The 106540-nt window shown below is 46.4% G+C and carries 88 protein-coding genes and 1 pseudogene; 47 read left to right on the plus strand and 42 right to left on the minus strand.

Translation table 11 applies throughout. The features are described 5' to 3' along the window. Positions 1-403: 403 nt before the first annotated feature. From WBG78_RS29030 to WBG78_RS29040, 3 genes and pseudogenes are all read right to left on the minus strand, one after another. Positions 404-2659, minus strand: coding sequence for a TonB-dependent receptor (locus WBG78_RS29030; RefSeq protein WP_337330045.1), 2256 nt, complete (start codon positions 2657-2659; stop codon positions 404-406). A gap of 212 nt (positions 2660-2871) precedes the next feature. Next, complete coding sequence (locus WBG78_RS29035; RefSeq protein WP_337330046.1) at positions 2872-4167, minus strand: tetratricopeptide repeat protein; 1296 nt, start codon at positions 4165-4167, stop codon at positions 2872-2874. A gap of 59 nt (positions 4168-4226) precedes the next feature. Next, positions 4227-5444: pseudogene (locus WBG78_RS29040) on the minus strand (DUF4331 family protein). Positions 5445-5681: 237 nt separating this feature from the next. Here WBG78_RS29040 and WBG78_RS29045 point away from each other — a divergent pair. From WBG78_RS29045 to WBG78_RS29065, 5 genes are all read left to right on the plus strand, one after another. Beyond that, positions 5682-6170: a hypothetical protein gene (locus WBG78_RS29045; protein WP_337330047.1), complete on the plus strand. Its 489-nt coding sequence runs from the start codon at positions 5682-5684 to the stop codon at positions 6168-6170. 166 nt (positions 6171-6336) lie between these two features. Beyond that, a complete protein-coding gene (locus tag WBG78_RS29050; RefSeq protein WP_337330048.1) occupies positions 6337-6828 on the plus strand; it encodes a hypothetical protein in 492 nt (163 codons plus the stop codon). Positions 6829-7143: 315 nt separating this feature from the next. Further along, on the plus strand, positions 7144-8490 hold the full coding sequence (locus WBG78_RS29055; protein WP_337330049.1) for a flavin monoamine oxidase family protein: 1347 nt from the start codon (positions 7144-7146) through the stop codon (positions 8488-8490). Between the two features lie 132 nt (positions 8491-8622). Continuing rightward, the gene (locus tag WBG78_RS29060; RefSeq protein ID WP_337330050.1) at positions 8623-8964 is read left to right on the plus strand and encodes a PadR family transcriptional regulator; all 342 of its coding nucleotides are present in this window, start codon (positions 8623-8625) and stop codon (positions 8962-8964) included. Then, positions 8961-11606 (plus strand): ABC transporter permease, encoded by a 2646-nt coding sequence (locus tag WBG78_RS29065; RefSeq protein ID WP_337330051.1) that lies wholly within the window; start codon positions 8961-8963, stop codon positions 11604-11606. The genes WBG78_RS29060 and WBG78_RS29065 overlap by 4 nt, the downstream gene beginning before the upstream one ends. Before the next feature lie 25 nt (positions 11607-11631). On the opposite strand, the gene WBG78_RS29070 is transcribed toward WBG78_RS29065, so the two are convergent. Next, a complete protein-coding gene (locus tag WBG78_RS29070; protein ID WP_337330052.1) occupies positions 11632-12897 on the minus strand; it encodes a beta-galactosidase trimerization domain-containing protein in 1266 nt (421 codons plus the stop codon). Beyond that, positions 12894-13838: a hypothetical protein gene (locus tag WBG78_RS29075; RefSeq protein ID WP_337330053.1), complete on the minus strand. Its 945-nt coding sequence runs from the start codon at positions 13836-13838 to the stop codon at positions 12894-12896. Before WBG78_RS29075 ends, WBG78_RS29070 begins: the two co-directional genes overlap by 4 nt. 240 nt (positions 13839-14078) lie before the next feature. Here WBG78_RS29075 and WBG78_RS29080 point away from each other — a divergent pair, with 240 nt between their 5' ends. Then, positions 14079-15197, plus strand: coding sequence for a WG repeat-containing protein (locus WBG78_RS29080; protein WP_337330054.1), 1119 nt, complete (start codon positions 14079-14081; stop codon positions 15195-15197). A 63-nt stretch (positions 15198-15260) separates the two neighbouring features. On the opposite strand, the gene WBG78_RS29085 is transcribed toward WBG78_RS29080, so the two are convergent. Continuing rightward, the gene (locus tag WBG78_RS29085) at positions 15261-15485 is read right to left on the minus strand and encodes a CDGSH iron-sulfur domain-containing protein (RefSeq protein ID WP_337330055.1); all 225 of its coding nucleotides are present in this window, start codon (positions 15483-15485) and stop codon (positions 15261-15263) included. A 247-nt stretch (positions 15486-15732) separates the two neighbouring features. Continuing rightward, complete coding sequence (locus tag WBG78_RS29090) at positions 15733-16698, minus strand: helix-turn-helix domain-containing protein (RefSeq protein WP_337330056.1); 966 nt, start codon at positions 16696-16698, stop codon at positions 15733-15735. Positions 16699-16798: 100 nt separating this feature from the next. Between WBG78_RS29090 and WBG78_RS29095 the strand changes: the two genes are divergently transcribed. From WBG78_RS29095 to WBG78_RS29110, 4 genes are read left to right on the plus strand one after another with little or no spacing between them, the layout of a single operon-like run. After that, positions 16799-17662 (plus strand): NAD(P)H-binding protein, encoded by an 864-nt coding sequence (locus tag WBG78_RS29095; protein WP_337330057.1) that lies wholly within the window; start codon positions 16799-16801, stop codon positions 17660-17662. Positions 17663-17666: 4 nt separating this feature from the next. Then, complete coding sequence (locus WBG78_RS29100) at positions 17667-18101, plus strand: DUF6640 family protein (RefSeq protein ID WP_337330058.1); 435 nt, start codon at positions 17667-17669, stop codon at positions 18099-18101. 48 nt (positions 18102-18149) lie between these two features. Further along, positions 18150-18656 carry a cupin domain-containing protein gene (locus WBG78_RS29105; RefSeq protein ID WP_337330059.1) on the plus strand — a complete coding sequence of 169 codons (507 nt, stop codon included), beginning with the start codon at positions 18150-18152 and terminating at the stop codon, positions 18654-18656. Positions 18657-18667: 11 nt separating this feature from the next. Then, positions 18668-19474, plus strand: coding sequence for an alpha/beta fold hydrolase (locus WBG78_RS29110; RefSeq protein WP_337330060.1), 807 nt, complete (start codon positions 18668-18670; stop codon positions 19472-19474). A 43-nt stretch (positions 19475-19517) separates the two neighbouring features. On the opposite strand, the gene WBG78_RS29115 is transcribed toward WBG78_RS29110, so the two are convergent. From WBG78_RS29115 to WBG78_RS29130, 4 genes are all read right to left on the minus strand, one after another. Beyond that, positions 19518-20705: a hypothetical protein gene (locus WBG78_RS29115; RefSeq protein ID WP_337330061.1), complete on the minus strand. Its 1188-nt coding sequence runs from the start codon at positions 20703-20705 to the stop codon at positions 19518-19520. Between the two features lie 292 nt (positions 20706-20997). Further along, positions 20998-21771, minus strand: a complete 774-nt coding sequence (locus WBG78_RS29120; RefSeq protein ID WP_337330062.1) for a hypothetical protein — start codon at positions 21769-21771, stop codon at positions 20998-21000. Between the two features lie 79 nt (positions 21772-21850). After that, complete coding sequence (locus WBG78_RS29125) at positions 21851-22501, minus strand: NADPH-dependent F420 reductase (protein ID WP_337330063.1); 651 nt, start codon at positions 22499-22501, stop codon at positions 21851-21853. Positions 22502-22710: 209 nt separating this feature from the next. Continuing rightward, a complete protein-coding gene (locus WBG78_RS29130; protein ID WP_337330064.1) occupies positions 22711-23262 on the minus strand; it encodes a Crp/Fnr family transcriptional regulator in 552 nt (183 codons plus the stop codon). Positions 23263-23466: 204 nt separating this feature from the next. On the opposite strand from WBG78_RS29130, the gene WBG78_RS29135 reads away from it, so the two are divergent. The 10 genes from WBG78_RS29135 (at position 23467) to WBG78_RS29180 (ending at position 38939) form a co-directional block, all read left to right on the plus strand. Beyond that, the gene (locus WBG78_RS29135; RefSeq protein WP_337330065.1) at positions 23467-24324 is read left to right on the plus strand and encodes an SDR family NAD(P)-dependent oxidoreductase; all 858 of its coding nucleotides are present in this window, start codon (positions 23467-23469) and stop codon (positions 24322-24324) included. Positions 24325-24339: 15 nt separating this feature from the next. Continuing rightward, the gene (locus tag WBG78_RS29140; protein WP_337330066.1) at positions 24340-25161 is read left to right on the plus strand and encodes a helix-turn-helix domain-containing protein; all 822 of its coding nucleotides are present in this window, start codon (positions 24340-24342) and stop codon (positions 25159-25161) included. 194 nt (positions 25162-25355) lie between these two features. Continuing rightward, positions 25356-26711 carry an aldehyde dehydrogenase family protein gene (locus tag WBG78_RS29145; protein ID WP_337330067.1) on the plus strand — a complete coding sequence of 452 codons (1356 nt, stop codon included), beginning with the start codon at positions 25356-25358 and terminating at the stop codon, positions 26709-26711. Between the two features lie 212 nt (positions 26712-26923). Next, positions 26924-27508 (plus strand): RNA polymerase sigma factor, encoded by a 585-nt coding sequence (locus WBG78_RS29150; RefSeq protein ID WP_337330068.1) that lies wholly within the window; start codon positions 26924-26926, stop codon positions 27506-27508. 86 nt (positions 27509-27594) lie between these two features. After that, positions 27595-28710, plus strand: coding sequence for a FecR family protein (locus WBG78_RS29155; protein ID WP_337330069.1), 1116 nt, complete (start codon positions 27595-27597; stop codon positions 28708-28710). Positions 28711-28886: 176 nt separating this feature from the next. Further along, positions 28887-32204 (plus strand): SusC/RagA family TonB-linked outer membrane protein, encoded by a 3318-nt coding sequence (locus WBG78_RS29160; protein ID WP_337330070.1) that lies wholly within the window; start codon positions 28887-28889, stop codon positions 32202-32204. Between the two features lie 24 nt (positions 32205-32228). Continuing rightward, positions 32229-33671 carry a RagB/SusD family nutrient uptake outer membrane protein gene (locus WBG78_RS29165; protein WP_337330071.1) on the plus strand — a complete coding sequence of 481 codons (1443 nt, stop codon included), beginning with the start codon at positions 32229-32231 and terminating at the stop codon, positions 33669-33671. Between the two features lie 76 nt (positions 33672-33747). Beyond that, positions 33748-35733 (plus strand): FAD-dependent oxidoreductase, encoded by a 1986-nt coding sequence (locus tag WBG78_RS29170; RefSeq protein WP_337330072.1) that lies wholly within the window; start codon positions 33748-33750, stop codon positions 35731-35733. A gap of 24 nt (positions 35734-35757) precedes the next feature. Further along, the gene (locus WBG78_RS29175; protein WP_337330073.1) at positions 35758-37647 is read left to right on the plus strand and encodes an FAD-dependent oxidoreductase; all 1890 of its coding nucleotides are present in this window, start codon (positions 35758-35760) and stop codon (positions 37645-37647) included. A 68-nt stretch (positions 37648-37715) separates the two neighbouring features. Then, a complete protein-coding gene (locus WBG78_RS29180) occupies positions 37716-38939 on the plus strand; it encodes an MFS transporter (protein ID WP_337330074.1) in 1224 nt (407 codons plus the stop codon). Positions 38940-39016: 77 nt separating this feature from the next. On the opposite strand, the gene WBG78_RS29185 is transcribed toward WBG78_RS29180, so the two are convergent. Beyond that, on the minus strand, positions 39017-39268 hold the full coding sequence (locus WBG78_RS29185; protein WP_337330075.1) for a helix-turn-helix transcriptional regulator: 252 nt from the start codon (positions 39266-39268) through the stop codon (positions 39017-39019). Between the two features lie 172 nt (positions 39269-39440). Here WBG78_RS29185 and WBG78_RS29190 point away from each other — a divergent pair, with 172 nt between their 5' ends. Both WBG78_RS29190 and WBG78_RS29195 read left to right on the plus strand, forming a co-directional pair. Continuing rightward, positions 39441-39638 (plus strand): type II toxin-antitoxin system HicA family toxin, encoded by a 198-nt coding sequence (locus WBG78_RS29190; RefSeq protein ID WP_337330076.1) that lies wholly within the window; start codon positions 39441-39443, stop codon positions 39636-39638. Next, the gene (locus WBG78_RS29195) at positions 39635-40009 is read left to right on the plus strand and encodes a hypothetical protein (RefSeq protein WP_337330077.1); all 375 of its coding nucleotides are present in this window, start codon (positions 39635-39637) and stop codon (positions 40007-40009) included. The genes WBG78_RS29190 and WBG78_RS29195 overlap by 4 nt, the downstream gene beginning before the upstream one ends. A 109-nt stretch (positions 40010-40118) precedes the next feature. On the opposite strand, the gene WBG78_RS29200 is transcribed toward WBG78_RS29195, so the two are convergent. Next, a complete protein-coding gene (locus WBG78_RS29200) occupies positions 40119-40853 on the minus strand; it encodes an outer membrane beta-barrel protein (protein WP_337330078.1) in 735 nt (244 codons plus the stop codon). Positions 40854-41374: 521 nt separating this feature from the next. On the opposite strand from WBG78_RS29200, the gene WBG78_RS29205 reads away from it, so the two are divergent. Both WBG78_RS29205 and WBG78_RS29210 read left to right on the plus strand, forming a co-directional pair. Beyond that, the gene (locus tag WBG78_RS29205) at positions 41375-42469 is read left to right on the plus strand and encodes an ABC transporter permease (protein WP_337330079.1); all 1095 of its coding nucleotides are present in this window, start codon (positions 41375-41377) and stop codon (positions 42467-42469) included. A 53-nt stretch (positions 42470-42522) separates the two neighbouring features. Beyond that, entirely contained in the window at positions 42523-43839 is a 1317-nt protein-coding gene (locus WBG78_RS29210; RefSeq protein ID WP_337330080.1) for an ABC transporter permease, read from the plus strand. Positions 43840-44013: 174 nt separating this feature from the next. Here WBG78_RS29210 and greB read toward each other — a convergent pair whose 3' ends face one another. Both greB and WBG78_RS29220 read right to left on the minus strand, forming a co-directional pair. Then, the gene (gene greB / locus WBG78_RS29215) at positions 44014-44487 is read right to left on the minus strand and encodes a transcription elongation factor GreB (RefSeq protein ID WP_337330081.1); all 474 of its coding nucleotides are present in this window, start codon (positions 44485-44487) and stop codon (positions 44014-44016) included. Between the two features lie 143 nt (positions 44488-44630). After that, positions 44631-46394, minus strand: coding sequence for a c-type cytochrome (locus WBG78_RS29220; RefSeq protein WP_337330082.1), 1764 nt, complete (start codon positions 46392-46394; stop codon positions 44631-44633). A 207-nt stretch (positions 46395-46601) separates the two neighbouring features. Here WBG78_RS29220 and WBG78_RS29225 point away from each other — a divergent pair, with 207 nt between their 5' ends. Then, complete coding sequence (locus tag WBG78_RS29225) at positions 46602-47267, plus strand: TlpA family protein disulfide reductase (protein ID WP_337330083.1); 666 nt, start codon at positions 46602-46604, stop codon at positions 47265-47267. 156 nt (positions 47268-47423) lie between these two features. Here the strand turns inward: WBG78_RS29225 and WBG78_RS29230 are convergent, their stop codons facing one another. The 5 genes from WBG78_RS29230 to WBG78_RS29250 form a co-directional block, all read right to left on the minus strand. After that, positions 47424-50177: a TonB-dependent receptor gene (locus WBG78_RS29230; protein ID WP_337330084.1), complete on the minus strand. Its 2754-nt coding sequence runs from the start codon at positions 50175-50177 to the stop codon at positions 47424-47426. Between the two features lie 42 nt (positions 50178-50219). After that, positions 50220-51713, minus strand: a complete 1494-nt coding sequence (locus tag WBG78_RS29235; protein WP_337330085.1) for a parallel beta-helix domain-containing protein — start codon at positions 51711-51713, stop codon at positions 50220-50222. A gap of 32 nt (positions 51714-51745) precedes the next feature. Next, positions 51746-52951 (minus strand): cytochrome-c peroxidase, encoded by a 1206-nt coding sequence (locus WBG78_RS29240; RefSeq protein WP_337330086.1) that lies wholly within the window; start codon positions 52949-52951, stop codon positions 51746-51748. Further along, on the minus strand, positions 52948-53631 hold the full coding sequence (locus WBG78_RS29245) for a c-type cytochrome (RefSeq protein ID WP_337330087.1): 684 nt from the start codon (positions 53629-53631) through the stop codon (positions 52948-52950). Before WBG78_RS29245 ends, WBG78_RS29240 begins: the two co-directional genes overlap by 4 nt. Positions 53632-53744: 113 nt before the next feature. Continuing rightward, complete coding sequence (locus WBG78_RS29250; RefSeq protein WP_337330088.1) at positions 53745-54602, minus strand: LytR/AlgR family response regulator transcription factor; 858 nt, start codon at positions 54600-54602, stop codon at positions 53745-53747. A 208-nt stretch (positions 54603-54810) separates the two neighbouring features. Between WBG78_RS29250 and WBG78_RS29255 the strand changes: the two genes are divergently transcribed. Beyond that, positions 54811-56256 carry an aldehyde dehydrogenase gene (locus WBG78_RS29255; RefSeq protein WP_337330089.1) on the plus strand — a complete coding sequence of 482 codons (1446 nt, stop codon included), beginning with the start codon at positions 54811-54813 and terminating at the stop codon, positions 56254-56256. A gap of 131 nt (positions 56257-56387) precedes the next feature. Here WBG78_RS29255 and WBG78_RS29260 read toward each other — a convergent pair whose 3' ends face one another. From WBG78_RS29260 to WBG78_RS29270, 3 genes are all read right to left on the minus strand, one after another. Beyond that, positions 56388-56816: a cupin domain-containing protein gene (locus WBG78_RS29260; protein WP_337330090.1), complete on the minus strand. Its 429-nt coding sequence runs from the start codon at positions 56814-56816 to the stop codon at positions 56388-56390. A 103-nt stretch (positions 56817-56919) separates the two neighbouring features. Further along, positions 56920-57411, minus strand: a complete 492-nt coding sequence (locus WBG78_RS29265; RefSeq protein WP_337330091.1) for a carboxymuconolactone decarboxylase family protein — start codon at positions 57409-57411, stop codon at positions 56920-56922. Further along, positions 57408-57854, minus strand: coding sequence for a DoxX family membrane protein (locus WBG78_RS29270; RefSeq protein WP_337330092.1), 447 nt, complete (start codon positions 57852-57854; stop codon positions 57408-57410). The genes WBG78_RS29265 and WBG78_RS29270 overlap by 4 nt, the downstream gene beginning before the upstream one ends. 103 nt (positions 57855-57957) lie before the next feature. Here WBG78_RS29270 and pdxR point away from each other — a divergent pair, with 103 nt between their 5' ends. Continuing rightward, positions 57958-59427 (plus strand): MocR-like pyridoxine biosynthesis transcription factor PdxR, encoded by a 1470-nt coding sequence (pdxR, locus tag WBG78_RS29275; RefSeq protein ID WP_337330093.1) that lies wholly within the window; start codon positions 57958-57960, stop codon positions 59425-59427. A gap of 66 nt (positions 59428-59493) precedes the next feature. On the opposite strand, the gene WBG78_RS29280 is transcribed toward pdxR, so the two are convergent. The 3 genes from WBG78_RS29280 to WBG78_RS29290 form a co-directional block, all read right to left on the minus strand. Then, positions 59494-61020: a DUF1593 domain-containing protein gene (locus WBG78_RS29280; RefSeq protein WP_337330094.1), complete on the minus strand. Its 1527-nt coding sequence runs from the start codon at positions 61018-61020 to the stop codon at positions 59494-59496. Then, complete coding sequence (locus tag WBG78_RS29285; protein WP_337330095.1) at positions 61017-62204, minus strand: alpha/beta hydrolase-fold protein; 1188 nt, start codon at positions 62202-62204, stop codon at positions 61017-61019. The genes WBG78_RS29280 and WBG78_RS29285 overlap by 4 nt, the downstream gene beginning before the upstream one ends. A 247-nt stretch (positions 62205-62451) precedes the next feature. Continuing rightward, positions 62452-63201 (minus strand): endonuclease III domain-containing protein, encoded by a 750-nt coding sequence (locus WBG78_RS29290; protein ID WP_337330096.1) that lies wholly within the window; start codon positions 63199-63201, stop codon positions 62452-62454. 212 nt (positions 63202-63413) lie between these two features. Here WBG78_RS29290 and WBG78_RS29295 point away from each other — a divergent pair, with 212 nt between their 5' ends. Next, positions 63414-63998: a M13-type metalloendopeptidase gene (locus WBG78_RS29295; RefSeq protein ID WP_337330132.1), complete on the plus strand. Its 585-nt coding sequence runs from the start codon at positions 63414-63416 to the stop codon at positions 63996-63998. A 105-nt stretch (positions 63999-64103) separates the two neighbouring features. Here the strand turns inward: WBG78_RS29295 and WBG78_RS29300 are convergent, their stop codons facing one another. Beyond that, entirely contained in the window at positions 64104-64592 is a 489-nt protein-coding gene (locus WBG78_RS29300) for an META domain-containing protein (protein WP_337330097.1), read from the minus strand. A 228-nt stretch (positions 64593-64820) separates the two neighbouring features. Between WBG78_RS29300 and WBG78_RS29305 the strand changes: the two genes are divergently transcribed. Then, the gene (locus tag WBG78_RS29305; RefSeq protein WP_337330098.1) at positions 64821-65729 is read left to right on the plus strand and encodes an NAD(P)/FAD-dependent oxidoreductase; all 909 of its coding nucleotides are present in this window, start codon (positions 64821-64823) and stop codon (positions 65727-65729) included. 24 nt (positions 65730-65753) lie between these two features. Here the strand turns inward: WBG78_RS29305 and WBG78_RS29310 are convergent, their stop codons facing one another. Beyond that, positions 65754-66980, minus strand: a complete 1227-nt coding sequence (locus WBG78_RS29310; protein ID WP_337330099.1) for a hypothetical protein — start codon at positions 66978-66980, stop codon at positions 65754-65756. A 90-nt stretch (positions 66981-67070) separates the two neighbouring features. Then, on the minus strand, positions 67071-67748 hold the full coding sequence (locus WBG78_RS29315) for a helix-turn-helix domain-containing protein (RefSeq protein WP_337330100.1): 678 nt from the start codon (positions 67746-67748) through the stop codon (positions 67071-67073). A gap of 100 nt (positions 67749-67848) precedes the next feature. Between WBG78_RS29315 and WBG78_RS29320 the strand changes: the two genes are divergently transcribed. The 5 genes from WBG78_RS29320 to WBG78_RS29340 all read left to right on the plus strand — a co-directional run bounded on the left by WBG78_RS29320 (position 67849) and on the right by WBG78_RS29340 (position 76732). Beyond that, positions 67849-68241, plus strand: coding sequence for a YbjN domain-containing protein (locus WBG78_RS29320; protein WP_337330101.1), 393 nt, complete (start codon positions 67849-67851; stop codon positions 68239-68241). Between the two features lie 36 nt (positions 68242-68277). Then, positions 68278-68979, plus strand: coding sequence for a PspA/IM30 family protein (locus WBG78_RS29325; RefSeq protein WP_337330102.1), 702 nt, complete (start codon positions 68278-68280; stop codon positions 68977-68979). 22 nt (positions 68980-69001) lie between these two features. Next, complete coding sequence (locus WBG78_RS29330; RefSeq protein WP_337330103.1) at positions 69002-69679, plus strand: hypothetical protein; 678 nt, start codon at positions 69002-69004, stop codon at positions 69677-69679. 57 nt (positions 69680-69736) lie between these two features. After that, positions 69737-71764 (plus strand): flotillin family protein, encoded by a 2028-nt coding sequence (locus WBG78_RS29335; protein ID WP_337330104.1) that lies wholly within the window; start codon positions 69737-69739, stop codon positions 71762-71764. Between the two features lie 129 nt (positions 71765-71893). Then, positions 71894-76732, plus strand: coding sequence for a DNA repair ATPase (locus WBG78_RS29340; RefSeq protein ID WP_337330105.1), 4839 nt, complete (start codon positions 71894-71896; stop codon positions 76730-76732). Positions 76733-76857: 125 nt separating this feature from the next. Here the strand turns inward: WBG78_RS29340 and WBG78_RS29345 are convergent, their stop codons facing one another. The 3 genes from WBG78_RS29345 to WBG78_RS29355 form a co-directional block, all read right to left on the minus strand. Beyond that, the gene (locus WBG78_RS29345) at positions 76858-77109 is read right to left on the minus strand and encodes a hypothetical protein (protein WP_337330106.1); all 252 of its coding nucleotides are present in this window, start codon (positions 77107-77109) and stop codon (positions 76858-76860) included. Positions 77110-77594: 485 nt separating this feature from the next. Beyond that, the gene (locus WBG78_RS29350) at positions 77595-78143 is read right to left on the minus strand and encodes a DUF2911 domain-containing protein (RefSeq protein ID WP_337330107.1); all 549 of its coding nucleotides are present in this window, start codon (positions 78141-78143) and stop codon (positions 77595-77597) included. 199 nt (positions 78144-78342) lie between these two features. Then, positions 78343-80952 carry an MGH1-like glycoside hydrolase domain-containing protein gene (locus tag WBG78_RS29355; protein ID WP_337330108.1) on the minus strand — a complete coding sequence of 870 codons (2610 nt, stop codon included), beginning with the start codon at positions 80950-80952 and terminating at the stop codon, positions 78343-78345. Positions 80953-81321: 369 nt separating this feature from the next. Between WBG78_RS29355 and WBG78_RS29360 the strand changes: the two genes are divergently transcribed. Continuing rightward, positions 81322-81669 carry an ABC transporter permease gene (locus tag WBG78_RS29360; protein ID WP_337330109.1) on the plus strand — a complete coding sequence of 116 codons (348 nt, stop codon included), beginning with the start codon at positions 81322-81324 and terminating at the stop codon, positions 81667-81669. A gap of 14 nt (positions 81670-81683) precedes the next feature. Continuing rightward, positions 81684-83714: an FtsX-like permease family protein gene (locus WBG78_RS29365; protein ID WP_337330110.1), complete on the plus strand. Its 2031-nt coding sequence runs from the start codon at positions 81684-81686 to the stop codon at positions 83712-83714. Between the two features lie 56 nt (positions 83715-83770). On the opposite strand, the gene WBG78_RS29370 is transcribed toward WBG78_RS29365, so the two are convergent. After that, positions 83771-84313, minus strand: a complete 543-nt coding sequence (locus WBG78_RS29370; RefSeq protein WP_337330111.1) for a carboxymuconolactone decarboxylase family protein — start codon at positions 84311-84313, stop codon at positions 83771-83773. A gap of 75 nt (positions 84314-84388) precedes the next feature. Here WBG78_RS29370 and WBG78_RS29375 point away from each other — a divergent pair, with 75 nt between their 5' ends. Continuing rightward, complete coding sequence (locus tag WBG78_RS29375) at positions 84389-87526, plus strand: PVC-type heme-binding CxxCH protein (protein WP_337330112.1); 3138 nt, start codon at positions 84389-84391, stop codon at positions 87524-87526. A 1-nt stretch (position 87527) separates the two neighbouring features. Then, entirely contained in the window at positions 87528-88430 is a 903-nt protein-coding gene (locus WBG78_RS29380; protein WP_337330113.1) for a TIM barrel protein, read from the plus strand. 144 nt (positions 88431-88574) lie between these two features. Here WBG78_RS29380 and WBG78_RS29385 read toward each other — a convergent pair whose 3' ends face one another. Both WBG78_RS29385 and WBG78_RS29390 read right to left on the minus strand, forming a co-directional pair. Further along, positions 88575-89435, minus strand: coding sequence for a hypothetical protein (locus WBG78_RS29385; RefSeq protein ID WP_337330114.1), 861 nt, complete (start codon positions 89433-89435; stop codon positions 88575-88577). A 226-nt stretch (positions 89436-89661) separates the two neighbouring features. Continuing rightward, positions 89662-89943 carry a hypothetical protein gene (locus tag WBG78_RS29390; RefSeq protein WP_337330115.1) on the minus strand — a complete coding sequence of 94 codons (282 nt, stop codon included), beginning with the start codon at positions 89941-89943 and terminating at the stop codon, positions 89662-89664. Positions 89944-90069: 126 nt separating this feature from the next. Between WBG78_RS29390 and WBG78_RS29395 the strand changes: the two genes are divergently transcribed. Together WBG78_RS29395 and WBG78_RS29400 are read left to right on the plus strand one after the other, a co-directional pair. Then, entirely contained in the window at positions 90070-90471 is a 402-nt protein-coding gene (locus WBG78_RS29395; RefSeq protein ID WP_337330116.1) for a nucleoside deaminase, read from the plus strand. Positions 90472-90576: 105 nt separating this feature from the next. Then, complete coding sequence (locus WBG78_RS29400; RefSeq protein ID WP_337330117.1) at positions 90577-90936, plus strand: hypothetical protein; 360 nt, start codon at positions 90577-90579, stop codon at positions 90934-90936. Position 90937: 1 nt separating this feature from the next. Here the strand turns inward: WBG78_RS29400 and WBG78_RS29405 are convergent, their stop codons facing one another. Further along, entirely contained in the window at positions 90938-91918 is a 981-nt protein-coding gene (locus WBG78_RS29405) for a helix-turn-helix domain-containing protein (RefSeq protein WP_337330118.1), read from the minus strand. Between the two features lie 90 nt (positions 91919-92008). Between WBG78_RS29405 and WBG78_RS29410 the strand changes: the two genes are divergently transcribed. Together WBG78_RS29410 and WBG78_RS29415 are read left to right on the plus strand one after the other, a co-directional pair. Next, positions 92009-93163, plus strand: coding sequence for an FAD-dependent oxidoreductase (locus WBG78_RS29410; RefSeq protein WP_337330119.1), 1155 nt, complete (start codon positions 92009-92011; stop codon positions 93161-93163). A 90-nt stretch (positions 93164-93253) separates the two neighbouring features. Next, complete coding sequence (locus tag WBG78_RS29415) at positions 93254-94918, plus strand: TlpA family protein disulfide reductase (protein ID WP_337330120.1); 1665 nt, start codon at positions 93254-93256, stop codon at positions 94916-94918. A gap of 51 nt (positions 94919-94969) precedes the next feature. On the opposite strand, the gene WBG78_RS29420 is transcribed toward WBG78_RS29415, so the two are convergent. Together WBG78_RS29420 and WBG78_RS29425 are read right to left on the minus strand one after the other, a co-directional pair. Then, positions 94970-95890, minus strand: a complete 921-nt coding sequence (locus WBG78_RS29420) for a helix-turn-helix domain-containing protein (RefSeq protein WP_337330121.1) — start codon at positions 95888-95890, stop codon at positions 94970-94972. 21 nt (positions 95891-95911) lie between these two features. Then, positions 95912-96787 (minus strand): SDR family oxidoreductase, encoded by an 876-nt coding sequence (locus WBG78_RS29425; protein ID WP_337330122.1) that lies wholly within the window; start codon positions 96785-96787, stop codon positions 95912-95914. 345 nt (positions 96788-97132) lie between these two features. On the opposite strand from WBG78_RS29425, the gene WBG78_RS29430 reads away from it, so the two are divergent. Continuing rightward, entirely contained in the window at positions 97133-97807 is a 675-nt protein-coding gene (locus tag WBG78_RS29430; protein ID WP_337330123.1) for a porin family protein, read from the plus strand. 78 nt (positions 97808-97885) lie between these two features. Here WBG78_RS29430 and WBG78_RS29435 read toward each other — a convergent pair whose 3' ends face one another. Further along, positions 97886-98878: a fatty acid desaturase family protein gene (locus WBG78_RS29435; protein WP_337330124.1), complete on the minus strand. Its 993-nt coding sequence runs from the start codon at positions 98876-98878 to the stop codon at positions 97886-97888. Positions 98879-99698: 820 nt separating this feature from the next. Here WBG78_RS29435 and WBG78_RS29440 point away from each other — a divergent pair. Then, positions 99699-101654, plus strand: coding sequence for a PAS domain-containing sensor histidine kinase (locus WBG78_RS29440; RefSeq protein WP_337330125.1), 1956 nt, complete (start codon positions 99699-99701; stop codon positions 101652-101654). 166 nt (positions 101655-101820) lie between these two features. On the opposite strand, the gene WBG78_RS29445 is transcribed toward WBG78_RS29440, so the two are convergent. The 3 genes from WBG78_RS29445 to WBG78_RS29455 all read right to left on the minus strand — a co-directional run bounded on the left by WBG78_RS29445 (position 101821) and on the right by WBG78_RS29455 (position 104412). After that, positions 101821-102819 carry an aldo/keto reductase gene (locus WBG78_RS29445; RefSeq protein WP_337330126.1) on the minus strand — a complete coding sequence of 333 codons (999 nt, stop codon included), beginning with the start codon at positions 102817-102819 and terminating at the stop codon, positions 101821-101823. 85 nt (positions 102820-102904) lie between these two features. Beyond that, a complete protein-coding gene (locus WBG78_RS29450; RefSeq protein WP_337330127.1) occupies positions 102905-103822 on the minus strand; it encodes an AraC family transcriptional regulator in 918 nt (305 codons plus the stop codon). Positions 103823-103989: 167 nt separating this feature from the next. Beyond that, a complete protein-coding gene (locus tag WBG78_RS29455; protein WP_337330128.1) occupies positions 103990-104412 on the minus strand; it encodes a hypothetical protein in 423 nt (140 codons plus the stop codon). Positions 104413-104646: 234 nt separating this feature from the next. On the opposite strand from WBG78_RS29455, the gene WBG78_RS29460 reads away from it, so the two are divergent. The 3 genes from WBG78_RS29460 to WBG78_RS29470 all read left to right on the plus strand — a co-directional run bounded on the left by WBG78_RS29460 (position 104647) and on the right by WBG78_RS29470 (position 106388). Next, on the plus strand, positions 104647-105783 hold the full coding sequence (locus WBG78_RS29460) for a tyrosine-type recombinase/integrase (protein WP_337330129.1): 1137 nt from the start codon (positions 104647-104649) through the stop codon (positions 105781-105783). Positions 105784-105876: 93 nt separating this feature from the next. Next, the gene (locus WBG78_RS29465; RefSeq protein WP_337330130.1) at positions 105877-106107 is read left to right on the plus strand and encodes a hypothetical protein; all 231 of its coding nucleotides are present in this window, start codon (positions 105877-105879) and stop codon (positions 106105-106107) included. Beyond that, positions 106104-106388, plus strand: coding sequence for a type II toxin-antitoxin system RelE/ParE family toxin (locus WBG78_RS29470; RefSeq protein ID WP_337330131.1), 285 nt, complete (start codon positions 106104-106106; stop codon positions 106386-106388). The genes WBG78_RS29465 and WBG78_RS29470 overlap by 4 nt, the downstream gene beginning before the upstream one ends. The last annotated feature ends 152 nt before the right edge of the window (positions 106389-106540 follow it).

Genomic DNA, 106540 nt, shown 5'->3' on the forward strand with positions numbered 1-106540 from the left:
GCCTGCTTCCGTTTTGGTTCAACGAAACAAAATTCATCGAGCCAAACTATATTTACAAACTGTCAAAATTCCCGGCCACATTCAGGAGGATCAGCCAGGTTCTGGTCCGCTAGTGAAGACGAATTCCTGATACTCGATGCCCGTAACGTGCGACAGATTTCATCACTCTCTCTCAACAAGACCGGGCTGTATCAATCACCTTCAGTAAAACAACAGATCCCTGAACAAGATCAATGGAAAGGAACCTTTGTTAGCGAGTGTAACACCATCCCCGGATGGATGGCTTAAATATGAAAAATGGTTTTGGGATGACAAGTCATCTTATAAAAAGTGGAAAAAAACAAAAGCTGTCAGGTGATGATTTGGTCTGGATTGGCAAGTGTTAAGTCAATCGATCTGATCGCTAAAAAAAGAAAGTCCAGCTTGCTTTAGCAAAGAATGGTGTGCCTGGAGTGAAATGAATTTCTTCAACAGGTTGAATCTCATTCTTTAGACGGCTTTCAGTATCAAACTGAGTTTCTTTCCATTTTCTATTCAGTACATTTTGAATAGAAATACCGAATGTTGACTTCTTCAAAGCATAGTTAAGTTGAGCATCCAGAATAAAATATCCTTTTGCTACAACGGTATTGTCTTCATTAGCCGGGCGATCAGCCATGTACCGATAACGTAAACTTCCACTAAAACCTTTTGCTCCCGAGTAAGTCAGTCCACCAGTTGTTGTCAATACAGGTGCCAATGGCAAATAGTTGGCACCCGATGGCTCACCAATCGCTCGTGGTCTGGTCGTATTGAAGTCTACATCTGCATATAGTGATTTGGCTATTTGATAACGGATAGATACATCAATTCCCTGCCTTCTGGTTTTTCCACTTGGTTCAACGATACCTTCATCTCCCACGTACACGAACTCCTGAGCAAGCCAGAGATACCAGGCCGACGCGTTCACCAACATATTCTGAACAGGCTTAAATATTATTCCCAAATCGGAGCCATAAGCTGCAGGAAGTATCTGTTTGCCTCCTTCGGCAATAACAACTCTTGTGTCGTTGGAATGAAAACTCTTCCCGGTATTAAAATAAAATTGCGTTCCGGAATTTAAAGTGTAGTAGAAATTAAGTTTAGGGGATACAATGTGTGCACTGGCTTTGAGCGTTGTCGCTGGGATTTGTATCAGATCTTCGTATTGATTACTAAAGTAATCCAGTCGAAGGCCCGCATTAACGCTAAGATGATCACTTAGCTCTATTAGTTCATCAATATAAAATCCAAGGTTAGCTTCATTTATGTTTCCGAATTTGTTACGTTCAAGAGTAGTGTTCCGATTAACAGTATGGGACAACTCCGTGTGTCGGGTAAGATCCTGACGATAGTTTATGCCATAGGTGGATACGAGTTCTTTACCGAACAGCGTACCCTGATTAGTAAAGCTCCCATTATACCCAAACAGGTGTCTCCTTTCTTTTTGCCTGATCTGATCGCCATTAATCGAGTCATGAAGAAAGAATGTAAAATTGGAGTACAACTGGAAATCATAATTGGTATAGTAGAGCTGATTCTTTATCACATTGTTCTTCTTGTCCAATGTTACAAATTGAGTATTAATATTGGTGCGCCCCGTCTCGCCACCTTCTGTCGGATCGATCGATCCAAACCAGCCAATTGAACCGGATGCTACGGCTCGATCAGGTATCTGCCCTGAATGATTCCATTTGCTCCAGAACGTACTTGCAGTAAATGTAAGGCTAGTGTTGTGGGAGATTTTGCCGTTGTACTTTCCGATCAGGTTAAGCCGCTTGAAATGTTGTGGATTATCAAAATAGGAATTTGAATAGCTATATTCTGAAGCGATGTAAGCAGACTGATTCTTAACTCTCAGCGATTTGCTCAATAAATTTATTGCACCCGCGAGTCGATACGTATCAAATTGTCCAACCTCAAACTTGACAAGATTTTGATCAAGCGTATTTCGTATGCGAAAGTCTATCCACCCGGCGGTAGTTTGATTACCCTTATCCGAACGATATGGCCCTTTCTTAAAATCTACACCTTGTATTAATTCTGGAATTACAAAGTGAAGATCCGCGTACCCCTGACCATGTGCGTGCGACACCATGTTAACAGGCATACCATCAACTGAGATTTTAATATCAGTGCCGTGATCGAGATCGAACCCTCTCAGGAAAATTTGCTCCGCCTTGCCACCACCAGCATGTTGTCCAATAAACAAGCCGGGTACCATACGCAGTATCTCTTGCGAATTATTTATAGGACGGAGATTGACGTCGACTGCGGTTATCAGTTGCTGATCGTTGGCTGTAGGCGCAGTCACTACCACCTCATCTAATTGCACATCAGATTCCTGAAGCTCAAAATTCTGTGTCAATTGATCTCCGGGCCGTACTTGTATGATCCCTTTTACACTTTGAAATCCTACATAGGAGATTTCGATGGTATAGGTACCCGGTTTAATGTTAACAAATTGATAAAAACCCAATTCATTTGTCGATGTATTCTTTGAGGACTCTAACAAAATTAAAGTTGCGCCGTGAACCGGTGTTTTCGATGCATCAGTAATCGTTCCGGCAAGGCTTCCAGTCTGGCATATCCCAAGCCGTGTGGTTAGGACAAGAATCGAGAAAAGAAGGTTGAATTTCATGAAAGGACAGCAAGCGCGCAAAATTAGAAGGATAGCTTTTCTATGCTAGTTAAAATGAGTATTGTTTGTTAGCGGTTGAAACTAATCTCCCAGTTTCAGCGTGATCACAATTGAGTCTCAGGTTGTCAAAGAATCCGGGGCCTTTTATATTCGCGTGTGTGCTGATGAAAACTTTCCATCAATAAATGTTAAGGCAGGCAAGTGAGATCAAATTAGTTCAATTGTTTTTCAATCTGACTTGCGATTTTCGGCCCTAGTTCAAACGCACTTTGTGCGGCTTCTTCAAAATAGCGCCGCGCCTGGCCTTTGTTTCCATTTGCACTATAGATCACACCCAGGTGATAGAAGGCGTCCGGTTCGTATGTTTTTCCTTCAATGTGTTGCTGAGCAATGGCCAGCGCTTCTTCCATATTCCCATTCTGCATATGACCCCATGCCAGCAGGTCGTACGACTGAGGTGTGGGTCGATTTTCGATTTCCTTGTGAGCAATTTCAATGGCGCGTTTTGCGTTTGATAGTTCTTCAGCTTCGACGCGCGCTAAGTATTTGTTATACATGTCTCCGTATTTGGGATCAGCTGCTTCTTTTACAAAAAGGCTTAATTGCTTTTCTTTTTCTGGTTGATCGTTTTCACAATCTGCGATCTCCGCGAGGAGCAAGTGCATGTCGGGTGTTGCTCTTTTTAATCGGATGGCATGTACAATGTGTTTCGCCTCGGCGTAGTTGTGGTCGTGAGAAAAAGCGATCCAGGCTATTCCTTTCAATGCGTAGTAATAGTCGGGGTTTTGTTTTAAAACGGCGAGGTAGTTGGCATATGCTTCTTCTATTCTGCCGGCATGTCCGTACATGTCCGCTAAATTTGATCTCGTCCACAAAGTCAGCGTCGGGTTATCTTTCACCTTGTCAAGCGCTGTCTCCATCATGACGATGGCGCTATCCAGCCGGCCTTCATGATCTTCGAGCTTTGCCTGGCGAATGATGTAAGGATGGAAATTCTTATTCCTGAATTCCTTCATGGTCATTCGTGCTGCAGCATAGTCTCCCAACTCCATGTTGACGTCAACAAGCATAAAGAGGGAAGACGCCTTTCCTTCACCTATTTCCAGAGCGGTTTCGATTTCTTTTTTTGCTTTCCGGAATTGATGTTGAGTTATGGCATTTCCAGCTAATGCGCGATGAAGGGAGGCATACTTTTGCTGTGTGTTGGCGATGATCAGATTGTATAAACTATCCGATGAATGAATATCCTCAATTCTGCCATTTAGCATAAAACGGGATGAAAGCAGTCCTGCTACTTTTGCGCGGTAGGTCTCGCTTTCAGGTACTTCTGATAATTTGGTTCTCCAGAATCTGAGTTCTTCATTACACGTTGCCCATGACTTATCGTTATCCCGGTTGAGATAAACTGCATAGTCTTCAGGTCTTATTATTTTTTCATCCTTGTGCGAACACCCTGTAAGCGAGCTTATGCCAAAGGAGAAGATGAGAAGGGAGCGGAGGTACTTCATGTTATTTTAGTATTTGATAAGGATAGACCCGGAGACTGAGTCTCCCGGGTCTCTGCTTGTTAATTCGCGTCGGCCAAATAAGGGAAGGTGCCAAGAAAGGCATGATCGTTAGCATCTACGTGGTCGTCCGTTAACGTTGGATTCGACATTGCATCAGGGCCGCCAAAGAGCAGGATAAGTTCTACTGTGATCACGTCGTCGGCTAATGCACGACCGGTAAGCACGTTCGTTCCATCATAGAATGTCGTTGGTCCTGAAAGACTAACCGTTAATACATCGGTAGCCAGTACGTTGGTAAATGCCGTTGAGCTAAGGCCGAGCAGGTTGGTGGTGTACCCGGGATTGAGTGCAAGCAATCTGGCATTGAAGCTGGCTGCGAAGTCGGCGCCCTGCAGAGAAGGGATTGTGGTATTGAATCTGTCTTTGTTCGCAGCATCAACGAATACCGTGTTAATGGCAGGACGTGCCATTTGATCTTCCTGCGTGTAGGTAACAACTGCTGCCGGATCATCACTATCATCACAAGATGATAACGATAATATGATTCCAAGAGCGACAAGCGATAATTGTTTTAATGTTGTTTTCATCTTTTCTGAATTTGGAGTTGATTAGTCCTTGCGGTTTGATGTTGCCCATGCATTGATTGATCCATTGCCCAAACTTGATTTCGGAAGTTCAATGACGACAGCCATCACATTCGTTCCTTTGAACGTGTCTGTTCCCGGATTATTAAAGCCCGTGGCTGTGCCGCCAATAATTTTCTTGAATTGATCCAGATCGAAAAAGAAGGGATCATCGCGAGGACCGGCAAACACCTGTATGCTGTTCTCAGAGCCAATTGTTGGCGTCGCGCCATACGTACTAATTGCTGCCTCTACCTTTTTGGAGTCAGACACGAGCATGCTTTGCAAGCCGGATTGTACGGGAGCAGCGGGTCCATAAACCTGCACCTTTCCATTTTCAAATGTGACTTGAATAACCAGGTCTTCGACGGCGTCCTTTGTTGAGGAGTTGTCAATGTTGATTTCCAGCATCACGTCGGAATCGAAGGTTGCTGCGCCTGTAGCTGAAGGAGCAAGTAGTCCTTGCGTATTGACCACAAACACCATGTTGCTCGTGTTCGCAGGACTCTGGAAAGCATAGAAATCAGTGATATCCGATCCTTTTCCAGTTACGGCCGGGGCATCAATATGATCCGCGGCAATCAGGTATGCACCTGAACCGATTACGACTGCACCAATGAGTGCTACCGTCGTTTTTCTTGTGAATAGTTTCATAGGAGTATTTTGTGATATCTTTGAAATACGAGGAGAGCATGACAATTGGATTTTGAAAAAAAAGATCCAGTCCCTTTAAATGAGAAAATGGTAATGCTTTGAATGTTATTGAATTTTGTGCCGTCGGCCTGCGACTGATTTCTTAGCCCTGAATCCTGCGCAGCTTATTTAGCTGAAGGCGAGACGTCACGGGCGGCCGGGGAAAGCGTGATAGGAACCTGAACACAATCTATAATAATGGCACATTACGTAGTCAATTCAACAAATTCAAGGGACTTTAGCTTGTCTAAGAACAACGTCGTCGCAGGTAACCTGAAGTATTCTAAATGGTATTCATTCGATGCGGAAATAGCGCTCGCTAATCGATCCGTTTACGTACTTGAGCCAAAAGGATTTTGGAATTCTAAAATCGAGCTGAAAAAGGACGACGAGCCAATCTTGTATTTTGAAATGGGATGGAAAGGGATAGTTATCCATTTCAACGATGGTGAAAGGAAATACTTGTTACGACTAGCAGGACTTTTGAGCAGTAAATATGTTTTAGTGGACACCGATGAGAATGAATTACTTGCGGTAAAGACCGACTTCAAATGGAGTAAAATGACTTTGGATTTCAATATTGAAACATCCAGGGAGTTTGATCGCCTGGAAAATGGTGAAGTCTTTCTGCTGACATTGATACACTGTATAAACTACTATATGGCATCTGTAAATGGTGCGATTTAATGCCCTAAACCGTTAACATAACATCGAGTTTTAGCCCTTTTAAGAACATTGAAAAAAATACTGTGTACGATTCCTGGACTGCCGCCAAGATTGGCGCTGAAGTATTGAACGTTGCTCAATGGCGGATGATGTACTGGTTTCCTGTTATACCACGACCATATGATCCATGCAGATAACCATAATTTCAATATTTTTTTCTAGCATCATTGTGAGCACATTAGCACAGGGCACTGGTAAGAATAGCATAGAAGGCACAATTGTATTTCCTGTAACTGACTCCATTCCCCAAGGTGTCATTATAATACCCATCCATCCGGATGGATTATCAAATGATGTGCGAGGACAATGGTTGTATTTTGACGCCATGAAATGGACCCAGCAGGAGCTATTGTGGGAAATTACACGATGTAAAAAGGAACGAGTGGTTGTAGAAGGCATCGATAATCAAAGGTTCTCCCTATTGTATCGCGGAATGAACGATTGTTATATTACTTACGGCAGAGTGAATTTACGGCTAGATAACGGGCCAGACGAACATGTAGATTTAAAAGAATATTCATTAAACATGTACTTTGGTGGCAGTGTACATAATATAAAGTACACAACAGCACCACGTTCTCTGGGAGTTCCAATGAGCTTTGAATGCTTAGACTGGTAGTCATTTTTCCAGTCGCTAATTTGACACTGAGTCGCGCCCTGGAAAGCGCGACTCTTTTTTCGCACTTCGTGCCAATCGCGCATGTCTCCTGACTAAATTTACATGAAAATCATGCAGCATGAGACCATCCATGCGTAACTACCACCTGGTTGCCTTATCTTGTATGACCAAAGACCACCCCCGGATTTTTGCTCCCGGAAATTCTGTAGCCTATTCATACAGTGCCTTCAGATTGACGGACGAGCTAGCCGATGTGATTTTTCGACACCCATTTCTATAGCATACGCTTCCCAACTGGAGCGTAAGAACTATTTTATGAAGAGACGAGAATTCATTCAGCGAAGCGCGTTCGCTGCCGCAGCCCTTGCAGCTCAACCTGCCTTTGCCATCGCGAAAAAGCCGAAGGTAATCGTCATCGGCGCCGGCTTCTCGGGATTGGCCGCGGCTTATGAGTTACATCAGAAGAGTTACGACTACGTTGTTCTGGAGAGCCGGAACAGGATTGGTGGAAGGGTCTTTTCACACATGCTGGATGAGCGCGAAAATTTGGTTGTCGAACTGGGTGCCGAGTGGGTTGGAGAATCGCATACACGTATCAGGCAACTATGTGAGGAAATGCGTTTGCCGCTCGATAACAATCAAATGGATACGCACCTGATCTACGCCAACCGCTATCACCGAAATGGCGAGTGGGGCTATTCCGAACAATGGAAAACCAAATTTGACCAGCTGAAGAAAGGATACAGCAGCCTGTCCGTTGCGGAAAAGAATAAGCTGGACCAGATGGATTGGTGGCGTTTTCTGAATGAAAACGGATGCGACGGGTTCGACCTGAGGATACACGAGTTGAACGATACGACCGACTTCGGCGAAACGATCCGACAGATTTCAGCTCTCGCCGCGCTAAGCGAATACGCGCTCAGCAGTGTAAAAAATGAAATGGATTTTAAGATACGTGGCGGCAATAGCATGCTGGCGAAAAAGATCGCTGAACGAATTGCCATGGAAAAGATAATACTCAATTGTACCGTCACCAAAATCGTGCAGGATCATTCAGGTGTAGCGGTGTTTTGCAGCAATGGTCAGCAGTTTAAGGCAGATAAGCTCATATGTACCATGCCGACCTTTGCGATGTCAAGGGTTGAATGGTCGCCGCTGTTGCCGGAGGAAAAGAGAGACGCCATGCACGCCTTACAGTATGCCAGGATCAACAAGAATCCAATTCTCTTTTCGACACGATTCTGGAAGGACGAAAATTTTGATCTCCTCACTGATATGCCGGCGCATTACTTTTATCATGCCACCAAAAATCAGCGATCCCAGAAGGGCGCGCTAACTTCTTACACCGTTGGCGATAAAGCGGACGTCGTTGGCAATCAATCTGACCATGAACGGTGGAGCCTCGTACAGTTGTCTTTACAGGCAGGGTTTGATTCTCTTGCTCCCTTATTTGAAAAACAGGTAAACTACAACTGGGGAGAGGACATCTTCAGCAAAGGTGCCTACGCTGTTTACAGGCCCGGACAATGGACCAGCCTTCAGAAAGTGTTGAGAAAGCATTTTATGCATACGCATTTCGCAGGCGAGCATTTAGCCGATTGGCAGGGTTTTATGGAAGGTGCAATCAATACGGGCGAGGAAGCAGCCCATGCTTTAATGTAAGTTCCAACCCGGACACTAATGTTCAAAGTCGAACGATAGATTGATCCACGACCCTTCATTTTCTTCAAATTTCGCGTGCGCGGGTTCTGGCACGGTTCTTATATTTCTACATTTAGGAAATAATTATTCCAGGTGAAAAAATATCAACTCGGCGAGTTTGAAGAGATCGTCATTCTTACAGTGGGAATACTGTACAATGATGCCTGTGGCATCTCCATCAAGAAGGAAATTGAAACCAGGTTGAAACGCAAGGTCAGCATGGGCGCGCTTCACACTGCCCTCAAACGGATGGAAGACAAAGGCTACCTGCGCTCGCGCGATGGCGAGGGCACTGAGGAGCGGGCAGGACGACCAAAAAAGTACTTTGAGATCACCGCCCTGGGTAAAAAAGCTATGGAATACTCGAAGAATACGCGCAATGAGTTGTGGAGCGCTATTCCAAAGGTCGCCCTTCAAATGAAATTTCAGGGATGAAGCCGTCTGAGAAGAGAATGCCACCAGCCATACCGTTGAAGTTTTTTCGATGGTACTGTAATCCCCAGATGAGAGATCATATCGAAGGAGATCTGATCGAATTGTACAGGGAGCGCTTAGCAGAAGGAAAATTCCTGGCCGACGTCAGGTTCATGATCGATGTCGTTCTGCTGTGCCGTTCGGGAATTATTAAGAGAGGAAGAAAACGTCAGCATATTAACACTTACGGCATGTACAAAAGTTATTTTAAAATCGGATGGAGAAACCTGGCAAAGAACAAAGGCTATTCAGTGATCAACATTGGCGGGCTCGCACTTGGTATCGCTGTGGCAATGATGATCGGACTTTGGGTTGCCGATGAATTGACCTTCAATCATTACCATGCGAACTATCCCGGTGTTGCCCAGGTGAAGAAGGAGCTAAAGTGGGAAGGTAAGACTTACACCAACACCTACCTGCAGTATCCACTGATCAACGAATTGAAGACAACCTACGGAGCGGACCTGAAATACGTCGTTCCGCAAATGGGTGGTGGTGAAACGGTATTATCCACCGCTGATAAAAAGCTCACGAAGAGAGGAACATTTATGGGAGAGGACATGATCGATATGTTCTCACTGAAAATGCGCTATGGGAACCGGGACGCGCTGAAAGACATCAATGCGATCATTGTATCGAATTCGACAGCGATCGCTCTGTTCGGTGATATCGATCCGGTAGGAAAAATAATCAAACTCAACGGCACGCGTGATGTTACTATCAATGGCGTGTACGAAGACCTTCCAAACAACTCGACGTTTCACGATCTGGATTTCGTTGGGCCATGGGCTGCCCATGAGCGGGATAATGCCTGGATGCTCAACGCGAACTGGGAAAATCATTTTTTGGCCATTTACGTGCAGGTTGGCGACGGACTAACGCTGGAACAGGCGGCGGCAAAAATCGAGCCTGCGGAATACAACGCCACCCGGAACCTGGGGTACATGAAAGAGTCGATGAAATACAATGCGCGCAACTCTCTTATTCCTATGAATGACTGGCATCTTCGTTCAAACTTTGACGACCAGGGAAAAGTTGAAGCCGGTCCTGTTGAACTCATCTGGTTCATTGGAGCAATTGGCGTGTTCGTGCTGCTGCTGGCGTGCATTAATTTCATGAATCTGAGTACGGCACGTTCTGAAAAGCGGGCAAAAGAAGTAGGGATCAGAAAATCAATTGGGTCTGTCCGGTCAGAACTCATAAAACAATTCTTCAGCGAGTCCTATCTCGTTGTAATCCTTGCATTCATTATTGCGCTGGCGATTGACTACATGTTCCTTCCCGCATTCAATCAGTTGTCCGGCAAGGAAATGACGCTGCCAATAGGCAAACCGTTGTTCTGGATGGCGTCGCTGGCGTTCCTGTTTGTAACAGGATTGATGGCAGGAAGCTATCCCGCGCTTTACCTTTCATCGTTCAATGCGGTATCTATACTTCGAAAAACGTATCGTACAGGTAAGCTCAATTCTCTGCCGCGGAAAGTTCTTGTGGTTGTTCAATTTACGGTTTCGGTAATTCTGATTGCCAGTACCGGTATCATATACAATCAACTCATGTTTGTGAAAGATCGCCCTGTTGGGTATGATCGCGAAGGATTGCTGATGATCAACAAAAACCATCGCTTTTTCGATGAGAAAGCAGATGCCATTCGCAGTGAACTTTTGAGCACTGGCGTTGTTTCTGAAGTTGCCGAGTCGGGAGGAGATGTTACTTCGGTCTGGTCGGGCAATGGAGGATTTAGCTGGGAAGGAAAAGATCCTTTGTTTGAAGCAAGCTTTGCCACACTCAACGTCGGATCTGATTTTGGGCGCGCAGTAGGTTGGAAGTTTGTTGATGGCCGGGGTTTCTCCAGGGACATCAAGAGTGACACGGGAGCATTTGTGCTAAACGAAGCTGCAGTGAAGTATATGAATATCAAAGATCCCGTAGGCAAAGTGGTTCACTGGGAGAACAACGCATGGAATTCCCACTATGACTACAAAATCGTAGGTGTCATTAAAGACATGTTGATGGACTCGCCGTTTGAAGAAGTACAGCCTACTATTTATTTCACTAAAGGTTATAAGAACGTTCTGCTTGTGCGAATCACGCCGGGCAACACATTAGTCGAAGCGCTGCCCAAAATCGAGAAGGTCTTTAATGCTATAATTCCCGACATTCCATTCTCCGCACGTTTCGCTGACACGGAATTTGCCGCCAAGTTTAAGACGGAAGAGCGTATCGGAAAACTCGCGGGCACTTTTGCATGTTTGGCGATCCTGATTAGCTGTCTTGGTCTCTTCGGGCTTGCCGCCTATGTGGCTGAGCAGCGCACGAAGGAAATTGGTATCAGAAAAGTGCTGGGTGCGACGGTTGCTGGATTGTGGGGGATGTTGTCCGGCGAGTTTATTGTCCTGGTTACAATATCCTGTGCGCTGGCTATTCCTATTTCCTGGTATATTCTTGATGAAAGCATCGATAAGTATAAATATCATACCGCTATCGGCTGGCAGATCTTTGCGTTATCGGCGGGCGGCGCTATTTTGATTACGATTGCAACGGTGAGCCTGCAGGCCGTGAAGGCTGCGCTGGCCAACCCTGTGAACAGCCTGAGATCTGAGTAGGCTGAGGTTATCATCATGGCATGGCTCAAGCAAAATCGATAGCAATTATTTCATGATCATTGATGCGTGGAACGACTAGCGAGACCATTCCGTTTTGCGTACTGTACTGTGCATCGCGTTGCTGGAACAACAGTTTTACGCTTTTTACTTTTTTTGTTGAAGATACTTTGATCGAGACTGTCGCTTCAACGGGGATCAGTTCGCGGAAAGGTCCCTTCATCATCATCGGGTTGGTGAGGTTTACCAAGTGCACAGTCATAGACTTCTCTTGCTCCCATGCCGTGACATCGATTAGTCCGGTGCCGGATACGAGCGCGACGGGCTCATCATTGAGCGCCCAGCGGACAGCATTTCGAATGAGCTTACCGTGATCGTCACTCAGAATTTGCCAAAAGGCCCGATCGATATCGCCGGGAAAGTAGACCACACGGGACTTGCCAATCTCACGCGCGTAGACGCCCCGTGATGTATTGTCAGCGTCCTTTGTCCGGGGGTATACATCTTCCATAGGAAGATCGGGATAGGTCGGAATGATAGTGACGGGACTGGGAAAATCAGACGTCGTGGTAACACGAACCTGATGGGTAGTGTTGATGATACGGAACGAATCTTCCAATCCTTTTGTGAGTGGATGGAAATTGCCGGCGGCATCCTGCCTGATCCGAAGGTAGCTGTTCTGCAACGGCCCCTCTATCTTGTTCCCAAACGTAACACCAAAAAGATCATTCAGTGCAAAGTTACTGCGTGGTTTACCCGTTTCATCATACAATGATGTTTCATAGGTAGCGACGATGCTTCCTCCGCGCATGACAAAAGCTCGCAACTTATCACACTGCGCGTCCGATAAAGCAGCAATGTTAGGAAGTATTAGTAGCTTGAAAGGACCGAGGTTTTCGGCATCGAGCAGTCGGTCATTGACCATTTCAAAAGGCATTCTGTCTTCGATCAGAGCATGGTACATTCCATAGGCATGATCTTTAAAGTTCTTCTGCCAATTATGGGTACCATAGTTTTGCTCCGTTGCTTCCGAGTACACCAGCCCAACCGTTGCCAGGGATGCCGTATTCCTGAGATATTTTTCATTTTGGTAGCAACGCCCGTAAAGCGCGGCGACGCCATCCATCCACCTTTTATCAAAGATCGTTGCACCGAATTTCACAAAAGCAGGACGCAATCCATTTGCAATGCCTTCCGCTACCCAAACGGCGATCTCGGCGTCTGTCTGAACGGAATCTTTCCATCGATAGGATTCTTCGACGCCGACACTGAACAAACCCACTTGTGGTTTCATACCCATTGTGGCGCGAAGTTCTTTCGCATGTTTGGCATTTGCCCATGGTGGAATGTATCAGCTCCTCGCCTGTTGATCAGCAATGAAAAAATCGGATTGTTTGCCGGTGATGAGTTTATCGGGAAAGCCATTGGGAATAAATCGCGAGCTGGATTTTTTTTTCTGATCTCTCCATCCCAGAGGAACCAGAGTTCTTTCAAACGCCCAGTCCGCCACACGCGGTACTTTACATAGGCGGAGTCATTTAGATCGCCGGCCGGCATAGCTGTACTGAGCGCATTGTGCGTCGATTTTGGAAGATCAAGTCCTCCGGAAAATGTTCTGAAGCTGCTTTGGCAATGTTCACAGTAACAAATGCCGTGACCACTCCAGCGATTAGAAAAAATTCCATCGGGTTGAAAGCGATCCATGATTTCGGCGTTGACACGCGTCATAAAATCGAAATTGTAAGGACCTAACGCACAGGTTACCCATAGCTCTGGGTTGGCCCAATGGCGTCTTTTCATTCCATCGACGCTTACCGCGATCCACTCTGGATGGGCATCATAAACTTCCTGTCGGGCAGCGTGTGGATCTGTCCTCAACAGAATCGACATATTCATTTTACGACAGCCGTTTACGAGATACCCGACCAGATCAGTATTGCCCAGGTAGTCGCTGCGATGGTGCAGCGGAATATTGGTTGGGTAAAATGCAACGACACCTCCCGCCGACAACAATGCGCCATCGGCGTGAATGCGTTTAAAATAGTTTAGCCAAAAATCAGGGTCGCACTGACCAGGATCATTTTCAACAAAAGCGAGTTGTGCCCATCGCATGGTTTTATCGTACCACGCTGGCGCAGGCGTTGACTGATACATTTGACCAAATGCGTTGAACTGATTGGCTGCCATCATGCCTCCGATAGCGCCTGCTATTTTTATAAAATTTCTCCGCTGCATAGTCAGTCTCTTTTGTATTAAAATTGTTTGTCAACTCCGACGTTGACGAGCAAAACCATTTCACCGTTGAGCATATTGAACGATCCGAGAACGGCCACGCCCTTCATTTCCATTTCTGCTACGCTAACCTTTTTAATTCCATCGAATATAGCGAACGACGAAGCTAAAAACGAAATGGTGTAAGAGCGAACAGTAATCTATCCAAAAACCTAACTTTCAATCCATCAATCATTAATCGTCATGAAGATGTTCACAGTTGGCATCATTTCCGTAGTCGTCTTATTATTCATCGGGGCGGGATTTGCACTTTTCAGGAACAAGTCGGCGGAAGAAATTCAGGAAGATGAATTGTTCGTCGCGGAAGACTTTCCCAATGGGCTTTACCCGATCCGGGTAAAAGGAAAGTGGGGATATATGAACAGCAAAAAAGAAATTGTCATTGACTGCAAATTTGACATGGCAGACGATTTCAATGAGGGCATTGCAATTGTTGAAAGAGAGATTAGGGACAAGGAAAATCCGAATGGCAGATTATTTAAAGGGTTGATTGACGAGAAAGGGTTGATGATAACGGATTTTAAGTATGATCGTGCTTATCCATTTTCGGATGAGCTGGCCCATGTTATGAAAGACGGAAAGCATGGGTACGTAGATAAAACAGGAAAGGAAGTAATTCCTTTGCAATACGAAGATGCCGCGATGTTTTCTGAAGGATTAGCTTGTGTAAAAGTCAATGGCAAAAATGGCTTTATCAATAAACAGGGGAAAATGGTTATCGCTCCTCTTTATGAACGGACTTGCAACGTTTCCACTTTCTCCGATGGATTGGCTCCTGTTTATACGACGTATGAAGATGGCCCCGCCGGTTATATAGACGCTGCCGGCAATATGGTAATACCTCCCAGATACGAATTCGTAGATAAATTTTCTGAAGGGCTTGCTATGGTCAGGCCACTCGACAGTAATGCGTACGGATATATCGATAAAAAAGGAGAATGGATAATTGAACCTCAGTTCGATATGAGCCTCGGCTTTTATGAGGGTGTTGCAACTGTAAGAGAAAAAAACACCAATGGTCCTAAATCATTTGGAATTATCGACAAGACAGGGAAGAAGATAGCTCAACAGATGAAGTACGACTTTGTTGGAATTTTTAAAGAGGGATTAGCTGCATTTGAATCCCGGGATCATACCTGGGGATATATAGATCGCTCGGGGAAGGAAGTTATTTCCGCCGGGTATGCTTCTCCGAATTTCTTTAAAAATGGTTTGGCGAGAATGGAAACAGGAAGCCTTTTTACCAAACTGAAAATTATTTACATCGATAAGAATGGACGAGTTGTCTGGAAGGAAAAATAATACCACCAGGATATCCCCAACGATCTATTCCGATTTTAATGATAAGACGATTTTTTTGATTAGTTACACCTTCTTCGGGGGCAAGTCAAACGCTTTGGCGTCATGTTCAAAATGTTCCTTGTGAGAAGCATCACAAAATGGTTTGTTGGCCGACCGACCGCAGCGACAAAGAGAAACAATCGTTCTGCCCTGAAGTCCATATGCATTTCCGTCTTTGTCCAAAATTTCAAAGTCGCCCTCTACTTTAATAGATCCATTACTGTTGATGATAAGTTTTGTCGCTGCCATGAGATTTAAATTCGGAGTAAAGGTAACAATCCTGATCGTATATAATGATTACACCAATGATTTCGCGGAATCTCTACCTTAAACCCACTTTGATGCTCTTCGCACTCTATCCTCGCAGGTCATCATTTACCACATTGGTTGCGATTAAAGTTCGGCAGGTTGCGCACCCTCTCGGAATAGTATACCCGATGACTTAACTAGTCGCAAGGATTATTTTTTTACTCGATAACTCCGGTTACTTTACGAATTAGATCTTCGAGTACTTTTTCGGCTTGATTCCTGTGTGGGCTTCAAAAACCCGCGTAAAGTGACTGAGGTTGCTGAACCCAAGGGCGTAGCCCACTTCTGACACCGACATCCCCTTATGTTTAAGGAAGTATGCGGCTTCTTTCATTCTGACAGCTTGAAAATACTGAAACACATTTTGTCCATACACCTGTTTAAATAAACGCTTCAATTTCGATAGGCTCATATTGGCAAATGCGGCAAGCTCATCCTGCGTTGGTGGGTTGGCGAGATCTTTAAGCAGCCGCTCACGGGCAGCGTAGATGTTTTTTGCATCTTCGGAGTTAATCGACTGGATGGTAGTTCTCTCCTGCCGTTGAGTCAATTCCATAAGTAAGTAACATACTATCTCTTCCGACTTCACCTGATAAAAAAACTGATGCAGTGATTTTTCCACCCTGGTCGCGATCAGTTCAGCGAAAATCTGCTCTAGTTTCAGGGAAACAAATTGTTCGAAGAGGAGAGGCTGCTTGTTTTCAATGATGTTCTTAAGTAATGCATTATCTATATCAGGCCCGAGCAACTGCCTGACATAAGATGCGTCTACATTGAGCTTGAGTGTATTGAAACTGATATTGCCGGGTATATATACATCAGAATCGAGTCCTTGTGTTGCAATGACCACCGACGGCAATTGCCGTGGCCCGATATTTTGATGATTGGAATTCTCTGATTCCTTTATGATATTCTGAAATGTGATGGCAATCATGTTGGTCGCCGAACTGTAATCACTTCTCTTTATCTCAACATCTTCTTTGAATTCGTAATTACGTATGATCAGTCGTATACGATGATCCAATAAATAACCGAATACATAGCCCTTTCCATACTTACCTGGAATATTAACTCTACCACCTTCCACTTTCGATCCTATCGCGGAAGCGAATGCTGTTAGAAAGTGTTCATTTTTCGTTTCCCTGACCTTCATGAATTGTGAACGTTTACGACTATTAGTTTGACTAACATAGCTATTTAAGGCTTTAAAGTCCACATACCTTTGAGATATCAAGTTCAAAGAAAAATCCAACATGATATTTATCACAGGTGCAACAGGAAGTATTGGCAGCGAACTTTGTCAGCTATTAGCAGCAGAAAAAACAGAGGCACGTGCTATGTGCCGCAAACAGGAACAATTGCTCCGACTTAAGGATATGGGGCATGAGGCGATACTGGCAAATTTCGATCAGCCGGATTCTCTTCAGCGGGCGATGCAAGGATGCGACAAACTATTCTTACTAACTGCTCCAGACGAAAGGCATTTTGAACGTGAAAGAACAATTATCGATATCGCTATTGAATCGGGTATCAAACAGATTGTGCGCGTATCTACAGGTGACGCTAATCTGAGTTCCAGGTTAGCTTACGCAAGGTCACACGCAGAAATCGATCATTATTTGAGAACGCGTCCTGTTAACTGGACCATTCTTCGTCCTACAGGGTTTATGCAAAACTTTATTGGGAGTAGCTTTGCGATCTCGAAGGGAAGTTTACCTCACATGATGCATGAAGGGCAGATCAGCTATATCGACCTGCGGGATATTGCACTCGTAGCGAAATGTGTCTTAACAGATGAAAAGCATCACCGGGCTATTTATTATCTCACAGGAGCTGAATCGTTAACAGTTCGTGCGGTTGCCGAATTGCTTACTGCTGGATTAGATAAGGAAGTAGAAGCGAGTACTATCACAGAAGCAGAGATGCGAAAAATCCTTTCGTACAGTGGTATGTCTGCATGGCATAAAGATGCGCTGATTGAACAGTTCATTATCGGATCGAATGGTTGTGAGATAGATGTGACTGAAGAAGTACAACGTATTACCGGAAAGCTTCCGCGCAGCTTCACCCAATTTGTTAATGATTATAAAGAACAGTTTTTAACACCTCATCACTAAGGATATGAAAACGATCTCCATCGGTAAAATGTTAATAACGCTGGTAGGCCTGATGACCGCATTTGGTTCTTATGCTTTTGACTGGAACAACACGCACATTTTTAACGACAACTGGCCGCCGCACGCTAAATTCCACAATGCACAGACGATGGTACTGGGCACATTGCTTGGACTGTTTACAATCTGGCTGCTTTGGTTTAGGAAGGGGGAGCAAAGGACAAACTTAAAGCTGGCAGTTACAACAGCTTTATTCTACTGGATAGGACAAATCGGAGCAAGTATGTTTCCGGGAACAGCCCTGCTTGATCCGGAGTTTACACATCCCGGGCAACTACCAGCACAACTTATCGTATGCGTGGTGATCTTTGGCTTATTGGGGATAGCCTTTGTTTTGGAGACGAAGAAATTAAATAGTAACACAGCTCATAGAAACAGATAATAAGACCTGCCGGGGCATAGTTTTTGCGAGCGGTCGATTAAAAAGAAGATGGATAATCTGCCGGTTACTATTGAATCATTGGAGTCTAACGGGGGCGCACGAACGGTGACAAAAGCAATCTTCCCTCCTGGAGCAAAATCAGTTCCTCATGTTCATACCGCATATGAGGAAAGATTTAAGGTGTTGCAGGGCGAGTTGACAGTAATAAAAAATGGAATAGAGTATGTAGTCAACACGGGTGAATATTCTCCAACAATTCAAAAGGGCGAAAGACATAGTTACATCAATAAATCCCGGCAAGCTGTTACTGTGGACATAATTCTCCAACCCGGCCACGAAGGCTGTGAAGTGTCTAATCGGTTATTTGTCGCCCTTGCCAAACAAAACAGGCTCTACCTTTTTTCTAAAACATATTCGTTGTTTATGGTCATGTTTTACGAAGTCACAAATACCATTCCCGTAGGAATTACAGGTGTGATGTATTCGGTTTTAAAATGGCTTTATGGCAAGAAGAAGATGGAAGTATATAAGGCCCGGTTAATGAATTTGGTTTAAGCACAAGAGGTATGGAAAAGGTAGAATCGGCAGACGGTACTGCTATTGCATATACGAAAACAGGAAGTGGTCCTGCTCTCGTCGTAGTGGATGGAGCATTTTGTTACTCCTCGTATGGCCCGGCATCGGAACTTGCAAAACTTCTGAAGGATAGATTTACCGTGTACTGTTATGATCGAAGAGGAAGAGGGGAAAGCGGGAATGTGTTGCCTTATAGTATTGACAAGGAAGTAGATGATTTGAAAGCGCTCATTCAAATAACCGGCGAGAATCCATTTGTTTTAGGAAATTCCTCGGGAGGAGCGCTCGTCATTGAAGCACTTGCCAAGGGTGTTGTAGTTAATAAGGCAGCCGTTTTTGAGCCACCCTATGTTATTCGGCATCAATCGCAGGCATCTTTCCGGGAAGCCCATCAAAGGCTAGCGAAACTCATAGCTATGCAAAAGAGATCAGAGGCGTTAAAATACTTTTTTACGGAGATCATGGAGATGCCGGGGATTATGGTGATGTTTCTTAAGTTGTTTCAAAACAAAAGCTGGAAAAAAAATGAAGCTGTTGCGCATACGCTTGTGTACGACACTGCGCTGATGGAAGACCAGGAAGTGTTAAATGTCATCAATACAGTTTCTCAAACGCCAGTGCTGGTACTCGGAGGAACGAAATCGCCTCCCCGGATGCAGAGCGCCGTCCGACAGCTCGCTGACAGGATCACACATGGAACACTGCAAATGCTGGACGACCAAAGTCATAACGTATCCATGAATGTCTTAGCACCTCAGGTATCTTCATTTTTTCTTCCGGATCGAAACAGCGATTGAACCAGGGTGTACTGAGTATAGCAGGTGAAACAGGTCACCACTTTTAATCCAGGGGAAACCAATCAAAATCACCTGAATCCCACCTTACATAGAATTTCACTAAAGTCCGGTTGTGATCTTCAAGGTCTGCCTGTTCGGTTATAAGATACCTGCAGTCGAGGTGCACTATTCTGCCATCGGGTCTTGCAGCAAGGTTGCCCACCTGAGGTGATGCAGTGCCCAATGTTTCGAGAAAAAAAGATGAGTTAACCTTCCAGGTACCTTCCAAAAAACGACGGTCCAGGTGTCTACGAACAACCCCGTCGCGGAAGCCGCAAAAATCGCTGGCGTTTGGATCCGGATCGGCTGCCAGGAATTCGGACATACCGTAATACTCACCTGATTGCTGGAATTGATAAAGCTCGTTCGGCCAATTAAAATAGGCCTGAAACGCCAGTTTGTGTTTATTCTCTTCACGACAATTAGGAGTGTATGCCGATTCCCCATCCGTGCAACATCCTTGTATGAGCTGACTCTTCAGACCCCATATTCTTTCGCGGCTATTAAAAAAAGTGAGCTTGCTCGCGTCAAAGGGATCAGAAATATAAGACATGCCCCATACCCAGTATTCTCCAATGCTGTTAACAAGTCCGCAGCCGTCGAAAACAGCTATCGCAGATTTCGAGATATAAGCGGGTACTTTAACCTGGCCTAATGATTCGCCTTTTATATCGTATGGAATAAACCTGAGTTCAAATCGGATGTCCGTGAGAGAAGCCTCTGATGTGAGAGAAGATTCCAACGCCTGAGCCATGCGGCCTTCGATAAGACCTTCCTGTTCTATCCCGACAAGAATAACAGATACGGTATCATTGGTGGCAATTTCCGATACCTCCGGCACGTCATAATAAAATGATGCATCGGACGAACCAACATGTATCTGCACATATACGCCTGCTACGTTTTTGGTTGTGTCCTCATGCAGAAATTTTACAGGTACCCGAAATTTGTCTACGAGGACCAGAGTATCCTCAATGGAAGTTTTTAACGGACTGCCTACGGGCCCTTCTGGAATTGTGCCGAGTATTTTTGTCGCATTCGAAAAACGGAGATGGTTAGCAATGGTATCTGCGGTTGCCGAACCAGTGTCCTGTATGGGATCCTTAGGTATGGAATCAGCTTGCTCACATGCAGACATGTAAATTCCCCCAAGCACGAAAACGCAAATTGCAGTTAAGCATTGATGAGTCATAACGTAAAAGTTTAGAGGTATGAAACTATTGTCAACAAGACGGGCAAATGGTAACACACGGCACAACGGCGATGCGCAATTGCCTGACGAAGGATAAAATTACAGCGGATGATTAGCCTGGGATAGAATAAAATTTACCTCGATGGGTCTTGTGGCTCTTCAAGCCTCATCACAAAAAAAAGCCTCAGATTTTAATCTGAGGCTTTTCCATTTCTGATTAGCTCGTCTGTAGCGTAGTTCAATCCGGCTTACAAAGCTTCCCGGCTGAGTGACAATCGAAACGAACATTCCATCAGATATCATCTACCTTTCCGCCATTTTCTTTTTTCTTTTTGAGCTCACCCTTTGTAACTTTTAAATCTTTGAAGTATCCGATTGTTCCAATATCAACATACAATCCAACTCCGCCTACCTTATTCTTGCCTAACATTTTGTCTACAATAAAGGAAGAGTATTTCAAGTCATTAATGAACATTTCAGCTGTTTCGCCATTCACTTCAATTCTCATTTTAATCCATTCGTTCAAAGCAACCGGAGCTGAACCTTCATACGAGCCCGGTGGGTAGGACTTTCTTAGCGTGTCAAATTTTGCGTGAGGATATGAGATGTATTGAACCGCATGATTTCTGAACATCTGACTATTTGCTCTGCCGACTTTGGGTCTCACGTAAATACCTTCAAATGCAGAGTCGTCTTCCTTGATCCTGAAATAGACTCCGATGAAGCCAGCTACGCCTGGATAGGGTGGTGGATCCTGAATCTGACTGTACATCTTCACTTCGATGGTGCCGTTCTCAAAGTCTTGCAGGCCGACCAGTCTGGCATAGTGAGGTTCGTCAACGGTTCCTTGAATGTTGTTGACATCAAATGGAATAGCTTTCAGGTCTCTTTCAATTTTTAGTACTTTCTTTCCCCCGAACTTCACGACGGAACCCGTAACATTATGAAGTTCGAAGGTTTTCTTGTTGAGAGTCAGTTTTTGCTTTTGCCCATGCACACACATGGTTGTGAACACCATGCAAATAGTTGTGAGCATCAGAAGGGACATATGGATCGCTCTTTTCATGTACAAATAAGTTTAAGGATTCTTTGTTGTTTAAGAGTCCTTGGTTTTAAGAGTTCTTGGTTTTGGAGGCAATCTGACCTTAAGCAGGTTGCTTTAGTTCAGCTTTGGTAACGGCTTTGCCCAGCGCACCGTATTCATGCAGCTCGCCAAAAACTTCCATCCTGATGGATTGGTCGATACCGCCGATGTTAACTGGTTCAAATCCGCTGTCTTTGATCAATGTTTCGATAGTGTTGTTCACACTTTTGTCATCGGCAGCATAGAACAATACCTTTCCTGGCTTTTTAAATGCCTCTCCGGCGAGCGATGCAGCGCCTAATGAGCCAAGTGCCTTAACAAGTGTTGCACCATCAGGCAGTAAGCCTTTAAGGATTTGTCCGGCAGACTCGTCAGCACCAATGACCTTCTTAAATCCGCCGTTGCCGTCGGGTGCAATTGGATTTGAGGGATCAATGACAATCTTACCTTTCAGTTCATTCGGATATTGTTTAAACAATTCCTGAATCGTGTTGAACCAGACTGATAAGATGACAATGCCCGCGTCTTTAATTGCTGACTTCACGTCAGTCGCCGTGGCAAGATTGCCGAGTTCTGAGGCGAATGCTTTTGCATCTTCAATTTTGCGACTTGCTACGATTACTTCACGACCACCGCTAACGAGGTTTGAGGCAACCACCTTTCCGATATTTCCCAGGCCGATTACGGCTACTTTTGATTTGTTTGTTGACATATGCTTTTTCATTTTGTTGATGATACAAAGCAACATCAATCCACCAGGCGTTACCAATGACCTGGATTAAGAAAAAGTATTGATCTAGTTTAAGATTTGTCTGGTTTAAGATTGTCATGTTTAAGAATGAACCAGACTAATGATTGATGTGGTCTAAGGCTTGTCGCCCTTAGCCATCCGGCTGCGGATCCTGCTTAGGAATTCAGGGGTTACGCCCAGATAGGAAGCAATTTGTACCTGGGAAAGGCGGTTTTGCAGATGCGGGTAGCTTTCAAGGAAAGATTGATAACGCTCTTCAGCGTGGAACTAAATAATTGCCCGATACGCTCCTGCTGCTGCATGAAATGATTTTCTAATAATACGCGGAATATCCGATTGAACTTTGGAGCCTTTGTGTACAGATCGATAAGGTCGTCGTAGCTTATTCGCAGGACGACCGTGTCTTCGAGTGCATCTATTTCAAGAGTAGATTTTGACTTTCTGTGAAAACTTGCGAGGTCAGAAATCCAATGAGTCTCAGTTGCGAACTGAAGGACATGATAAACACCATCATTGCCAACTTTATATAACCGAAGACAACCGCGCACAACGAAATCAAAGTATTGGCAAATATCTCCGTGTTGTAAGGCAAACTGCTTCCTGAGAAACAGGTGCGGGTGGAACTTTGCGCGGACATGGTCTTCCTCATCTTTGCAAAGCGGGATCAGACTATTGAAGTATTCCAATAGCGGTTGAACTGTAGTTGTGGTAGTATCCTGCATGCGGATTCGGTTAAAGAAATCAAGTTAGTAATTTCGTTAGGAATTGATTTTACGCATTGGTCTTGATCTGCAATGCGGTCCTGAAGATGAGCCGCCCAGCAAAGCAAAGTTGAGCCATACACCAAACCTGAAATTTTCGGCAACGCCGACCTTTGTATCATCAGAGCAGAGGGATCTGCGACTGAATCAGCCGAGCCAGAAGCAATGGCGCTGTCAGGCACGAGGCTAAAAGATGAACATTTCAAAAAGGAGGAATTCAGATTTATGGACTATCAATTAAAGGGAAGGCGCGCGTTAGTAACCGGTTCGAGTAGTGGCTTAGGTGAAGCCATTGCCAAAATGCTTGCTGCAGAAGGAGTGGAGGTATTCATCCATGGCAGGGACGAGAAGAGAGCGACCAGAGTTGCAGATGAAATCAGAGCATCAGGCGGACTTGCGAACATCGTGTTGGGTGATCTTTCTACTGATAGCGGCGCTGAAAAGGTTGCCAAAGAATGCCTTAAGCCTGGCAATGTTGATATTTTGGTCAACAACGCCGGAGCCTATGCGCACACTGGTTGGATGGATACCACTCCAGAGGAATGGAAAGCTACTTACAACCTTAATGTTGTCTCTTACATTCGAATGATACAACACCTTTTGCCTTCTATGAAGAAGAGTGGTTGGGGACGTATCATTAATATGGGCGGTGGTTTGGCTGTTCAGCCACTGGCGATCCAACCGCATTATAGCGCCACACTTGCCGCCAGGCATAATTTATCGGCGTCATTGGCACGTGAACTGGCAGGTACAGGGGTAACATCAAATGTAATTGCTCCCGGTGCTATCCTCAATGAGCAGGTAAAGCAATGGCTTGTCTCACAAAGTCCTAAACATAACTGGGGAGTGGAGTTTGATGAAATAGAGCAGAATGCTGTTAAGCAGTTAGTGCCAAACGACCGACAGAGGTTTGGCCGGCCTGAGGAAATTGCTGCGGCTGTGTTGTACCTTGTGGGACCTTATTCTGATTATGTCAGCGGTGCAACCGTAAGGGTAGATGGGGGCACAGTAAAGTCGGTTTGATCAATTCTGTCTCGTATGAAAACAGAGAAACAAAATGCGAAGAAGTCAGGGATAATTTATTCCTGCTATCATAGCGCGAGCAGGGACGGTGAGCATTTCGTACCGGAGCATACGTTGAGTTTTCAGATTGCTGGCTCACTTGTATTGAGTGATGGAAGTAAAAGCTATGCATCAGTGCAAGACTCTCTCCGGCTTATAAGGAGGAATCAGCTGTTGAAATTTGTCAAACATCCTCCTAAGGAAGGCGACTTCAAATCGTTGAGTATCTATTTCAACCAGGAGACGCTAAAGGAGTTTAGTCTGCACTACAATGTGTTTGCGAAAAAGGCAGCCACCCCGAAGCCAGTAGTGAACATCGTCACGACACCAATATTACGCGCATATATAAACTCATTGTTAGAATATCGTTCCTGTAAAGGTCTGGAAAATAAGGCTGTTACTGATTTGAAACTCAAAGAGGGTTTGTTACTCGTTATTGAAGCGCATCCTGAGTTAAAGAACATCTTGTTTGACTTCACTGAGCCACACAAGATAAACCTTGAGGAGTTTATGATGCGCAATTATCATTTCAATGTAAACCTTGATCGCTTTGCTTACCTGACAGGTAGAAGTCTTGCTACTTTCAAAAGAGATTTTCAGCATCATTTCCAGGAGTCACCGCGACAATGGCTTCAGCAAAAGCGATTGGAGCAGGCACATTATCTTTTGACACACGAAGGGAAGAACGCCAATACCATATATCTTGATGTAGGTTTTGAAAACCTTTCTCATTTCTCATATGCCTTTAAGAAGAGGTTCGGCTACGCGCCTTCGACGTTAAAGACGAGCCATTCATAGTAGTTAATTCTTAAGCCAATCAGTCGGGCATTTTATTATTGAAGCAACAAAGCTTCCATTAATTGAAGCGGAGACGCTTCAGGGCACGGTATTGTCTGTTGGTACCTGAATCATACAACTCTAAAAGAACCTTAACATGAAGCAAGTCAAATCCGTGTATATCAACGGAAAATTTGAAGCCAAACGGAACCGAAGTGGCAAATATCATCAGTCCTTTAGATGAAACTGTCATTGGAGAGATCACATACGCGAACGGGCAGGATGTTGTTAAAGCGATTGATGCGGCAACCAAAGCATTAACCTCACTTGGAAATACTTCAATTGCAGAGCGAGCCGACTATCTCAGGAAAATTCACGACGAGATTATTTTGCGTATCGACGATCTGATGGAAGCAACGATAATTGAGTATGGTGCTACCCGTGAAAGGGCACGATGGTCAAATGTTATTTCGGCCACAACCTTTCAGAATCAAATTGCAGTGCTGGAGAAATTTGAATTTGTACGAACGGTAAATGAATCGAGAGTGATACTTGAGCCCATTGGGGTAACGGCATTGTTTACGCCATGGAATTCTGTTGCCGGATCAATAGCTGTTAAGCTTGCCTCTGCGTTGGCTGCGGGATGTGCCGTCGTGCTCAAGCCCAGTGAACAGGCGCCGCGTCAGGCGGAGATCATCATGGAATGTATTGATAAAGCAGGTCTGCCGGCAGGGGTAGTGAATATGGTGATCGGAAGAGGTGATCTGTTGATTAAACCGATCCTGGAAAGCAGGGATGTAAACCATATTTCCTTCACAGGATCAACCGTGATTGGAAAGCTCATCGCGAAGCAGGCCATCGACACGATGAAGCGTGTAACCCTGGAGTTGGGAGGTAAATCCGCTAATATTATTCTGGAGGATGCTGACTTGACAAGAGCTATACCGATGGCCATACAGGCAGCATTTATGAACAATGGTCAGGCGTGTATTGCAGGATCAAGGCTGCTGGCGCCAGAATCAAAGAGGGAAGTAATAGTGAGATTGCTGCAACTGGAGGCAGGAGAGTTTACGGTAGGCAATCCAATTACAGGTGATTTTAAAATGGGACCTCTGGCCAGCAAGCGACAATACGATCGGATACAGGAATTTATACAGCAGGGCATCGCAGAAGGTGCTGAGCTCATCGCAGGAGGACCGGGGCGGCCACACAATTTACCCATGGGATATTATGTTCAGCCGACAATCTTTGCAGGCGTTTCCAACTCTATGCGCATTGCAAGGGAAGAAATATTTGGACCAGTACTGTCTGTTATCTTTTATAAGAATGAAGAAGAAGCGATCGCAATAGCCAACGATTCAGACTATGGTCTGATGGCCTATGTCAGCACGAGAGATAACGAAAAGGCCCAGGTGCTTGCAAAGCAATTGAAGGCTGGCAGAGTGTTGATTAATACATTGAAGCACGATCCATTGGCACCTTTTGGAGGCTACAAGAATTCGGGATGGGGAAGAGAGAATGGTAATGCGGGAATGGAGGAATATATGGAAATGAAGGCGATTATCGAATGAGCATTTCAGCCTGGGTATAATGAACCATACCGTGGCTAATCAGCGTGCTGCTCCGGGAAATTACTTAGGTCATTGATTACATCTTCACACATTTTTTCCGCTTAACGCAAAAACATCACGTACATCAATCATCCATTACATAGCATAGCTTTTCATTAACATTTTGAGTTACTTGGCCCAGCACTTGAAAATGAAATAGCAAAAAACCGGGCGTGTCAGACGATATTAAGAATTGGGAGGGGTTGATTCACGGTGATGAAAACGCGTTTGCGAAACTCTATGAATCGTATTTCAAGCTACTCTATAATTATGGCCGGAAAATCTGCAGTGAGCGCGCGCGGGTTGAAGATTGCATCCACGATCTCTTTGTGGACCTATGGCGATACCGTGAGAACCTGTCATCGACAACTTCAGTTCGTTTCTATCTATATCGCGCGCTGCGAAGGAAACTTGTCAAGCAGAAAGAGAATGCAATGTCGCTCTATGATGACACCAGTTTCATAGACGAAGTCCTTCGTCTTAGCACGCAGTCACAGGAATACGACATTATTGAGAGCGAGTCGAAAGACCAGAAAAGCGCAAAGCTGAAAAAGCTGCTCAATGATTTGTCACCCCGGCAATTTGAAGCGTTGGTTCTTTATTTCTACGATGAATTCAGCTATGAAGAAATTGCGTCTATTCTGAATGTGAACACGCAATCTGCGCGGAATCTTGTGCAACGTGGCCTTGTGCAGTTGCGGGATTACGCAAAGCATATCGTTTCCATAGGCCTTTTTCTGTTCTTCCTCCTTTCCTGAAATTATTTTCTCAAAAAGTGAGTTAAAAGGCGCAAACGTTGCTTTTAGGTGTTGAAACCGATTGAACCCGGTCTTTTTAAACACCTATGAAGAAGGATTTTCTGTCCTATACGGCCACTGATTTTGCGCGCGATGCTGACTTCCTGAAGTGGGTAAAATATCCGTCTGAAAATCCGGCGATCACGGCTTTTTGGGAAAGTTGGTTGAAGGAGAACCCATCTAAACGCGAACAAGTAGAAGATGCACGCCAGCTGATCTTTGCAATTCTTGAATATAACTATCGGCCCTCCGATGAAACGCAGGCGGAAATCTGGAGTAAAATCCGGACAACGCTGCACATAGATAATCAGCCTGTTGAGGTCAAAGAAACAGAAAGAAAGACCCGAACATTATTCTGGGTGAAAATTGCAGCAGCAGCCAGTTTCCTCGTTGTAGCAACTTTTGGAACGACCTATTTCCTCGCTGGCCGCAACACTGAATTGCCAATGGCTTTGGAGGCCAAGCCTGTCTTCATCAAGGAAGAAAACCGGGGAACGTCACCACGTACTGTTGTTCTTAAGGATGGAACGTCTATCATCCTTCAACCTCAAAGCTTCATACAAGTTCCCAAAGATTTCATTGGCGATCAACGGGAGGTATACCTGACGGGAGAAGCTTTCTTCGAAGTAAAACGCGATCCGACAAGGCCATTTCTTGTTCATACCAATGAAATTGTGACCCGTGTTCTCGGCACAAGCTTTAACGTTAAGGGGTTCGAGAATGAAAACGTTACGGTGCGTGTGAAAACAGGCAAAGTTTCCGTTTTCAAAGCAAAAGATAAAGAGAAGGCAACTGGTGATGATGATGCTGTTGTTGAAGGCGTGGTACTTAGCCCCAATCAACAGGTTGTTTATGACCGTGTCAAAATGAGCTTGTCGAAGTCGTTGATAGAAGATCCGGTCATGCTGGGAACAAAACCGCGTTATCATTTTGAATTCAAAGACGAGCCCGTTATCAATGTCTTTAAGGAGATTGAAGAAGCCTACGGCGTCCACATAGTGTATGACGCAGAGGTGCTTGCAAACTGCAAACTAAACGCATCAATAAGCGATGTTCCGCTCTACGATAAACTGCGGCTCATTTGCATCGCGATCAATGCCCAATACGAGTTGCTGGATTCGCAGATTGTGGTGTATGGCAAGGGATGCGATAAACCTGACTAACACTAATTTCTTAATCAATCAGATTACCCAACCCAACCTAAAACGATCATGAAACCTATATAAGCTTAAAAAAAAACCGATGGTGCTACCAACACCACCGGAAGAATGTCCCCAACATGATGCGGGGGATGTTTCGTCTTTCACGTTTTACAATTCAGACAAAACATTTTAAAGTTATGAAAAAAGAACTACAAGTTCATGGAAGGCTATTGTTCTTTATGAGAGTCACTTTCTTCTATTTTCTTTTGATTATCACGCTGGCCAGCATGGCCAATGCCACCGAGATTTCGGCGCAGGTATTGGACACTCGGATCAGTCTGACATTGGAAAAAGTAACGCTTCGTGAAGCCCTGGCAAAAATTGAGACCATCAGTGGCGCTAAATTCCTGTATGAGTCGGGAATAATTACTGCGACCGAAAAGATTTCGGTTAGTGCAAACGAGGAGAAACTCGGTGTAATTCTGCACGGGATCCTGGATGAAAAGCATATCAAGTACGAAGCCGATGGAAACCAGATCATCCTGACGCGGGAAGGTGCTTCTGAACAAAAAGTGAAAACCAGTTCAATTGGAGTCCTGGTAGATCTCGAGGTCACGGGAACTGTAGTTGATGAGACGGGTGCCGGACTACCTGGCGTGAATGTGTTGATAAAGGGTACAACAAAAGGTACCAGCACTGATGCAGAAGGCAAATTCGTACTTTCTGTTCCCGAAAAAACCAGTGTGCTTGTTTTCTCCTTCATCGGGTATACACCACAGGAAATCGTGGTAGGAGAGCAAACTCAGATTAGTGTTAAACTGGAATCCGATGCTCATTCACTACAGGAAGTATTGATTGTAGGTTATGGTACAGTAAAAAAATCTGACCTCACGGGATCGGTAGCATCGATAAAGAGCGAAGATATTAACGCATATCCGGCCACGAACGTGATGCAGACGCTGGCAGGCCGCGCAACGGGTGTACAAATTTCTCAAAATACCGGTGCTCCCGGAGCGCCATTGAGTGTTCGTATCCGTGGCACTAACTCAGTGCAGGGCGACAACGAACCGCTCTATGTAGTAGACGGATTTCCCTATAGCGGCAACCCGACATTGTTAAACAATGCCGACATCGAATCAATCGAAGTATTGAAAGATGCTTCTGCGACTGCCATCTATGGCTCACGTGGTGCGAACGGTGTTGTGATCATCACGACGAAAAGCGGTAAAGCAGGTAAGATTACGGTTGACTACGATGGTTACTATGGCTGGCAGACCATCCGGAAAAAAATTGACATGATGAATGCGCGTGAGTATGCGCAATTCTACAACGAGCAGGCCGCAAATGACAAGTTAGCTCCGCATTTCACACAAGCCGAAATCGATGCCATGGGAGAAGGTACAGATTGGCAGGAGTCAGTCTTGCAAACAGCTCCAATTCAAAACCATACGATCACAGTTGCCGGCGGCAGTGAAAAGACAAAATTTTCTTTGTCAGGAAGCAACTTCAACCAGGCAGGTATCATCATAGGAAGCGATTATGTGAGAAACTCAGTTCGCACGAACATCAGCTCAGAGCTAAGCAAAAAGTTTACGCTGGATGTGAATGCAATTCTCAGCCGGATTGATTCCGACAGAAAGAACAGTGGTCAGGGTAACCGCGGAGGCTCGCTCATATCAGCGATGATATCCGGGTATCCTACGTTTGACACACACGCAGCAGACGGTAGCTACACACGATTGGCAGAAGTATACTCGTGGGGATCGAATGCTATCATCAATCCGCTCAATTTCACCGAACAGGAGTCGGATTTCATCCGCTCAAACAAAGTGCTGACAAACGCTGCCCTCACATTCAAACCCATCGAAGGACTTTCAATTAAAGTTACTGGCGGTATCGATAATACTGACGACAGAGTTGACTACTATCGGACCACCAAGTTTATTAATTCACAAGGATCGGCCAGGGTTGAGACATCACAACGCACCAGCGTTCTGAACGAAAACACAATCAGCTATGTAAAGCAATTTGGTCGCCACAGCATTTCCGCAGTGGGTGGTTTTACCTATCAGAATTACAAGGCAACGGGGCTTACTGCATCCGGTAATGGTTTCGTCAGCGACGTTCAATCTTCATTCGACATCGGCGCTGCGACAACGCAGGGTGTACCCTCATCTTCTTACTCTGAGTGGACATTGTTATCGTACCTCGGTCGTGTCAATTACGCGTTCAATGATAAATACCTGGCAACGGTAAGCTTCCGTGCGGATGGTTCATCACGTTATACCGAAGGACAAAAGTGGGGGTCATTTCCATCGGCCTCACTTGCCTGGAAATTGTCTGAGGAAGAATTTATCAAGAGCATTTCTTTCATTTCCGATCTGAAGTTAAGAGCAGGTTATGGTGAAACCGGTAGCACTGCCATTAGTCCTTACTACACACTCAACCAATTAGCATCGGGTAAAGTTGTCTTTGGTGATGCCCTTATCACATCATATTCACCAGGAAATCGCCTGGCGGGACCGTTAAAGTGGGAGACCACTGCACAATCTGACATTGGACTGGACTTTGGATTTTTAGAGGACCGCTTTACGTTTACGGTCGACTACTATGTAAAAAACACACGTGATCTGCTGAACAACGTCCCACTTCCTTCTTCCCAGGGATATACTTACACCGTTCAAAATGTCGGAAAGGTTCAAAACAAAGGATTTGAATTTGCGGCAAGTGCAGTAGTTATTGACTCGGACTTCAAGTGGAACCTTGCTGCCAATTTATCGGCAAACAAAAACAAAGTTCTTAAACTGTATGGTGGTACCGATGTACTTGGCCAGCCTATTGATATTTCAGTAATCAATGATAACGTCAACATCCTTCGCGAAGGTGAACCCATAGGTGCGTTCTTTGGATACGTTGAAAAGGGATATGATGCAACAGGGCGAATTGCTTACGAAGATTTCAATGGCAATGGCTCGCGTGACCTTGAAGATAAACGTATTATCGGCAGCCCTCATCCTGATTTCATTTATGGAATAAATTCCGTGATGAGCTACAAGAACTTCGATCTGACAGTATTTATCCAGGGATCGCAGGGCAATGACATCTTCAACGTAAGTGGAGTAAATCAAACGCTGGATTATGGACAGGCGTTGAATATGCCACGTGATGTGTACGAAAACCACTGGACACCTGAAAATCCAAATGCAAAGTATCCGATCATCAGCCGGACATCGGGCGCACAGGTTTCCGATCGTTTTGTTGAAGATGGTTCCTATATGCGCTTCAAGAATATTCAATTGAGTTATAACGTTCCGGTGTCAAGTCTGAATCTTTCGTGGCTGAGGAAGGCGCAACTCTACGTTAGTGGTCAGAACATGATCACATTTACAAAGTACTCATGGTACGACCCAGAGATCAATTCATATGGAAGCGGCAATAGCATCCGTTTGGGAATTGACCACTACAGTTATCCGACTGCAAAATCGGTAACGATCGGTGCAAGATTGGGATTCTAAGTTTACACGTAACGAAAGATTATCATGAAAAAATTATTTGTATATATCATCGGTGCTGCGTCACTTGTGGGGTGCAGCGAAATGCTGGACGAAAATCCGAAGTCAATCGCGGCAGAAGTATTTTATAATACAAACTCGGAAGCAGAGGCTGCGGTGAATGCTATCTATGGTCCCATGCGCAGCGGCGGTGCGTTTGGTTTGGGTTATCCGGCACAACAGGAAGGGCTTCCCGACTATGGAAACTCGCGTGGCAGTCAGACGCCTGTAAGTTTGTATCAGGGTCTTGACAATGCTAATATCTCACGCGTTGCTGGTATCTGGGACAATCTGTATCAATCCATACGCAACGCCAACCTTGTTATCGTTAATGTTCCGAATGGAAGGGACATTACACCTGAGGCTGCCGCACGTTTTGTTGGCGAAGCAAAATATCTCAGATCGTTAATGTACTTCGCTATGGTTCGCAACTGGGGCGGCGTGCCCATCCGGACAGAAGAGAACATGCTTGAAGCAAACGTTAAGCGTGCAAGTGTTGAAGAGGTTTATGACTTGATTCTTGCTGATGCGCTGGAAGCAGAGAAGTCGTTGCCAACTACTGCTTCTGCACCGGGACGTCCAACCACATGGGCTGCCAAAACATTGCTTGCTGAAGTATACATGAACCTCAAGGACTGGCAGAACTCATCGGCTCGTGCGCAGGAAGTAATTGCATCGAACGCGTACTCACTTGTATCTGTGTCAGTACCTGAGGACTTTCAGAAAATCTTCGGACCGGAGGTGGTTAACACTTCGGAAGAAATCTTCTACTTCAAATATTCACGTCAACAGCCCTTTGGCCTCATAGAATATGCACACCGCGCAATTGGACCGTACAAGTATTATGGTGGTGGTGGTTTCTATGCTCAGTACACGGATTCTACTTCCAATTCATTTATCAAGACATGGGATAAAAAGGACCTGCGCAAAGAGCATATCTTTTATAATGTAGATGTTGGTCTCGGACCTAATACAGTACTCTACAGAAAATTCCGCGATCCGATTGCAACTACAGGCGGCGGTGGTAATGACTATCCATGGTATCGGTATGCGGACTTGCTTTTGTTCCATGCTGAGTCGGCTGCGCGTGCAGCAAATGCACCGACTGCAGAGGCAATGACGAGTTTGAACAAAGTTCACAGACGTGCTTATGGTTATCCTCCAAACCTGCCTTCGCCGGTAGACTTCGATATCAACAACTATGATTTGACGAGCTTCATTGACCTTGTTGTTCGCGAGCGTGGTTATGAAACGATGTACGAAGGAAAACGCTGGCTTGACCTGAAGCGTCTCGGTATTGCAAAGCAACGGATTCTTGAAGTCAAAGGTATTGTTGTCGCAGAAAAACATATGATGTGGCCAATTCCAAACTCTGAAATGCTTTACAACAAGGCACTTGATCCCGTTGCCGACCAGAATCCTGGTTATTGATCAGGAACATTACCTAATTACATCAGGTACTCATGTTGGTACCTGATGTACATCCTTACACTTAAATCTTGATGCCTTGAAAAAGACAATATTGATCATCGCCGTTCTGTGCTTCTGGATTCGTGCGCATAGCCAACAGGTTATAGAAGTGGATGTATGCGTTTATGGAGGAACTTCGGCAGGTGTGATTGCTGCATACACTGCCCAGAAACTTGGCAAGAAAGCAATTCTCATTGAACCGGGGCAGCGTCTCGGCGGAATGACTTCCGGTGGCCTTGGTTATACCGACATCGGGAATAAATACGCAATCACCGGGCTTGCACGTGACTTCTACAGACGCATTGGACAACACTATGGAAAATTTGAGCAGTGGACCTTCGAGCCAAAAGTTGCAGAACAAACATTCAAGCAATATGTGAAGGAAGGAAAAGTCCAGGTCGTTTATCAAAAGCAATTGCGTGATGTGAAGAAAAATGGAACACGCATCACCGAAATCATCCTGGAAGATTCGGAAAATCAGGCAGCAGCAGCTGTTACCATACGGGCAAAGATGTTTATCGATTGTGGGTACGAAGGCGATCTCATGGCAAAGGCGGACGTTTCCTATTTTGTCGGAAGGGAAGCGAACGCAGACTACAATGAAACGATCAATGGTGTTCAACTGATGGACGGACATCAGGTGCCTAATGGAATAGATCCCTACAAAGAAAAAGGAAGGCCGGAGAGTGGTCTTATATGGGGGGTAAGCGATGCAAAGCTAGAACCCAGTGGCACAGGTGACAAAAAGATTCAGGCATATAACTACCGGATCTGCCTTACATCCAATGCTTCTAACATGATTGCAATCACACGCCCGAGCAACTATGACTCGACGAAGTATGAGCTGGCCGTAAGAGTCTTTGACGTGTGGCCTAATCGGAGAAAGCTGAATGACTATTTCATTTGGAGTGGAATGCCAAATCAAAAAACAGACATCAACAACCGGAATGGTTTCTCCACCGATATGATTGGTATGAACTACGAGTATCCGGGTGCTTCCCATGCAAAACGCAAGGAGATTATTAAAGCTCATGAAGATTATACCAAAGGATTGCTTTACTTCTACGGGCATGATCCCCGCGTTCCAAAGGAACTACGAGATGAAATGTTAAAGTGGGGTTATCCAAAAGACGAATACACTGAAAGTGGAAACTGGTCTCCTCAATTGTATGTGCGTGAAGCCAGACGCATGGTTGGCAAGTATGTTATGACGCAATCTAACTGCGAGGGAAAGATTGTTGCACAGGATGCGGTTGGTATGGCGGCTTACACGATGGACTCGCACAACTGTCAGCGGCTCGTTGTAAACGGACAGGTAAAGAATGAGGGAAACGTAGAAGTAGGTGGATTTGGTCCTTATCCGATTTCCTATGGAGCGCTTGTTCCAAAATCTTCCGAGTGCACCAACTTGCTGGTACCGGTATGTTTGTCAGGAACTCACATTGCGTACGGATCGATTCGCATGGAGCCCGTGTTCATGGTGCTGGCACAATCTTCGGCTACGGCTGCTGTGATGGCAATCGATACGAAGAAAGATGTTCAGGATGTAAACATCCCTGTACTTCAGAAAAGGCTTCAGGACAATCCATTGGCCGATGGTAGCGCGTTTGATATTCTTGTTGACAATGACAATGAGCAGCTGGTAACCAAAACCGGTGAATGGAATGCCGTGAAGCATGGGGGGTATGGCCCTTCCTTCCTGGCAAGTTCTTCCCCGAACGCCTCTGTTGTTTTTAAAACCACGATTGCAAGAAAAGGCAAGTACGAATGCATGGCTTACATTCCAAAAATTGGCGATGCATCTTCCACAGTGCCCTTTACGGTTACCGCCGGGAAGCAGAAGGTTGATAAGGTAATCAAATCAGCAGAACTTGTTGTTGTGGGTCAGACATCAGGAGAATGGGTTTCACTCGGTGCCTACACGCTGGCTGCGAATGAAACCGCCACGGTTGAAGTATCAACTAAGAATGCCGATGGTAAAATTGTTGCCGATGCAATCATCTGGACACCTGTTAAAAAATGATCTTGAATCGTAAAACAGAATATTGTGACTAAAATATACATCCTTTTGATTTTTGCGTTGCTGTCTTTTGCAGCGCATGCCCAGTACGATCTGGTGATTGTAGGCGGAACCCCTGGAGGCATTATGGCAGGCATCGCTGCTGCCAGGGAAGGAAAGTCTTCTGTGATTATCGAACGCACTGCTCACATCGGTGGACTTCCTGCCAACGGTCTTGGTGCGACAGACATTGCCACGCGCGGTGCAACGACAGGGCTGTTCGCAGAATTTGTTCAACGGATAAAGCAACACTACATCTCTAAATATGGAGCAAACTCACCGCAAGTTGTGGATTGCTCAGATGGTTTTCACTTTGAAGCCTCGGTTGCTGAACTGGTACTCGAACAAATGATTGCTGACAATAAAGGCAAAATAACCGTCCTGAAGATGCATCAGTTCGACACCGACGATCAGAATATCGTCATGAATGATGAGCGAATAGAAAAGATCAGGGTTCTTAACCGTGAGACGAAAGCCATGGTTGAGATCACAGGAAAGATATTTCTTGACGCAACCTATGAAGGAGATCTTGGCGCCGCTGCGAAAGTTCCATATAGAACAGGTCGCGAGGGGAAAGATGAATTCAATGAGCCAGGTGCCGGTGTCGTTTACAAATACTGGGGCGGTCCGGAAGGGCCAGGAAGTACATTCCTCGGCGACAATGCAGTTCAGTCTTACAACTATCGCATATGTTTCACGACGAATCCGGCGAATCGCGTAGAAGTGAAAAAGCCAGCGCGGTACAATCGCGATGAGTATGTATCCCTTATTGAAGATGTATGGACGGGTCGTCACACCGGGGTACAGATGATGAATATTACGATGGAGATGCTGGAAGAAAACCGGAAACACATTCAAAAAGGAAATCCGTCGCAGCTGCCAGGTGATGTATGGGGAATTGCACGCATTACAAACATGGTGAAATTGCCAAATGAAAAAACTGATGGTAACAATCAACATATGGCATTCATCTCTACAGATCTTCCTGAAGAGAACTGGCCCTGGCCGACTTCAAGCTGGGAGTGGCGGGACAAGTTTGCTGTTCGTCTGCGCGAATACATTGAAGGTTTGATTTGGTTTGCACAGAATGATAAAGAACTGCCGGCACATTTCCGTAAGGCAGCAAAAGAGTGGGGCTTTGCCAAGGACGAATATCAGGACAACGGAAACTTCCCGCGGCAGGTGTATGTTCGCGAAGGCAGGCGCTTCGAAGGTGAATATTTCTTTACGGCAAAGGATGCAGTTCCTGTTGCGGCCGGAATGCGTCCGCCTGTTCATCAGTCCAGCATAACGGCAAGTCACTATGCGCTTGACTCACATGCCGTGCGTAAGCGCGAGTCGGGCAAAATTCATCTCGACGGATTTCTCAGTTATCCATCGGACGTGTACACTGTCCCCTATGGTGTGATGGTTCCAAAGCGCGTCGACAATCTTTTGTTACCCGTTCCCGTATCAGGAAGTCACATCGGTTTTTCAACACTTCGGATGGAGCCCTGCTGGATGGCAATGGGTCAGGCTGCGGGAATTGCAGCATCATTGTCTATTGATACGAAATCAAAAGTGAGAAACATTTCACTTGATGATCTCCAAAAAGAATTGCTCGGACAAAATGCTACGCTGATCTACTATCGCGACGTTGCGAGCAGCGATGCTGATTTCACAATCGTTCAGAGCATGGGCCTGCTTGGTTATCTTCCGGGATGGGAAGCAGAATTGGATAAACCGGCAGATAAGAACACAATTGCCGGATGGGAAAAGCTCTCCGGTATCAAATTAAAGGCAGAGGCTGGCAAGGCTACACGCAGACAAGTTCTCACTGATTTGTATAAGCAGATCAATTCCAGGAGGACAGCGACAGCGGCAGCCGCAGCGCATTAACATTTAAGATATCGATTAATATTAATAAAGCAGGCCGCTAACAGGCTTGCATGCCAGAGGTTTGTGCTATGATAAATAAATCGATTTTGAAACAAGTGCTTCAACCACCGGTCGTCATTGCTGCGCTTGGATATTTTGTGGATATCTACGACCTCCTGCTTTTCAGTATCGTGCGTGTTCCCAGTCTTCAGGCGCTTGGTTTGTCGGGTGATGAATTGTTGAAGGAAGGAATTTATCTCATCAACATTCAGATGGCAGGTTTGCTTGCAGGAGGTATTCTTTGGGGAATACTTGGTGATAAGCGTGGAAGGTTATCGGTATTGTTCGGGTCGATCTTGTTGTATTCGCTGGCAAACATTGCCAACGGATTCGTCACAACGGTGCCGCAATATGCATTCCTGCGGTTTGTGGCCGGGGTAGGGCTCGCCGGTGAATTAGGTGCTGGTATTACACTGGTTGCTGAAATCCTTCCAAAGAACATACGTGGCTACGGTACTACGCTGGTTGCATCAGTCGGATTGTTTGGAGCGGTGCTTGCATACTTTGTTGCAGAATTTACAAATTGGCAAGTTGCCTATTTGATTGGCGGTGCACTAGGTCTTTCATTACTGGCATTGCGGTATAGTGTATCTGAATCGGGGATGTTCAACAGTGTGAAAGAGAAAAACATTGGCCGTGGGAATTTTCTCCAGCTGTTTACCGACGGCAAGCTTTTGAAAAAGTATCTGCAATGTATTCTCATTGGATTACCCATCTGGTACGTCATCGGGATACTGGTCACTTTCTCACCAGAGTTTGCTGTGAACTTCCAGGTGAAGGGTGTGATAGCAGCAGGTAAGGCCGTCATGTTTTGCTACATCGGATTATCGTGTGGTGATCTCGCCAGCGGTATGTTGAGTCAGTATCTAAAGAGCAGACGTGAGGTCGTATTGCTATTTCTTTCAATGACTACCCTTGCCATCGTGCTATATCTGTCCTTGTCCGGAATGTCGACATCCATGTTCTATTTCAATTGCTTCCTTCTGGGTGTGTCGATTGGATACTGGGCGTTGTTCGTCACCATCGCTGCGGAGCAATTTGGAACAAATCTGAGAGCCACCGTGGCAACCACCGTTCCCAATTTCATCAGGGGTGCCGTTGTTCCTTTAACGTTTTCATTTGAATTTTTGAGAGGGCAAACCGGAATGATTCCAAGCGCCTGGATCGTGGGGCTGGTAACTGTGGTGATTGCACTGATCGCACTCTGGCGGATGCAGGAGAGCTTTGGAAAAGATCTGAATTATGTAGAGTAAGAAATAGGGTTTGGATTGGTTGGCCTGCTCAGCAATGAGCAGGCCTTTTTTTGGATGTAAGCATGATGACGAACCGGTCAACCTCGACCATCAGTGTTCCATCGGAAAGGGGCGCTCACATACTGGCGCGTAACTTTCATTTTGTTAGCAAAGTCTTGCTGGCTTAAGCCGCGTTCGTCAAGGATATCAAGAACACGCAGTGCTACACTCGCCGCTTTTTTCAATTGTCCGCGATGTTCGGCGTTATAGTCTTTCCGGTCTTTCCATCCGTGAGCCGGCGTGGCATTGGTCAAAGCTTTTGGCTTTTGAGCTTTCTGTTTAGTTGCCATGCTTATTGAGCGTCTAGGTAAACGAATGATCCCTCCGTATTTCCTTCTTGGAGCAACTTTGACGTGCTATTCGGATCTGTATTTATTACCCGGTTTTCCTTCAGTAGAACAAGGAACATTTTTATGACGCCTCTCGTTACTGAGTAATAGATTTATTACCTTTGGGTGTTGTGTGAAATACAAAGAGTTATTCAAAATATTGAGTGAGGACGGCTGGCAGATTGTTCGGCAATCCGGCAGTCATGTAAGCATGAGGCATCCTGATAAGGACGGGCAACTTACAGTTCCGAATCATGGCTCAAAAGAAGTTAAGAAGGGTTTGTTAAATGCAATCCTGAAGCAAGCAGGGATCAACACTAGCAAGAGATGAAGAACACAATCAAGGCGACTATTATAAAGGAGGACAGCGGCTTCAGCGTGCACGGCAAAGTTGGTCGTGATTTCATTGGGACGCAGGCAGAGACGATTGCTGATTTGAGGAAGAACTTTTTCGAGGCTGTGAGACTTTCTCTTGGACGTAAGAATACAATTGACATTAAGTATTCTTTTGATCTAGAGAGTTTTTTCAGCTTCTATAAGGTAATTAACGCGAAAGCTTTGAGTGAGAGAATCGGGATGAATCAAAGTCTGCTGGCTCAATACATCAAGGGTAGACGTAAACCTTCGGAAGCCCAACGGATGCGGATACTTTCCGGTTTGCAGGAAATCGGAAGAGAACTTGCGGATATTGAGTTGGTTTGAGTTGTCGGGACATTTACTGTGTGCGGTCCTCCCGGAAGTGAAATTGGACCGAGGTGGTTTGACCAGAAGGACGGGAGATGATCAGAGGTTGTTGAATCTCACCAACAGTTTATAGATTGACGTGCAACGTTTTGGGAATTACAATTCCCGCTTGAATTGAAATAGAGCTTGATTGATACTCAACAAATTGGTCGCTACTATAGATTGGAAAGCCCCTGTTGTAAGTCGCTCTAAAGGTGATTTGTAGCTTATCTTTAAGTGAAACATTGTATCCAGCCATTGCAGATACGCCGTAATCATAGTCTTTGAAATCGCCGGGCAAAGGACGTCCACCACCCGTCCTAGCTACCACGCCGTTGATCGAAATATCTGTAGAAACTTTTTCACTCACTACCCATGCAAAGTATGGTCCGATGCCGAGAAATAGTGGCCATCTGGAAATTGGTTGATATCTCGGCATAAGAGTGCCACTGATATAGTTTATGTTGGTTATTCCTTTAATGTGCCATATCACTGGCTGGATACCATCCTCAATCAATTGGTCAAATTCCTGTTTCATGCCTTTCGACTCATATTGAAGATTCAGCGAAAGGGAAAGATGTTCCGAGAAATTATGAATGGCACCAAGATTTGCTGAAATTCCTAATAGCTGCTTGAATGCTGGCCGATAGGCGTCTGTTATAGGTTTGCTAAATTGAATACCGATAAGCGCTTCAATTTCTGATACCAGACGCCTTTTCCTCACTATATCATTGTGCTGTTCCTGACAATAACATTTGGTTTGAATAGCGAGTGCTATGATGAGAAAAGTTCTAGAAAGGAAACTTTTGCTAAAGGGTTTCATCTGAGCTGACAAAATCACAAACAACCAGCACATCTACCGCCTACATTACCCGGGGAGTCAAATTTTGGCGCTTCAGTGTGCTATCCTAAGATAACAGTTTATTAGAAAATGGAAAAGACCCTTTGATAAGCAGGCCGTTGGTAATTTTTTACGTGACGCAAAGGAGAGGTATCACACAAAGACAGGCTTTGCTCAAGGAGCTGTCGAAAGTTGGGGCAGCATAAGTATGTTGCGTAGAATAGGTTACATACCCACTGTAAAGAGGGCCATACACTGTCTCAGGCGCTGAAAAACTTGGGTGGGATTCCCTGTGGTGGCATTGCGTGTCGCACAGCGATTGGGTTGCGTTTAAGGCAGTCATGCGTTTAGTTGGAATAGTTGTTCTATCATGAAACAATTGGCTGTTTCATTTCAGGGCACCTGGTTAGCTACAAATTGATTCGATCAGGCAATTCAGTGGGTTTTCACTACTTTCATAAAATGGAATTCCTTTGGCATTAGAGTAGTCAAATCGACACGCCATGCTATTCAACTACCTCAAACTCTCGTTTCGGCTACTGATTAGAAATCCATTCTTCACACTCATCAATGTCCTGGGCTTGTCAGTAGGATTTGCTGCGGTCATTGTTTTATGGCCTTACACACAATCCGAATTGCAGACTGACCAATTTCTTAAAGATGCTGGCCGGTTAGGAAGGCTATCGCGACATGTTGAATTGAAGAGTAGTACTTACGGTGGTAGTATTAACGTTTCCGACCACCCCAGTGGAATCGCCCGTCAAATTGCCAATGAATTTAGCGAGATAGAAGAGCTGACCCGGATACTTCATCAGACAAATTTTGACAAAGCTAAAATTGGAAGTGGTGCAGATGTGTTTTTTGCAATTCCGGATGGAGGCAGTAAAAGAATTTTCCGTGAGCAACGTACAGCTTTTGCTGATTCCAATTTCTTTCAGTTTTTTTCCTTCCCTTTAATTGTCGGTGATGCGGCAAATGTACTGGCGCAACCTTCTACGGTGGTGCTTTCGGAAAAAACTGCACGAAAGTATTTTTCAGACGCTAATCCAATTGATAAGATCATTTATCTAAATGATTCCATACCATTGAAAGTCACGGGCGTTTTTAAGGACCTGCCAAAAAATACCCACATGGTTTTCGATATTGTTGTTGCTGCAACAGGTATCAAAGCATTTGATTTTCCAGGCACCGAAGACTCCGTTTGGGCATATTGCTACATAAAAATAAATGAGCAATCGAATTTTGTTGAACTCCAGCGGGCTATCAATAAACACCAGGAAAGAATCTATGGAGTTTGCGCCAATTGCCCTAATTTGACTGCTTATGTTCAGTCCCTGGACGATGTAATCTTTGGCTACGTCGGGAATAACGTTTTTACGACTCGGTCGAAATATTTCCTGGTCACGTTACGCACGCTTTCATTTGTCACCCTGGCTCTTGCATGGATAAACTACATTTGCCTGTCCATCAATATGCTTCACAAACGTCTTCCTGAAATGGGCACCCGAAAAGTCGTGGGCGCATTGGGAGGTGATTATGTATTTCAATTTTTTATTGAGGCTACCGTCATCAACCGTCCTCTTTTCTATTTGCATTGACGTTCGTGCAATTGGCGAAGGGGCCGGTGCAAGAACTATTCAAATTTTACATTGTGGATTGGAGTAGTTTGCCGCTTGAAACGATTGGCATAATCGGACTAACCCTCGGCGCCGGGATCCTGGTTACCGGATTTTATCCCGTCCTGGTTTCGCAAAGGAAGAGACCCGTTGAATTGCTGAAGAAGCTTAAATTGAACAGAGAACCCTGGTGGATAAAAGTAATCGTTATGTTGCAATACACCGCGGCGTTCTCACTGCTTATTTGGATTGGCACTGTTTATTTCCAGCTTGATTTTATTCTTTCAAAAAGCATTGGTATTGACAAAGATGGTATAGTGATTATCGATTGCCCCATCGATCAACGATCTGGATTTAAGAGCAATCTGGCCTACTTAATAGACGAGGCTACGCACATTGATGGTATCCATGGGATGACAGTTAGTAAATCGGTAGTGGGGGATTTTGCAGGGTATGGAGTTGCCGTGAGTCGCGACCCCAATGACGTTATTTATGGATTGAATACAAATGGGGGAGTGGATGAAGACTTTATTCCGTTGTATAACATCAGACTTGTCGCCGGGCGAAATTTTCAAGACGATAAACCGGTTGATCAAAAATCAGTTCTTCTAAGCGAGCTAGCGGTCAGTCGGCTTGGATTCTCCAGTCCGACTGATGCGATAGGTGAAACCGTATTTTTACCCTGGTACAAACGCGAAGGAGACATTATCGGCGTGTACGAAGATTATGAATTCCGCCCCTTCCTGAGTACAGGAAGACATAAGGGACCCGCCAGTTTCTTAACGTATAAAGATTATCTCATTCCGGATTTCAATCCCTCTAAAATCTCCGTTAAAGTAAACCTTGATAAATGGAATCTTGCGTTACCGTCGCTTGAACGCCTTTACAAATCTGTTTTTTCGCAGGAGGCATTTCAATGGGCTTTCGTGAATGAAAACGTGGACCGGCACTATACGAATCAAATGATTTTCAGAAACCAAATTGTTCTCTTCACGCTTATCGCTATCGGCATTGCGTGTCTTGGTTTATTGGGAACCGTTGCCAATAGGGCCGTAGAAAAAACCAAGGAGATCGGCATTCGAAAAGTACTCGGTGCAAGGCTCCATGAGATCGCCATCATCCTGCTGAACACTTCGATCAGGCAAGTGGTTGTTGCTTCTGTCATTAGCATACCGGTAGCGTACTATCTCACCGAGCAATACCTGCAAAAATATTCCGACCGAATTTCTTTGCAATGGTGGTACTATGCAGTGCCACTGTCGCTGTTGGTATTGATCATGTTAGCGACGATTGCTTCTGTGGTGGGTAAGGCAGCCAGGACCAATCCGGTAGATTCATTGCGATATGAATAAATGGATGGCCAATATCGTTGGCTAATAAGCTCGAAGGCGTAGCTCGTTATGTGAGCTGAAAAAAATTGGTTTGTTGCATGTTGAAGGTAATCGGCAGGTCTTCGCAGTCGACGAAATTCAGCATGTGATTTGTTTTTTTTACAAGCTACCACTACTAGCGGAAAAAGCGGTTTATCACTTCACATACTCAATCTTTTTTACACGCCAGACAAATTCGCCTGCCGCTGTTTTCACCACGACTTCATCGCCTACTTCCTTATTCATAAGCGCTTGCGCCATTGGCGAATCCATTGAGATGTAATCTTTGGTGTCGAAGATCTCATCATAACCTACAATGCGGAAGCGTATGCGATGGCCCTTTTGGTTCTCAATCTCCACCCATGCACCAAATAATACTTTACCTTCCTGAAATGGTGAATAGTCGACGACTTTCAAATCATCGATACACTTTCGTAAATAGAGTAAGCGCCTGTCAATTTCACGAAGGCGCTTTTTGTTATAATGATAGTCAGCATTTTCAGAGCGATCGCCGAGGCTGGCTGCCCATGCGACCTTTTGAGTGGTCTCTGGTCGCTCAACGCGCCACAGGTGATCCAATTCGGCTTTTAACTTCTCCAGCCCTTCTCTTGTAATTAAAAGCGTCTTCATATTTCTCAGGTCGGATCAGTCGATGACAAATCCCGGCGCAAGTTAAGTGAATTGCTGAAATGGTAAAGGAATGGAGTGGTACGGAACAACGTTGATACATCGTTCGTGAACAAGGCTGATTGTCGTTCCTGAACAACTTTTATTTATCGGTTCTGAACAGGGGAGCCCTCCCGAACGCGTTGCACCTTCAAGGCGTCAACTGATGCAGCATGATTTCCGAAATTTCCTCTTATGTATGTTACAATAGACGCAATGGCGTGATCATCCAGATGACTGTGCTGAGGCATCAATCCGTTGTAGTGCTTTCCGTTTACCGTTATCGCTCCCTGCAGGCCGTTCAGGATAACGCTGATCAGTTTCGACTCATCTCCTGTTACCCATTCTGAGCCAGCGAGCGGAGGAAAACGATTATTGTCACCGCGGCCATTCCGCTGATGACACATAGCGCAGTAGTTGTCGTACAGTATGCCGCCGGCCAGTTCGTCTCCGTGTCGCAGATTGTCCTGCACTTCATCCGGAGTTTTTATGTACGATCTGGACTTTCGCTTCTCCATGGACGCCAGTTCATGTTCTCCAAATTTGCTTTTATCTCCTTTGTACATCACACGCCAAATCTTTCCCTGGTTTGACTCGCTGATATACAGAGAGCCATCCGGTCCGGTTGCAAGACCCATGGGACGGTAGGCAGCGTCATTGGTGTTTACAACGGTGTCAACACCTGTAAAACCGTCAGCAAACACTTCCCATTTTTTGGTGGCCTTGCCATTTTCGAACGGGATAAAGCAGACTATGTAACCCGCCTGCGGGTAAGGCGACCGGTCTGTGGATCCGTGAAAGGCGACGAATGCGCCGTTCTTATAGCGCTCCGGAAACTGTTCACCCTGATAGAACAAAATATCCATAGGGGCCCAATGACCGGGAAATCCAAAAGCAGGCACGTCGAACTTATCTGCGCGTTCAGTTTTCTTTCCGTCGCCTCCGTATCCCGGCTGCAGAACATTTTTATCCAGCATCTGGTCATAGTAGGCATACGGCCATCCAAAGTCCGATCCTTCGGTGACCTTCAAAAGCGTTTCTGCGGGGAGAACGGCGGCCTGCCATGCTGAATAAAGATTGGGGAACATCGTGTGGAAATTGTCGATTCCATTTCCTACAGCGTAGAGGCTCTCGTCGGCAGGATTCCATTGCATGCCCACAACGCTACGGATACCGGTTGCAAACCGATGTCCATCCTTTTGAGTGAGCCCGGTTTTGTTAGCATCAAACCGCCAGATTCCGGCGTGCTCCACCAACTCAGGACAGGGATCAATTCCATGTCCATTGGGCAAACCTACCGGACCATATTTAGCTATATCCTGGCATGCATCGGAAGGAGAGCCAAAGGGAACGTACATGTTGCCGTGATTGTCAAAGGCAAGAGGCTTTGTGGTGTGCCAGTTCTTCACCACGTTTTCATCAATATCTGTCAGCACTACCTCCGTTTCACTTTCGGGGACCAGCTTTCCTGGTGTCAACTTATTACGGAGCACCCTTCTCACCGTGCTGGTGTAGAGATATCCGTTATGAATGGTTACGCCAACAGCGGAATAGCCTTCATCCGTATAGTCGCCGAAGTAAGCAATGGTGTCGGCCTTGCCGTCGGAGTCGGTATCGCGAAGTCCAACCGTTCCACCGCTGCCGTTCATGGCATCATTGAAAGTTAGCTTTACATAAATATCTCCGTTGTCGTTCACGGTGATGTGCCTGGCGCGGCCTATACTGTCGGTGACCACCACAGCTTCGAAACCTTCTGGAAAAAACAATCCGCCGTTATCAGGATCAGCCTTTGGTAGTTCCACGGGTCTGGAGCAGTTTACTAAACCGAGGATGGTCAATCCAAAGAGTATCGCTTTAGGAACGTGATTCATGCTTTGAGAGTTGATTCATGAGGAAGGCCATATACTGGATTTCAAATTCCATAGTAATAATACCCTGAAGACGACTCACTTCCAATGGAGTGGTGTTGGAAGGTATTGTAATGTTTGGTCGACCAGGTGGTTTGGCTAGTCTTGCGGAGCATTTGAAATTGAGTAACTTAGTTAACACGATGTATTGATGTTAGCCAGGTTATCCATATGAAAACACCTCTTCTGCTTTCGATGTTTCTTCTTTCGGCCATTGGTTTACAGGCACAGACGTTTAATGAATGTGCTGCCGAGTTTCGTTCGAAGTGGCAAAAAATCCAGTTGGATGCGGTCACACAAAAGAGGAACGATAAGAAGGTGGATAGCTTATTCCGGACGCTGGAGTCTGCATTTGAGAGTTGTATCATCGGCAACGAACTTCCTCAATTCAATCTTACAACCCTCTCGGGGAATTTGGTCACCAATGAAAGTCTATCCGGAAAGGTGGTGTATCTGAATATCTGGACCATACACTGTGGAGCATGCTGGCAGGAGATTCCGGTGTTAAACAAACTGGATACTGTCTACAACGGCAACGAAGACTTTGTATTCATCTCACTTCTGCTGGACAAAGAACAGGAACTGTCAGAATTCCTGGAGGGACACAAGAAGCGAATCGGGGCATTGACCAACAGAAACATCGAGATAGACTTTGATCTTATTGCAAATGAAGCGCCTTTCGGCAATAAGGACCTGAGTAAAATTCTTCCGTTTCCCACGCATCTGTTTATTGACAAGCAGGGAAAAATATCGAAGAAGCTGACGGGGTCGTTCTTTGATTCGCAGAAACAGGAAACTTATTTGAGAACTGCTATAGATGAGCTGTTGGCCAAATGATGCCAAATCTTAGCCACGCAAGGCTCTTCTACGAAACGCCACAAAAAAAGGGAAGAACAATGTTCCCCCCTTTAGCCCTGCTGTCTTATCGACATCAGGTATTCACAGTTTAGGTTATGAATTTCACTTTAAACTTATTGCGCCTCATTCCGGCGATCAGAACACATTATAGCCCAACGAAATGTAGTACATGCCGCCGATCATCGGGTTCGCGATACCGGTTGAGTAGTACTTGTTCGTTAGGTTAGTAGCTCCCAGCTTGATCGTTGAGTGAGCCTTGATAACCTTGTAACCAACATAAGCATCGATTACAGTTGAAGCGGGGACTGTACCTTGTCCTAACCCGCCGGCCACCTGATAGAAATATCCAGGCTTATAGCGAAGAGTTGTGTTGAATGAAAACTCTTTCTTCTTTCCGAAACCTGTATTGCCGAACTCGAGATTGATGTGATAGTTAGGAGTGTTGAAACGAGTCACGCCTTCATCGTCGTTGTTCCTGATGTGGTCGGAGTAGTAGTTAACCTTTGCCATAAAGTTTTTGGTGAGGTCAACGTTAACGCTGGCAGCATAGCCGTACGTGTTTACTGATTCGGAGTTGTTGTAAGCAATGTTATACTTTACGTAGGTGCTGGGATCCTGGAAAGCTGTTGGATCCTGAGTGCCTGGCGTATTCGCTACGTCCGTGTAGGAAACGAAGTCTTGCCATGTGGCATAGTACCCCAAAACATCAATAAGAACTCTCTTGCCAAGTACGGCAGCATAACCAAGTTCGAAAGAATTCGCCGACTGCGGCTTGATGTCGTTCACTATGTATTTCTTCAGGTCTGCAGGGTCGCCGCTTTCCTGATATGCTTCAACGCTCTTCAGTGTATAAGGTGCGTACTGATCGAAGTGATACGTTCCGTTCAACAGGTATGATGAACCACCTGCAGAGAACGAAAGAGGATTCGTTCCATTCAGAGTGTTCTGCAATGCCTGGATGTTTGAAGGGAAGCTATAAGCATTCTGGTACGAGAAGCGGATGTAGTTTTGGTTTGCTACTTCGTATACGGATGAAAGTCTCAGCGTTGGCTTTGCTTCTTCAAACAACGTGTTTTTGTCAAGTCGGATGGAACCTGTCAATGCTAACTTCTCTTCCAAAAGTCTTTTGATGATCTGTGCATAGCCACTGTATTCATACATGTTGATCGGTCCGTCGTAGTCGGGGAACAGTGTGCCCTTCGAATCCAGGTTATACATTCTGTAGTTTACGCCAGCGATGATCTCTGCCCATTTGATGATATCTGAGAAGTTATACTGGAAGGCAGCGTTGAACAACTTGCTTCTGTCGAGAAACAATGTTCCGCCTTCTGTGATCGGCTTTTGTGAAATGGCTTGTTTTAATGAATTGAATTCAGCTGAACCAAGTTCAGGACGACCGATATCGGCGTAAGAACGTGCTGCCAGGTGGGCACTGTTGATGTCGGCTCCCATGGCGAGGGCCTGAATAAGCGCGCCTGTGTATTCGGGATACCATCCACCGGCACCGCCATCATAACTTACCTTCCAGCCTTCGTTTATCAACTGTGCAGTTGGTCCTGCGATCAAGGTGTTGCCTGAGTTCTCAAGCGTAGTATAAGCTCTCAGAAACCAGTTCTTGGAAGCAAGCTCAGCGCGGACCTGGCCTACTTTGAAATCATTCAACTGATATCGTGTGTCGTTGGTATACACCAAACTTCCGGTTCCGTAAGTACCAGATACAATTGCCTGCACCTTAGGTGAAATTTTATAACGCAGTTCAGCGTTTGCCTTGATCAGTTCAATGTTATTGTTCAGGTAGCCATACTCGGGATATCCGGTACGTGCTACTTTGTTTTCCTTCTGAAGAAGAGGTTCGATGATCGGTGCTAACGATGCATCCTGTGAAAGAGCGTACATCAGAAACGGGTTGATATCAACAGAGGTAGCACCACCGTACAGGTTCACGCCATTGTAGTTAGGATCAGTATAGCGTGTGCCGGTTCCATTCTTGTTTGTTGTATCGGTAGCCACCCAGTCGTGAGCTTTCGTGTATTGAAAGTTGACCTTGAATGCAAACTTATCACCCAGGCGCTTAGCGTATCGCAGTGCAATATCAGTGTAAGGAGATGCGTCAACCGGATCATTTGACTTTTTATTCTTTACGTGATTCACTCCCTGGTTTAATTGCACGCTTAGGCCCTGATGCTGAAAAGGATCCTTGCTGGTGATGATCATGGCACCGTTCAAACCGCGTGAACCATACAGCGCTGATGATGCACCAGAGAGAAGCTCCACGTTGTCTACATCGAGCTGTGTCGGACCAAGAACGTTGCCGAGAGGGAAGTTCAATCCGGGAGCCTGGTTATCCATTCCATCAACCATCTGCAGGAAGTTGGTATTACCGCTGGTGTTAAAGCCACGGGTCGTTACAGACGTAAAGCCAATGCTCGACACGGTAACGTCAACACCTTTGAGGCCCTGGATCATGTCGTAGTAGTTCGCCTGTGGTGAGTTGAGGATATCCTTGGTACTGAATCGTTCGATGGTAACGGGTGATTCAATCTTCCTTTGAGCCGTGCGGCTCGCGGCCACAACAACTTCCTGCATCAGTAAAGATGCAGGCATCATAGTAACCTTCAGGCTGGTGGCGCTGGTTACTTCGATCTCCTGTGTTTCGAATCCAATGAATGAAAACACAAGAGTGATGGGAAAGTTGTTCACCTTAATGTTGAAGGCGCCATCGTTGGAGGTGAAATCACCTTCGGCCTGACCCTTCACGGCGATGTTAACGCCGGGCAAGGCCTGCTGCGTGTCGTTGTCGATCACTGTTCCTGAAACAACCGACTGAGCGTGCAATGTTCCGCTCGCGATCATCAGGAGGAATAAAATTGCATAGTAGAAATGCTTCATATGATTAACGTGTTTTGAAATTCGGGGGCTTTGTTTGCTCGGTTATTTCGTGATGGACAACATATACTCAGCAACCGCGTTTCGTGTCTCCTCGGTGAGGTAGTTCTGCGGTGGCATCTCAGGATAATCGTCGCGCTTGTGAACTGGAGCAGCAATAAAATCTGCAAGTCCCTTAGGATTATTTTTGTACAGTGCCTGAATGGTGTTTACCGGAGGGCCAACCAACCGTGTGCTGTAGGAGTGACAACCAGAGCAAACACCGTAGTAAGTCATCTTGCCCTTTTCGATCATTGCCGTTACGCGCGGGGTAACAGGTTTGTCAAGGAGATAAGTCTTCACGGCTCTCGTGTCAACACCCTGGCATTTTGCATAGGCATCAACACCAAACGTTCTGTAACGGCCTGGATTAACGATACAGCTTCCAACGCCGCCACCGACAGCAATGATATCAGGGCCAAGTTTTGAGAGCTTGGTTAACATGATGGTCTTTACATCGGCTGTTGGATTGTTTCCGTTGTTGCCCATGAAGTTGTCGAGCAGCGTGATCCGGTCTGAGTTTGGTTCAGCCTCGGGATCGCTTGCGTGATCAACGCCAGCATAACCGTAGTCGGTAATTGTGATGCCTGCGTTATCGTTACCGGTAATAATGTTGTTTTCGATGGTGATATCGTCGGCAGCCATGACGAGGATACCGGTTCCGGGAGGAATGTGTGATACCGTAGAGCCTACCGCTCCGAAGTTCTTCGTGTTGTTGTTGTACACGTAGTTGTTACGAATGATCACATCAAAGCATGTTTTGATAGGTAATCCAGGTGTGAGGAATGCAAGAATACCACCGGTGTTATCATGCGTATAGTTGTATTCCACGAGTGCGTGGCGTGAGTTTTCAATTTCAATACCAGCAACGTTGCCGTATACTTCGTTGAATCGTACATCGATGTTGTCGCACATGCCGATGTAGATGGCAGCGTCTTCAATGCCCGTAAGGATATTACGCTCTACGATACCATTCTTTCCGAACTGAGGGAAGATTCCGTATACACCGGTGTCGACGATCCAGTTGTTTCTGATCACGTAATTGTTACCGGCCTGACCCATGATGCCATTGCCTTTGTAGTTGGTGATCTTCATGTTTTCGATCAGTGTGCCGTTGCCCGAATACAGGATGGCATCGTTCATGGTTTTCTTTCCGTCGAGTGTAGGCCATTCGCCGTTCTCGATTACGCCCTGAAGAGAGATGTTGTCTTTGTCGATGTATACCGTTTCGTTGTATACGCCGGGATAGATCCGGATCAGATCACCGGAAACAGCTTTGCCAACTGCCTCCTGAATCGATTGACCTTTCTTTACTTCGATGGTTTTTCCTGTAATAGTTCCGGCACCAACTCCAACTGAATCACCGGAAGTTGCCGACTGACTAAAATATGTGGGGACAGGGGCAGGGATGTCCGAACCTCTGCCGAAGAATAGCTTTCCACAATAGGCGCCAATCGCGAAGACGGCCACTATGAGGATTGCGCGAATTGCAATTTTCATGAAGGACTTTGGTTAAGGGTTATTGAATGTTTTTATTGAATGGCTGACAGTGTTTGCTGTTGAACGGATTGATCCACTGTGATACCGGAAGGGAGTGTTTTCGGTATCTGTGGAGTAAAGCTTTCGTCGGTAAGCGTCTTTAAAAAATCAACGAGGCGGTCCATCTCATAGGCAGTAAGCTGGGGTTCCCAGATATGCCAGTGGATGTGGAGCTTTTCATCCTTTGGAACTTCGTGTCCGCGGCCTGCTGTGTAGAAGGCAATCATCTCACGCATCGAAGCAAAGCGGCCGGCGTGTGTATAAGGAGCTGTGCGATCAATATTCCTCAGGCTTGGTACCTTGAATGCGCCGCGCAGCGAAGCGTCATGAAAAGTTTGTTGCGCTCCAGGATCAAGCGGTTTTCCGTCGGGTTCAGCCAATCCGATAACCGCGACCTGCTGGTTAGTAAACAACGGGGGTGTATGACACTCAGCACAACGCGCAACAAACGATCTGAAAATATTCAACCCTTCAATCTCTTCCTTGTTCAATGCCTCATGATAGCCATGAGCGTACTGATCGTAGCGACTGTTAAGCGAAATTAATGATGACTCAAATGCAGTGATCGACGTATAGATCTCGTTCAGCTCAATTTCATCCGATGTTTTTGATGGAAAGGCCTGACGAAACAGTTGTCGGTATGATTCTATGTTGTTTAAGGTTTTGAGGAGCTGCTCGCGGGTGGTGCCCATTTCATCTTCTGCGTATAGCGGCCCCGTCATTTGCGCCTCCAGTGAAGCGGCGCGTGCATCCCAGAAGAATTTTTTATAGAACGCCACGTTCCATAGGCTTGGTGCCGAACGCGGGAGTGATGCATTGTGAATGCCAACGCTTGTTTTTAATCCGTCGCTGAATCCTTTTGCGGGCTGATGGCATGAGGCGCATGAAACCGTTCCGTCTTTCGACAATACCGGATCGAAGAAAAGATATCTTCCCAAATCAATCTGCTGCGGAGTGAAGCCATCGCGCACTGCGGGCAATGGCGTCTTTAAACCACCAACGCCAGGATCATTGCCCTCCCGTGATTCGTATTGCTGATAAGGTGTCCGGAGTGCGCACGTGTTGTTATCTGTTAATTCGAAACCTGGCGGACAGGTATTGCACAAAGCAAGCGACTGTGATTCTTCTTTCGTTGGGCGGGCAACGATAAACAACGCGATTGCGCAGCTTAGTGAAAGAAGGATCACTGCCAGTTTCATTGTGCTGGTTGAGTTGTCGATCTGATATAAGCTATTACATCATCGATTGCCTGCTCATCGGCAAGCAATGCCATCATAGGAACCATCTGCGCTCCGAACTTATCTTCGGGGTGTGCCCCCCGTACCGAAGACTTGAACTTTGATATTTGTTGCCGGATATACCAATCGTCTAAGCCATTCAGACGGGGAGCGTTCATTTTTTCATTTCCTTTTGCACCGGGACCGTGACACGATCCACAGGTACTTTGATAGGTGCGTTCGCCCTTTTTGATGTCGCCTTTTATTGTTGAAGCGATCTGAACATCGGGCATGGTTTCGATGTAAGCCACAACATCAGCTATAGCTATCGAGTCTTTGAGGGTTTTCGCCATTGCAGCCATTTGAAGGCCGGAAGAATCCTGTGCGTGATAACCACGGATTCCTTTCTGGAAATTCCTGAGCTGACGCTGCAGGTACCAGATGTCTGAATTGGCCAGGGCGGGGGCGTTAAGTTGCTTGTTACCCTGGGCGTAGTCGCCATGACACGTTTTACACGGTGCGTAAAGGCCCAATCCTTCGACAGGATTTCCCGCCGGCAGTTGCGACGCCGCAGTATATTGTTCTGCAATTTTATTCTGCTCTCTTGAAGAGCAGGCAAGAAATATCAACGCAAAGACGACGTAGTAATACCCTCCCGACATATTGTTCCAACCCGGATTGACTGGATGCTAAGGTGCAACGGCTTCGGGTCAAAGAAGTATCACGAAAGACGTTTTGGGGTAAAACTGGATTCGGCGGGGTGAAATTGAGGCGATCAGGAGGCTTTTTGTACGATGCGATCTTCGAACGCCTGCTGATATTTTGCGGAGACCGACAGGATTTGATCTGACCCATCTTCCATTTTAACACGATACCCCTGAGCCGTTCGCGACACCGCAACGAGGTTTTCAATGTTGATCATATAAGAACGATGAATCCGAATAAAATTCTGCAGGCTCAGGTCCTGTTCCAATTTCTTGAGATTTGTCCGGATGAGCTCTTTCTTCAGTTCATTGTCGCCTTTATAATATAGAAAGATGTAGTTGTCCTCCGACTTGAAGTAAAGGATGTTGCGGACGGGCATGTGAACGACCGCCTTTCCATTCTCATCATTGATGGTAATATTCGTTGCGACGGCAGGCTTACTGGCCTTAATGGTGAGCTCCTCAACAACGGAAAGCTGGTCCTGTACTAACAACAGGACGATCCCAAAAAAATAGGGGAGCACGAGAAGCATCAGGGTATACTTCAGTGTAACGAGATACTCGTGGACGTCGAAGAACGACATGCCCAATACCATGATGTTTACGGTATGGATAGCTATGGAAATCAACAAGAACTCGATGACCAGCCAACCGAGAAAACTGCCACGTGTCGTGAGCGTAATATTGAATATTGAACGGATTGCAAGCTGACTCAGTGCAAGCGCCGCCATGCCTGCAGTTGAAAAAAAGGTAAGGATCACAAACAACGGAGTCCGTACATTTGTGAACCACGTATTGATATTGAAGGGCTTGAAGACCATAAGAAACAGACAGCCAAAAACGCCACAAAAAATTACCAGCTGCCAGCGTGAACGACGCGAATCCAGCAACCTGAAAGGTTTTTGAAACCACGATACAACACGATTCATACTAATATTTTGATAATGATTTTGGAATAATGGGTCTGCTTTCCGGCCCGTTTACACACACAAGTATTAAAAATCAACGTTTACGAGTGCCCGTAGTTTGACCAAATTGAAATTTGCAATTCATTCCTGTCAAATCAAAATGAGGGAATTTTCTTTTATTGCGCTTTCCTGAGAGAACAGAATTTTTACTACGCGTAACAGTTAGCAGATGGATCACAAGAGTATAAAGATGGCAAGTATTGAAAGACAGGTAGATGAGGAATCTAACGCAGGTGACGTGATCAAAAATTCGGTGAAGACACTGATCAGCAATCAAAAGCAGTTCTTCAACAGCAACGCAACGAAGTCGCTGGACTTCAGGATTGAGCAGCTGAAAAAACTGAAGTCAGCAATTAAGAGCTCGGAGCGCGAATTGCTAGACGCAGTGTTCGCGGATTTTCAGAAGGGAAGTTTTAATACACTCGTTACTGAATTCAGTGGCGTATACAATGAACTGGATCTGGCGATACGAAAATTAAAAAGCTGGTCGAAAAGCAAGCGTGTAACCACGCACATGGCTAATCTTCCAGGCGCAAGTTATATCATGCCTGAGCCTCTTGGCACATGCCTTATTATAGGAGCATGGAATTATCCGATCAATTTGAATCTGGTGCCGACCATTGCTGCTCTTGCTGCGGGTAACACGGTCATACTAAAACCAAGCGAACTTGCAGCTCACACCAGTGCAGCTTTGTCTAAGATGATCGCGAAGTATTTCGATCCGCGCGTTCTCACAGTCGTTGAGGGAGGTGTTAAGGAAACAACGGAGTTGCTGGAGCAGTCATTTGATAAAATATTCTTTACGGGTAGCGTGTCCGTGGGCAGGATCGTTTATCAGGCTGCAGCAAAGCATCTCACGCCGGTTACTCTTGAGCTTGGTGGTAAGAGCCCTTTGATCATTGCCGCCGATGCAAATCTGACGATCGTTGTTAAGAGATTGGTGTGGGGAAAGTTTGTCAATGCAGGACAAACGTGCGTGGCACCTGATTATGTTCTGGTTGACAAGAGAATTGAAAATAGTTTTCTCGACATCCTTAAAGAAGAAATCAAACTCGCTCAGTTTTCACTTGAAAATGAGAACTACGCGCAAATCATCAGTGAAAGACATTTTGACCGATTGGTAAGTTTGATTGATCCGAAGACTGTACTCGTTGGCGGTGAACATGACCGCTCCAGGCGATTGATTGCACCAACGGTACTTACGAACATAGCGGGCGACGATAAAGTTATGGAAGACGAAATCTTCGGTCCGATTTTACCGGTGTTGACTTACGAAAACGTAGAAGGTGCTGTCTCGTTTGTTAAGTCACGACCGAAGCCGCTCGCTCTGTATCTCTTTACGGAGAGCAGTAGCATTCGCGAGAGGATATTCAGCGAAGTATCCTTTGGAGGTGGCGCTGTTAATGATGTACTGGTTCATTTAGCAAACGATGAACTGCCATTCGGTGGAGTTGGAAACAGCGGAACGGGAAGCTATCACGGTGAGGCGGGCTTCAAAGCTTTTTCGCACTACAAAAGCTTCATCCGCAGGCCGACATGGTTCGAGCCTCCTTTAAAATACTATCCTTATAAGGACTGGAAACTTGCCGTGATCAGAAAGCTCTTTGGAATGTAGAAGAATTAAGAATTAAAATTAAGAATTATGAATTAGCCGCCAGCCTACGGCTGATTGCAAGCCGCAACCGCCAGGTTGTGATAGGTTGTGGCGCTAACTGTGCTGTCGAATTACGTCCATAGCAATTGCCATTATTTCGTTTTCTCTCTGACAGAAGTATCCTGGCCCTTGTCGAGTATGAACAACACAAGAAGTTTCGCTGTTTCTGTTTGACTTGGATTTTTCGTCAGGCTATGCAGTCCATTTGGGAACTCGTAGAATGAATCTCCCTTCTTGTAGGAGTATTTTTTTCCTTCGAACTCAGACTCTAACTCACCTTCCAGCAGATATCCGAACGTCTGACACGGATGGCGATGTGGCCCGGATACAATGCCGGGAGGAAAATCGACGATTACCATTTGGACTTCCTTTCCTTCTAATGCCGGCTCATCTAATATTTGCTGGAGAATAATCCTGTCAGTGATCTTAGCTGCTGAAGTACCGGATCCATGATGCTGGGCATACAGATTGTTTATTACAAACAGTAGGCCCAACAGAACCGCTGCGGTTAAAAATCTCATATGAATTAGAATTGGGTTGGTGAATAAGATAAATGGGGAAGGATCACGTAATGAAGGAATGATCCGCTTGATTATTTGAATGATCAGTTACTGCACTAATGGATCATTCAATCTTATCGGCAACCATGTGCATCGAAATAGCAATCCGGTTCCAGCTATTTATGGTGACGGCAGTGAAGATTACCTGAGCCAGTTTTTCCTTTCCTAAAATGCGCAAGGCGTTTTCGAATGTTTCATCTGACACTCCCCCGTCTGAAATGTGCGTAACCTCTTCGGCAAGTTTCAAAGTAATCTTTTCCTCCTCTGTAAAGAACGGCGTTTCCCACCACGCACTTATTGCGAATAGCTTCCGGGTTGGTACGCCAAGTTTCAGAGCGTCACCGGTGTGCTGATCGACACAGTAACCACAGCCATTGAGCTGTGATACTCTTATTCGGATAAATTCTTTTAGTATTCTGTCGAGCGCAAAGGCCTGCACTTGTTTGTCGGAAGCGCCCATCGCTTTGTAGATGCCGGGCTCAGCTTCGTTGATGTTCATTCTCTCTTTCAATTCCGTTAGTTCGATGTGCACAGGTGAGATGATGTTGGCTTTCATATGTTTTTATTTAGAGCGATTTGATCAAGACTCCATGAGTAACGTTCGATTGATGACAACAGGAAGCTTCCGGCACTTAACGTGAATACGGAATAGCTCAGCGGTGAAACTATTCCGAAGGAAATGGTCATCGATAGGGCGAAAAGAAGTGAGAGCAGTCCACTTCCCATGGCTGCTATCCTTGTCCACTTTCCAATAATCAGCAGTGATCCCAATAACAGTTCTGCGGTGGTAGCAATCACGGCAAATGGTGTAATCAATGGAGTGGGAAGAAAACTCATTGTTTCAGAGGCATATTTTAAGAACGACTGCCAGTTGCCCCATGAGATATTTTTTCCTCCCGGCGGGCCCCAGACGCCAAGCCTGTCTAAACTGGGTACGATGTAACCAACACCGATTGCAACACGCAGGTATAGCTGGCTGATTTGAGTTATGTTTTTCACGATTAAAATGTCAAGCGCTTATTATGTTCCGTTTGGTGCATAAAAGTAAGCCGGTATTGGTATATATTGGTATACCAGTTTATATATACCAGGTGTACCAGATATGATTCCTTTCAAGGCTCTGATAATCATTGACAAGACCGTAGCCACACCGCTGTACCTTCAGATCGCGAACAGCATCATACAGAACATCCGGCAAGGTCATCTGAGGAGAGGTCTTAAGCTTCCGGGAGCCCGGGTCCTTGCAGCCGAGTTAAATGTGCACCGTAAAACGCTGCAAATGGCTTTGGATGAGCTGCTCGCCCAGGGATGGCTGGAGATCGAGGCGCGAAAGGGGACGTTTGTGGCTAAGGCGTTGCCAGAGATGAAAGCCGTAAAATTCGGATCTTCACAGTCACCGCTCGTTTATCCCGAGAAGGCCGGATTTCAAATAAGGAAGGTAAACTTCCGATCGTATTCATTTACCAATTTTCAAACTGATAAGAATCTCATTATCACTGAGGGCTTTCCGGATATCCGACTGGCACCCATTCAGGAATTGATGCGCGAAATGCGGAGCATCGAGAGAATAAAAAGTTTCAGAAAGTATTTCCACTACGGCAACCCCCAGGGTACGGCTTATCTGCGCGAACCGTTGTCGTCGTTCCTGAATGAGACACGTGGTTTGCCGATTTCGCCGGAGAACATCATTATTACCAATGGAGCGCAGATGGGACTATACCTCACTGCGAATTTGCTTTTAACCAAGGGAGATCATGTTGTCGTTGGGGAGCCGGGATATTTTACGGCAACGCTCACACTGGAGAGGGCAGGCGGTGTGATCAATCGTGTAAAGGTTGATGAGAATGGAATTGACGTGGATGCCATTGAAGCAATCTGCAAGAAGAAAAGGATCCGTCTGGTCTATGTGATCCCCCATCATCATCTTCCCACAACGGTAACGCTAACACCCGAGCGAAGGATGCGCCTGTTGAACCTTGCGGCAAAGTATAAGTTCGCCATCATTGAAGATGATTACGATTATGATTTCCACTATGACAGTAGTCCTATGTTGCCAATGGCGAGCCTCGATACACATGGCAACGTGATCTACATTGGAACGTTGACGAAAACGCTGGTGCCGGCCATCAGAATTGGTTTTGTGGTAGCGCCCAGAAATTTCATTGAGGAAGTTACGCAGATGAGAAGATCCATTGAGTTTCAGGGCGACACGTTAATGGAGATCAGTATCGCCGGACTCTATAAGAACGGAGTGATTGCTAATCATATCAAGAAGTCTGTTCGGATATATCGCGAGCGAAGGGACAATTTCTGCAATCTTCTTCAAAACAAACTGGAAGACCTGGTTTCGTTTCAGATTCCTGAGGGAGGAATGTGTGTCTGGGTCAGATTTAATGAAGGAAACTTGCCGGTTATCGCTGCATCCGCCTATAAAAAAGGGCTAACGATGAGCGATGGAAGCAGCTACAATGAGAAGGTAAATTATAATGCTACCCGCATGGGATTTTCGTCGCTGAATCTGAATGAACAGGAGAAGGCGGTGGACATCCTGAAGTCGGCAATGAGTTCTTGAGGCTGAATTCTTTAGGTCTTATTCCTGTGATCTGAACGCTGGGACCTTGAATCATCAGTTTACCCGTTAGTGAACTTTGGCAATGACTCGTTGATAGCGGGTCAATGCGGGTACGCCATTATCAGTAACTTCAAGGATGATATGAATGGTATCGCCGGCCTTAGCATCACCGGGAACCCTGAATGATGCATCTGCTTTATCTGCAGTGTTGATCCTCACATTGCCATTGTAGCTTCCCGCTTCCTGATACTGCCACCACTTGTAAGAAACTGAATTCCCGTCGGGATCTTTTGCTGTACCGTTTAGCTGAACAGACTGGCCAGCCTTCACATTCATATCCAGAGATTGCTTCACCTTTACTGATGGCGGATGATTTGCTCCCTGGTACGGTTTGATGCACCAGTCTGCGCGCGCAGCAAAATCATTCTGCAGAGCTTCTACCCAACGCGTTTGGGGAAACAATGCATCTTCTTTTTTGTCGAACGTATTGTAGTCTTTTGCTTCATCACCGTCGTGCCAGAAGTGAGGCTGCGTTTTCGACTGAACGAAACGTCCGCCCCAGCCACCGTTCGAGGGTTTCTCGAAGCTCCTGAGGCCAACGTCGAGCAGATAGAGATACGAAGGAGAGTCTCCTTCCGAAATGAAATCGTACTGCTGCATCCCTTTCGTCCTTACTTCAACGGTATCGCCATGCGTATGGTCCGGATCGGCCACCAGTTTTTGTCCATCGCCCCATAGAAAGTAGCCCGCGAGCAGGTCGCCATGGTTGAACTTGATGTTTTCTGCGAACCATTTGCCTCCGAGATAAGGCCTGTAAGGTTCGGGTACTACTTTGTTCCAGGGATAAGCAAGACACCAGAACTGGGATTGGTTATAGATTACCGTTACATCAGGCCAAGCACCTGAGACATAGTTCTTATAGGTTTCGTCCTGATCAAGGATGATGTAAAGAACCGTCTTCGCGCAAACCTTTTTATAGATCGCTTCCCATTGAGCAGTTCCTTTGTATTGTTCCTCTATCGACTTCAACGCCCGCGCTACTGTATTCGTGCCGCCCCACATCTGGACATGTACAGGCACTGCATTGTTGTCGAGCAAAATGCTTTTGATGAATTCCGACCCTTCGGTAACCTTTGTCATCTCTCCCTCAAACTCAATGTTGCCGACCTTGACGAGGCTTTTTAAATATTCGGGCTTAGGATAGTTCTTGTCATGCAATAGCAGGTTGGGATAGTATTGTGAGTATTTGTCGAGATACTCCTGGATCCAGCTTGTTCCGAGCCAGCGCAAGTCAGTGCGGGTTCCGTAGTTTTTGGCCCAGGGCATATTCGATGTGAAGGTTGTGCCTTTGCCATCGCCTGAATAATGAAATTCAGAGCTGCTGTAAACGAGTCCAATGAGGTCGAGGTCATTGGCATACAGAAGCATGCGAATGAACGAATCCATGTCGTCCACTTCACCGTCAGTGGTGACAATAGTTCTTGGTTTCGTAGTGGTTTGAGCTTCTATAGTGCCCGTGGATAGCACAAGAAAAATCAAACTGAGATATAAATGGTTGATGTTGCGCATGGAGGTGAAGACTGAAGTTTTCATTTAAACAGCATTTGACTGAATTCATTGAGATAGAGTCTCCATGCATTCCAGTCGTGCCGGCCGTTATTTTCACGATAGGTGTATTTTAGTCCGACCTCATCATAAAGCGCCGTTAACTTTCCAACCGTCTGATAGAGGAAGTCCTCTTTGCCCATCGCTATCCAGTAAAGCTTTGGATTGCTTTTCTTAAGTGCTTCCAGCTGCTTCACATGTAATTCTTTGTTGTAGTTTGAGTTTGCACCGGCGGAAGAGAACAAACCCATGCTCATTACTCCGATATATTTGAACATGTCGGGATTGGCATTGGTGATATTCTGCGTTTGATAACCACCCATAGAGAAGCCGGTGATCGCACGATGATTCGCGTCTTTGATGACACGGTAGTTCTTTTCGATATATGGAATGACATCCTTAACCATGCTTTCCTCGAATTTGCCAGAAGCCATGGAGCTGATTCCAACAGGTGGAGTGGAGTTGGCAGCGGTTCGATCCAGAGGTGCAGCAATCGTGTTAGGGTTACCGTTGGTGATCACGATGATCATGGGAAGCGCTTTCTTCGCCGCAATTAGATTGTCGAGAACGTAGTTTGCTCTTCCGCGACTTAACCAACATTCTTCGTCGCCACCGCCGCCATGCATCAGATAGAGAACGGGATAATTGTTCTTGTCCTTTTCGTATCCGGGAGGCGTATATACATGCATTTTCCGGTCGCCGCCTAAAGTTGGAGATGGATACCATATAGCCGTCACCTGGCCATGCGGCACAGGTTTCACATCATAAACGTCTGCCAGTGTGCCTGGAATCATAAGGCGGTTCATTGTCCAGGCTCCATCGCGGGTTATGAAGTTGGATAGCGGATCGAGGCCGTGAACGCCGTCGATAATGAATTCATATTCATACATGTCGGATGGCAGGGGGCCTATCTTCAATTCGAAGACAGAATCCTTCTTTGCCATGGGGATAATGTTTTTGAACTCTGTTGGCCAGCTACCCATGACTTCTGCGGTTGTAGCGTTCGGTGCCAGTAGCCGAAACACCACGGAATTGTCGGGGAGGACCTCGGGTGATTTGATCTTACTGGGCTGACGTTGGGCGTCAAGGTTGCTTATTGCGAACAGGCAAAGGAGAATGGTGAGGAATGCGCTTTTTAGAGCCAAAACGCGTCGGTAATCAGGTGTTTTCATAGGCATGAGCGTTCCAGGCCACCCCTTTTTGAGCGGCGCTGTGTATTTCGTTTGTTTCGAATTGATTTACGATTATACCGATTAAACGAAAGTAAACAAAGTCAATCGTAAAAATATGAGGGCAGGAAGGTCCCCTGGGTGAAAATCCCCGAAAGAAATAGAAGAAACTAACGAATGCTCAAAATGCCCGGCACTCTTCCCCGGCAGCTGGAAACTGGCGCGGTGGATAGGGGCGAGCACCTAAGGGCTAATGCAACTCTTTATAATACAGGCAGACCTTATTCATTACGCATTCTGAATGCTTCGGATTTGAGGGTCTGCAAGTTTCTCTTCCCAGGAATGAGATGGCCATGCCTGCCTCACCCCAGTCTTTCTGATCGAGTACGTCCATCATCTGCTTCTCGATCTTCTTTGGATCTGTACCGGTTGCTATACCCAGACGTGGTGCTACGCGGACCACATGCAGATCAACGATGATGCCTTCTGCTTTCACACCGGACTCGCGCATAATTACGTTGGCCGATTTCCTTCCAATGCCCGGCAGTGATGTCAACTCTTCCAGCGTGGTGGGAATGTTTTTATTCTCTCTAACAGTACTGGCTATCTCCAGCAACCACTTAGTCTTGTTCCTGAAGTTTCTCACCTTCGATACAAAAGGATAGATCGACTCGGATGTTGCCAGTGATAGCGCCTTCATATCGGGAAAGGCATTGAAGAGATCAGGAGCAATCTTGTTGATGTTGCGATCTGAATCCTGTGCAGACAGGACAACCATAACGATAAGTTCATAGGTGTCGTGATAATCCAGTGGATGCTGCTTGCCTTTATATTTTGTTATCAGTGGTTGAATTTCTTTTTGCCAATCAACTGATGAGGCCTGAGCCGATTTCTCAACTGAGAGACTCGCCTTCTTTGTCACTGCCTTCTCTGATTTTTTCGCAGGAGCCTTTGTTGACTTCTCCGCGGTTGCCTTTGCCGTTTTTTTAGCTGGTGCCATGAAGTTGTTTCTATAAGTGAATCTAACAGGGTTGGAATTTAATACGATTACCTCATATCATACGTAAAATCGAAGAATAGTTGCCTCAGGACTGAGAACAATTCGTTGGAGTGTTGGCCAGAACATCCCGCGAATTTCTTATATTAGATTAATCCGCACACGCCCCTGTAAGAATGTGAATTGATGTTGAGGTTAGCGCCGTAGCAAAAGAGATTGGTAGCAGTAAGGGGCCTCCCGGATTCGATGATAAAGACCTTGACGACGCAGTCATTTATGGCTATGGAGCCGCATCAACAATCGGGCATGAGTTAACGCACGCTTTTGACGATCAGGGCAGTCAGTATGATGAGAAAGGTAACTTAAGAAATTGGTGGACGAAGGAAGATAAGCTGCAATTCGATCAGAAGGTTAAAGGGATTGTGAAGCACTTCAACAACTATGTAGTTCTTGATAGTTTGAAGGTCAACGGAGAAGCTACTGCCGGGGAAAACATTGCGGATCTGGGAGGAATTGTGATTGCCCTGGACGCATTTAAGAAGACTTCACAATACAAAGAGGGGAAAGTGATCAACGGACTATCGCCTGTCCAGCGCTTTTTTATGGGCTACGCATACGGATGGAAAACTATTACCACAGATGAGTTAATGTTGTGGACAATACAATCAGATGTGCACTCGCCAGCCTTCTTGCGTATCAATGGTCCGTTTTCTCTGGTGCCCGAATTTTACGAAGCTTTCAACGTAAAGCCTGGCCAACCCATGTGGAGACCCGATAGTCTTAGAGTAAAGATTTGGTGAGGTGTTGCTGGCAAATTTGCCTTTGGCAATTGACTCTGGTGCGGAATCATTTAATTGAGATACATAATATATGTAGAACTCAACAACGTTGTATTGCATTTTACTTCACCTCTTAGGCACAAAATATACTTCTTCACCATTATCAAAAGTCAAGGTCAGTACATTGCCCGACAGCCCGTACGATTTTGTTCGATACAACCCTTTAAGGTAGTACTCTTCAGCGGCCATTTCGTCATCAGGTCCACCCATTAATGTTGAAGTGAGATGAACCGAAATGACCAGCTTGTTTTTCTCATCCAGCCTGAACGCTCCTGTATACACATTTAGAAATGCTTTCCCTCCAGCGCCATAGATGTCATCTGTGCCCTTGGTGAATTGTATGTTTACTTTCCTTTTTAATTTGGCAGGTAAGCGATTCTGTTTAAAATCCAGCAAGAGCCATTCGCAATCGGTAAATGAGGTGATGGGAGGACCGGCATCAACGGGGACTTCATCAACAGGGGCGTTATCAGTTGGATTGATTGGTTCGTTGTCGCAGGCGACAATCATCTGTAGCAGGCAAATGAGCAGTGCCCAGGTGAGAATATTTTTCATACTGAAATCGGTTAACGTTTCAATCGTTTTGACAGCTCTGCGTCAATAAAGGTTGGAAATTAATGAGGCAAAACAGCGATAATACAGCATTCGGAAGTGTCATTCGGTGATAACATTGTGTCTGTTGGTATTCGACCTTCTGAGATAAGTTGTTGTTGGTGGGTTCGGGAATAATTGTGGAACGGAACTAATTGTAGTCCAGTTAACCTTGTTATAAAAACGTATCACATGATCAAGAGCAAAGAGTACGACGTCATCATCATTGGAGGCAGCTATGCCGGACTTTCAGCGGCAATGTCGCTGGGGCGTTCCCTTCGAAATGTTTTGATCATCGATAGCGGGCTGCCCTGCAACAGACAGACGCCACATTCACATAATTTTATCACACAAGATGGAGAAACGCCTGCTGCCATCGCTGCAAAAGCACGGGAACAAGTGCTGGCATACAAGACCGTGAGTTTTATAAATGGTACGGCCGTCAATGCTACAAAGAATGAAAAAGGGTTTGTGGTCATCAACGGCGACGGGCAGCAATTCGAATCGAAGAAGCTGGTGTTGGCGACGGGGATAAAGGATAATATGCCGAAGGTGAAAGGGTTCGAAGAATGCTGGGGTATTTCCGTTGTTCATTGTCCCTATTGTCATGGTTATGAACTGCGTGATCGGAAAACTGCTATAATGGCCAAAGGCGAGAAGGCGTTTCACCTTGCTTCATTGGTAAACAACCTGACGAATGATATTACCCTACTGTCCTCAGGTAAGCACGAGTTAAAAGAAGAACAGATTGCCAGACTGCAGAGACGTAATATTCAGATTATTGACACAGACGTTTCAGCTATTGATCACAACGATGGATACGTAAAGAGTGTGGTCTTTGCCGATCAATCCAGAATGCCTTTTGATGCTGTTTATGCAGCCGTTCCGTTTACACAACATTCTGGCATTCCGGCTACACTAGGTTGTGCGTTTACTGAGCAAGGCCATATCTCTGTGGATGCGTCGTGCAGGACTACCGTTAGCGGAGTGTTTGCCTGTGGGGACAATTCAGGTATGATGAGGTCGGTTGCCAACGCGGTTTATACAGGGAACCTGACTGGTGCGGTAATCAATAAAGAGTTTACGGATGAGTCGTTTTGAATGACCATACCACTCAAGAATCTATCATCGAACAGAGTTCCAGGTGTCAATTGCCCATTGTTTATGCTCCTCTGTGGGATAACAAATTGTTGAGAGAACGAATTTGTGCTCTTTTACTTTCACACCCTGTAATATCCAATACTCCTGTTCCGCCTCCTTATCGATGCTGTAATAAACAATTGCTTTTCCGGCGATATCGGTTTCACTTTCCAGAAATTCGGTTCCGGCAGAGGCGTCGTCGAAAAAATCATTAGCATACTCATCATCTGACCGCTTGTCGCTTCTTGTGTAACATCTGCTTCGAACCGTTCTGTCATGATCATAATACACTTCACTGTCGTCTTCGATACTGCGATATAGATTACCAGGCAGGTCGATCATCCAGTTTCCAGCGAGGTCGAATGTCATTATGTGTTTCCTGTATCCGAATTCAGTCTCGGGGATGTGCGTATCGTTGCCGTTCAAATAGTTCTTTACCGTGTACCAATCCTCTCGTGGCAGATCAATTTTTGGACTTAGTTGCTCGGCTTGTTGGAAGCATCTATCGATGTTATTCAGGACTTTTCTTTCTGAATCATCGGCCGGATAGTGCCAAGGGCATTCAACGTTAAGTAATGCCGTACCTGTTGCTTTATAAAAATGCTGATCGTCTTGTTTGTTCCACCAGATGAAGAATTCCTGGCCTGCCCATTTCAACTCATGAATTTCCAAATTGGCAATTTGTTCAAACCACTCCCGGTGGAGGATCCGCAGCTGTGATATCGCAAAATAGTCGAAACTAGGTCTGGGATAGCCACCAGGAACAGATAGCATGAAATTCTTATTTCCGTTTTCCATTACTGATTTGGCGAGCTGACGAAGCCATTCAAGCATTTCAATCTGGAGTTGCTTAAAATCGCGGTGATTGTAATAGTCGGTTTCATCTGAATAGTAATCGTCGCCTTCTTCCAGATTCCAATGCCACTGGACCCCAAGGTCAGTTCCGAGCTTTTCAATGAATTCAACAAGGTAAGCGTGATATCCTGGACCGACGCTATTTGTCTTTGCAGAGCAAATGAGGTGATTGCCTATGTACTCGAAGTGTACCGTTTCCTCACATGGGTGCAGTCTTACATACAAAGAATTCTCATCCTCGCTGAATGACAGGAAGTCTTTAAACAATCCCGAGGAGTTGTTCGTGATATATTCCTGAATAGCAATAAACGAAGTTGGATTGGTGACTTCACCTTTAATATTGATTCCGAGACCCATGATGTTTTGATTGCTTCACCAACTACCGGGTTGGCCGATAGGAAATTGTTGGGGATTAGATATTAGATATTGGATTGTCTTTAAATGATCTCACACCATATGCTGATACATAGCAAACAACTTCCAGAACCGCCGCGCGACAGTAAAATCAAATCGCTCCCGCTTAAAATCGTTTAGGACCAGATCAATCTTTTCATCCTTCATTTCAAACTGACCGATTATGATCTCCCGCTCGGCAACGAAGAGTCCGGTCTTATGCTGGCAGAGGTGGATGTTTTGTTGAGTCACTTCTTCAAAAATCAGTACATCGTTTAACTGATATTGAGGAAGTGATTCGTGATGCGGGATGTTTGGGTTAAAGCTCAACGCCAGCATGCTGGACTTGTTTACCTCCGGCAGGATCAGTTTTGGAAAGCTGTCGAAGTCATTAAAAGAGAGTTCCTCATAGCAGCCTCTCAGATAGATTGCATCATTAATGAAAGGAACGCTCCTGAGTTGAAGATTGGTGATGTGCTTTTCATCTTCAATTAATTTGTCGCCATTATACTTGAGTATCTCATGAATGGAGAGGGTCTGCTCAATGAATTGGCTTAGCGGAATGCTAAAATGATTGGCAATCTGCACCACCGTCTCAATCCTTGGCTCTGCCCGGCTCTCTTCATATGATGAGATATTGCCCCTGGTGAGCTCAAATAGCTGTGCAAACGCTTGTTGGCTAAGCCCTTTGGCAGTTCTGATCTTCTTGATATTGGCGCCAATCCTCGTCATTTGCCAAATATAATTGTAATTTTCATTATCACAATGCTAACATTTTTTGCACTGCTTCGTATTAATTATTAGATTTGATTTGCCAGCAGAAACCATGTCCATGAATCATTTTGAGACCATAGAAGATTTCGCACTCCGGCTCAATTGCAGGGTACTCTATAAAAATGAAAAGAATGGCATTCTGAAGATCGACAACCAGCCGGACGGCATCCACAACCTTATTTTGGGCATTGCCCCTCCCATCCTGATCATGGAGCAGTTCCTCTTTTCCTTCCGTGAAGACAACCTGGCCATGTTCAAGAAACTGCTGCAAAAGAACAGGGACACCATCCACGGCGGCTTTGTCATAAATGAAGAGGGCGACAAGGTGCTTTTCCGCTATACCATGCAGCTCGGGAACATAGACTTCGTTGAATTTGAGAGTGCCCTGAATTCGCTCGGGTTGCTCGTCAGTGAATTTGCTCAGGAGATCATTGATTTCTCCAAGCTGTAGAGGACGTTAGATTTTTACAACATAAAATTATCAGTCATGAATATCTTCAAAAGACTCTTCAGAATAGGCCAGGCGGAGATCCATGCCGCAGTCGATAAGATGGAAGATCCCATCAAAATGACAGAACAGGGCCTTCGTGAACTTCGAACTGATCTCTCAGAGGCAACTGAAGCCTATGCGAAAGTGAAAGCGCTGGCTATCCGCACTGAGAATGACCAGGTGCATTGCCAGCAGGAGTCACGGGTTTATGCCGAAAAGGCTATATTAATCATGCAAAGGGCCCAGTCGGGGCAGGTTGACCTGGGAAAGGCAGAAGACCTTGCCCGCGAAGCACTGTCGCTGCATAAAAAATACTACGTGGAGTCTGAAGAACTCGGACAACAAGCCGTTGCGTTGCGGCAGTCTTCAACGGAGATGCTGCGCAATACCGAGATCCTGAAAGAGAACATGGAGAAGTGGGAGAAGGAGTTGCGGACGCTCAGGGCAAGGGTTAAAGTGAGCAAAGCGACGGAACAGGTAAACAAACAACTGGCGCAGGTCGACAACAATGGAATAATCACCATGCTCGAACGCATGAAGGCCAAGGTAGAGGACCAGGAGGCCATTTCGAAGGCCTATGGCGAAATCGCCCGCGACAGGAATGACCGCAAAGATGAGCTGAACAGTCTTTTAAAGAATGATTCCTTATCTATTGAAAAAGACCTTCAGGCGATCAAAGAGAAATTAGGTATATCGTAGTACCGTTAACCACCCCATACCGATGTCGAATATTTTCCATTTGCTGTTTCATCCACTGAGTAACGCGATAATGACCGTTCTCACTGGTGTGACCGCCCTTTACTGGCTGACCACTTTCATTACCGGCGATCTCTTCGGCGACGCTGGTGTTGATGGCGATGCACACCTCAGTGGAGCGGACCTGGATACTGATGTCGATAGCACTAATGATGCGGGTGGTGACAAGTCGGTCGTTCAAAGCGCCCTTGAATTTGTGAACATTGGAAAGGTGCCCTTCATGGTGGTTTATTCAGTGTTCAAGTTTATTGCCTGGATCATCACCCTCACGTCGTCGATATTTCTTGGTTTGACGAGCTGGGGATGGAAGTCTGTTATCATCCTTGTGCCGGTGCTCTTTGTCGCGTACCTGATTACCGCATATGCAACGAAACCTTTGGTTAAAGTTTATGAAGCAATGGGTTACAATGGTGAGGAGTCGCAGGATTTAATGGGCCGGATTGCAAAGATGAAGTCAGCGATCTCAGGAGATAAGATTGGTGCTGCGGAACTTAAGGTCCAAAGTGACATCATTCGCATCAATGTCAAAAGTAAGACAGGTGAGTCCATTGGATATGATGCAGACGTGATGATCACAGGTGAGTCGGCCGACAAGAAGTTTTACCTGGTCGTTCCCGATATTAACCTTTCGAATATCGTTTGATAGTATAATACTTATATAGAAAATCCCCTTCGTTAAACCCTAAAATTTCCTATTGCTATGGATGTACTTGGCGGCATTGGCTTATTGCTGATCGGTGGAATTGTGTTCTTTTTTTTCATTATCCTCTTTGCGTTTGCAAGCTTCTACAAGAAGATCCCGCATGGCAAAGCGATTGTACGTACCGGTGTAGGCGGAGGTAAAGTTGCCTTCAACAAAGGTATGTATGTGATTCCAGTTCTTCACAGAATGGAGATCATGGATATTTCGGTGAAGAAGCTGCAGATCGACCGCCTTGAACAGGAAGGGCTGATTTGTAAAGACAACATCAGGGCAGATATCAAGGTCGCATTTTTCGTTCGCATTAACAGGAGCGTGGACGATGTGTTAAACGTTGCCCAAATCATCGGGACAGAACGCGCCAGCGATGTTGATACGCTCAGAAACCTTTTCGAAGCGAAGTTCTCGGAAGCGTTGAAGACGGTGGGTAAGAAGTTCGATTTTGTCGAACTGTATGAAGCGCGTCGCGAGTTCAGAACAGAGATACTCAATATCATCGGCACCGACCTTAACGGCTATATCCTCGACGACTGCGCGATCGACTACCTGGAGCAGACAGAGATAAAGTTTCTCAGTGCTCAGAACATCCTCGATTCCCAGGGTATCAAAAAGATTACGGAGCTCACGGCTGAGCAGAATGTAAAAGCCAACCTCATCAAGCGCGACGAGGAGAAAATTATCAAGAAGCAAAACGTCGAGGCGCGTGAGGCGATTCTCGAACTCGATCGGCAGATGGCGGAGAAGGAGGAGAAGCAGTTCAGAGAAATTGAAAACATACGTTCACGCGAGCGCGCTGAAATTGCTAAGGTAAAAGAAGAAGAAAGACTCAGAGCCGAGACGGTGCGCATCAAGACCGACGAATCACTGGCGGTGCAGGAAGAAAACAAACTTCGTCAGATCATCATCGCGGAGAAGAACAAGCAACGCACCAATGCAGTTGAAACTGAACGTGTAGAAAAAGACCGTGCACTTGAAGCAACCGAGCGTGAGAAGATTGTGACACTGGCGCAGATCGAGAAGGAGAAGATATTGGAAGTAGAGCGTAAGAACATTCAGGACGTGATCCGCGATCGCGTGCGTCTTGAGAAGGGTGTGGTTGAAGAGCAGCAGGGTGTGAAAGATCTCCAGGCTTTCCGCGAAGTTGAGCGCAACAAAACAGTAAACCTTACCCTTGCGGCACAACAGGCGGAAGAGAAACTCATTCATACCGTGAAGGCGGCTGAAGCTGAGAAGAAAGCGGCCGAAGAGAAGGCAAAGCAAATGATCATTGATGCCGATGCCAAGAAGGAGGCGGCGGTTAAGCAGGCTGAAGCCCGCAAGATTCTTGCTGAAGCCCAGGCGCGCGAAGAAGCAACGATCGGTCTGTCCGAAGCTGAAGTGTTGATGGCGAAGGCTGACGCAGCGGAGAGACAGGGTATTGTTGATGCTACGGTGATTGAGAAAGTTGCTGAGGCAAAACGCAAGGAAGGTTTGACGCAGGCCGAAGTAACGAAGGAGAAGGCACTGGCAGAAGCTGCGGGTATACAGGAGAAAGCGGAAGCCATGAAGAAACTTGATACCGTCGGCAAGGACCACGAGGAATTCAAGTTGCTGCTGGCAAAAGAAAGAGACATTCAACTGGCGCAGATCAATATTCAGAAAGACATCGCTGCATCACAGGCAGCTATATTGGGCGAGGCGTTGAAGTCGGCGAGGATTGATATCGTGGGTGGTGAGACGATGTTCTTCAATAATATCGTTAACCAGATCTCCAATGCGAAAGGCTTCGATCGTTTGATCAATGAGAGTGAGAACGCTACTCAGCTCAAGACTGCGCTGCTTGGTGATGGCGAGAACTCAGGTGATCTGCTGGATCGTATCAAGGGCTTCGCGGAGAAGTACAACATAACCTCGAACGATATCAAAAACCTGACCATTTCCAGCCTCATCCTGAAAATGCAGCAGAAGAGCTCGGATGAGGATCGTCCATCGCTGCTGAGCCTTGCAAATCTGGCCACCAGTTTGGGGTTAGCTAATAAGAAGCTGTAATAAATCGATCTTCAATAATCTCCGTTGATGGAGAGGTCGCGGAATGAGACGCAGCTATGTTCTCGTTCCGCGACAGATTGATGGTTAAGTCTTAATGGATGAAGGTTCATCAGCGTTTATCTTTTTCGAATGGCAGGCACCGAGCAGACAAATACAATACTGGATACCGGCACATATGAGATCATCCGGAAGCGACTGGATGAACAACGGCTGAACTTGCTGGACCGGCTGGCAAAGTTGAACAGCGCCCGCAAGGAGATTTTTAATTCAACGGGATTTCAGCTGGCGGGCAATCAGCGCATCACGACGCTCAACAGCGGAGTGGCGCGCGGTATCATGGCCTTTGGTGACCTCACGGTATTTGGCTACAACGTTCATTTTGGTCTGCGCGAGAACATTAAACTGAGCGATGTTTTCAGCATCTATAAATTTAATGGCACCCACTTCAATCCCGAGCCGCTCACGCTGATTGAGGACGAGACGTTCATCACCGACTTCAATAATCTTTACAAGTACTACAGGGATTCGATCTTCGCGAAGTTTCTCAAGAACGAGAACTATGTATACATGATCTTTCAAACCAGCAAAAGCCCCGACGACCGGAAGGCTTTTAAGTGGTTGATCAAAGATGATAAGCTTGTATACGTCGATGACAGAAGTGTTCACGAAGTAAAGAAGGCTGCGCAGTTTGAGTTCGACTGGATCAGAACCGATCTGAGCAATCGCCGGCTTGGCATGCATCCGCATATCTCAATCTTAGATAAGGTGTTTATTGAGGCCGTTCATGGCGACATTACGTTCAAGGTTGAGAACAATACAGATTCCGGGCGGGGTATTTATGCTGAACCTGTAACCAATAAGGATCAGCAGCTTGATGATGCAGAGTATCATTATGCGGATATCGGAAATCTGATACCGATCAAGATAAAGCCGTATGGGGAAGCGTTTCGTGCGTATATCTTCAACGTGCGCACGAAGCAGGTGCTGCCGATTAATAGCTTACTCGATGCTGGTGTGCTTTTGCCCGACAATCACGGCATCATCTTTCCGAATGGATATTATCTGCAGAGCGGAGAGCATAAGATATTTGATCTTCAGATATCAGATCTCGAATTCAGCAGCAGTGTCGCGTCGCCTAATGGTGAAGATTTTCTGTACGTATTTTACCAAAAGGTTACGAACACGTATGTGCTGATGTCTTATAATATGATCGCGCAACACGTGGAGACGCCGATCATCTGTAACGGCTTTACCATCTTTAACGATGGTATGCTCGTTTATTTCAAGTCCGAGAACGAGGCCGTGCGACATCACCAGGTGCAGATCTGGCAGACACCTTATACCGCGGCGTTGAAGGAAAATACCGCCATGATGAGCAATGTGCTGTATAAGATCGGCAACAAGGACATTGTCAGTGCGATGAGCGAAAGCCAGGAGGTGATACATCTCCTGCAAAAGGAAGACAGCTACGAAGATCTTTACGAAGACATTCATAAACGCGCCAACGACATCGTCGATTCTTACTTCTGGCTGAGGGACGCGGGCACGTTCGATATCGCCGCTCCGCTGACACAGATCAGGGACATTGCCAATACGGCCATCGATGAGTTTGCAAAAGTGCAGGCGCAGCGCCAGCATGCCAAGGACAACCTGACGGCTATGCAAAAGCGCGTCGATCAGCTGGTGATCGACGTGAAGGGCGCAACGATCACGTCACTGGAGCAACTCGTTAAGCTGCTCGCTTCGACAAGGAGCATGCAGGGTGCGGTTATCGATCTGCAGAACATCCGGTACATCGATACGAACGGTGTCAACGCATTAAAGGAGATCCTCGCCCAATACAATACATCGCTTTCGAACGACACCGTTCAGTTTCTGCTGAAGGACGAAGCACTCGTGCCTTATGAGGTCCGTGTTGCTGAACTGAAGAAGGCAGCAGGTGGAGTTACCAAGGTGATTGATGCGCAGCCTGTAGAGGCGGCAATAAAGGAGATTTCTTCGGGGCTCGAAATGCTGATCGACATTCTGAACAGCCTGAAGATTGAAGACACGACGCAAACCACGCGCATCGTTGAGAAGATCTCGCTGATCTTTGCATCGCTGAATGAGGTGAAGGCGGAACTCGTGCGTATCACGACGAACCTGAGAGCGCAGGAGTCGACGGGTCAGTTCTATGCACAGCTTACCCTGCTGGATCAGAGTATTGTAAACTTTCTTGATCTCTCTACTTCACCAGAGAAGTGTGAAGAGTATTTCACTAAGGTGAGTATACAGGTTGAGGAGCTTGAAAGCAAGTTTGCTGACTTCGATGAGTTCATCGGTAAGATCGCCGACAAGCGCGATGAAGTAATCAAGGCTTTCAATGGCAAGAAGGAGATGCTGATCGCGCAGCTGAACAAGCGAACGACGGCATTGGAACAGATCGGATTGCGCGTTCTTAAGAATATCGAAAACAAAGCGCAGTCGTTTAACGATAAGGAAAGTATCTACGCTTTCTTCTCGACCGACCTTATGGTCGATAAGGTCCGCAACCTGATGGTTGAATTAAAGGACCTCGGTGATGTGGCAAAGGCGGAAAACCTCGAGAACCTGCTGAAGGTTTCGCAAGAGACTGCCTTGCGAAATCTTAAGGATAAAACGGACCTCTTCGCCGACGGGCAAAATATCATTGCGCTCGGTACATATAAGTTTATTGTCAACAAACAGGTCCTTGATCTCACGATTGTAAGGAAGAACGAGAGCCTGTTTTATCACTTGTTGGGGACGAGCTTCTACAAGGAGGTGACCGATGAATCTCTTTATAAGCATCGGGCGATATGGGAGCAGGAGTTGATTTCCGAGAACGCACAGATCTATCGGTCTGAGTATCTGGCCTATCAAACGTATATCGAAAGTTTACAGCAGAACGATCAATGGAACTATGAAACCTTCCTGAACGATCGGACGGAGCGCGACTACGGTGCTGCTTATCTGAAAGGTGTTCACAACGTGGACGCTGCTGCGATCTACCAGGGACTGAAAAAGCTTCAGCTCGAGCTGGGTATTCTGCAGTTTCCTCCTGCGGTACGCGTGGCTGCCCAGTTGTTCTGGTTCGGATTGGATGAGGCATCGCATGTGAAGCTTCAACAGCTGATCATCGCTGCCTACTCGATCCAGGAAAGTTTCCCGCAGAGCAAGCGCGCTGCTTTTGTAGAAAAGGAATTGTCGACGCGTTTTCTGCAGTCGAAGGTGGCCTATGAACCAGTAGATGCAAACGAAGTTGCACAGTACTTGTACCTCGAGCTTTCAGTTGCCAGGCATTTTACCTGCAGCCAGCAGGCACTTCATTTAAAGAAGGCATTCGATGAGTACCTGGTTGCTCAGCGAAGAACGGCACTGTTCTTAAATGAGATGAACAATCCAGGGTTCGATACCATGGAACGGTTCTATATCGTGCAGAGCTGGCTGCATGCATTCGTTCAAACGCGGTCCAATGTTGCAGACATGCAGTACGTCGATGAGGCATGTTGTCTTTTGCTCTTTAAAGATCATGCTTACAAGGAACGACCGGCGGCAGATTCGCTTGAGCTGTCTGGTCTGAAGGGAACGCATGCTGTGATCGTTGGTGATGGAAAGTACACGCTGAACATTCACCTTTTCATGAAGAAGATGCGCGGGTATTTCGATACGATTGTTCCTGCGTTCTCTTCGTTCAACCAGGTGAAGGCACAGTTGGTGCAGGGCTATCGTCAGCAGCTGAAAATCAGTGAGCTCGAACCAAAGGTGTTGAGCTCGTTCGTCCGAAACAGGCTCATCAATGAAGTATACTTCCCGCTGATCGGTGCCAACCTAGCAAAGCAGATCGGCGCAGCTGGTGATGACAAGCGTACGGCCCGCATGGGCATGCTCTTGCTCGTATCACCGCCGGGCTATGGTAAGACCACGTTGATGGAGTACCTCGCAAAGACGATGGGGCTTCACTTTGTGAAGATCAACGGCCCGACTATTGGACATGGTATAACGTCTATCGATCCCCAGGAAGCTACCACTTCCGGTGCGCGTGCTGAACTCAAGAAGATCAATCTCTCTTTCGAAATGGCCGACAACGTGATGTTGTATGTGGACGACATCCAGCACTGCAGTCCTGAGTTTTTGCAGAAGTTTATTTCTCTTGCCGATGGTCAGCGCAAAATGGATGGCATCTTCGAAGGTGAAAGTAAGACCTACGACCTGCGAGGTAAACGTTTCTGCGTGGTAATGGCCGGCAACCCCTATACCGAGAGTGGCGAGCAGTTCAAGATACCAGACATGCTGGCTAACCGTGCCGACGTATATAACCTGGGTGATGTGATTGGCAGCTCGGATCAATTGTTCCGGCTAAGCCTCATCGAGAACTGCGTTGCTGAAAATCGTTATCTGCAGCGCATCAGCAACCGCAGTTTTGATGACCTGTACAAGCTGATTAGTTATGTCGAGACAAACAACGACATGCTTCCTGAGATGGAGGGGAATTACAATCAACAGGAGATCGACGACGCCATCGCGGTACTCAGGAACATCATGCGAATCCGCGACGTGGTGATGCTGGTAAATCAACAATACATAGCGAGTGCGGCAATGAAAGATGCGTACCGCACGGAGCCACCTTTTAAGCTGCAGGGATCGTACCGGAACATGAATAAGATGGCGGGCAAGGTTGTGCCGCTCATGAATCCGGAAGAAGTGAATACATTAATCCTTTCTCACTACGAAGGAGAATCTCAGACCCTCACTTCTGACGCGGAGGCGAACCTGCTTCGATTGAAAGAAATCGCAGGCTTCCTGAATGCCAGCGAAGTTGAGCGATGGAAGCAAATCAAGGAGATCTTCGTTAAGAACAACAAGTTTGGAATGCTGAGCGAGGGAGACGCGTCGGGGCAGATGCTGATTCAGCTCAGCTCGTTTAACGAACACCTCGAGGCCATCGCGAAAGCACTGAGGAAATCGTAACTAGTATCCGTTGTTGCAGATCCCGGCAGAATGATTTTGGGTTTCTGTACTTCACGGCGCACTTTAACTTAACGGCAATAAAAAAGCCCGCTTATCAGGCGGGCTTTAGTTTTGATATCCGGAAATTATCGACCGTTGATCGCCTTACCCATCGACCTTAAGTAAGCGTGAGAGTTGGCGTACCTGTAATAATTATATCCGCGGTGACTCTTATTCCTTTTAACATTGCGCACTTTACTATTCGTCTTCGTCGCAGTGTGAGTCTTAGTTGATTTAGCACTCTTGTTGCTCGGTAGGGGAGAGTCGCCAGAGGCGTAGCTATGATTGTACGTGAAGATACTCGCACAGATCAATACAAGCATCACTAACTTTTTCATGGGTATTTATTGGTTTTTGGGAATGAGTTTATCGTCAAATGTTCTTTCGAACACTTATGTTTTTTAATCAAACTGTAATGTTGTCTTAGTGAAATGCGCCTGACAAGAGGCAGAGGAAGAAGCGGTTCGCAGAATGCTCGCCGATGAAAGTGTGGTTACACGTCGATTAGTTGTTAGTCTCTCAGATAATAAGAATGTAAACGAGAGTTAGTTCGGCGTGTTGCCAACTATTTTAAAATCTTTTCTGAGCGATGTACGTAGTGAATTCGCATCTTGAAAATGTGCCTGCCGATGCCACCAGGGCACTGCTGTCACTTACCGCATCAATCGCAAAGGCGGTTTGCGAACGGGAGAGATAATGTTCAAATTAACACTTCTGAAAGAAGTAGTCGTTAGTCCTGAGTCCTAAGTCCTGAGTATTGGTTAGTAGTCGTCTTAGTCTTTGGCGAAAGGCATTTAGCGACTGAAAATGGGGATCAATCAGGTTACTGTGCTTTAATCGGAACAACGAACTTGACATCCGACCATTCAAACACAGCGTCAATGCCACCATCGGCTTCAATGAGCGTAATAGTGTACTGCTCGACAGGCGAACTCAAATGTTCAGTGGGAACCTTCGTGTGCAAAACATCCAGACTGTAGTCGGGCTCCATGGCACCCCATTTACCGAGCTCTGAATTCAAGGCGATATCAAATTCATTTGCTGCAGGAACGGCGTACATTCTGTAAGTACCCGCTTTCATCGGCTGGTCATTAAAAAGAAAGTCTTTGTTGACCGTTAACTCTGTCGATTCATTGGCTCCAAGTCTCCAGTATTTCCCATACGGTTGAAGTGCACCTTGTTCTTCTGAACCAAAAATCAGACGCCCCCGAACGGACGGACGGCTATAAGGTATCGACACAGTCAAGCCGTTGGCGGTTAACTCGGTCTTTCCAGGAGGACTTAATGTTCGGTTCCTGTAGTTGAGGTACACGAATCCGAGGGCAAGCGCTACAACAAGTACGACTACGCCGATAAGTATCTTTTTTTTCACGGTAACAATTTAACGATTTCCTGCCAATTAAGAAGCATTGTCACTACCCCGACCATTGAATGATTCCTGACTCTATCCAATACCCAAGGATGCAGAAGCTTCTGTCGAGCGGTGTTCAGGGATCGGGATCACTTCGAAACGATTGAACATACAGAAAGCCGGGGCAATCAAAACTGTATCATGAATTTCACGGTCAGTATCAATCTTCCATTTCCAACAGCAAGTTGGCTATGAGTGCAGTCCATCCGGTCTGATGTGATGCACCAAGGCCCTGTCCTGTATCTCCATGAAAGAACTCGTAGAACAAGTGATGATCTTTAAAATGAGGGTCACTCCAATGCGTTTGGTGCCGGGCATGATACTGATACTGTCCGGCGTCATTACGTTCAAAGATTCTCAGTAATCTGCGGGTAAGCTCGTTAGCAATTTGTTTCAGGTTCAGCTTTGTTCCTGACTTCGAAGGGAACTCGATTGTGTACGAGTCTCCGTAAAACTTATGATATTTTCGAAGACAATTAATAATTAAATAGTTTAACGGGAACCAGATCGGCCCGCGCCAGTTGGAATTGCCGCCGAACATTGCGCTGGTACTCTCGCCGGGTTCGTATTGAATGCTGTAGGTGTGCCCGTGGTATCCGAAAATATAAGGGTTGTCTTTATGACTCCGCGACAAAGAACGTATGCCGTAATCGGATAAGAACTCGGCCTCGTCCAGGAGCCTTTTCAATAGCATGTCCATTCGGTCGTCCATAATAATGGCGAACAAATAGTTGCCATCCTTATTCTTGCGCTCCATGTCGGTTATGATGCGGGTAAGGTCTGGCCGCGTTAGCTTGATTACTTCAACCCTGGTATTGAACTGATGAAGATTTTTGAATACGCTGGTGTTGATAATCTCTACAGCCAACAATGGAATAATGCCAATGAGGGAGCGGATCTTCAGTCTTTGCGTTGTTCCATTTTCAAACTGAACGGCATCGTAGTAGAACGCATCGTCTTCGTCCCAAAGGGAAATGTCGCGCTTACCGATATGATGCATAGCCCATCCGATGTTGAGCAGATGCCGGAAGAACTTTGCGGCCGATTCTTCATAGGCTTTGTTGTGTTGTGCCAACTCCAGAGACATACGCAGCATGTTAATGGCATACATCGCCATCCAGCTCGTAGCATCTGCCTGTTGTAGTTTTTTTATTCCTGGCGGCATGTGATTTCTATCGAACACGCCAATGTTGTCAAGGCCCAGGAAACCACCTTCAAAGATGTCCGTTCCGTTGGCATCCTTCTGATTGACCCACCAGGTAAAATTCATCAGCAGCTTTTGAAAGGCCCGCTCCAGAAAGTCCCAGTCAGACACATTCGTTTTTTTCTTGTCGGCTTCATACACGTACCATACGCCCCATGCATGCACCGGAGGATTTACATCACTGAAGTTCCATTCGTACGCGGGAATCTGCCCGTTTGGATGCATGTAATACTCCCGGAGTACAACCAGTAGTTGTTGCTTGGCGAAATCCGCATCGATGTGTACAAAGGTTGCAGCATGGAAGGCAAGATCCCAGGCGGCAAACCAGGGATATTCCCACTTATCGGGCATCGAGATAATGTTCCGGCAGGTGAGATGTTGCCATTCATAGTTTCTTTTTTTGGTACGCGCAGGGGCAGACTCGCTGGGTTCTCCAAACAACCATTTGAACACATCGAGGTAATAGAACTGCTTCGTCCAGAGCAGACCACTTACCGAACTTCGAAGCAATGCCTTATGTTCCGGAGAAATGTTCTTTGGTGCGAGGTCATTGAAGAACTCGTCGGAATCATCTTTCCGCCTGGTGAATATATCATCGAAGTCGACCCACGGATCTTCCAGCTGATTTTTGCTAAGCCTGATCTTGTACACCTTCGATGCTCCTGGCTGAATATTTTCCTTCAACCATATTGCTGACTTGGTCCCTTTCTTCTTCGGATTTACCGTGCTCTGATTGTTAACAACGAAGTTATTAATACCGTCCTTCACAAAGGGTGAGTCATTTGGTGTATTGTACACGCGCCTGTTGTTCGTTTCATTGTCACAGAACAATTGCTCACCTTCCTGATGATAAAGAAAGAAATCTCCATTACGACCTGAGCTCGTTCGCAGACAATTCGGAGTAAGCGAGACGATTTCTGGCTTGTTAAACCGGGGATTGTGCCTCCAGAAATTACGAAACCACAGTTGTGGCAGTACATGAATCCTGGCAGCATCTGGTCCGTGATTGTGGACTGTGACCTTCATCAGGATATCGTTCATTTCATCCTTGGCGTACTCTATATAACAATCAAAGTATCGGTTGTCTTTGAATGCTCCTGTGTCGGACAACTCGAATTCCGGAGTAAAACGATCTGTTTGATTCCCCTTCAACAGCTCACGGTACGGAAACTGCTCCTGCGGATACTTGTACAGGAAGCGGCAATAAGAATGTGTGGGTGATGAATCGAGGTGAAAGTAGAGTTCTTTAACATCCTCACCATGATTTCCTTCTTCGTTTGTCAATCCAAAGAGTCGCTCTTTGAGGATGGCATCTTTGCCATTCCAGAACGCAGGTGCAAGACACAAAATCTGGTCTACATCACAGAACCCAGCTATCCCATCTTCACCCCAACGGTATGCGTAACTCCTGGCAAGATCGTGAGTAATGTAGCTCCAGGCATTTCCATCCGGACTATAGTCTTCTCTTACGGTACCCCATTCACGTTCTGAAATATAAGGTCCCCATTTCTTCCAGTTCTTGTTGTTGTTTGAGCGGGAGAGTCGTGCACGTTCTGTGGTATCCATCTTGTGATTTAGGCCGGGTCTGTGACACGTGGTTAATCACACCACGTTAAACAGTTGTTAAGTAATATAATGATTGGAGTTCAGTTGGTAAATATTGCCTGTGACGTCCCGCGCAATGAACACGCGGATAGTTGAGGGTGATGAATGGCGTCTTCCGGCTATTTCATAGGGGTGCTAACGTTTGTTATTTCCTGATCGCGTGGGTTTGCTTGTCGTGGAAAAGAATGCACATCTTATCAAAACTTTTTTGGTCGCGGCGAGCAAATCATCAGACCTATCCCTGTGAGGGCGATATGTGAAGATACACCAACTGTGGGTACGCGTCCGGGCTTAATTCTTCCTAACTTAAATTCAAAATCCAATCTTCTCATGAACACGCTCTATCGCTCCGCCATTCGCCACCTGTTCAAGAATAAGACAGCCGCTTTGCTGAACGTCGCGGGAATAGCCATCGGCATATCAACGTGCCTTTTGATCATGATCTGGGCGCAGCGCGAGTGGTCGTTCGACGATTTCCACACGAACGTCGATAATAAGTACAGAGTGTGGAATACATTCAAAAGCGAGAGTGAGACCTTTTCGCAGGCGCCGTCATGCTCTGCGTTGGGAGCTCAGGCGCCACAGCATATCCCGTCAATTGTCAGCACGTGCCGGATCTTCGGAAACAGTTTTAAGCTCCGCTATGAGGTAAAACATTTTTCGAGAACAATGCGATAATAGCAGACTCGAACGTGTTCCGGTTCTTTAACTTTCAACTCGTCAAAGGTCATCCCGATCAGGTGCTACGTACACGTAACGAGATTGTACTAACCGAAAGTTTGGCTGTGAAGTACTTCGGCAGTGCCGACAATGCGATGGACAAAATCCTCATGGTCGATCAGACGCCCATGACCGTAACAGGTATTGCTGCCAACATACCAGTCAATTCGCACATTCAGTTTGACCTTGTTGTGCCTGTGGAATGGCTGAGGCAGTATGGCCTGGAGAACTGGAAGCAGGATATCAACGACGGTTGGGTAGGAGGATGGCCACATACTTATGTTGAGATCAGTGACCCATCAAAGAAGGCCGAGGCACAGGCAGCCATCAACGATATGGTGGCCCGGTTTGCAAAGAAGGAGTGGGAAAACAACAGGTTCTCATATCAATATTTTATGCAACCAGTTAGGGACATTCATTTGCAGTCTTCGCTCCGATACGATTCCGGCAATAATGGCAGCCAGACAACGGTGAGGGTATTCGTGGCCGTAGCGATATTCATACTGCTTCTTGCTTGTATCAATTACATTAATTTAACCACGGCAACGGCACTGACAAGGGCGAAGGAAATCTCATTGCGAAAAGTCGCTGGCGCCAGCCGTCAGCAGCTGATGCGACAGTTCTTCATCGAAACCCTTATGGTCACAACCATATCCGTAGCTATGGGCATACTGTTGTTGTCAGCTATGTTGCCGGTATTCTCGTCGTGGATGGGACAGCTGTATAGGTTGGAAATCACGGCAACAAACATTGCTGCAGTGGTTGGATTTATTCTCCTCATCGCAGTCATTTCCGGATTTTATCCGTCAGTGGTTCTTTCGTCCTTTCAACCCGTTGCAACGTTGAAGGGACGGTTTGCTCACAGCAATCTCGGACAGGTACTGAGAAAAAGTCTTGTTGTTCTGCAGTTCACGATATCTACCGTGTTGCTTGTTTCTATCCTTGCTGTTCATCAGCAAATGGAATTTATAAGGGAAAAACCTTTAGGTTACAAGAGTGATGCCGTAGTTGCCGTGAACTTTAATGGAGAGCAGGGTGTGAACAAACAGTATCAGACGATCCGTAACGAGTTGCTATCCGTGCCCTATATCGAATCCGTAGCACTTCACAGCGACAATGTTGTTGGTGGTTTGGGGAATGGCTGGATCGACACCGAGAACAACGAAGGCAAGAGGGTCACCACAAGCATCTATCGCATGGGTGCGGATGCGGACTACTTTGATACCTATGGAATGGAACTTGTAGCCGGTCGCGTTTTCGAGCGGGCAACAGCGGATACCACCAAATCCGTTCTGATCAACGAAGCCGCGGTAAAGATGTTAGGGTGGCCTTCGGCTCAGGATGCGCTGGGTAAACCTTTCGGGTCGGGCGACAATGTAAAGAAGGTGATAGGCGTTGTGAAAGATTTTCATTTTGAAAGCCTGCACAAAAACGTAGAGCCGCTGCTTATTAGTCATGTTAATGGTGGATGGGCATTTTCTTTGCGTATCGAACGCGCGCATATACGTGATGGACTTGATCAACTAAAAGCTGTATGGTCGAAGCTCTCACCCGATGTTCCGCTCGATTTTTCTTTTATCGATGAATCGTTGCAGGCTCAATACGGTCGCGAGCAAAAGATGGAATCGGTGTTTTACATTTTTGCCGGATTGTCATTCCTTATTGCCTGCATGGGCTTGTTCGGTTTGTCAACATTCATGATGCAGCAGCGTGTTCGTGAGATCGGTATCCGCAAGGTATTGGGCGCTCCTGTAACCCGGATTGTTGTGTTGCTCACGACAGATTTCTCGAAGCTGGTGTTGATCTCTGCTTTAATCGCCCTTCCCATTGGATGGTTTGCCATGCAGCAATGGCTGCAGACCTTTGCCTACCACACCACTCTGACGTGGTGGATATTCGTTCTGGCTGCAGTGATACCGGTAGGCATTGCGTTGCTTACAGTAAGCATGCAGTCGATCAGAACCGCATTGATAAATCCGGCAAGGACACTTAGAACCGAGTAGGAGAAAGTATTAACGATTCGCCCTGCTATGATATCGCCATATTAGTCTCGCTTTTTTCAGCGTGGCTCGATGCGATAACCCAATTCAGCGGCATGTTTCGCTCTGTCGATGTAGAAGCTTCTGTCGCGTGGAGCCCAGGTGTCGAGCCCATCGACATAACGGTTAAACATGCAGAAGGCGGCCGCAATCAGAACCGTATCGTGAATCTCGCGATCGGTCGCGCCGAGTTCTTTCGCCTTCGAGATTTGATCTTCCGTAACATGCTTACCACCCTTTTGAACGCTTAACGCAATTGACAAAAGCGATTTCAATTTATCAGAAATATCAGCAGACGTGAAGTCAGCTTTTACTCCGTCGATGAATGCCATGTCGCACTGCAGATAATGCTGAGCGACACCTCCGTGTGCATTCTCACAAAAGAAGCAGTCGTTCGCCGATGATACCACTGTAGCGATGAGTTCGCGCTCGCCGCGGGTAAGAGAGTTCTCACCGCGCATGAGCGTTTCGGTAAACTCGCTTAAGGGTTTGGCTATGTCGGGTCGAATGGAAAGCGGACCGCGAATTCCGGGAATACCTTCAGGTAATGTTATGTATGGCATGGGAAACCAAGATAGATAAACTCCTAAATATTATTATAACTTAGAAGAGAAGACCACACCAAAACCTCTCCTTCAATGACCCGAGTAGCCCAATTCTCGCTGTTATGCATGCTGGCGGCGTGTGTAGCGAAAGATCCTCCATCAACAACTGCTGATAACAAGACGGGTCCACAAGTTCCCGACGGTTATGTCATTGAAATCGCAGCCGACTCAACCCTGGTCGACTTTCCTATGTTCAGTACCCTTGATGAATACGGAAGGCTTTTCGTTTTTGAATCAACCGGCGATAAGTACAACAAAACAGAAGACGCCATCGGCAATCCACAATTCAGAATCAATCTTCTCGAAGACACCGATGCAGATGGAAAGTATGACAAGAGCACCATCTTTGCGGACAAGGTGGGTTTTCCTCAGGGTGGCGTTTTTTATAAAGGCTCTCTCTACGCTTCTTCAGCGCCTGACCTCATCAAATTTACGGATTCCAATAGCGACGGCGTTGCAGATCAACGTGAGGTTATCTTATCGGGGTGGGTGCTGAATGTAAATGCAAACAGCCTGGTAGGGCCATCGTTGTCTCCGGACGGGTGGTTTTACATGACCAATGCCATTGAGGGATTCGACGTTACTACCAAAGAAGGCCAACATCTGAAGGGCGAGACGGCACGAACGTGGCGCGTAAGACCGGACGGAACAGGTCTGGAGTGGATATCTGCCGGAGGAATGAACAATCCTGTTGAGCTTGCTTATACGGAAGCTGCAGAGCCGATCGGTACGGAAACGTATTTCACTGAACCGCAGGCAGGCGAGCGCGACGCATTAGTTTACTGGATTGAAGGAGGTGTTTATCCCAAGCCAAACAATAATATTAAACGTGACAGACTTCCCCTGACAGGTGAACTCATGCCTGTGGTTTCCAAGTATTCCCGCGTTGCACCTTCGGGGATTGGTCGTTATCGTCAGAAGGGTTTAGGCGACGACTTCAAAGACAATCTGTTCAGCGCGCAGTTCAACACTCATCGCGTGCTCAGGCACAAACTGATCAGACAAGGCGCATCGTTCCGCACCGAAGACGAGATCTTCTTCTGGAACAATAATAACGAAGACTTTCATCCAACGGATGTGCTGGAGGACGCCGATGGAAGCCTGCTCGTTGTTGAAACCGGAGGCTGGTTTATCAAAGGTTGTCCGTTGTCTCAGGTGTCGAAGCCACAACTCAAGGGCGCGATATACCGCGTACGGAAGAAGGACGCGAAAAGAGCCGACGATCCCTATGGCAATACGATCAAATGGACAACGCTTGGGCCGGACGCGCTTGTGAAGTACCTGGAAGATTCTAATCCATTTCTTGCCGATCGGGCGCAGCAATTTCTTGTTGACGGTGGCGATGGATCTGTCATTGCGCTGAAGCAATTGTTATCGGCTTCAGAAAGTGCAGATGCAAGAACGAAGGCCGTGTTCACGCTCAATAGAATCGGAACGCCTCTTGCTATGGAAGGTGTCCGGACCGCTTTGAAGGATGGGGATGATCAGGTGGCCGTTGCCGCTGCGCGGTCTGTTGGAATGTCGAAAGATAAGCAGGCCCTCGCCAGTCTGTTAGTGGCTGTAGCGAACGGACACGATCCGCTTCGGAGACAGGCAGCAACTGCTCTTGGACAGATTGGAGACAAACAGGCGGTGACCGCGCTGATCGATGCTTCATCAGAAACCGATGATCGTTTCATCAGGCATGCCATCATTCACGCGCTGACGACTATCAATGACGTGCACGGCGTTCGCTCACGGCTTTCTGATACTTCTGCAAGGGTGCGTGAAGTTGTCATCATTACGCTCGATCAGATGCCATCGTCTCCGCTAACAGCTAAGGAGCTGACTCCCTTTCTTACACACCGGAATAAGAAGCTTCAGCAAACTGCACTGTGGGCGGCTTCTCATCATCCTGAGTGGAGTGGGGAGATGGTTACATTTCTCGAAAAGGAGTTGAAGGGCAACGAATCGCTTGCATCGAATGAGAAACTGCTGTCAGATATGCTGATCTCGTTTGGAGCCGAGCCAAAGATGCAGAAGTTCATCGCCGACAAGGTGGGCACTGCATCGCGCGACCGGCAACTCTTTTTAATTAGCGCCATGATGCGAATGAATATGAAGGAGTTTCCCGCGGTATGGACATCGCGGCTTACTTCGATGCTGGAGTCCGGGACAAACGCCGAGGTAAAATCCAAAGTTATAGAGCTGGTTCAATTGCGCAGTATTAAGTCGGCTGAAAAGAGTCTTGCCTCCGTTGCAGATGATAAGCAAAACCCCGCGCCGCTTCGAATGCAGGCAATAGAGGCCTTTAGTGCCGGTAACAGGAAATTGAGTGAAGCGCACTTTGACTATCTGCTTAATCAACTTACGCAAAAAGGCGAAGTGGCCAATACGCAACAGGCCGCGGCCATTCTTGAGAAGTCGGAGCTGACGGATAACGAATTAAAGATTATGTCCGACAAATATCTTCCACAGGCAGACCCATTTATTCTTCCCCGGCTTGTATCTGCGTTTCAGGGAGGGCGCTCGGCAGAAGTTGGAAAAGCATTGGCGACGACACTTTCAAATTCCTCAACGCTTGATGGATATTCGGAGGAACGGCTGCGAAAGGTATTTGAGCATTATCCGCCAGACGTAAAGCCCGACGTTGACAAGCTGATCGAGAAACTAAATGCCGTTCACGCCGAACGTATCAAATATTTGAAGGAGATCGAGGCCAGTCTTGGCGATGGCGTTCTTGACAATGGCCGAGCTCTGTTCTTCGGTAAGGCAACTTGCTTTACCTGTCATAAGATTGGATCGGAGGGTGGTCAGTTCGGACCTGATCTAACGTCCATACAACGCGATCGCTCCACGCACGATTTGCTGGAAGCCATCGTGTACCCAGGCGCATCGTTCGTGAGAGAGTATGAGACGTACAAAGTGCAGACCGCCAACGGTGAGCATACCGGCATTGTTAAAAGCAAAACGCCTGATGAAGTTATCCTGGCAACATCGCTGCAAAGCTCCATCCGGATTCCAAAGAGCGACATCAAAAGTACCGTGTTATCGGATGTATCCATGATGCCTCAGGGTCTGGACAAGCTTTTAACTAAGAAGGAGCTTGCTGATCTCATGGCCTTTCTTCAGGGCCAGGATCAGGACCCGGAAACAGATCAGCGAATTCTCAGACACACCGTAAATCAATAAGATGGAAAGGCGCGAATTCTTAGGACAGTCCCTGGCAAGTGGACTAACACTGTTAGGCTCTCCGTTGGTTGGCAAAACGGAAGCTGGTAAGGCATTCAACATGAAGTTCTCTCCGGACTTTGGAATATTCAAGGCAGCGTCGGGAGATAATATTGTTGATCAGATAAAGTGGGGATACGATCAGGGTTTTCGCGCATGGGAGAATACAGGCTTGAAATTTCGCCCGGTCAGTGAACAGGAATCCATCAGTAAAGCTGTTCAGCAGTTGGGGATGGAGTTCGGTCAGTTTGTTGGCACGATGACGTTCGAACATGTCACCTTTGCAGGCAAGGATGCATCAGCGCGTGAGGCGGTTCTCAAAGACATCAGGCAATCAGTGGAGATCGCGAAACGGATGAATACAAAGTTTGTACACAACGTACTGGGTATGGGCGATCCCAAACTTCCATATGATTTTCAGATGGCCAACGCCATTGAATTGCTTAAGCGGATAGCTGAGATCTATGAGCCAAATAACATCGTTATGGTGATGGAGTCGATGAATCACAAGATCGATCATCCGGGAATGTTTCTGCATACCATCCCGCAGGCCTATGCGCTGGCGAAGGCAGTGGGCAGCCCCAGCATTAAAGTGTTATTCGATTTCTATCATGTGCAGATTGAAGAAGGCAACCTGCTGAAGACACTCGACTATGCCTACGATGAAATTGCCTATTATCAGCTCGCTGACAATCCAGGTCGTACAGAACCAACAAGCGGCGAGATCAATTTTGTTAATGCATTACAATACCTGCACAACAAAGGATACCGGGGATTCATGGGGCTGGAACACAGTACAAAGAAGCCAGGGAAAGAAGGAGCGATGGCCGCGCTGGAGGCGTATAGGGCTGTTGACCCTGATTAAAGGTTAGGGCGTCGTATGGTAGGTTGGTGCTTCGTAGGTTCGGTTAAACGAATGCAACCGCAAAATGTTAAACTCTAAATGTAAAATGTAAAAGTAGTCTTTGACAGAAGAGTTGAAGGAATGCTTAAAGAGTTGCAATTGTAATTACTCGCAATTCTTGCTGATGGAGTCGAGGGTGAAATCCTGAGATACCACTTCGTTGCTCACATTCAGGGCGCGGTCGCGGATGCGTACTTTTAGGCGAAGAGTTTTGGACCCGAATGTTTGGCGTATACCCACGGAACTCATATCGTATTTCAGGTCGCCTTCAAGCAGACCGGACTTATCAGATAATTCCGGGAACCGTTGATTGAATGAGGCTTCACAATATTCTTTTTCCCAGTCGAAGAGCGTGAAGGTTCCGGTTCCATCGTTCTCCCAAAACTCGACGTCAATGTTCCGGTGATTGGGATTGCGTTTGTAATAGACCTGGTCCTGTACGATGTAGTAGACCGAAGGAAGGCTGCCGGTGGTGACCGTATCGATATCGGGATAGGAAGCGTCGATGATCGCCTTGTCTTTTTCCTGGATGTATACCTTTTGGATTTTATAGTCGTAGCAGGATGTTACAGCATCGACATAGGGAGGAAGATCATCCGAATACGCCGGATCGAGGAGTGTTCGCGTGGTCACCAGCTTTCCCGTTGTGCCCGGAGGTACTTTAATGAACTGCTGCAGGCCATTAATTACGGTTTCTTTTCCCGCTTCCACAACCTCACCGCTACTCGCAATGCCGTAGAATATGTCGTTGTATGGCTCTTCGATCTGGTCTGCGAGCCCAAGGTCGCCGTCCCCGTCGCGAAACGAAATTCTGAGCGTCAGCACGTCAGGATCAGTTGTACCTCCGCTTTTAAAGCATACGCCAATAAAGCTGATCCTGGGTGTGGTAGAATATTCGGGAGCATTGAAGCAAGACGTCACAGCTGCCGCAACGGTGAACAGGAATAGGCTTTTTACAACTTTCATCACGGGTCGTTTATTGTGTCTCGTACCGCGGCGCCTCCAGTGTGGCTCACTCTTCACTTTTGAACTTCAGATGAAGCTAATTGAAGCAACCTTCGAATTACCAATATAGCCAAGTCCCGGTTACTTTTAAAGCTTTTTGAGGAGTAAACACGCGATCAGGAAAGCAGCGGTAATTACTGCAATGAGTTACCCTTATTGGGGCAATAACATAAGCAGGTTAAGCGTTTTATTCGCTTTTCAGTGTCTCCACGGGATTGGTCTTTGCTGCTCTTAAAATAGTGAAACCCGTAGTAGCTGTGCCAATGCAGAAAATGACCAGCCCGCACGTTGCAACGGTAAACAGGCCGACGGAGGTGTGCTGCATATTGAAAACGCCAAGCAGCGCATTGAGGAGATAGTAGCCGCCGAAAGATCCGATCAGTGCCGCAATACCAAGAATAATGATGAATTCTCTATTGATAAGCGCAATCACATTTGCCACGGTGGCGCCATGCGCTGCGGAAGGCAACGACGATGTAATTCTTTAACATAGAGAGGCCGGTTTAGGGAATCTAATGAAGCTATCGGAAAGTGATCGTTATTAAAGATAGGGATTAATCGTTTAATTTGATACCAATATGAAAACGCAATATTCATGACGAGTCACGCGGCCTATCTCAGTCGCTGTCTCGAGCTGGCCCAAATAGCGAGGGAAGAAGGTGAAAGTCCTGTAGGAAGCGTTGTGGTGTTGAATGACGAGATCATCGGTGAAGGCTCTGAGAAAAGCCGGCAGCAAAATGATGTAACCCGACATGCTGAGGTGGTTGCCATCCTGAATGCCGTTGCAACGAACGGGCACTGCAAAGGTGCCACGTTGTATACAAACATGGAGCCCTGTATCCTGTGCTCGTATGTTATCCGTCATCATCAGATTGCAACAGTTGTTTTCAGTAAACATAGCGGAGAGCTGGGCGGCACCAATCCGCGGTTTAATATTCTCACTACGGATATGATGAGCAAGTGGACGAAGCCGCCGGAGGTTATTGTAGAGCCATGAGGCACGTCAATTTTTATGCAGCTTATTACTCCAATTGACGAGTAGAATTCAAGCGCTTCCAACCTTTCCAACGGAACAGGGGTCTAATGGTCAAATCATTCCGTTATGAAAACCTGCGCTTCGCTCCTTATGCTCGTTGTAGTGTTGTTTGGCTGCAACGACGATTCCGTTACCAAAGACTGTGGAACACCGGCAACGGCACGAGACCTCACGAGTGTCGATGGATGCGGTTATGCATTTGAACTGAGCGATGGTACGTTGCTTATCCCCGTATTTGATGTATTGTATTGTGGTACACCGCCCCTTCCAAAGGAAGTAACCGAAGATCCCCTGTACAACTTTCAATTTACTGAGGGAAGGCAGGTCGTTATCGGATATGAATTAAGACCAGATGTCGCGACTGGTTGCATGGGCGGTAAGGCAGCGAGAATTACCTGCCTGGAAGCCACCGAGCCCACGGAGTAGATCAGGCTCCACCCGCTACTTCTTTACTCAACGAGTACTTCTTCGGCTTCATGCCAATGTACTTTTCAAATTCCCTTGAGAAATGACTGAGGTTGGTGAATCCCAATTGATATCCCACTTCAGAAACAGTCAGTTTCTTTTCTTTGAATAGTCTTGCTGCTTCCTGCACACGCGCCGACTGATAATATTCAAAAACTCCTTTACCAAATGTCTGCTTGAAAAGCTTTCGCAGCTTCGGTTCACTCATGCCGGCCTCAGTTGCCAGAGAGGCAATGTTGGGCGGTTCGTTTAAGTGGGACTGCAGATGAATCTTGATCGCGTAGATCGCTTTGATGTCATCCAGGTGCATCGAGCTTGCAGGAACAGGATCCCTTTGTATCAACAGAGAAAAAATGTGACACAACAGTTCCTGGCATTTCAGATTGTAATAGTAGCGCTCAAGATTTTCGGGAATGGGTTGATCCAGTATTTCGCTGCCCACGCGAAGCATCTCCGACGACAGACTGGTCTCGAATATGAAGTTGTCTTTTCCCTTAAGTATTGTTTCGGCAATGGGATGCTTCAGCTCTTCGAAGAGGGATCGAAGATATTGCCTTGATGCTGCAATGGTAACGCTTCCGAAGAGTGTATTCGAAGGCATCTCCATAACAGAAGAGACCGCATGCTTGCAAATGAGCACGTTCGGTTGTTCGGTTGAAAACTGTCCTTTGCGATGAACTGAAGTCGGGAAGATTCCATTGAGTCTGAACACAACATCGTCCTGCCCTTCTGCCAGTTCATTCTTACGATCGATAACGACTTCTTCCTTGAGATGATAGTTCCTGATCATCATCCTCAGTTCCTTTCCCCAGTTGAATCCCGACATATAGCCACCGCCTTTGCTATCGGGAATACGGATGAAACGCCCATCCACTTTTGCTCCGATCGCCCGGGCAAATTGCTGCGCAATTCCCTCTCCTTTGTCAGTGATGGATATTTTCATTCGCGACTATTTTAAAAGCATTCATGGCTATTTTGCCTATGAAAGTAGCTATAGTTTTGCATCAGTGAAAGATATTTAACATCATTTGATATGCTCATCAGCGACAAAAAGATCGCCATCATAGGAGGTGGCCCCGGGGGCCTGACACTTGCCAGGCTTTTGCAACTCAAAGGCGCAGACGTTAAGGTTTATGAAAGAGATATGAACAGGAAGGTGCGCGTACAGGGCGCCACACTTGACCTGCATTTTGATTCCGGATTAAGGACAATCGATGCGGCCGGACTAATGGATGCATTTAAGGCAACGTACAGGCCAGGCGCCGAAAAGGGACGATTGGTTGATAAGTCCGGAAACATCATTTTCGATGATCATGACAAGACAACTCCTGCAACTGACTTCAATTCTCCCGAAGCCAGACCAGAAATTGATCGCAGCGACTTGCGTGACCTGTTGTTGAATTCGCTTCATCCAGATACAGTAGTCTGGGACAGTCATTTCATCAGCATGTCGAAGAAGGGCAAGCAATGGAAATTAGAATTTAAGAATGGTACAACGACCGTAGCGGACATTATCATTGGGGCTGATGGAGGTAATTCAAAAATCCGTCCATGCGTAACTTCGACAAAAGCTGTTTATGCAGGCATTTACATTCTTCAGGGGAACGTGGACAATGCAGCGAAAGTGGCGCCGGCCATGCATGAATTGTTGAAGGGCGGAAAGCTATATGCTCACAGTGATGAAAAGTATTTACATGTGTCGGCCAAAGGTGATGGAAGTATTGACTTTTATGTGAGCAGCAAGAGAAATGAGAACTGGTCTGTTGAGAGTGGGATTGATTTCACTGATAAGTCTCAGGTCGCAGAGTTATTCAGGACCGAGTTTGCTGACTGGGATAAGATCTGGTTTGAGCTTTTTGAGAATTATGACGGTGCACTATTGATCCGTCCGCAGTATTGCATACCATTGGATCAAACGTGGGAAGCGCAATCGAACATTACGTTGCTTGGCGATGCAGCTCATATCATGGCCCCTTCGGGTGAAGGTGTGAATCTTGCCATGCTCGACGCTGTGGAACTGAGCACTGTGCTGACCTATGGAAGTTTCAATGATCTGAAGGAAGCCATAGCGTTCTATGAGAAGAACATGCGCGAAAGGGGAGCGGCGGAGGCAGCAACATCTGCAGGGATGATTGAGTGGATGCATGCGGAGGGTGCGCAGGAAAAGATGGCTGAGCTGCTGGCTTGAGCATTGAAGGACCAGGGTTGGTGCATAATCCTTTTATTGCAGGTGCGTTGTACTTACGTTATATTGAGATGTCGTTAGCCATAACTGCTTATGCCTGAGAAAGGATTCTTTACAAGAAGAGAATCGTCGATGCGAAACTGGCAATGGTCTTTGCTGCAGGGAATTTTGGTTGTTGCAGGTGTTCTCTCTTTATATAGTTCTGAGGCGGCGACTATTCGCGGACGTATCCTCAATTATGATGGTAAATCTACTGTCAGCTATCAGTTGTCGTTCGAGCAACTGAGCCTTCGCTATGGATATTTTGAAAAGGTAACTTTGTCGTCCGATGGAAAGTTTGAGATTCATTATCCCATTCACCAGCTGACAACGGTTCGTATATTCTACCAGCGAGTTCCCTATGAGTTCGTCCTGCGTGAGGGTTCGGACGTCGCTGTGGTGATTGATCAGAGCAGGATCATCATACCCAAAGAGGACACGTCAAATAGCAAGTATTTTGACGCTGTCGTAAACACTGTTCGAAAACAGGCCACGGTTCATATCGAGGGCGACCTTGCGTATGTGAACAAATATCTGAATTCATTAGAGAGAACTGTTTCCCGGTCGTTCACAGTGCGGGGATGCGATCTCACTTTTAAACTTGACAGCATACAGACATTCGAACGGGCGAGAGAATATCTTGATTCATTACTCCGGAGTGATGAAGATGCAATCGGGCAACTGCCGATAGAAGAGAATACAGCTGAAAATAAGGTAGCAAGTAAAAATCATGAAACAGGTGACGAGGTAAAGGCATACCTTCGAAACGATGCAAAGGCGTTCTACTATAGTACGTTCCTGAATGCGTACATGCGACTTCGTCTTGAGTATGATCGTGATTTATTACGGCCTGTCGATAAGAATCATCTTCAGGAATGGAAGGGTTTTGTTTCTTTATTTCTGCGAAATGCGTCTCAGTATGTGGTTCCCGCGCCGACGTCGGCAACATACAACGAGTATGTTTTGAATCTCAAGTACACTGCCGATCTGGAGGACAGTGTAGCAATCAAAAGCAGGAAGTCGACCGACGGAATGATACTTTCTGAAATGTTCCCACACCCTGCAATGCTGGACTCGCTTGTCTTCGCTGAGGTCAATGTTATGAAGGCTTACCGGATGCACTTCATGTTCATCTTCCTGAACTCTCAATATTACTACTCGTCAGTATTAAAATCATGTGTTGATATGTGCAACCGCGAATACAAAGGCTCACGATACCTGGAGATCCTGCGACCAAAGATTGCAGACTTAAGTAAGTATTTGTCGACGGCCGCGGTTAATAATAATGAGAAAATTGTAATCCTTGAGGACCATTACAGGACAGTTAATGAACTGCTGAAACCATTCAAAGGCAAATGGATATTTGTTGACTTGTGGGCGTCGTGGTGTGGGCCGTGTGTCGAGCAATTCGCTTATAAGGATAAGCTCAACACATTTCTGGAGGAGAACAATGTTTCGTCTTTGTACATATCGCTCGACGGTGTTGAGCGAAAGGACAGATGGATGAAGATCATCTACGCCAATGATCTGCACGGATCCCATTACCTGCCCGATGCTGAGATGAAAGTTTCACTTTGGAATTTCATTGGCGGAAAGACGGGTATCATTCCGCGATATGTTTTGATCGACAGGAAGGGCACCGTGTCAATTGCCAGCGCGTCGCTGCCGATGGATTTCGAACAGCTTTCTACTGAAATCAGCGGGAAGATAAGAAAGTAGTTGAACACCAATCCGTCCAGGTCGCTCGTGCCCGCCAGCGGATGAACGGCATCAATTAAACGACTGCCTAAACTCCAGCGGCGACTGGTTTGTCTTTGTTTTGAACAACTTGCTGAATGACTGCGAATGTTCAAAACCTAATTCATACGCAATTTCGCTTACGGTGAGGTCCGTCGTTGATAATTTCTCTTTGGCTTTCTGGATGAGCTTTTCGTGGATGTGTTGCTGAGTGTTTTGTCCCGTGAGCGCTTTTAGCAGACTGCGCAAATACACAGGCGAGACGTTCAGATTGTCGGAAATGTATTGAACCGAAGGCAGACCTTTGCTGATCAGGTCTTCATTGTTGAAATAATCAGACAGGAGTTTTTCCAGCCTATCGAGGATCTGATGATTGGATTTTCTTCGTGTAATGAACTGCCGGTGATAAAAGCGCTCGGCATAGTTCAGCAGTACTTCAATCTGAGAGATGATGATCTGCTCACTGAACTTGTCGATGTTCGATCGATATTCGTGCTGGATCTTTTCAACGATTTCATTCATCGTTTGTTCTTCCTTTTCGGAGAGGAACAATGCTTCGTTTACGGAATAGTCGAAGTACTCGTATTGCCTGATGTTTTTTGCAAGCGACGTCTTCCAGAGGAAGTCGGGATGGATCAGCAACATCCAGCCCGTGCGTTTGGCATCTGCACTCTGGTTCTTTTCAAGCTTCAATAGTTGATGAGGCGCCATGAATGCCATGACACCTTCATCAAAATCGTATGACTGCTGACCGTATCGCATCTTGCCTTCCATGCCGCGCTTTACGGAGATCACGTAGAAGTCGAACAATAAACCTTCAGATTCGTCGACAGGTGAGCCCTTCATTTTGGAATAGTCGACTACGCTTATGAGCGGATGCTCTGGTGGTGGCAGGCCACGCAGTACATGGTACTCGCTGATCGTTTTTATTCGTACGGGTTCTGCGGTTGACATAAACAGGTACCTTGCCAGTACTTAAAAATAGTTCTTTCGCAGGTCTTCTAACAGTCCTGTGTGTGTTGGCTTCCAACCCAAACGTTCCTCTGTTTTTGAGCCGGATGCGGGGCTATCGAACCCTATGAAGCGACTCATCCATTCGAAGTGTTTGATCGCGTCTTCTCCCGACACCGACGCAACGGGAAGATTCAGCTGATCGCCAATTAGCTCTGCTATTTTCTTTACCTCGATGCCCGCATCACCTATGGCATTGTACAACGCGCCCGTTGATGACTTCTCGAGCGCCAGGCGGAAGAGCTTTGCGGCGTCCAGGCGATGAACTGCGGGCCAGCGGTTGCTGCCGTCTGAAACGTAGGCAGATACCCCATGCTTGCGCGCCTGTTGAATAATAAACGGAACGAAGCCCTTGTCGCCTTTGTCGTGGACAGAGGGTGGCAACCGAACCACAGAGGCATTTACGCCTTTGGCAGCCCATGCCCCGGCCGTTGCTTCGGAGCTGCGCGGCGAATTTTGCGCAACGCTGTCCTCGGTGATGATGCCGTTTATAGGAGGCAGTCCAAGAATTCCTGCGGTTACAACGAGTGGTTTACTGGTCCCTGCAAGTGTTTCGGCCATTGCGTTGATGGCTGCTTTATCCGCTTCGTTCGCTTTTGCGTACTGGTTGAAGTCGTGAATGAAGGCCGTGTGAATGACACCATCTGCTTCCGAAGTACCTTGTTTTAATACGTTCAGGTCTTCCAGGGTTCCCATCAACACCCTGCCGCCCGCAGCAGTTATCGATTTCGCTTTTTCATCTGATCGGGCCAGGCCCATCACCTGATGCCCTGCATCAATTAATTCTTTTACGACGGCCGAACCAATGAAGCCCGACGCGCCGGTTACAAATACTTTCATCTTTTGATCTTTTGTTGATACAAAGGTGCTGACAAGAAATAAAGAAGCTGTATCCAATATGATGATCGTTGTAGTCAAAACGCAAAGCCATGCTTGATTCCGCAATTGGAGGGGAGATTATAACGCCTGCCCTAATAGTGTGGATTATCCATCACACGTAAAGATCTACACACTCAGTCCACAATTGTGCAATGTGCAATGCAAGGCGATCCGCAATGGAAGGAATCAGCGTATATGCCGGCAGTAGAATGAGGTGTTTGGCAGTGGTATCGCTTTTGAATGGTGAAGGTATCGCACAAAGAATTGACGGGGCGATAGACGTTTTTAACATAAATAACTACAACTATGAAAAAGACTACAATCAATAAGTTGCTTGTCGCGGGTGTACTGGGAAGTTTCCTGTTGCTAACGCGGATAGATGCAAACGCGCAGTTTGGTTTTGCGATTGGGCCTAAGGGCGGTGTCGCAATAACGACCTTTAAAGGAACGAACTCAGAAAACTTTGATTCGCGCACATCCGGTTTCTACGGCCTGTTTACGAATTTTCAATTTGGAAGGGTGTTTTCATTGCAGCCGGAGTTCCTGTTAACGGAAAGGGGAGCAAGCTTCACGTCAAGTAATGTCAGAAGTGATGTTAGGATAAGTTACTTTGATATTCCTGTGCTGGCAAAGATCCGGCTTCCTCTTGCAAATGAGGTGGTCTTTCCACACATATTGTTAGGACCTGACTTTGCATTCAAGACGGATTTCAAGGCGACGGCAAAAGACACTCAAACGGGAAGTGCAATTTCGTGGACAGATGCTGATGTGAAGCAATCTGATGTCGGTGCGCTGGTGGGAGCTGGTGTTGATATTCAGACGCGTGGTAACGGGATATTCTTCACCATCGATGGTCGTTACGGCTGGAGCTTCCAGGATCTTAATGACAACGACAACATGATCGAGGTGAGGAACAGAGGATGGATGTTTGCTGCCGGTGTTGGCTTTAGAATAGGTAATTCCAGCGGCGATAACGATTAAATCCTGCTTTAGCTTTAAGTATGTACAGCCTGTCTGCGATAAATAGAGATTGCGGCAGGCTGTTCTTTTGTATTCAAGTTAACGGTAGACGCCCGACCGGAACTCGCGCATTGAAATCATTCGTTCTTTATCCTCGTCCCACAACTTGAGTTGAAGGCATCTCCAGATTTCATTTGGGTGGAGCGAAGTGCATCGCGGGTGCTGAAACTCGATCACTGAGCGCATGGCTTGCGGCAGATTGTAGAATGGTATCCTCGGGTTGACGTGATGAATGTGATGGTATCCGATATTCGCCGTGAACCATCTCATCATGCGACTCATCTTTATGTAGCTCGATGATTTTAATGCAGCATCAAAATAGTTCCAGGAGTCATCGCTTGACAAAACAACTTCGGGAAAGTTATGCTGTGCGTAGAATATGTATCCGCCAAGCGAAAAGGCTACGAACGATGGGATGAGCAATGAGAACGTAAGGGCCGGCAGTCCTCCATAATACCAAAGTGCAGAGGCCAGGGCGATGTGAATTAACGCGGCGACGCCGCAGTCCCAGTAACGTTTCGGGTTTTCGAAGAAAGGCCACAGACAAAATGATACGAGGTAGATTGGGATGTATCCGAAAACAATCATGAGGGGGTGACGAAGCAGTTTGTATCTGAATTGCTCCTTCGATGTGAGTCTTCGATACATTGATGTGGATATTGTTGGAAAGCTTCCCAGCACGAACGTGGCGAATTTTGAGTTTGTGTGATGGTGGTGTTCATGTGATTCGTCCCATATGCTGGACGGTGTTAACGTCACCAGTCCGACAGTGGTCATGATCAGATGGGCTATTTTGGAGCCTTTGAGTATAGCGCCGTGATGAAAATCGTGATAGATGACCACCAGCCTTGCCGTTATGAGGCCGGCGATAATTCCGGAGACGAGCTTTAAGAAGGTATTGTTGAGGATCGAGGTGAGTGAGAATGCAATTGCCGCCAGGATCAGTGTTGACAACAAATAATACCAGCTGAGCAGCCGGTCCTCTTTGGCAAAGGGCATTGTTTTGAAGATAAGATCGCCTTTGCTATTCATGGTAGCTAAATTCGTAAAATGAAATAGACTTTTCTTGCGCCCGATCGATTAGCTAATTTAGGAAAATACGGCGGTGTGTTTTTGTTCAGTCACGTCATCGAGGTGGTCAAAAACTTGTTCAGGATCTATAGTACCTGAAGCCGGATCTCTGTATGGAGCGCCTTGGAATGGCCGGCTACAGGCCGCCTACAGGCCACCTATAGGCCACCAAGAGGCCGGAAAGCCTAAGCAATGGCCTCTGCGATTGGCACAACTGCAACCAACTATAACGAACTGCAACTAACTCGAAAGGGCGATTTGGGAATACTTTATGTTTGCATCAGGCCGATGAGAATTAAGAATTAAGAATTAAGAATTATGAATTAGCTGTCAGCCTTGCGGCTGAATGAAGGTCACGACCGTGGGTCGTGGAAGCTGATTGTTGTGAAACGATAGCAATGAAAGTTGTAGCAATTACCTCCGGGATGGTGTGGGTGAAAAACCGGAAGCACGCATTGGGATCGGAGACGAGGTACTAGCGGGTAGAATCAGGCGCGGTGCTTTAAGCAACTAGAACTAGTACCGTGGACATTTTTACACAACTATGTTTCGACTTTTTTAATCCATGGCCGCGTTATATGCCTTAGACAGGAACCATCCATCTGTGGCAAACGCTTTGTAACGAATGGAATCGCTCAATGTCACTCATTCATTGGTGAGCAATGTCCAATGGCTATATTGGTATGCAAGTAAGCTGAACCTGCCAGCGTGTTGGATCTGATCAACAGTGAAACGGTGAACCTGGTAATCTGCAATTCACGTTTTAAAGAAAGAGGTCCAAATGTCCGCACAGAACGATAACGGAAAAGGAGGTAATACTCCTGGTATTGAAAACGCGTACCAATTCTTTGCTCAGGCACCAGTCGTCATAGGCTTTGTTCGGGGCGGGAACTATATCGTCGAGTTTGCAAACGAAGGGCTGTTGAAGATATGGAAAACGGACAGTGCCATCTATGGCAAAAGGCTATTCGATGTTTTTCCCGAGCTTGAGTCACAGGGTTTCCGTCACCTGCTTGATAACGTGCGCACTACCGGTAACGCTTTTACCGCGTACGAATATCCGATGACCTTTGAACGTGGCGATGCCGTCGAGGTCTATTATTTTGATTTCATCTATCAGCCGTTTTACGAAGCCGGGCAAATTGCCGGGGTCATTGCTGTGGGACATGATGTGACAGAGAAAGTCAATGCGAAGAAGCTCATCGAACGGGGCGACCGGAAATGGAAGCAACTAGCTAACTCCCTACCCGTGATTGTCTGGACCTCCGATGAAAAAGGCAACCTTGATTTCTTTAATGAGCTCTGGTATGAAACCACCGGCCTTACCCGCGAAGAATCGATGGGATCTGGCTGGACTAAGGCGTTGCATCCGGAAGATATCGACCGATGCACAGAGGCCTGGAACGAAGCTCTTAAGCGCAGGACGTTCTATGAGATTGAGGCCCGCTATCGAAATAAAAACGGGAGCTATCGATGGGTGCTGGCCAGGGGCATTCCTGTGATTGAAAATGATATGATCGTTAGCTGGCACGGCACGAGCACAGATATATCGGGGCAAAAGTCCGTTGAAGGTGAACTAAAGGACCTGGTCATGGGCCGCAATCAGCAGATTGAAGAAAAGGAGAATCTGTTGAAGAGTATTCTTGAGAACTCCACTAACGGAATCTCTGTATCCAAACTGCTTTTTGATGAGCAGGGACACGTTGTCGATGCACACACCATACTCGCGAACGACTCAGCCGTAAAGTATATTGGTATTCCCAGGGAGGAGTACCTCACAAAGCCGGCCACACATTTTGATCCGAATATCATCGCGTCGCCGTACGGACAGGCTTGCATCAGAACATTGCTGACAGGTGAGCCATTCATTATGCGATACTTTCTCGACTTCAGCAGGCGCTGGCTGGAGTTGACCGTATCCAAAATGGATGACGCGCATTTGATCCATCACTTCACCGACGTTACGGCTATACGCGAGGCTGAAATGAAGCTGGAGAAGACTCTGGAAGATCTGCGGTATTCGAATGCCAACCTGGAAGAGTTTGCCTATGCAGCGTCACATGATCTCAAGGAACCCATTCGCAAAACGCAGTTCTTCGTTAGCCGGTTAAGGGAAGAGTTGAAGCATAGCCTGAACGTTGAACAGTCGGCACTTTTTGAACGGCTGGAGAAAACGCAGGCCAGGATGAAGAAGCTGATCGAAGACCTTTTGGAATACTCGCAGTCTGCAAAAGGTGAGGCGGACCAGGAGAACATTGACCTTAACGATGCGATCCACACAGTGCTGGAGGACCTTGAACTGGAGATAGAAAGGAAGTCGGCCACGGTTAACATAGGAAAGTTGCCGGCAATCTTTGGTAATAAGAGGCAGATGCATCAACTCTTTCAGAACCTGATTGGTAATGCGCTCAAGTATTGCAGGGTAAATGTGCCTTGTGAAATTCGGATTGCTGCTGAAACTCTCAGAGGCAGTGATGTCCGGTTCGCAGTTCCGGAAAATTTACGTGAGCAGGTGTTTCATTTGATTTCCGTGTCCGACAATGGGATAGGCTTTGATCAGATGTATGCTGAAAGTATCTTCAAGGTATTCGCGCGTCTGCATTCAGAGGAAGAATATCGCGGTTCAGGAATAGGACTGTCTATTGTGAAGAAGGTCGTGGAGAGTCACCACGGAACTGTGTGGGCGGAAAGTAAGCCGGGAGAAGGCGCAGTATTTTTTATTTTGCTACCCATTTAGCGTTATTATTCTGGCTCAATATCGTTAAGCGTTTTACACACTTCGTCCATAGGATAAACAAGGAGAAGCGGCCTTGCATGAAAATGAGATAACCCGACAAGTGTGTATAAAGGAAGAACAGAATCCGTTCTGATCGGATTCTGTTTCGGGTATCGTCGTGTATTCGTTAACGTTTTCCAACCCAATGCGGATATAACGGCTTTTGATCGCTCACCTTATCGATCTTCTCAAGCTGTTCCGATGTGAGTGACCAACCCAGGGCTCCGATATTTTCAATCAGCTGCTTCTCATTGCGGGCACCGATCACGACGTTCGACACTGTCTTACGAGTTAACAGCCAGTTGAGGGAAACTTGAGCTATGCTTTTGTTAGTCTCGGAAGCAATCTCATCCAGCACATCGATGACATCGTACAGATAATCTTCTTCAACTTCCGGTCCGCCGGCGGCGCCGCCCATCTGAATTCGTCCTTCGCCCGCAGGTTGATTCCTCTTTATTTTTCCTGTGAGACGTCCCCATCCCAGTGGACTCCAGACCATGAGTCCCAGGCCCTGGTCTTCGACGGCAGGCATCAGGTCCCATTCGTAGTCTCTGCCGATGATCGAATAGTATCCCTGATAGACGATAAACTTTTCGAGGTGTAATTTTTCTGATACGGACAGCGATTTCATGAGCTGCCACGATGCGTAGTTGGAGACTCCAATGTATCGGACTTTTCCGCTCTTCACCAGCGCGTCGAGTGTTGTCAACGTCTCCTCTATGGGCGTGAGCGGATCGAAGCCATGGATGAAGTAGAGATCGATGTAATCTGTTTCCAGTCGTTTCAAACTTTCTTCGGCCTGACGGATGATATGATAACGCGACGCACCGCTGTCGTTCGGGCCATCGCCCATTTTGAAAGCCACCTTTGTTGAAATAATTGATTTGTCGCGACGGCCTTTTAAAGCAGCTCCCAGAATTTCCTCGGCCGCGCCAGTAGAGTATACGTTGGCGGTGTCGAAGAAATTGAGTCCGTGCTCAAGGGATATATCGATAAGGCGGCTGGCTTCTTTTACATCCATGTCGCCCCATTTTTTGAAGAAGTCGTTGGTGCCGCCGAAGGTACCCGTGCCCAGGCTAAGTACCGGAATTCTGAATCCGGATTTTCCCAATTGTCTCTGTTCCATCTTAAGAATTTTGCTTTTGATGGATCAAAGGTATTCTCCCGCTCAGGGCAGAATATAGGACGCGATACCGGATCGCTGGTACAATTTACTGGGTCTTTGCCCGGAGCTCAGAAGGCATTTTTCCGGTGTGCTTTTTATAGTAACGTGCAAAGTACGAGGGATCTTCAAATCCCAGTAGGTATGCGATCTCGCTGACAGTTTTAGAAGAATGCCGGAGACACATGCTTGCCTGCTTTACAATCTGCTCGCGCATAAGCTGTCCTGCTGATTTTCCCGTGATGGATTTCACGGTATCGTTGAGGTGATTTTGTGAGATGCCCAACCGGTCGGCGTACTCTGACACTTTACGCACTTTGATTTCGCCGCCATGGCGAATCACGTTGAAGTCGTTCATGTAGGACTCGATGAATGTCTTGAGGATCCTGGACCCTGCCAGTGAAGCGGCGCCGCGGGTAGCCGTCAGGTTATATACGGTTAAGGCTTTAGCTACCAGTACCTGTAGGTATCCGCGGATAACATCGGAAGAACTGTGTGCAGACTGCTCGCGATGCATGAGGGCGAACAATTCTTTGAAGTCTGCGGTTTGCTCATCTGATAAGCACAGCACCTGGTTTTCGCCCATTTGAAAGAAGGGAAGGTCTGCGAGGTACTGTTTGTTGGTGCGGTCGGCAGTGAAGAAGATGTCTGAGAAGATGCAACCGAAACCTTCATTGGTATCGACAGACGCGGCCCAGGAAGTGATGATATTGGGAGACGTGAAGACGAGCATGTTTTTATGCACGTAGTGCTCGCGGCTGCCGAGCACGTACAGACCTTCGCCTGCGGTCAGGAGTTGTATAGAGTAGAGGTCGAGACGATGGGCGGGGATTATGCTTTTAAGATGCCGACGATCGAAGATATTGACGTCCTGATCTTTGAGGGCAAGACTGTTTTTATTAACAAAGTAGTGTTGAGTATATGAACCTGCGCTGAGGGCGGGGATTGATGGTACGGGTTCCTTCATTTAGATGGCATTGTTTTGCTATAACAGAAAGGAGCAGGAAAAAGTTACGGCCCGCTCAGACGTGTCGTCTATTAAGTCTTCTTCTTTTAAATCTTCTTCTTTTAAATCTTCCTCTTTTAAATCTTCCTCTTTTAAATCTTCCTCTTTTAAATCTTCCTCTTTGTGAGTTAAGCTCCTTTGGTCGCACCGTACTCCACATCGATGTCAGTCCAGGGATCGCGGGAAGAGATTTTTAACATTTTTACGACCAGGGCGATTTTGATCCCATTGACTATGCGCGGTTGAAAGCCGAAGTCGTAGCACGCGTAGTATGGGGCGCGCGTTGTGATATACTGGGTCGTGTAGTAAGCGAATTGATACCCATGGGTCAGAAGGGTATCGCGGGAGACATTCGTTGGCTGATTGTTCCAAAGCGTTCGCAGTATATCTCGGTTCTTCGAGAGGATTTTGTTAACGGGCTTTATGGGCAGGTGTTCGGCTCGTCGTTTTTCATACTTGGCGATGGAGCGACAACCTTCGGAGCAGTACACTTTGTCGCTACGGCCGCGGAAGGGTGTGTTGCATTGGGGACAGGTTTTGGGCGTGGTCATGGGGCTAACGTTTTATCATGCGGCGATACTTATGCCATTGTGGAAACAGATGTACTGGTGAGGTTGCACATATGAAGTAATTGTGTTTTAGAGATACGGAAATACCCGGTTTTACCGGATACTATTGGATACATCCGGAGACACCCGGATTTACCCGGATATACCCGGGTAATCACGCTTCAAAATACTTTGGTTTATTCAAATTGATCGTCTTCACCATTGCGGGATTTCCTTATGAAAAATGAGTTGCCGGTAGTGACCCTGAGGCACATAATTGTTGACGGTCAAAAGGCGATAGGCATGCAGTTCTATCCCAACAAAGTGATTCATGCACTGGTTAAGACGCTCAAACCCCGTTGGTCGAACCCGGACCATATGGTCTTCCTCTTAAATAGCGAAACAAACCTCAACTCGATTTTCAGGACTTTCAGAGGCGTCGCCTATGTAAATGCGAAATACTTTTTCAGAAACAAACCAGTGAGAAAGGGGGCCGAGCCGACAGATCTGGGCGAGCTGAGAAGCAAATGCGGACCTGGTGGTTGTCCCGCAGCATATCTTGATTTGCTTGAAACGAAACGTTACAGCTTGCATACCGCCAGGAGTTATGTTCATCTGTTTTGGAGCTTTCGGCAGTATTATGCTGACCGTGAGCTGATCGACCTGGGTGATCCGGAGATTAGGCGCTACTTGCATATGATTGTGATGTCGGGTAAATCGTTCTCGTACCAGAACCAGGTTATTAATGCGATCAAGTTTTATTACGAGCAGGTGTTGAACATGCCTCAGCGTTTTTATGAGATTGACCGGCCAAGGCCGGAGATTAAATTGCCGGAGGTGTTGAGCCAGGACGAGGTAAAACGTATGATCGTCGCGACGGAAAACCTGAAACACAAGGCCATACTGGTGACGATGTATTCATGCGGCCTGAGGTTGTCGGAGCTATTGGACCTGAAGCTCACAGATGTTCAGAGCGACAGGGCCATAGTTGCTGTGAAAGGAGGGAAGGGCAGGCGAGACCGGAACACATTGCTTTCTCCTACGACGCTGCAGCTTCTGCGCAAGTATTTTAAGGCATACAAGCCGGCGGAATACCTTTTTGAAGGCGCACAGGGAGGGAGGTATGCTGCTAAAAGTGTTCAGCAGATAGTGGGCAAGGCGCTGTATAAGGCGGGGATCCGGCGGCATGCCTCGCCGCACACGCTTCGCCACTCGTTCGCGACGCACCTGCTGGAGCAGGGGACGGACTTGCGGTATATTCAGTCGCTGCTGGGCCACTCTTCACCGAAGACAACGGAGATCTACACGCACGTTTCGACGAAGCACATTGGACAGATTAAGAGTCCGATCGACAAGCTGCAGCTTGACATCTGATTCTCATAAAAGGATTATATACGCAATGCGTATATTTGGATGTTGTGCGGCATGGGCCGAAAATGAGTAAATTGCGTTAAATGATTGTGAGTTATGAGTACAGCTGAGCTAAAATCAACACTGCATCGGATTCTTGAAGAGATAGAAGATGAAAGACTGTTGCGAGCAATTCATGCATTCTTGGAAGAACGTGTCAATCAGCCAGGAAGGATATGGGAAAAGCTAACAGACGAACAACGAGAAGAAGTATTGCTTGCCTATGAGGAGTCAGAGAATGAAGAGAATTTAATTGATTGGGAAGAGGTGAAGAAGACGATGAAATGAAAGTCTTTCTCTCCCGTAGAGCCGTTAAGAGCTATACGCGAATTCGAGACTACATAGAGGAAGAGTGGGGCGAATCTGTCGCCGAGTCATTCGAAGTAAAAGTAAACGACCTATTCACTCTTCTCGCCAACTATCCTGAGATGGGTATTCTTGAGCAGAAGGATATTCGGAGTTTCCAACTAACGCAACAGACGAGAGTTTTCTACAGGATAAAAGGGAACCGCCTCGTTATCCTTTCTCTGTTTGATGTGAGACAGGATCCCAAAAAGAAACCGATGTAAGTGCCGGCCACACGCCGCACAACAATGTATATGCCGCATTGTCGTTTCCTGGTTAACTTTGAAAGTAAACGCCAACGCGGCATATACTAGCGATATCTATGATCAAATCAAGCGATCTGGGGACTATTTTTCAAAGTTTGTTGATAAGGAGT

This window comes from Chryseolinea sp. T2 (assembly GCF_037203685.1).
Classification (GTDB): domain Bacteria; phylum Bacteroidota; class Bacteroidia; order Cytophagales; family Cyclobacteriaceae; genus Chryseolinea.

Excerpts from the sequence above, each read along its gene's own strand:
- WBG78_RS29030 (WP_337330045.1), bottom strand. The coding sequence starts at position 2,659 with ATGAAATTCAACCTTCTTTTCTCGATTCTTGTCCTAACCACACGGCTT.
- WBG78_RS29035 (WP_337330046.1), bottom strand. The coding sequence starts at position 4,167 with ATGAAGTACCTCCGCTCCCTTCTCATCTTCTCCTTTGGCATAAGCTCG.
- WBG78_RS29045 (WP_337330047.1), top strand. The coding sequence starts at position 5,682 with ATGGCACATTACGTAGTCAATTCAACAAATTCAAGGGACTTTAGCTTG.
- WBG78_RS29050 (WP_337330048.1), top strand. The coding sequence starts at position 6,337 with ATGCAGATAACCATAATTTCAATATTTTTTTCTAGCATCATTGTGAGC.
- WBG78_RS29055 (WP_337330049.1), top strand. The coding sequence starts at position 7,144 with ATGAAGAGACGAGAATTCATTCAGCGAAGCGCGTTCGCTGCCGCAGCC.
- WBG78_RS29065 (WP_337330051.1), top strand. The coding sequence starts at position 8,961 with ATGAAGCCGTCTGAGAAGAGAATGCCACCAGCCATACCGTTGAAGTTT.
- WBG78_RS29070 (WP_337330052.1), bottom strand. The coding sequence starts at position 12,897 with ATGAAACCACAAGTGGGTTTGTTCAGTGTCGGCGTCGAAGAATCCTAT.
- WBG78_RS29075 (WP_337330053.1), bottom strand. The coding sequence starts at position 13,838 with ATGCAGCGGAGAAATTTTATAAAAATAGCAGGCGCTATCGGAGGCATG.
- WBG78_RS29080 (WP_337330054.1), top strand. The coding sequence starts at position 14,079 with ATGAAGATGTTCACAGTTGGCATCATTTCCGTAGTCGTCTTATTATTC.
- WBG78_RS29085 (WP_337330055.1), bottom strand. The coding sequence starts at position 15,485 with ATGGCAGCGACAAAACTTATCATCAACAGTAATGGATCTATTAAAGTA.
- WBG78_RS29090 (WP_337330056.1), bottom strand. The coding sequence starts at position 16,698 with ATGAAGGTCAGGGAAACGAAAAATGAACACTTTCTAACAGCATTCGCT.
- WBG78_RS29095 (WP_337330057.1), top strand. The coding sequence starts at position 16,799 with ATGATATTTATCACAGGTGCAACAGGAAGTATTGGCAGCGAACTTTGT.
- WBG78_RS29100 (WP_337330058.1), top strand. The coding sequence starts at position 17,667 with ATGAAAACGATCTCCATCGGTAAAATGTTAATAACGCTGGTAGGCCTG.
- WBG78_RS29105 (WP_337330059.1), top strand. The coding sequence starts at position 18,150 with ATGGATAATCTGCCGGTTACTATTGAATCATTGGAGTCTAACGGGGGC.
- WBG78_RS29110 (WP_337330060.1), top strand. The coding sequence starts at position 18,668 with ATGGAAAAGGTAGAATCGGCAGACGGTACTGCTATTGCATATACGAAA.
- WBG78_RS29115 (WP_337330061.1), bottom strand. The coding sequence starts at position 20,705 with ATGACTCATCAATGCTTAACTGCAATTTGCGTTTTCGTGCTTGGGGGA.
- WBG78_RS29120 (WP_337330062.1), bottom strand. The coding sequence starts at position 21,771 with ATGAAAAGAGCGATCCATATGTCCCTTCTGATGCTCACAACTATTTGC.
- WBG78_RS29125 (WP_337330063.1), bottom strand. The coding sequence starts at position 22,501 with ATGTCAACAAACAAATCAAAAGTAGCCGTAATCGGCCTGGGAAATATC.
- WBG78_RS29130 (WP_337330064.1), bottom strand. The coding sequence starts at position 23,262 with ATGCAGGATACTACCACAACTACAGTTCAACCGCTATTGGAATACTTC.
- WBG78_RS29135 (WP_337330065.1), top strand. The coding sequence starts at position 23,467 with ATGGCGCTGTCAGGCACGAGGCTAAAAGATGAACATTTCAAAAAGGAG.
- WBG78_RS29140 (WP_337330066.1), top strand. The coding sequence starts at position 24,340 with ATGAAAACAGAGAAACAAAATGCGAAGAAGTCAGGGATAATTTATTCC.
- WBG78_RS29155 (WP_337330069.1), top strand. The coding sequence starts at position 27,595 with ATGAAGAAGGATTTTCTGTCCTATACGGCCACTGATTTTGCGCGCGAT.
- WBG78_RS29160 (WP_337330070.1), top strand. The coding sequence starts at position 28,887 with ATGAAAAAAGAACTACAAGTTCATGGAAGGCTATTGTTCTTTATGAGA.
- WBG78_RS29165 (WP_337330071.1), top strand. The coding sequence starts at position 32,229 with ATGAAAAAATTATTTGTATATATCATCGGTGCTGCGTCACTTGTGGGG.
- WBG78_RS29180 (WP_337330074.1), top strand. The coding sequence starts at position 37,716 with ATGATAAATAAATCGATTTTGAAACAAGTGCTTCAACCACCGGTCGTC.
- WBG78_RS29185 (WP_337330075.1), bottom strand. The coding sequence starts at position 39,268 with ATGGCAACTAAACAGAAAGCTCAAAAGCCAAAAGCTTTGACCAATGCC.
- WBG78_RS29195 (WP_337330077.1), top strand. The coding sequence starts at position 39,635 with ATGAAGAACACAATCAAGGCGACTATTATAAAGGAGGACAGCGGCTTC.
- WBG78_RS29200 (WP_337330078.1), bottom strand. The coding sequence starts at position 40,853 with ATGAAACCCTTTAGCAAAAGTTTCCTTTCTAGAACTTTTCTCATCATA.
- WBG78_RS29205 (WP_337330079.1), top strand. The coding sequence starts at position 41,375 with ATGCTATTCAACTACCTCAAACTCTCGTTTCGGCTACTGATTAGAAAT.
- greB (WP_337330081.1), bottom strand. The coding sequence starts at position 44,487 with ATGAAGACGCTTTTAATTACAAGAGAAGGGCTGGAGAAGTTAAAAGCC.
- WBG78_RS29220 (WP_337330082.1), bottom strand. The coding sequence starts at position 46,394 with ATGAATCACGTTCCTAAAGCGATACTCTTTGGATTGACCATCCTCGGT.
- WBG78_RS29225 (WP_337330083.1), top strand. The coding sequence starts at position 46,602 with ATGAAAACACCTCTTCTGCTTTCGATGTTTCTTCTTTCGGCCATTGGT.
- WBG78_RS29230 (WP_337330084.1), bottom strand. The coding sequence starts at position 50,177 with ATGAAGCATTTCTACTATGCAATTTTATTCCTCCTGATGATCGCGAGC.
- WBG78_RS29235 (WP_337330085.1), bottom strand. The coding sequence starts at position 51,713 with ATGAAAATTGCAATTCGCGCAATCCTCATAGTGGCCGTCTTCGCGATT.
- WBG78_RS29240 (WP_337330086.1), bottom strand. The coding sequence starts at position 52,951 with ATGAAACTGGCAGTGATCCTTCTTTCACTAAGCTGCGCAATCGCGTTG.
- WBG78_RS29245 (WP_337330087.1), bottom strand. The coding sequence starts at position 53,631 with ATGTCGGGAGGGTATTACTACGTCGTCTTTGCGTTGATATTTCTTGCC.
- WBG78_RS29250 (WP_337330088.1), bottom strand. The coding sequence starts at position 54,602 with ATGAATCGTGTTGTATCGTGGTTTCAAAAACCTTTCAGGTTGCTGGAT.
- WBG78_RS29255 (WP_337330089.1), top strand. The coding sequence starts at position 54,811 with ATGGATCACAAGAGTATAAAGATGGCAAGTATTGAAAGACAGGTAGAT.
- WBG78_RS29260 (WP_337330090.1), bottom strand. The coding sequence starts at position 56,816 with ATGAGATTTTTAACCGCAGCGGTTCTGTTGGGCCTACTGTTTGTAATA.
- WBG78_RS29265 (WP_337330091.1), bottom strand. The coding sequence starts at position 57,411 with ATGAAAGCCAACATCATCTCACCTGTGCACATCGAACTAACGGAATTG.
- pdxR (WP_337330093.1), top strand. The coding sequence starts at position 57,958 with ATGATTCCTTTCAAGGCTCTGATAATCATTGACAAGACCGTAGCCACA.
- WBG78_RS29280 (WP_337330094.1), bottom strand. The coding sequence starts at position 61,020 with ATGAAAACTTCAGTCTTCACCTCCATGCGCAACATCAACCATTTATAT.
- WBG78_RS29285 (WP_337330095.1), bottom strand. The coding sequence starts at position 62,204 with ATGAAAACACCTGATTACCGACGCGTTTTGGCTCTAAAAAGCGCATTC.
- WBG78_RS29290 (WP_337330096.1), bottom strand. The coding sequence starts at position 63,201 with ATGGCACCAGCTAAAAAAACGGCAAAGGCAACCGCGGAGAAGTCAACA.
- WBG78_RS29300 (WP_337330097.1), bottom strand. The coding sequence starts at position 64,592 with ATGAAAAATATTCTCACCTGGGCACTGCTCATTTGCCTGCTACAGATG.
- WBG78_RS29305 (WP_337330098.1), top strand. The coding sequence starts at position 64,821 with ATGATCAAGAGCAAAGAGTACGACGTCATCATCATTGGAGGCAGCTAT.
- WBG78_RS29310 (WP_337330099.1), bottom strand. The coding sequence starts at position 66,980 with ATGGGTCTCGGAATCAATATTAAAGGTGAAGTCACCAATCCAACTTCG.
- WBG78_RS29315 (WP_337330100.1), bottom strand. The coding sequence starts at position 67,748 with ATGACGAGGATTGGCGCCAATATCAAGAAGATCAGAACTGCCAAAGGG.
- WBG78_RS29320 (WP_337330101.1), top strand. The coding sequence starts at position 67,849 with ATGAATCATTTTGAGACCATAGAAGATTTCGCACTCCGGCTCAATTGC.
- WBG78_RS29325 (WP_337330102.1), top strand. The coding sequence starts at position 68,278 with ATGAATATCTTCAAAAGACTCTTCAGAATAGGCCAGGCGGAGATCCAT.
- WBG78_RS29330 (WP_337330103.1), top strand. The coding sequence starts at position 69,002 with ATGTCGAATATTTTCCATTTGCTGTTTCATCCACTGAGTAACGCGATA.
- WBG78_RS29335 (WP_337330104.1), top strand. The coding sequence starts at position 69,737 with ATGGATGTACTTGGCGGCATTGGCTTATTGCTGATCGGTGGAATTGTG.
- WBG78_RS29340 (WP_337330105.1), top strand. The coding sequence starts at position 71,894 with ATGGCAGGCACCGAGCAGACAAATACAATACTGGATACCGGCACATAT.
- WBG78_RS29345 (WP_337330106.1), bottom strand. The coding sequence starts at position 77,109 with ATGAAAAAGTTAGTGATGCTTGTATTGATCTGTGCGAGTATCTTCACG.
- WBG78_RS29355 (WP_337330108.1), bottom strand. The coding sequence starts at position 80,952 with ATGGATACCACAGAACGTGCACGACTCTCCCGCTCAAACAACAACAAG.
- WBG78_RS29360 (WP_337330109.1), top strand. The coding sequence starts at position 81,322 with ATGAACACGCTCTATCGCTCCGCCATTCGCCACCTGTTCAAGAATAAG.
- WBG78_RS29370 (WP_337330111.1), bottom strand. The coding sequence starts at position 84,313 with ATGCCATACATAACATTACCTGAAGGTATTCCCGGAATTCGCGGTCCG.
- WBG78_RS29375 (WP_337330112.1), top strand. The coding sequence starts at position 84,389 with ATGACCCGAGTAGCCCAATTCTCGCTGTTATGCATGCTGGCGGCGTGT.
- WBG78_RS29380 (WP_337330113.1), top strand. The coding sequence starts at position 87,528 with ATGGAAAGGCGCGAATTCTTAGGACAGTCCCTGGCAAGTGGACTAACA.
- WBG78_RS29385 (WP_337330114.1), bottom strand. The coding sequence starts at position 89,435 with ATGAAAGTTGTAAAAAGCCTATTCCTGTTCACCGTTGCGGCAGCTGTG.
- WBG78_RS29395 (WP_337330116.1), top strand. The coding sequence starts at position 90,070 with ATGACGAGTCACGCGGCCTATCTCAGTCGCTGTCTCGAGCTGGCCCAA.
- WBG78_RS29400 (WP_337330117.1), top strand. The coding sequence starts at position 90,577 with ATGAAAACCTGCGCTTCGCTCCTTATGCTCGTTGTAGTGTTGTTTGGC.
- WBG78_RS29405 (WP_337330118.1), bottom strand. The coding sequence starts at position 91,918 with ATGAAAATATCCATCACTGACAAAGGAGAGGGAATTGCGCAGCAATTT.
- WBG78_RS29410 (WP_337330119.1), top strand. The coding sequence starts at position 92,009 with ATGCTCATCAGCGACAAAAAGATCGCCATCATAGGAGGTGGCCCCGGG.
- WBG78_RS29415 (WP_337330120.1), top strand. The coding sequence starts at position 93,254 with ATGCCTGAGAAAGGATTCTTTACAAGAAGAGAATCGTCGATGCGAAAC.
- WBG78_RS29420 (WP_337330121.1), bottom strand. The coding sequence starts at position 95,890 with ATGTCAACCGCAGAACCCGTACGAATAAAAACGATCAGCGAGTACCAT.
- WBG78_RS29425 (WP_337330122.1), bottom strand. The coding sequence starts at position 96,787 with ATGAAAGTATTTGTAACCGGCGCGTCGGGCTTCATTGGTTCGGCCGTC.
- WBG78_RS29430 (WP_337330123.1), top strand. The coding sequence starts at position 97,133 with ATGAAAAAGACTACAATCAATAAGTTGCTTGTCGCGGGTGTACTGGGA.
- WBG78_RS29435 (WP_337330124.1), bottom strand. The coding sequence starts at position 98,878 with ATGAATAGCAAAGGCGATCTTATCTTCAAAACAATGCCCTTTGCCAAA.
- WBG78_RS29440 (WP_337330125.1), top strand. The coding sequence starts at position 99,699 with ATGTCCGCACAGAACGATAACGGAAAAGGAGGTAATACTCCTGGTATT.
- WBG78_RS29445 (WP_337330126.1), bottom strand. The coding sequence starts at position 102,819 with ATGGAACAGAGACAATTGGGAAAATCCGGATTCAGAATTCCGGTACTT.
- WBG78_RS29450 (WP_337330127.1), bottom strand. The coding sequence starts at position 103,822 with ATGAAGGAACCCGTACCATCAATCCCCGCCCTCAGCGCAGGTTCATAT.
- WBG78_RS29455 (WP_337330128.1), bottom strand. The coding sequence starts at position 104,412 with ATGACCACGCCCAAAACCTGTCCCCAATGCAACACACCCTTCCGCGGC.
- WBG78_RS29460 (WP_337330129.1), top strand. The coding sequence starts at position 104,647 with ATGAAAAATGAGTTGCCGGTAGTGACCCTGAGGCACATAATTGTTGAC.
- WBG78_RS29465 (WP_337330130.1), top strand. The coding sequence starts at position 105,877 with ATGAGTACAGCTGAGCTAAAATCAACACTGCATCGGATTCTTGAAGAG.
- WBG78_RS29470 (WP_337330131.1), top strand. The coding sequence starts at position 106,104 with ATGAAAGTCTTTCTCTCCCGTAGAGCCGTTAAGAGCTATACGCGAATT.